The sequence below is a fragment of the Niallia sp. 03133 genome (assembly GCF_052663225.1).
The window spans coordinates 115,343-230,685 of the sequence record NZ_JBQTCY010000006.1 but is presented as its reverse complement, the minus strand read 5'-3'; the positions used below and the strand labels follow the sequence as shown (position 1 = coordinate 230,685).

Sequence of the window (115,343 nt, the reverse complement as noted above, 5' to 3'; positions counted from 1 at the left end):
CGTTATCACGGCTCGATTCTGCTACTTTGTTCCCCTGAGGGCCTGCGATAAACGAGGATCCATAGAAAGTAATGCTAGAATCTTCGTCTTCCTCTACCCCGATACGATTGGACGCAACCACCGGAACAAGATTAGCTGCAGCATGTCCCAGCATACAAACTTGCCAATGGTCCTTTGAGTCAATCGTACTATCTTCTGGCTCAGATCCAATTGCAGTCGGATAAAATAGGATTTCTGCTCCCATTAAAGCCATGCATCTAGCAGCTTCCGGATACCATTGATCCCAGCAAACTCCTATGCCAATTTTCCCATATCGAGTATTCCAAACTTTAAATCCAGTGTCTCCCGGATTAAAGTAAAATTTTTCTTCATAGCCAGGTCCGTCTGGAATATGACTTTTTCTATATAATCCAAGCACCTCTCCCGTTGCATCAATAACAGCCAACGAATTGTAACGAGCATTATTTTTCTTTTCATAGAAGCTAATCGGCAAAACAACCTCAAGCTCTTTCGCAATTTGTCTAAAATGATTAACAGCTTTGTTTTGTTCTAATTCTGTTGCATATGCATAATAATCCGCTTTTTCTTTTTGACAAAAATACGGTGTTTCAAACAGTTCTTGCAGCTGAATAATTTGTGCTCCCTTGGCTGCAGCTTGTCTTACAAGCGACTCCGCTCTTTGGATATTTTCTTCCATATTATTAGAACAGCTCATTTGTGTAGCTGCTACCTTTACTTTTCTCATCATTCATTCCCTCATTTATCAACTAGATTTTTGCCATCTGTTGAGTCGTACAGTGAACATTGCCGCCCTCTTTTATGATGGACATTCCATTAATTTTGCGAATTTTTCGGTCAGGATAAACTGCTGCTAATGTTTGTTCTGCCACTTGATCCGTTTCTTCCGCAGTTCCGCCGAAGACAGGCAGAATAATTCCACCATTTACAAAATAAAAGTTTAAATAACTTAAAGTCAGTCTGCTGCCTTCAAACTCAGCCATCGGCGGCTGTTCAATCGGAATAATCTCCAGTTTTCTTCCTTTTGCATCGACAGTCTTTTTTAATATTTCAAGATTTTCTTGTGTAATCGCATAGTTTTCATCACTAGGATCGCCACATACTTGAATCAATACTTTTCCCGGTGCTGCAAAGCAAGCAAGATTATCGACATGGCCATCTGTTTCATCACCGCTTAAACCACGCTTCAGCCATATCACTTGTTCAATATTTAAGTATTGCTTTAAATAGCCCTCTATTTCCTTTTTGGTCATTTCATTATTACGGTTTGGGTTTAACAAACATTCTTCCGTTGTAATAACCGTCCCCTCTCCATCTACATGGATAGAGCCGCCTTCCATTATCAGTGGTGCATCAAATCGCTTTATACCATAATGATCCAAAATGCTTGGCGCCACTTGATCATCTAAATCCCAAGGAGCATACTTTCCTCCCCAAGCATTAAATTTCCAATTAACTCCGGCAACTTGTCCATCCTCATTCGTCAAAAAAGTTGGGCCATTATCACGAATCCAAGCATCATTATGGGCAATTGAAAGAAAATCAACATTTTCTTCTGAAAAATAACCTTTTACCTGTTCTACCTCATTAGGATTTACCACTACTGTAACAGGTTCAAACTCTGCAATCGCTTTTACCAGCTCGATATAATAACCATTCACTACCTGCTCATAATCCTCTGGGTAACACATAGAATCTTGCACTGGCCACGCAACAAAAGTACGCTCATGCTCCGTCCATTCTGCAGGCATTTTATAATGTAAATTTTTTGGAACCATCTATATACCTCTTTATTATTTATATTTAGAATAAACCATTTAAAACAAGAAAAAAAAAATCAATCTGTAAACCATTATCACATAATCGGGAAGGGAAATTCAATAGAATAATTTTGGTTAAGGAAAGGATGTAATCTGGAGTAAAATTTATCAAATACCCTATTCAGATAATAACCATTTTTCGCATTTTTTGTATAAAATTGTCTAAATGTTTCTCTTTATTCTATAAAAAGTAAGAGTATACTGTATTATACTAAATTTTTTTACAGCGAAAGGCAAACTTCTCGAAAGATTAGGACGCAAAGCAACAGATCTAAGGTGTTAAACTACGATGGCTGTGCTGCCTGAAATATTTTATATTTTGGGAGGTTAAACAAGGTAATGTTTAAATTTAAAGCTATCATTTGTTTTTTAAAAAGAAATCATAAATATAGTTATTATAACGATTATTGCGTTAGATGCGGCAAAAAGAAAAGGATAAAATAAGAGAGATAATCTTACTTATTTTTCATCTGAAATATTTTGCATTTCTAATTGACTGCTCTTTTGTTCTTATATAGTTTATGACTGAAGCTGCTAGAAAAAACTGATTGCCACTAACTCCAAAATCATGAAATTCTTAATCCCTTGGCTACTGAATGTTTCCATTTGTTTTGATTGAAAACTATCACTGCAAAAGAACATCATTCAAAATGTACTTTGTACCAAATCCAACATGATGCCCTCCCTCTATATTTCAAAAAGAGAATACATTTAAACATATCTATTTGATTTTCTTAGTTACTATATAAACCCCTTTTCATATGAAATCACAAAGAATTACTAGCCACTACTATATAAAACCATCCTTGTTATGAACAAATAGTATATACATAAACTATTTGTTACCAAAGCAGCTGTTATTAGAAATTTAATAGATCAAATGGTAACACTTTAAATAAAGGCTCTGTTAAACGATAATGTTGATTTTGGAAGGAAATTTGCGAGACTCCTGCGGATAAACGTACTGGAAAGACCCCGCAAGACGGGTACGAACGAGGAGACTTGCCAGTTCGTCCGCGGAAAGCGAGTGAATTTCCTGACCATTTATAAATCAACAATGAAATTTAACAGAGCCTAAATAAAAAATAGCTGCTCTCTGTATGACTGATTTAACTAAAGTTGGATCAGTCTTTTTATAGGTAAAAATTTGCAGACTTCATTTTGTTTATTTGAAAAAACAGAGGGAATAAAGATAATGTAACAAGCAATATTTAAATTTCAAGGAGGATGAAATAATATGACTAAAAGTATAATAGGCATTTATGAAACTCCCACAGAAACAATAGCAGCAATTCAACGATTAATGAATAAAGGATATGACTCGGGCGATTTATCTGTTATAACAAATAGAAGTGATACAGATTATTTAGAATCTCAAACTGGGACGAATGTAAGCCGTGGTAATGATGAATCTTTTTTCGAAAAATTAAAGGATTTTTTCACGATAGACGATCTTGGAATGGCGAGTAACAAATTATCCCACTTAGATGTTCCAGATAATGACTTGGATGAATATACAGAAAAATTAAATGCAGGAAAATTTTTGTTGGCAATGGATACAAAAGACTTAGACTGCATGGAAAAGGAAAGTGAACAAACAGGAGAAGCAACAATCGGCAAAAAAACCACCAATCAGAAAGTATATATAGATGCACCGGGGAAACACAATGATATTTATTTAGAAGGAAGTTCAGGGGATAAAGGAACAAAACTTCGATGACCCAGCAACAATATTCGGTGGATTTTATAGATGCTTTTAAATAAAGGCACTGTTAAATTTCATTGTTGCTTTTTGAATGGTCAGAGAATCTACTCTCTTTCCGCGGACGAACCGGTAAGCCTCCTCGCTCGTACCCGACTTTAGCCGGTTCCTGTAAAGACTGATTGAACTGAAGTTGGGTCAGTCTTTTTGTTTTGCGGCAATAAAAAAGCAAGAAACCTTAATTTAATAAAGTTTCTTGCTTGAGTTTTAGCACAATTAGATGCTATTTATAACATTACTAAAACTTGATTTACTCCAGTACGTTCCAGCACACGATACCCTTGACTTGCTTTTGTACCAATGCCTTTATTTACTGGAGAAAGTTCCATGTCTTGATACAAGATTTCTCTCCATTCAGCAGTCAAGTACTTTTGCTTCCATCGTAATTCTCCTCTTTCGGCCAAGAAAGCTAGCATTGCACTTGTGATCCCCAATATATAATTATCTTCACTATTTGCTATTCGTACTTTATTCTTTTGGGGTTTTTAGGGATCAGACAATAGAAAGCGAAAGAGCGTCTCACGCGGAAGGGAACTTGAAGGAAGCCAGCGATATTTTTGCCCATGCGGAAGGACAGCGTACCATTGCTTCTGAGGATCTTTCTAAATCAGGCACAAACAATTGGTCAAAACGCTCATGCTAAGGGTGCTCTTAACATTGCGAACGGGTTCACTTCGCATGTGGAGGGGGTAAACACAGTCTCTTCTGGCTTTTTTTCGCACACGGAGAGGCAATCGACAGATGCGAACCTTTTGGAAGGCGTTCATGTTATGGGAAAATTCGGTGCTGCAAATGAACTGCCCTATTCATGGTATTTAACAAATGGTACGGATGCATCTACGCCAAGTATTTCTGTTAAGATATTAAGCAATGGCAATGTTAAAATTGATGGAGCAGTCTCCACTCCAGCTGCAGATTATACTGAAATGTTTGAAACGACGGATGGAAAACCGATCCGATCGGTTTCTGCTACTTTCTTATGTTGGTTCATTCTGTAATTCTAAGGTGTCCTTTTTATGGTTGTTTAGTTTCCTCCAGCAGATCGATAAATTTCTTCGATCGTCTGCCCCTTCGCCCGAGCAAGAATCCCAATTCTTACCATAAGTTGTTTTTCCGAGTATTTCTTAATTTCAGAACTGTATTCCTTTCCTTTTTCTCCCTCCCCAATAACACCCTCTGCATTTAAGGAAATAGAAAGAGGTGTCAATTCCTCTAGCTTTTTAACCACCCTGTCAAAAAGATGAGGATGTTCACAAATCAAGCGCTGAAGAAGAAATGTTCCATAAGCAATATGCCTTGATTCATCTTTCTTTAAGTGGTCAATGCCCTCAAGAAGTCCAGGCATTTTACCGATCATTTGCAGTCCATCGTAAAATGATTTATATCCAGTTTCCGCCAAAACTCCTTCTGCAAACATATTGTACACAGTTGCCGCATCAGCTATTGCCTCGGGGGTTTGTTCATGCCAAAGCCGTTCCATTGTTTCGGGGAGAATTTCGTAAAATAACTTACGATAGGATTCAGAATGCAAATGGGTAAGATCGCCTTTTTCACCAATAGCATTTAACACCAGCCGAAAGAATTCAGTATGTTTAGCTTCATCGCATAAAAATGTAGTGAGGAACATCTCCTCTTCCAACCTACCTTCTCTCGCTACGACCCTAAGCAATGGGAGTAAGTCAAGAGTAACTGCTTCTTCCCCTCCCTGAAATTGAGCAAGAAGTTTCAGAATCCAGTCTTTTTGTTTAACAGATAGTGTTTTCCAGTCTTCTTGATCCTGTGAAAAATTGATATGCTGGGGATTCCAAATCCCAAACTTTTTTGCCTTTTGATATAGCTGGTACGGATATGAATCTTCCATTAAACCTTCGGAACTTGTCGTTAAGAGTTTCTTTCTCAAAAATATTCCTCCTTGGAATTATTATATCTACTAGTTTATGCAAAGAGGAGATGATACGTATGGACATATATTCTGGTTCGGAGCAAAATTAAAACAGTAGAATAAAGAACATGTATTCCTAAGAATTTTAAGATGCATTAAATATAGCTCCTAAAAATAACAAAGTCTAACCACTAAAATTCCTTTTCTTTTGGTCATACGAAAAAACCTCCTATATCGTTAGTAAGATAAGTCGATATACGGTGTAATTTCTTACATGACCGTTATACTGACCGTTTCACTAAACGATATAAGAGGTTGAATTAACGGGCTTTAAAACCCGATTTAAGGACGTCCCAGGAGAGATTCGAACTCCCGACCGACGGCTTAGAAGGCCGTTGCTCTATCCAGCTGAGCTACTGGGACATGTTTTTATTTCAAAAAAATGTTTATTCCTCATCAGGACAATATTTATTATATGTGTAACAAAAGTTAAAGTCAACAGTTTTTCATAACTTTTTTTCCTAACAAGGAAATTTTTATCAAAGTAAGAAAGTATTTTATATTTAGTTGGATGTCTAGCTACAGCGCCCTATCGACTTCAAAGCTTCCCTCAGCTTATTCCGTCAATAAGCAAGGACGCTTCAGCTTTTCTTCTTCCCTTGTTAGGAAAACATTTAGGCCGTTAGGATAATGGGAATTCCGTCGTTAAGTCAGTTAGCTTTCCGTTCGTAAAATCATATACTTCTGTTGTATATTTATTTTTTTCGATTGTTAAAATAACATAGGTCTTTTCCATTCTTCCTCTTGGCATTCGCAAGCTTCCTGGATTAATAAACAGAATATTATTGAGCATTTCCATTCCAAGAAAGTGAGAGTGCCCAAAACAAGCGATTTGTGCACCTACTTCTTTCGCTCGGTAGGAAAGGTTCGCAATGGAAGATTTTACTCCATATAGATGGCCATGTGTGACAAAAATCTTGGCACCATTTACTTCTTTCACAAGCTCATTTGGGTACTTTTCCTCGTAATCACAGTTCCCCCGAACCGTTTCATAGCCTTCCATCACTTTTTCACTAGCTGGAAGTTCAGAATCCCCGCAATGAAGAAATAGATCTACTTCTTCCTTGTGCCTTGTTTTTAATTTGCCTACTTCTTCTACAAAGCCATGACTATCACTCACAATAAGAACCTTCATCCTTCTCCCCTTCCTAAAAAACAGAATGCAGCTGTTCTTTTAACTTCTGTAATGCATTCGCACGGTGGCTGATTTTATTTTTCTTGTCAGCCGGCAATTCAGCCATTGCTTTTTCTTCTCCAACTACATAAAAAATCGGATCATAGCCAAAGCCGAATTCTCCTCGTTTCTCTTCTAATATAATCCCTTCACAAGTTCCAGTAAAGGTTAATGCTTCTTTTCCCGGGATGGCAACAGCTAAAGTACAGCAAAAACGCGCCGTTCTTTTGTCTGTCGGAACTCCTTCCAGTTCAGCTAGCACTTTAACCATGTTTGCTTCGTCATCTTTTTGTTCCCCTGCGTATCTTGCAGAATATACCCCTGGTTCCCCATTTAATGCATCCACCATTAATCCTGAATCATCGGAGATCACTGCTTTTCCAACTATTTTAGATACAGTTTCAGCTTTTAAAATCGCATTTTCTTCAAAAGTAGTTCCTGTTTCCTCTACATCTTCTATCTCTGGATAATCCAGCAGTGTTTTTACCGTATAGCCAAGTGGTGCAAACATTTGCTCAAATTCTTTTGCTTTGCCAGCATTTTTTGTTGCGATAATAATTTCTTTCATTGTATTCTCCTATTATGTATTTTATTTTTCATCTATTTTATTCTCGATTGTTTCACCAACTGCATCCCGCTGCAACTGAATAAGCTGCTGAATACCATCCTGTGCAACTTGTATTAAGCTTTGCAGCTGTGTATAAGAAAAAGTGGCTTCTTCACCCGTTCCTTGCAGTTCAACAAATTCATTTTCACTTGTCATAACGATATTCATATCCACTTCTGCCTGTGAATCTTCTTCATAATTTAAATCAAGCACTGCTTCTTTATTGCTTAGGATTCCGACGCTTGTTGCAGCCAAAAAAGCGGTTAGCGGATAGGCTGCTAATTTTTTATTCCTATAAAGCTTGTCCAACGCAATGGCCATCGCCACAAATGCACCCGTTATCGATGCAGTCCTTGTTCCGCCATCTGCTTGAATCACGTCGCAGTCGATCCACACTGTACGCTCCCCTATGGCTTCCAAATTCACTACTGCACGCAGTGCCCGTCCAATCAAGCGCTGTATCTCCATGGTTCTCCCCGTAATTTTACCTTTTGCTGCTTCCCGAATCGTCCGCTGTTCTGTCGCTCTTGGCAGCATACTGTACTCAGCTGTAATCCAGCCTTTTTTGCTTCCTCTCATAAATGGGGGAACTCTCTCTTCAATAGTTGCTGTACAAATTACTTTTGTATCTCCTACTGTAATCAAAACAGAGCCTTCTGGATGTTTTAAATAATTGGTTTCGATATGTATTGGCCTTAATTGAACGCTTTCCCGTCCGTCCTGTCTTATCACAAGTTTTCCTCCATTCTACTATAGACCAGCTGACTTCCTAAAGTTTTTATCTTTTGTCTAAGGCTTAAAATTCTTTCTATAGCCTTTCTCATAAAAGAAGAGGGCTGCATCCTATGCATACCCTTTTCTAGGCTTATTTATTATAGCAAACATTGTTTTTTAATAGCTACCTGTATTGACTTTTTGCGGTCGAGATACAGGCTCGGATATGCTTTTTCCTTCTTCATTTTGCAGGTCTTTTTTACCATCCACTTCCACAGCAACACTTTCAACGCCTTCTTGCTCGGTTAATGATAATACCAAAGAATTCAGTACATCATCGGAGACCGTTTTCACTTCATCTTTATAGCTGCTGTAGATGGACTCATTAAAGTTTAATGTCACTTTTCCATCTTCCACTGTTGGTGTATTAAGCAAAGCAACATCCGGCGCCATATCTGTGACCAATGGAGAATTTTTGTCAGGACCTTTTACCAGCTCCTCGACAGCTGCTGCAATATTATTGTCTTCTGTATTGCTTACCCGTTTTGTAACTGGCACATAATAATAGGAACCTGCCTCACCACCAATATAATAAACCGTTAATGGCTTTGTATTCGTTATATCCGCAACATCTGAAGTGTCCATATTAATGCCGACAGAACGTGTCAGTGCACCTTGAATCGGAGTCTTATCGACAGGCATTTCCGTTAATTCTTTCCCATTGATTTGCAGCTTCACTGAGTCGATGGAATCAAATTGGGTTAATGTCCAAGTTATAGACTGGAGAATTTTCGACTCTTCCTCCGCTTTATATTCTTTAAACTCTTTGGAAAAATCAACCGTCGCCACTTTATCTTTTATATTAACGCTGATTTTTGTATCTTGTGGAATCACTGCCCCAAATCCATTTGGCAGCATATCTGTCACTGGTCCATTCTTCACTAAATATTGCAGACTTTCAGTCGCAATGCTTTTTGTTTTTGGCAGATTGACCGTCTGTGGCACCACATAGCCATCTTTATCTACTAAATACAATTCAGTAGCAATACCGTTTTCAGCTGTTGCTTTTCCGCTTGTTTCTTTTGCCTTGCTCTCACTTTCCTTCGCCGCATTATCACTATATGTAACTTTCGGCGGATCATCATTTACTTTATTATTGTCCCCACCAAATAAACTACATCCAGAAAGCAGAATCGAGGAAATGCATACCGCTGAAACGATGACTGTTTTATTATACTTAGACATCATTAATCACTCCTAAGACAGTTTGTACTACTATGTATACGAGCTATTTTTTAAATTAGACCGTCTAAGAGAGAAAAATTTCTATTTTATCGAAATCGTGTATTTTCCGCATAAAAAAAACGAAGCATTTGCCTCGTCTTTTTATGTCAGTTTAATGGTCTCCACCATATCAATCTTCTGCTTTAGCCAGTTGGATGCAATCCTTGCAAAAATATCTTTTGATCCCGTCGTAAAAAATAGATGAGTTGTTTTATTTTTATAGGAAGCAAGTTGATTGTTATGGGACAAAATCGTACTTACCTCCCTAGCAGTTTCTGCACCAGAGCTGATTACTTTTACAGAAGGTCCCATTTCTTTGCGGATTACTTTTTCAAGCAAAGGATAATGGGTACAGCCTAAAATAAGTGTATCAATTTCTGTATTTTTTAATGGCTTTAATGTTTCGGCCACTATTTTTTTAGCAACAGCTCCACCGTATTCTCCACTTTCAACTAAAGGTACAAATTTTGGGCATGCAAGACTTTCTGTTTTCACTCGAAAGTTTATTTGCTTTAACGCTTTTTCATATGCTTTGCTTTTTACGGTTCCAATTGTCCCAATCATGCCGATATTATTATTCTTTGTCACTTTAATCGCAGTGCGGGCTCCTGGGACGATAACTCCAATAACTGGGATTGGCAGCTGTTCTTTTATTTCATCAAGTGCCACTGCTGTTGCCGTATTGCAGGCAATTACCAGCATTTTAATATTTCTTTGCAATAAAAATCTAGTCATTTCCCACGTAAATGACCTTACTTCTATACCCGTTCTAGGTCCATATGGACATCTTGCTGTATCGCCTAAATAAATAATATTTTCATACGGAAGCTGGCGCATAATTTCTTTTGCTACTGTCAGCCCGCCGACTCCAGAATCTATCACTCCAATTGCTCTTTCCAAAAAAACCGCCTCATTTTTCTCGCATTTCTTGATGCAACCGCATAAAAGTATCCTTTAATTGTTCTACTTCCTTTAAAGAATAATCCCCTAATACTTCTTCTAAGTAGCCTTGTCTTTTTTTAATTACTTCATCAATTAATCGTTTTCCTTCATCTAATAAATGGATGCGTACAACTCGACGATCATTCGGATCTTTCACACGCTGTACTAATACATTTTTCTCCATACGATCCACTAAATCCGTTGTCGTACTAAATGCAAGATACATTTTATTCGAAAGTTCGCCGATTGTCATATCTCCATCTTCAAACAGCCATTGCAAAGCAACAAACTGCGGCGGCGTTATCGTATAATTGCTTAAAATTTCTCGGCCTTTTTGCTTAATAATACCAGAAATATATCGCATATCTTTTTCAACTGTTGCAATCATATCAATATACTCTTTTGAGCTTTTTTCTTCTACATTCATCATTACATCTCCTACTATATCTCCAGATAAAATTATCCTATTTTTATATTTTTTCGCTTAACAAATACAATTATAAGCCACAAATCCTTCTTCGTAAATCAATAACAGAAAGGTCCAGCAGTCTGCTGTAAATTCGTTGAACAACTGTCAAAACCATGAAACATGAAAGCAAAATTTTCCTTCTATGTATGCAGCATTGTGCAATTGATTTTCTGCATCCACCATTACAGAATAATACCAGATAAAGTAAACTTCCATCAGTGGGGGTTTTTCCTCATTCCCCACTGATGGTTAGTTGCACTTATCGGACCTTTACGGGCGAGTTTCAACACCTAGCTTCCTCGATTTCTCGGCATCTTGAAGCAGGGGTCTTACTGCCCGTTAAGAGCGGGATAAAATTAATACCATATTTCGCCAAAGAAAAACCATATTCACTTTCCACTAAATCCAGTTCACATACGATTAGTGTAAGCAAACAAACACTGTTTATCCTTTCTTCCTTCTATTATGTATCACTTTATCACATAAAAAAAACCTCTTATATCGAGTAGCGAGGTTAATTTATGTGCTGCTATTCAATCAAATAGATTTTTCCAATACTGCTGTTTTAACTGGAAAACCATTTGGATTTGTTACCATTTCTTCTTTCACGACAACATAACCCAATGATGTATATAAACGTATATTGTTTTCCAAGGACATTCTAACCCTGCATTCCATTTTCATTTTACCGTTTTTTCCTGCGTAATCTTCTATCCATTTCAACATTACTTTTCCTATACCCTTCCCACGTGCAGATGGCGGAACGGACACTCTTGAAAAATAGACTGTTTTTTCTTTTAAGCTAAACCGCAAAGATCCAACAGGCTTTCCATTAACATAACTAAGGATAAATCGTTCCTTTCCCTCTTTAAACGAATTCTCCAATATATCAACCGATTCATTAGCAGCACTTGACGGCACCTCAAGAAAACGATATTCTTCAAACGCATCCCGCATTAGCTGGTGTGCAGTAACAATATCCTCTTCCGTTCCTAATCTAATTTCTACTTGCACAAAAATCTCCTCCAAACACCATCATTTTATAAATTTGGTAATATTTATACATATATACCTATTAGAATAGCATGTTTACAACTAGAAGGAAGAGTTTTTTATCTCAAACAGTAATTTGGATATTTATGTATAACACCAAATGGATATGATAAAGTGATCCTTCCATCAGTGGGGATTTTGTTCATCCCCACTGATGGTTAGTTGAACTTATCGGATCTTTACGGGCAGTTATCTCCCACCTAGCTTCCTCGATTTCTCAGCATCCCCGAGGTGGGGGTTTTACTGCCCGTTAAGAGTGGGATAAAAAATGAGCGATCAAAATGAATGTAAATAAGAAACAAATAATTATAGAATTAAAATACCATGACACTTATGTAGAAGAGGAAAAAGGGATTTATGGCGGAAACATCGAGTAAGGAGAAAACACTTATGAAAAAACATTGTTATGAAGATATGACTTATCATGCAAATTTCACGTGTGATTTGCATAATGACCCATACGTTTGTCCCGACAAACTTATACTTTTTAATGAAAAAGAAAAGGATTACGGCTTAATCATTCATGATGGAGGTTCTTCCAGTATAGAAATTACCTTCTGTCCATGGTGTGGTGCAAGATTATAGCTTTAATGGGGAGGAATATTAGTTCCCATAAAGAAAAGAAACTTTCCTTTTTTGCAATTTTTTGAAATGAACAACTTTTACTCAATAAGAGATAAGACGCATAATCTATCATGCGCCTTTCCACAGATCAGAGATCTCCAATGGTGAAAAGCACTCTTTCGATGGACATATCACAGTTTTTGAAAATGATTTCTGGATGTGAAAAAAGCTATATAAATCTTGTACCTAAACAGGTATACGGAACAGACGTTTAAAATTAAGCATTCCCAAAATTCATCAATTAACGACTATTCGGACCAATTTATATGTAAAAGAAGATGATTCAACACAAGGTGCTGAACTCCAAGACAAAGTTTGTTTGTTTTGGACTTCTCCTCTAATTGAATCATCTTCTTGGATTAAAGCTTTAGCTCTCCCATTCTAAGAAGCTCTACAACAGCCTGTGAACGCCCCTTAACGCCCAGCTTTTGCATCGCGTTGGAAATATGATTTCGAACTGTTTTTTCGCTTATGAATAAATCACTTGCTATTTCTTTCGTTGTTTTGTCTTGCACTAACAGTTCAAACACTTCTCTTTCTCTTTTTGTTAATAATGGCTTGTGAGTAAATTCGTTCTCCTTCAAATAGTATAACCCTCCTTGCCTACGCTAGCTATGAACTTTGGGATGGGTATTATCATAGTCTGAATATATTATGTAGGGAGAAGCCTTGGAGTGACTACATTTGAAGAAATTTGGACAGCTTTTTTCATTTTTCTTTTCATAGGATGGTATACAGTTAGTCTATGTAAATAAACCACCACCCCTTGATACAAGGTACTTATTTACTTTTACAGTTATATTATATGGTGAATCCTTTTCTAAGGTTTCTAATTATTCTACAGAATTAAGCGCTCTGTATATCTGTTCTAATTTCTCTTTTTCTTATGAACTCTTGTCCTCATAAGAAAAACACCGCCTGAATCGTATAAGAGAAATACGATTCAGGCGGTGTTCTTTCGCTATATGAATTTTATGTGGTACTATTTTTCCTTATTTTATATCCGCCGAAATGGTCCACTGCTGACGATCCAATTCTGGTTTTGAATCATTCAGCGTTAAGATTCCTTCTTCCGATACTTCGAGTGCCTTGCCATGATGAACGGAAGTAATTCTAACGGTTCCGTTATCATTTTTCGTTACAATCCAGCGTTGATTGTTATAGCCAAGATAGTTGTACAGCTGTATTTTATTTTGCGCTGTATCCAGATCAAGCGCCTTTCCTCCCTCTGTACGAATGGAATAAGATCCATATTCATCGCCTGTTGGAATCAATATCCAGTTCGTAGCTCGGGCTGCTTCAACTACTGTTACAGGCTCTCCGTTCTGGGATTTCGCAGTATAAAGTGCTTTGCCTGTTGATTTATTGATAAAACTTGTTGCAGTCAGGTCCGCTTCTGTTCTATTGCTGACCATAACATTCTGATAGGAAGCTAGCCCGCCGAATACATTTAATCCAAAATGGCCTTCCGCAAAGGTTCCATCCTGTAAATCCATTAGTTTCTGTCCATCCACATAAATTAGGATGTGAGGGCCGTTCGCTTCGATCTTCACTTTATAGGTCTTGCCCGGTTTAATAAAGGCAGGTACATTACCAATTACCATTCGATCTTCGAAACGGCCGTCCATCTTGTAGAAAAGACGAAAAGCCTTCATATTGGGATCAAGGTTGAAGTAATAACCACTTCTTCCATCTTCGCTTGCCCGAAACAGAATCGAACCCGCACCTCCAGATTGTCCCAGCATCATATCAGCTTCATACGTAAAGTTCCCTGCAGTTTCCTTTGCCATATAGTTTGCATCACTTGTATGCGTACCGCGGATTCCATTTTCAGTAATCGTCCACTTAGAAGCGGAAAGATCCGATTTCCATCCGGTCAAATTAGTATGGAATTCACCATCATACACTCTTACAATAACACTCGTAGAAGCCTTACCATTAGGTAAAGCTGCTGTAATAACAGCTTCACCTCTGCTTCCCGCTTTAAGCACTGCTTTGGAGTTATCTGAGGAGTCGATCTTCACGACACTCGAATTGCTCGATTTCCATTTAATCGGCTCCGTTCCTTTCCCTTTGCCATTCGCTACTGAAGCAAACAAAGTCAGAGCATCTTCTACATTCAACTCTCGATCACTTGTGTCCATTACAATTCTTGTATTTTCATTTGTGTCCCGATCCCAAGTATTCGCAAGAGAATGTACTTTTAATGATACAACATGCACATCTCCGCCCTTCGTGTAGAAGTTCATACTGCGGCTTGAAGGATCCGGGAAAATAACATTAGAGAAAACGGCTTCCCCATCGTTTCCAAATACTTCAATGGACGAATCATCTACAAATATATTTATTTTGATGCGTTTATTTTCCGGTTTTAAAGGAGCTTCATGGAAAGTAGAAAATAAGCTGGAGAAGTCTGTCTCCCCAGAGTCATCACGATCTACAAACAATTTATTTTCTGCAGTTTTATATCCAACAACTGTCTTTTCTTCTACACCTTCACGAACATGAAAGCCAAATTCGGTTATTTTACTGTCAGAAAGAATTTCCATCTCCGCTTCTATTTCAAAAGCTCCTGAAGAGATTCCCTTCAATAGGTTTGACGCCTTTTCAGGATTCACTGTCTTGTTCTCCGTTTGGAAAATGGTACTGCGAATGGACTGCAGTTCCTTAATCGGAGCTTGTGCAAGTCTCACACCTTCCTCCGTTTTTACCAGTCTTACTTCTCTCGGAATAGTCAACTCGCCCTTCCAGCCTGCAGTTGGAAATGCGAATGGATAATCCCAGTTGGACATCCATGCCATCATTACGCGGCGGTTATCTTGCATGTTTGCGAAGGACATAGATGCATAAAATTCTTTCCCATTATCTGTTCTTAACACTTCCCCAGCTTTATTATCATTGATAAATTTACCATCCGCTGTTAGCTGCCCTACAAAATATTCAGCATCGGATCCTTGTGTTTTCGGATTGGCTCCTGTACTAATCATCAGCACCCATCTTTTTTCTTTCGTTCCGTTTACCTTAAGTTCAAAGAGATCAGGGCATTCCCATACACCCCCGCGAACATAATCTCCGTAGCCAAAATTATCCGTAAGCTTCCAATCTAATAAGTTAGTGGACGTAAAGAAGCGAATATGGTCTCCTCCAGATACAACCATGACCCATCGATTGTTTGCTTCATCTCGGACCACTTTTGGATCCCGAAAATCCCAGCCGCCTGGTTCTTCTCCATTCTTGCCCGGATTCTCAATAACAATAGGTCGTTCAGTCGAATACTCCCAAGTACGACCCTGATCCGTACTGTAAGCAAGACCAATTCGCTGATTCCCATTTGTTCCATCTGGATTAAAAGAAGTATAGTACGCAATTAGCCCTTTTCCATCTGAATTTGTAAATAAACCAGAAACATTGTTAAGATCCGCTACAGCAGATCCGGACCATACATGACCGTGATCATTCCATGGCAACGCAATAGGAAGTCGCTTCCAATTCACCATATCTTTACTAACCGCATGAGCCCAAGTCCCTCCATCCTGATGGAACAAATGATACTCTCCTTCGTAATAAACCATTCCATTCGGATCACTTACAGAACCGCGAGCCGGAGTATAATGATAATCTGGTCTATATTTTTCTGTGTAATAGCTTGAGGCTGGAACAAGATAAACATCTTGGAAGTAAGCAATGCCTGATGTTACAGTAAATCCGGCAAATCCCGTGCTGTAGCTGCTATCCGATACCTTTACAGCTGGCTCTGAATATCCGTCGACATATACTTCTATTTGATTGCTGTTTGTTATAACTTCAAGATGATGTTTGGAACCTACTTGAGTTTTGTATGTGCGGTCGGAAGTTTTAAGAACGGTGCCGTCCGCCTTTTTCAATTGCGCTCTAACTGAATTTCCTTTTTTAATCAGTGCAGCCTGATAACCAGTTGATCCTTGTTCATTTGTACGGAATGCCAATGCTGCTTCCGACGTATGTTGATCAAAGGAAATATTTCCTTCCAGTACAAAGTCGTTTGCATTTTTATTATAGGTTTGCTGTGCTTTTCCCCCTTCAACAGCAGTTCCTTTCAGTCCTTTGATTGATGGTTCCCAGTTTCCCGCTTTATAGCTGGATGTACCCATATTAGTTGCAAGATCGCTAACTTTTACATTCTGAAACAATGCTGTTCCATCCCATACGTTAAGACCAAGCAACCCCTTCTCATATGTAGAATCATTCACATCCATAATAGGGGCATATTGATTTCCCCAGTAAACTTTCATGTTGTCCCCTACCACCTTCACCTTCAGATGATAGATTCCTCCCTCTTTCAATGCAACTTGGCGTTCCACTTTTAATTTACTGTCATCACGGGCATCTTTAAGACGAATGATTCCAGCGTTTGGAACAAGTTGCAGCATGTAAGATCCCCAGCCATCTTCATTAGAACGGAATACTAAAGTAGCGTCCGCATTTTTGTCTATTACTTTCACATCTGCTTCATAAATAAAGTTCTCTGAAGTAACACTTGATATCGCCATAACATTTTCTTTCGGTTCCGATGTAAGCAAAAGTCCTTCTTCTGTGTCTTCTAACGTTCCTTTCCCCTTAATTTTCCAGTCAATTAAATTAGTAGATATTTTGGATACGCTTTCAAAAATAGCCGATCCCTCCCTTGTTTGTGTGATTTCCGATACATCCGCAGGTTTTGTCCGTCCTTTCACAGGATTAACAAGAATCGCTCCCATGGAGGCAGCGATAAGGACTGTTGACAATAATATGGAGATCCATTTTTTCGAATTTGATTTCATCATTTGCCCTCTCTTCTAAAATAGTTTTATTCAACAATGACATCAGCAAACTTCCTAGATAGAAGGAGATTGAAGGATTTTCTCACGAGCTATCATCCTTAATCAATCGTCTTTATTCTTACACTCATTCCTTTTTGCTTGAACTGCTTAAGCATTGCTAACGATTTTCACATTCCTCCTGTAGTTCAAGCAAGGGGTGTAAAATATAATGACCGATATGATCTATTGCTGCTGCATCTCCAATTACGTCAAGGAACAAAAGAAAGGGCTTCCATTTTTTCTTTTTTGCTTGCTGCTCTTACAATTTAACAAAGCAATCAAAATACGTCAATACTTTTGTAAAAATATTTTTGTTCTTTTGCAATCATTTAATTGTTCATAATTTCTATATTATGTTTATTTTTTTCACAATATGTATATCCGGTATTAATCTACATTTATTTAAAACCCCAAAAACCCTACTTTATTATTCAATAATATATATGTTATTTTATTTAAGAAACAACTTTTTATATTTTTACATATGCACAATTAGTTGTTTTTTTGTAAACCCACCTTCCGTTGCTATTTTTTACAAACTATTATACATTTGATATAGGAAAATATTGTGTATAAGGAAATCATTACATATTGAAGAATATGAATAGCAAGGGTGAATTACATAGATGGCGAAGGATAAAATAACCATTCAAGATATTGCCGATGCGCTCGGAATCTCAAGAAATACTGCTTCCAAAGCATTAAATGGAAATAGTAATATCCCGGAGGAAACACGAAACAAGGTTATCAAAAAAGCAATTGAGCTAAAATATAAACAGTTTTCCCTTATGGATAGCAGTACGATCCTCAGCAAGAATGCAGGAAATATTGCACTATTAACAGCAAACCTGCCTAATACATCTCATTTTGGTTCAGAGTTGATAAGTGGACTTGAGAAGCAAATTAGCTCGCAGGGTTATAATCTATCCTTTCATATCATAAGAGAAGTAGACCAAGAATCTTTAACTTTGCCGAACAATTTCAACGTTGCAAAAGTAGACGGGATTATTTGCATTGAATTATTTGATATCAACTATAGTAACCTTATTACAAGTCTTGGTATCCCTACCATCTTTGTGGATTGTGCTGCAGACATTTGTTTTCCCGAATTTAAAGCGGACGTGCTCTTAATGGAAAATCGGCACAGCACCTTTCTGCTTACGAAAAAACTAATAGAAAAGGGATATTCTAGTTTTGGATTTATCGGAGACTATAATCATTGTCTTAGTTTTAACGAGAGGTGGATTGGCTTTAATCGCGCTTTAATAGAGGCTGGCATCTCACTTGATCTTTCTCAATGTATTGTGGATGATGATTTTCTTTTCTTCAGACCTGTACCTGGCTGGATGGAAGATCGGCTTCAGAAGTTTACGGCACTTCCTTCAGCTTTTGTCTGTGCCAATGATTTTATTGCGGTTAACTTTATGAAAGCCCTGAAAAACCTGAACTTCTCTATCCCTAAAGATGTCGCCATTTGCGGCTTCGATGACGGGCCGGAATCAAATATTGTTGAACCTCGTTTAACAACCGTTCATATTTACAGTAATGAGATGGGGATCAAAGCAGCAGAAATGCTATTATCCAGAATAAATAATCCGGCTCAGCCATACCAAATTTCTCATATTTTCACAGAACCAATCATTCGAGATTCTACGCCGATGATTCAATAATTCAAATAATAATAATAATAAACTACTCCTTCCTTATTCAAGGTGGGAATATCCCCTCAATAAAGACAATTATTATTAATAAAAACAACTCTTGTTTTTGATGCATATTCATACAGAGCACGTCACGATTCTCATTAACATAAGAGAATTGTGACGTGCTCTTTACTTTAGGATATCCTAATATGGTTAAGTTGAAAAATAAATGTATCTATAATAGCTTTCGTGTATAACACATCATGACTACCTCTAATGCCACTATCTAAAGCACCAATTATCCCCATTGATCACGATCTAAAACGTATATTAAAAGAGACTCGTGCTACGCTCAAAAACAAATTCGAAATGGCTGATGACCAAGCAATTATAGCAATGGTAGAAAATGAACTAGGTGCAAGCATTATTCCTGAATTAGTTCTACAAGGCATGCCGCATAAAGTTAACACCCTTAGACTAGAGCCTGAACAACATCGATTTATCGGCATTGCTGCACCATCTTTAAAAGAAATTTCTCCTGCAGCTAAAAAATTTATTGAATATATAAAAAAAATGCTGTTTGAGTCAAACTATATAAGTTGATCAAAAGATTTTCAAAATCATGTTGATTGGTGACACCAATTATGCGGAAGATTCATTTACATATAAGGATTTGCACTTGTTAAGAGAGATATACTACACGTAGAAATACATGTAGCATTAGGCTAACTCTTGTTCAATGCATAAAATATATTGTTCACAATGGAATACTTTAATGTTAAGTCTGGGCTTTTATTCTAATTCATTTATACTTGTACACTATGTTTAGTTGGAGAAGAATGAACCTTTTTCCCTCCAAGAAAATAATTACTGCATAACGCTAATAGAATAAAACTTAAGCTAGAAAAAACTACTCCAGACCAGTTAAAATGCCTCCATAGAATTCCTGGAAGCCATGCACCTAAACTGCCTCCCAAGTAAAAGAAACATTGATATAAAGAAGTCGCAGCTCCTTTTGAATGGGTGACCACATCCGTAATATATGCAGTCGCAGATGATTGAGAACAAAATTGCCCTAGAGTTAATATAGAAGCACCAATAATAAGCGTATACGGAGAAGGAATTAAGGTAATAAGTATTCCGACTGCTCCTACAAGATGTCCGCAAGCGATTGTTCCTCTTCTGCCATATTTATTTGATACCATCCCCGTTATAATCGATGAAACAATTCCCCATATATAAGTAAGATATAGAAGCGATGTTTGTGCGACAGAATAATGAAAAGGAGCTTGACTCGCATAAAAAGGCAAATAATTAAAAAAACCTACAAAAGAGAAAAAATGAGAAAATCCAATAAAAAAAACGGAAAGTAACGGTAAATTTTTAAAATGATCTTTAAAATCCTGCTTGCCTGTTTTTACTTGTTGAGTGGAATCTGATAAGTAAAAATAGATTAATAAACTGATGGAAACCGTCATTATCGTTGTCACGAGAAAGAACGCTGCCCAATTAAAGTACCCTACAATAAATCCACATAATATTCTTCCTAGAAGCCCTCCTGCTAGCGTTGCACTAACATAGGTTGCTAGAACCATCCCTTTTTTCTTTTTGGGAAATTCTTCTGAAGCATACGTCATTAAAATAGTGGTGACACCCGTAATTAAAGTTCCTTGAAAAAATCGAAATACAAGAAGCCAGAAAAACGAATGGGTAAAAAATAAGGCTGCACTTGGAATAATCAGAATAACATTTGATAGTAATACCACTTTTTTCCGATCCCATTTATCAGAAAAAACAGCTAAAAATAAGGATGATAAAACGATGCCAAATATCGTTAAAGATATAGATAAACTAGCTGTTGACATGGATACACCAAAATCTTTCATGAATATTGGAAGAATTGGCTGTGGACCATAAATAATAATGAAAGCATTTGTGACAGATAGAAATATAATGAACAATCTCACGAAAAAGAACTCCTTTTTTATTTATAAAGTAAACTTCCATCAATGGGGGTTTTCTTCATCCCCCACTGATGGTTAGTTGCACTTATCGGACCTTTACGGGCAGTTATCCCCCTCCTATCTTCCTCGATTTCTCGGTATCTTGAGGCGGGTCTTAATGCCCGTTAAGAGTGGGATAAATTTATCAATTAGCTATTTATTAAAATATTTTTCCTATCTTCAATTTTGCCATAAAGTGATCCTTCTATCAGTGGGGATTTTTTTCATCCCCCACTGATGGTTAGTTAAACTTATCGGATCTTTACGGGCAGTTATCCCCCACCTAGCTTCTTCGGTTTCTCAGCATCCCCGAGGTGGGGGTTTTACTGCCAGTTAAGAGTGGGATAAAGTAATCTAACATCGAAAATCGCTTTAGCAGTTGGCTCGTTTGATCTCCTTTTGGAAAAGTTTGGTTTAAAAATAGAGACGAAAGCAGAATAAACATACCAGTCAATTAAATTTCCAATCGAGCTTTAAAAATATTACCTGCGATTCTCCTCGTTTTCTTCCTTTCAATAGAAATTGTCATTCTTCATTTTCCCTATAAAAAATTGTTTTCATCTATATTTTCCATTTTGATCGTATCAAAAATTGTTTTATAATAAAAATATCTAAAAGATATCACATATATACATAAATATATATAATTAAGAGGTGTTTTTAGTTGGATATTAAGCAGCTTACTTATTTCCTTGGTATCGTAGAAGAAGGAAATATAACTAGAGCATCAAAAAAGTTGCATATAGCTCAACCTCATCTTAGTAAGCAATTAAAGCTTCTGGAAGCTGAGTTAGGTGTAAAATTAATGGAGAGAAGCACTAGAAAAATTCAAATGACGGATGCTGGTAAATTGCTGCAAAATCGTGCTAAACAAATAGTAGAACTAATGGATGTAACAATGAAAGAGCTAAAAGATTTTGATGAAGGAATTAAAGGTACATTATCCATTGGAGCGATAGCATCTGCGGGGGCGCTTTTACCGGAACGAATATACCGATATCATCAAAAATATCCAGATGTTAATTTCAATATCCGTGAGTGTCATACTCATGAGATATTAGACCTGTTAAATAATGGTATAGTAGAGATTGGGATTATTCGGACCCCTTTTAATTCAGAAGTTTATGAATCCATCTTATTGCCATTTGAACCAATGGTTGCAGCAACTTGTACAAACATCTTTTCAGAAGAACAGGAAGAATCCATTAGTCTAAATGCATTAGAAAACAAACCTTTATTAATACACAGCAGGTATGAAACAATGATAATAGAGGCGTGCCATCAGGCAGGATTCAATCCGAAGATACTTGGGAAAATAGACGATACTAAAACCATATTATTATGGGCTTCTAAAGGAATGGGTATAGCAATTGTCCCCAAAGATTTAATTGGGATAATCCCAAATATTAATTTGAAACATAAAAAAATTAATGAACCCTCTTTAATCACGAGAACTGCGGTAATATGGAAAAAAGAGCAATATCTTTCTTCCGTTACTAAACATTTTTTAGAAAACTTTGAATTATAGACATAAACTTTAATGGACCACATTATATAAGGCTGTTTTCTCAAAGTTTGTTGTTTTATACATAAAAAAATGGTTGAAGAGTACTTAGCAGACTGCATACTCTTAGACTCCTGTGGGAATGCGAGTTTAAAAGCAACATTCTATACGAAAACAGCCTTATATAAAGATAAATTCAAGTAAACAGATTATCTAACATAAAATAAATTATCTGTATATATTAGTATTTAATTATGATCATTATTAATGACCCTTTCAATAGATAAAGTGAACCTTTCCATCAGTGGGGTTTTCTTCATCCCCGACTGATGGTTAGTTGAACTTATCGGACCTTTACGGGCAAGTCTCAACACCTAGCTTCCTCGATTTCTCAGCATCCCCGAGGTGGGGGTCTTACTGCCCGTTAAGAGTGGGATAAACTTTTCCCCTTTGTGAGGGTCGATTTTTTTCTTGAACTATTTATGGGGATATAATGAGGTTTAGCAACCTATTGAAAGCTGTTATGGAAATGATCGTTTCTTTTAACGTAGTATACACTTTGATTCCCATTATCTAGAATAAACGGCTTTCATAATTCTTCGTTGATTAATAATCACTACACTATAAGGGTTTAACGAAAAAAAGGATGAAAGTGCACCATAACACATTCATCCTTTTCCATGTATATATCCCTCTCCCCTCGAAGAGAGATGGGCGTTGTTATTTGTAATAATTGCCTTCATGATAAGAAGCCTGAGAAGAATAATAGGGATTCTGTTGATAATATGGAGTTGGATGTGGTGCTTGCTGCTGGTAATAAGGGGCTTGATTTCCTTGTCTGCTTTGATTCGCGCATTCATCGGTTGGTCCAATAACAATCGTTTGATTTTTTAACGGGGCAAGTGTTTTCTTTAATTGTTCTGGATTTAAACAATACGTATGTGCCAGCACTTCAATTGGTGTTTTGGTAAGAATGTCAGACCCAAAAATATATCTTGGATATGGTGCATCAAAAATGGCTAGCAAATGGGTTTTATCTTCAGAAGCTATTTCCCAATGCCACCAGCCTTGGGGGATATTCGCCACTTGCCCCGGCTTTATTGGAATATTAGTGATTTTGTTATTAAAAGGGTTAATTAACGAAACAACTGCTGATCCTGAGATGCAATATACGAGCTCCGCGGCATTTTGATGATAATGGGGCTCCACTACATGGCCTTTGCTTAAATAGATATCTAGTAAAGATACATCTCCCAACGTATTCAAATTGTCTCTTCCTAATCGGTTGATATAATTTTGTGCATTTCGGGTATTTAAACGATTTTTGTTCACATCAAAAAAATAGTTGACACTTGATTTTGTATAATCCATATAAGATGTCGGCACAATAAAAAGCCTCCTGCAATTAAAAATTTTTCACATAGGACATTGTATGGAGATAAAAGAAATAGGTGAATATCACGATCGTACGAAATGCTAAAACGAATTAAATACCCTGTCAGGAACTAAACAGGGCATTCATTTTCAAAAATATGCTTCTATACATCCAACACTTCTTTGTTTGTCTGCTTTGCAGAAATTCTTCTTTTCGACTCTTCAAACATGCCTTCTGATTTTGCCATCGCAACTGTAGCTAATGCATTTCCGACCACATTTGTCGCTGTTCTCGCCATATCCATTATAAAATCAACTGCCATTAATAGCGCAATTCCTTCTAATGGGAAATCTAATATTACCGAAACACTAGTCAATATAACAATGGCACCAGATGGAACAGCAGCAACACCTTTTGTCAATAACACAAGCAGCAAGACGATATAAATTTGATCTCCTACCGACAAATCAATATTATAAGCATTTGCTAAAAAAATAATAGCTGGCGCCATATACACCATGCCGCCGTCAAGATTAAAGGAATACCCAAGCGGGAGGACAAATGATACAACCGAATTCTTCGCACCATATCGTTCTAATCGAGCAGTAAGGGGAGCGAATACAGATTCGGAGCTTCTTGTAGTAAAAGCTATTAAAAGTAAATCTTTTATTTCATTTAATAATTCAAAGTAGCGGATTTTATAAATTTTCGCGATAATTGGAAAAATAACTAATAGAATAATAGCTAATCCAAGATAGGTGATTAATATTAAATCCAAGAGCATACTCAGCTTTTCAAAGCCATATGTTGCCACACTATATGCAATAGATCCGAAAACACCAAGTGGGGAAAATTTAATTACATAGTCCAATACTTTAAACATAATTTTCGAAAGTGACTCCAAAACATTTTCTACAGGTTTTGCTTTTTCTTTTAAAGAACGCATCGCTATTCCAAAGAATATACCAAAATAGACAATTGCTAATAAATTTTGCTCCGAAAAAGCAACAAAGATATTAGAAGGAATAATATGAAGCAAAAATTCTCTAAAGTCAATTTTATTTCCAACTATCCCATTTAGCGCATCCGTGTTTCCACCAGTTAAGTTTGCACCAATTCCAAGATGAGCTATGTTAGCAAGGAATAACGACATAACAATAATTAAAGTAGTTACAATTTCGAAATAAATAATTGCTTTTAAAGAGAGACGACCTAATGTTTTATTTGACTTGATTTGCGAAATTCCTAAAACAATTAAAGGGAAAATTAATGGTACTATGGTCATTTTGATCATATGGATAAAAGCATCACCTAAAATTTTCGCCTCTGTACCAAACGTTTTATTTACCTCGCCAGCAATTAGTCCTAATATTAGTGCCGCTGCAATTTGGATCCATAAAGGAATTTTTTTCATGTTCAACTCTCCCCTTTTGTTTATGGTTCATTTTTAATATGCATTCACTCATTATTTTGCAAAGAAAAATAACCTTTTTGACATAATACTTCATCTACCCATGCTCTTTCCCATTTACCAGTTTTCATCATATTTTCGATAACGAACTGTTCTTTTTCTTGGATATGCCGTGTTTTCTCCAACACTGTTTCTGCTGCCTCTTTCGGAATGACAACAATGCCATCATCATCTCCGACAATAATATCTCCAGGATGTACTGGAACCATCCCGCAGCTTATGGTTGTATTCACTTCTCCTGATCCTTCTTTTAAAGGCCCTCTTGGCGTTGCACCTTTCGCATATACGGGAAACTCCAACTTATTAATCGCATATACATCCCTAATAGGGGAGTTGGTGACGATGCCAGAAATCCCTTTTATCTTTGCATATTGGCAAATAAGTTCTCCTACAATGGCATTTTCATTTCCTCCAAATGCATCAATAACTAGTACATCCCCCGGTTTTGCTAAATCCATCGCTTTATGTACCATTAAATTATCAGTTGGATGGACCCGTATCGTTAATGCACTTCCTACTAAATGAACTCCTAGCTTATTCATAGATTTAATCGTAAAATCCATTGCTCGAAACCGGCCCATTACATCAGCAATATTTGCTGTTGCCAACCCTTCGAATCCTTCTATTACCCTTTTTGGAGCTCGGCTAAATTCTTCTATTATCGTTACACCACAATCTGTCATTTGATAAGATTTCCTTTCGTCATTAAAAATATTTAATAGGAATTCAACCAACATGAAAATTCCATTACTTGCTGATAGATGGTACGTTTGCTTTCAAATAATCGAGGATAATCTTCGCTGACTGGATTAATATTTCATCTTCTGCAGCGTAGGAAATCCTTACATATCCTTCTCCTAATTCGCCAAAAGCCGAACCAGGAACAATGGCAACTCCTGTTTTTTCCAATAATCCCATGACTAGTTCTTCTGATTGGAGACCTGTTGCTTCGATATTTACAAATAAGTAAAATGCACCAGGAGGACTTTGAATAGTCAAGTACTCGGATTGATTAAGAATCCCAACGATTAAATCTCTGCGGCTATTGAATTCCTGCTTCATCCTTTCCACTTCTTCACTTGCTTCCTTTAAAGCAGTAATGGCAGCACGCTGTGTAAAAGCTGGCAAACAGCTGATATTATATTGATGAAGCTTCACAAATCCTTTGAATAAATCTTTCGGAGCGTGAAGATAGCCTATCCTCCAGCCTGTCATAGCATATGCTTTTGAAAATCCATTGATTGTGATTGTTCTTTCTGCCATACCTGGCAGCGATGCAATACTTCGATGGTTTGCCTTGCAATATATTAATTTTTCATAAATTTCATCTGAAAGGACAATTAAGTCATGTTGGATTGCAAGTCTAGAAATTTCTACTAATGTTTCTTCATCGATCATCATGCCAGTAGGATTTCCTGGAGAATTTAGAATCAATAGACGAGTTCGTTCTGTGATTCGCTTTTCTATTTCTTTCGGATTCAGCTTGAATGATCCACTATCAAAATCTATTGGAACGGAAATTGATTTAGCTCCTGCAACATGACAGCACGCCTCATAATGAGGCCAGGTTGGAGATGGAATTAATGCCTCATCACCTGGATTAAGCAAACCAACTATACACGCAAAAACAGCTTCAGATGCTCCAGTAGTAACTAAAATTTCATCGGCAGATGCCTTGATATTATTTTCGTTTACTAGTTTAGCTGCTATCGCTTCTCTTAATTCCAGCAATCCAGCATTAGCAGTATAATGTGTTTCTCCGCTGACCATGGAATCAATGCCAGACTGAATAATGACTTGCGGGGTTTGAAAATCGGGTTCCCCCAACACCAGATTGTAAATGCGTTTGCCTTCTTTTTTTAATTGGTTTGCTTTATCATAAATTCTTCGTATATTAGAAAACCCAAGTTTTTCTAGTCTATCTGCATTCGTTAACATCATTTTTCTCCTTTCATTCATACTAACTATCTAAATAGTATAATTTTTTTAAACATTTGTAAAATTCAATTAAATAGTATAAAATATCGATAACTTCGATATTTTAGGAGAATTAATGATGAATAAATATGGATTGGAAGCTTTTTTAGCAATTGTTCGACATAAACGACTTACCGACGCAGCCAAGTCACTGTTTTTATCCCAATCGACGCTCAGTCATCGTTTACTACAATTCGAGAAAGAGTTGGGGATTAAATTAATTGAACGGGGAAGGGGAATTCGCAGCCTTACATTGACTCCCGGCGGAGAAGAATTTTTGCCTATCGCCAGAAAATTAGAAGAGTTAATACAACAAACACACCGAATTAAATCACGATCAACAACATCTGTTCTTTCAATAGGGGCAGTAGACAGTATCCACTCTTTTATCCTTCCACCTGTCTATCAAGAATTAAATAAATATGCGTCTCATTTGAACTTGACTGTAAAAACCCATCAATCGATTGAACTATACTGGCTTTTGGAACATGGAGAAGTGGATGTAGCATTTACTCTTTTAGAGCAGCCAATGCCAAAAATGACAATGAGTGAATTTTTACGAGAACCTATGGTTGTTATGTATAAAATGGAAACTAATTCTTGTGCCAACAAACTGCTTAATGAAGAAAACTTAGACTTTTCAAAACAAATTTTTATCGATTGGGGATCCTCTTTTCGCACTTGGTATGACTATTGGATAAAAACAAAAGAGGTATACGATTACTCCACCATTCAACTGGATACTGCCAGCCTGCTGTTAACCTTTGCGCAAGAACCCTGTCAATGGTCCATCGTACCATTATCAATTGCCCAGCAATTTCACGCCACTAGCCATTTTGATTATTTCCGTTTAGCGGATTCACCGCCTGACCGGGTTTGTTATAAAATTGAAAATAGAGGCAAGTCTTCTCGATTAGAAGGACTTCGGATTTTAGATGAATGTTTAAAGGTGCTAAAAGCTGATTTTGATGGTAAAAAACAATTTTTATAAATAGGAGAAGTAATGTTAAGTAATTTAGTAGAAAAGCAGGTGATACTCCGGGCTTTTCTTCGACTCGATTTTTTGGGGAGTTATCGCTTTTCTTCTCCTTGTGTCTATTAAACTGCTTCCTTTTTAACAATGGAAATATGCTACAATGATAGAAAATAAATCAACAGAAAGGAAGTTTTTCATGCGTATTTTAGTACTCGGAGCCGGCGGGGTTGGCGGCTACTTCGGCGGTCGTTTAGTAGAAAAAGGGGAAGATGTGACTTTTCTTGTTCGTAGCGGTCGAAAAAAACAACTAAAAGAAAAAGGTCTTGTCATTCGCAGTGTAAATGGAGACTTTCAATTTTCACCCAAATTAATCACAAAAACAGATGAGGCAGAAGCTTTCGATTTAGTTTTATTTTCTACAAAAGCCTATCATTTAGAAGAAGCAATAAACGATCTTCAAGCGTTCATTGGAGAAAAAACAGTTGTACTGCCTCTTTTAAATGGAATAGCCCACTTGCCTGCATTAAAACAAGCTTTCGGCGAGGATAAAGTAATTGGCGGTTTATGTTTTATTGAAACTACTTTAAATAAAGAAGGCGATGTTGTGCAGACAAGTGCTGCTGCCCGTATAGTTTACGGAGAAATCGGAAGCCAGCAGACAGAGCGGATTCGTCGAATGGAGGATGCATTCAGCGGAGCGAAAGCGGATTTCCTTTTAAGTGATCATATCGAGCAGGAAATGTGGCATAAATATTTATTTATCTCGGTGATGTCTGGTGCAACAACACTAATGCGTGCACCAATAGGACCAATTCGTGAAAGCAGCGGAGGCAGATCTTTTATCCGCCAACTGTTTGAGGAAGCAGCACAGATTATGCGAGCATATGGGGCACCGATACAAGAAAACATTGTGGACGAACATATGAAAACAATCGATGCTATTGGCTATGAAATGAAATCTTCTATGCAGCGGGATATGGAAAAGGGTTCCTTTATTGAGGGAGATCATTTACAGGGATATTTATTAGAATTGGCGAAAAACACCTCTTCGAATGCCCAGTTGCTGTCCGTTGTGTATCAAAATCTGAAAGTATATATAAAAATGCTAGAATACAATAAATAATAAAAACATTGCTATAAACAATCTATTACTAAAAATAATTTCTTTATTGAAATGAATACATATTTGTTGGAGGTAAACATTTTTGATCTGGTCCTTTATTTTTCTGCTTATTATCGCAATTATCGTTCCCATATTCAACTTGCCTTTTGCGGTGCTTATTATTGCCTATATTCTTTTTGTCGTTGCAACTATTTATTTTTCCTTTTATCCTATTTTATTTGAAAAAGAGGTAAAGAAAATACTCCAGTTTTTAAAAAAATCAAGACAGCCTTATAATCGCTTTCTTTATTTTCTCTATATTGGGGACGAGAAAGAAGCAGAAAATCTATTAAATCGTATTCGATATAAAGAGGTAAAAAATATTTCTCAGATTATTTTACTGTCTAAACAAAAAAAGTTTGATAAAGCAAAAGAACTTCTCCCTTTAATGAAGGAATCAAAAAATAAATGGTACTATACAGCTGCCCTTGCTCTTGAAGAAGGCGATTTAGCTACCTATCAAACAAATAAAGACCTCATAAAAGATGAATTATTGCTTACTTGGCTGAACATCGAGAATAAAAGAAAACAAGGAGAGGAAACAGAAGCATTACATATGCTGGATAAAGTAATCCCAACATTAAGAGGGTTAAAATTGCTGTCTGCTCTTCAATATAAAAAAGAAATAACTTCCGCATAAAGTGAACCTTCCATCAGTGGGGTATTGTTCATCCCCACTGATGGTTAGTTGAACTTATCGGATCTTTACGGGCAGTTATCCCCCACCTAGCTTCCTCGATTTCTCAGCACCTTGAGGTGGGGGTTTTACTGCCCGTTTAGTGTGGGATAAATTGAAAAGCTACCAGCTACATTTTCATAGCAAAAAAGGATGTTTGCAGACAGTCTGTACTCTGTAAACATCCTTCTTTCTATTAGCATATCGTTATATACTATCTATTTATGTAACTGACCCCTGCCGGCTAAGTGATTATTTCTAATAAGAAAAGCGCAAGCGCCCTTGCTCATCGACAGAATAAGCTGGACTGAATCGAGTGAGATAAAGGAAACACGAAGAACGTAGTGATTCGATGTTGACTTATCGTAGACGAGGTGAGGGAAGCGTTGAAGTTGATAGGGCGCTGGAGCTAGACACTAGTCTAACTTCAAAAATTTTATACTTTCTTATCTCTAAATAAAAACAAAACCCATGCGTCTCTTCCTTTCCCCTAGGAATGACAAAACCACTGGAAAGTATCCTAGTAAAAAATACTTGCAAGCATCCATCTTTCTAGATTCATCTGCTGATCCTCCCATGTTTTATCCTATTAAATTCAAACAAAAAATAAGATATAATTCGTTATTATTAAATGTAGATTCCTCCCTTTTACACGACCAATATTTAACAATTAAGCGCAAAAAAACGCCTGGTGAATGATCACCAAGCGGTACTTTCTAAATTGCTTATTCAATTGTCGCTTCCGAAGAAATTTTTAAATGCTTGTAAAGTGGTATCACGATTTAATACAGCAATGGAAGTTGTTAATGGGATTCCTTTTGGACAGGACTGAACACAGTTTTGTGAATTTCCGCAATTAGCGAGACCACCGTCCCCCATTATTTCTTCCAATCTTTCTGACTTATTCATCTGTCCAGTTGGATGTGCATTAAAGAGACGCACTTGTGATAGTGGTGCCGGTCCCATAAAATTTGACTTGCTGTTTACATTCGGGCATGCCTCCAAGCAGACTCCGCAAGTCATGCATTTGGATAATTCATACGCCCACTGTCTTTTTTTCTCCGGCATTCTTGGTCCTGGTCCTAAATCATACGTCCCATCAATCGGAATCCATGCTTTGACTTTTTTTAAGGAGTCGAACATTCTGCTTCGATCTACTTGCAGATCCCGCACAATCGGAAATGTAGACATCGGCTCTAATCGAATCGGCTGTTCCAGCTGATCGACAAGAGCGGTGCATGATTGTCTTGGTTTTCCGTTAATTATCATCGAGCAAGCGCCGCAAACTTCTTCTAAGCAGTTCATATCCCAGACTACAGGCGTTGTATGCTCTCCCTTGCTATTTATCGGATTTCTTCTAATTTCCATTAATGCAGAGATAACATTCATGTTTGGTCGATAAGGAAGTGTGAATTCCTCCATGTAGGCGGAAGATTCGGGATCGTCTTGTCTAGTAATCTGAAATACGACAGTTTTTGCTTCTCCCATTTTAATTCACTCCTTCTTTTTGTTTCGAATAATCACGTTTTCTCGGCTGAATAAGAGAAGTATCTACTTCATCATAGTGAAAATGAGGCGCTTCTTTTTCTGAAACAAAAGCTGCCATTGTAGTTTTTAAGAATTCCTCATCATTTCTTTCTGGAAAATCTGGTTTAAAATGAGCCCCCCTGCTTTCGTTTCGATTATATGCGCCAATTGTAATGACACGGGCAAGCTGCAGCATATTTTGCAGCTGTCTTGTAAATACTGCACCTTGATTGCTCCACTTTGCAGTATCATTAATATTTATTTTTTTATAACGCTCCAGCAATTCCTGAATCTTATTATCGGTAGCAAGGAGCTTGTCATTATAGCGAACAACTGTTACATTGTCTGTCATCCATTCTCCTAATTCTTTATGAAGAATATAGGCATTCTCCGTGCCGTCAAGCCTCATGATTTCATCCCACTTTGCTTGTTCCTCTGCGATCGCATGATCAAATAGAAACGAGGATAAATCGTCTGAACTTTTTTTCAAACCACTGATATATCTTACAGCATTCGGCCCGACAACCATTCCGCCGTAAATAGCTGACAGGAGGCTGTTTGCTCCTAAACGATTTGCTCCATGCTGGGAATAATCACATTCCCCAGCAGCAAACAGCCCAGGGATATTGGTCATTTGATCGTAATCTACCCATAATCCTCCCATGGAATAATGAACAGCTGGAAATATTTTCATCGGAAGTTTCCGAGGATCTTCTCCCATAAATTTCTCGTAAATTTCAATAATGCCGCCCAATTTAATATCAAGCTCTTTCGGATTTTTATGGGAAAGATCGAGATACACCATATTTTCTCCATTAATCCCTAGCTTTTGGTCCACACATACATGAAATATTTCCCGTGTGGCAATGTCCCTTGGAACAAGATTTCCGTATGCCGGATATTTTTCTTCTAAGAAATACCACGGTTTTCCATCTTTATACGTCCATACCCTTCCACCTTCACCCCGAGCTGATTCACTCATTAACCGAAGCTTATCATCTCCTGGAATAGCAGTCGGATGGATTTGAATAAATTCACCATTTGCATAATAGGCACCTTGCTGATACACAATGGAGGCAGCTGATCCTGTATTAATAACAGAGTTTGTTGATTTTCCAAAAATAATCCCTGGTCCACCTGTAGCCATGATGACCGCATCGGATGGGAATGCTTTAATTTCCATTGTTTTTAAGTTTTGTGCTTTTACTCCTCGGCATGCCCCTTCATCATCCAAAATAATACCCAAAAACTCCCATCCCTCATATTTAATAATCAGGCCGTCTACTTCAAACTTCCGCACTTGTTCATCTAAGGCATATAATAACTGTTGTCCAGTTGTAGCCCCAGCAAATGCGGTCCTATGATACTGTGTTCCCCCAAAGCGGCGAAAATCCAACAGTCCTTCTGGTGTTCTATTAAACATAACACCCATGCGATCCAATAAATGAATAATGCCAGGTGCTGCCTCTGCCATAGCTTTAACAGGCGGCTGATTCGCTAAAAAATCTCCGCCATAAACCGTATCATCAAAATGCTCCCAAGGTGAATCTCCTTCTCCTTTTGTATTTACTGCACCATTTATGCCGCCTTGTGCACAAACAGAGTGTGATCTTTTTACCGGCACCAGGGAAAACAGCTCAACAGAGGTTCCTGTTTCAGCCACTTTAATAGCTGCCATTAAACCTGCTAAACCACCGCCTACAATAATCACTTTGCCTTTATTCATTATGCTTCACTCCCTATCTAGTACCCTATTAAACTCTTTCCTAAATAAATGCAAACAATGCCCGAACGCCTATTATCGATAAAACAATAAATACTCCAATTGTTATATATGTAGAAATGCGCTGTGATCTTTTTGAAACCGTAATTCCCCAGCTGACGCAAAAGGACCATAAACCATTCGAAAAATGAAAAATAGTAGATAATATCCCTACAAGATAGAAGGCAAACATCCAAGGATTTGCTAGATTTTCCTGCATCATTTCATAATTCACTTCTTGTCCCATTGCTGCAGCGACCCTTGTTTCCCAAATATGCCAAACAATAAAAATCAAGGTAATAATACCTGTTAACCGCTGTAAATAAAACATCCAGTTTCGGAAATATCCATAATTCTTCGTATTATTTTTTGCTGTAAACGCAATATAGATGCCATAAAAGGCATGATAGATAATTGGTAAAAAAATCACAAAAATCTCTAACGCATATCGAAATGGAAGATGCTCCATAAAGCCTGCCGCCTTATTAAAAGATGCAGCACCCTTTGTCGCAAAATGATTCACGATAAGATGTTGAATTAGAAAGACCCCCACTGGAATTACACCAAGCAATGAGTGTATCCTTCTGTACAGAAACTCGCGGTTTGTTGTCATTTAATTCCCCCCTAGTTAAAAAAGCGTAAGGCACCTGGCCGTCGACGCTAGATATACGTCAGACTTCAGAAAAGTTATCCTTTCTTGCATTTTGAAAAAAGATTTTTCTCATAAAATTAAAGCGATTACAATATCAAAAATTCTTACAATTCTGTGACAACTTTATTGTACTCTCAAAAAAAAACAAGGTCAAGAAAACGGATACATAATTCACACTTATTTTTCCAGTGCTTCTTATCCTATATATATGAAATTCCCCCTAAAATAATTTCTATTTTATAAAGTGATTCTTCCATCAGTGGGGGTTTTCTTCATCCCCCACTGATGGTTAGTATTACTTATCGGACCTTTACTGGTAGTTATTCCCTACCTTGCTTCCTCGATCTCGGCATCTTGAGGTGGGGGTCTTTACTGCCCGTTATGAGTGGGATAAATATGAATAAGATCCTATTCATTCGGGAACAAAAAAAAAAGAAAATCCTAAAGCTACTTCATTTCATGACAAGCATAAGTAGAGCTAGCGCGGAATGGAATAAACAATCTTCCCTTTTTATTATGTATTTTTTTAGGATTTAAAGTATACTATTAAAGCAATATATATTTTTTTATTCTTTTGATTACACATCCCATTACAATATTTAGAAATATATATAATAGAATAATAGAAAGAGGAGAGACTATTGAGTGATTTAACATCTGTAGAAGGAAGATCAAGAGTGGATGGTGAACCTCTTACTGTTCCTGCTTATGGCTATGAATTAATTCGAGAAATATTAATACCTGACTTATTGGGAAGAGATACTCCGGAACTGCTGTATTGGGCTGGCAAACGAATTGCAAGAATGTTTCCACTGGAAAATGTAGAAGATGCTAGACTCTTTTTTGAAAAAGCAGGCTGGGGAACGCTCGAAGTCAGCAAACAGTCTAAACATGAAATAGAGTATACTTTAACAAGTCGATTAATTGAAAAAAGGTTAAAGGAAAAAGGAAAATGTTCTTTTCAACTCGAGGCGGGCTACTTAGCACAGCAGCACGAACTAGTAAAGAAGATAATTGCTGAAGCATTTGAGGACCCAAAAAGAAGAGGGAAAAAAATTACGATTACCGTTCGCTGGGACAGTAAAGATCCTATTTAATAAGAAAAGCGCAAGCGCCCTTGCTCATCGACAGAAAAAGCTGAGTTCCACAGGATGTGGATCACACAAACGAAGACATAAGGATGTGGCGTTCTTAATTTGTGTACCTTAAGTGAGATATAGGAAACACGAAGAACATAGTGATTCGATGTTGACTACGCAAGCGAGGTGAGGGAAGCGTTGAAGTCGATAGGGTGCTGGAGCTAGACACTTGTCAGACTTCAGGAAACTTATACTTTCTTATCTAATGACAAACGGCAAGCTCCTTTGTGACAGCAGGAGTGGCCAATTAAATAATAAGGACTACATACACCACGTCCATCTATCGAATTATTATAAAAAAGCTGCCGTTTTTTCATTCCGGCAGCTTTTTTCTTTCAGTATGTTCTATTATTATTTATGCATTGACAACAGCGATTTTGCTTAATTCAAAAGCATCATGCAATGCTTCAACCGCTTGGACCATTTTGTCTTTTTCAATAACAGTTGATACTTTAATTTCAGAAGTACTTACCATCTTGATAACAATCTCTTCATTTGCCAAAACCTTAAACATATCAGCTGCCACACCTGGATTGGAAATCATGCCAGATCCTACAATTGAAACTTTTGCAAGTCCTTGATCAGACGTTACTTTTTCATAGGATAATACTGATTTATTTTCTTCCAGTACTTTTACTGTTTCTTCTAAATCGCTGTCTTTAATAGAAAATGACAGATTCATTGTTTCTTGATCAATTAAGCTTTGAATAATAATATCTACATTGATATGATTGGATGCTAATGTAGTAAAAATAGTAGACAGGCTTGTTAAAGGATTTTTTAATCCATAAACCGTTACGCTTGTAATATTATCTTCAAATGCTACCCCTCTTACAACTAAATTTTGCTCCATTGATACTTCCTCCTCGATGATTGTTCCTTCTTCTCTCTCCATGCTTGAGCGTACAACAAGCGGCACTTGATAATTTTTTGCGTATTCTACTGCCCGCGGATGCAGTACTCCTGCTCCTAAATTAGCAAGCTCGAGCATTTCGTCATAAGAGACTGCCAATAGTTTTCTTGCGTTCTTAATATAACGTGGGTCTGTTGTAAACACACCTGTTACATCAGTATAAATATCGCATTTATCTGCTTTAAGGGCTGCTGCCAAAGCAACTGCCGTTGTATCAGATCCGCCTCGCCCCAATGTTGTAATGGCTCCATCCTCTGATACTCCTTGGAAGCCTGCCACAATGACAACTTTTCCTTCTTTTAATTGTTCCTGCATCTTTTCCGTTTCAATATTTAAAATGCGGGCATTTCCATGGACGGCCTCTGTTTGGATCCCTGCTTGCCATCCTGTATAAGAAATCGCATCTACTTGTTTTGCATTTAAAGCCATCGATAATAAACTAATCGTAATTTGTTCTCCTGTTGACAGCAATACGTCCATTTCTCTTTTCGACGGACGATCTGCCAGCTCTCCTGCTAGTCTTACTAATTCATCGGTTGTTTTGCCCATTGCAGAAACGACTACAACCACATCATTTCCTCTATTTTTTTCCTCGATTACCCGCTCGGCAACATTTTTGATTCTGTCTGCACTTCCTACTGATGTTCCACCGAACTTTTGTACAACTAAACCCACAGCATTCCCTACTTTCATTTTTCTTAGAAGTGTTATTTTTTCTAGTTCCAAATACATTCGTTAAATACTTTTTTTATTACATTAGTAGAAAGAAATCTTATTGGCTTCCTTTTTTAGACAATAAAAAAAGCAATGAGAACGTCTCATTGCTGTGCAGAAAAAAACAATAAAAATGTGCACAAACAGTGAGATAGCCCTCCAAAACAGTTCCTTGTTTTGACAGTCTTGCATTTATTCAATGCAAAACCAGCAAAGAAAATAATGAGTTTTCCTTTACTTCGGCGAACTATCCCTTTCCTAATCCTTCTATGAAGCTCATTCTTCTCTGGATTAATACTTTTGAAGTTCGCACCTCTACCTTCACTTATTAAGTATAAGTTGCCATCATTATAGCATAGAGATTTTTATCCGACAACATATGTTTTTATCTTTTAAAAAATTAATGCCAATCTACTTTTTGAATACCTCTATTTTCAACAATCCGGACAACTTGTCTTATTCCTTTAGTTTTGCTAATAACTCTTCTGCTACATTTGCCGGTATGCCGATATTACGAAATTCTTCGATTGTGGCTTCTTTCATTTTTTTAACCGAACCAAATGTTTTTAATAAAAGCTTCCGGCGCTTGTCTCCAATTCCTGGTATCTCATCCAATAATGATTGAAAGGCATTTTTCCCGCGTATTTGACGATGAAACGTAATCGCAAATCGATGGACCTCATCCTGAACCCGCTGAAGCAAATAAAATTCCTGACTATTTCTTGCTAATGGAATGATCTCCAACGGATCTCCATATAATAGTTGAGATGTCCGGTGCTTATCATCTTTTGCCAGTCCAGCAACAGGAATATCTAATCCAAGCTCCAATGAAAGAATTTCTTTCACTGCTTCTAAATGGCCTTTTCCACCATCAATTAAGATTAAATCAGGAAGGGGAAGTCCCTCTTTTAGGACCCGCTGATATCTCCGCCTTACCACTTCTCTCATCGACTCATAATCATCTGGGCCTTGAACGGTTCTAATTTTGTATTTCCGGTATTCCTTTCTGGCTGGTTTTCCATCCAAAAATACAATCATGGCAGAAACGGGATTTGTTCCTTGAATATTGCTGTTGTCAAATGCTTCTATACGAAGTGGTGTATAAATGCCCATCGCATGTCCTAAATTCTCCACCGCCTTAATCGTTCTTTCTTCATCCCGATCGATTAAAGCAAACTTTTCATGCAGTGCATTTTTGGCATTTTTATTGGCTAACAGCACAAGTTCTTTTTTCTGCCCTCTTTGCGGCTTTAACACTTTTACTCCTAAAAGCTCTTCCACCATATCCCCTTGTATGCTATCTGGGATTAGGATTTCTTTTGGTTTAAAATGGTTTTCTTTTGCGTAAAATTGACCAAAGTACGTAAGCATTTCTTCTTCCGGTTCTTGATAAATAGGAAACATGCTTACATCCCTTTCAATTAATTTACCTTGCCTGATAAAAAAGACTTGCACGCACATCCAACCCTTATCATAGGAAAATCCAAATACATCCCGGTCGACTAAATCAGTCATCATCATCTTCTGCTTTTCCATAATCGCTTCAATATGAGCAATTTGATCCCGGTACTCTTTTGCTCGCTCAAAATCCAATTCTTCTGCAGCAGCAGTCATTTTTTCCGTCAGCTCATTTTTTATGTCTTTATATCCACCGTTCAAAAACTTTGTTATTTCATCCACAATAAGCCGATATTCTTCTTGTTGTATATCCTTAACACACGGCGCCAAGCATTGGCCTAGATGATAATATAAACATACTCGATCAGGCAATGTGGTACACTTTCTTAACGGATAAATGCGATCTAGCAGTTTTTTTGTTTCATTGGCAGATTGAGCATTCGGATAGGGGCCGAAATATTTGCCTTTATCTTTTTTTACTTTTCTTGTTGTAATAAGCCGAGGATGCTTTTCTGAGGTCAGCTTGATAAAAGGGTAGCTTTTATCATCCTTTAACATAATATTATATTTTGGATCATATTTTTTAATTAAATTAATTTCCAATAATAATGCTTCCATGTTGGAAGAGGTAATAATATATTCAAAATCCTCTATTTCATTGACAAGTCTTAATGTTTTTCCATCATGAGAACCTGTAAAATAAGAGCGCACACGGTTTTTTAACACTTTTGCTTTACCTACATATATCACTGTACCTTGCCGGTCTTTCATTAAATAACATCCAGGCTGATCAGGTAAGAGCATCAGTTTATTTTTCAAGTTACTATTCAATTGTCTTCCCTCCCTGAATGCTCGGGACTGTCGATTAGTATTCTATTATAGATAATCCTACTTTTGTCTAATGTCCGAGTTTATTGCATACTAATATCTATGATACGTGGAGGAGGTCGGTTTCAGCAAGAAATAAGTCGCGGATGGAAAGGAAAGGAAGAAGAGGAATAAAAAAAGCGTGAAGAACAAGCTGCTCTTCACCGCATTTTTTTAAGCATGTTTAGATAATAGTTCTGCAAGAGCTTCTTTCGGCTGGAATCCAACCACTTTATCCACCACTTCACCATCTTTGAAAACTAATAAAGTTGGGATGCTCATTACACCAAATTTAGCTGCTGATTCTTGGTTTTCATCCACGTCGATTTTGACGATTTTTACTTTATCCCCAATTTCAGCATCTAATTCTTCTAATACTGGAGCAATCATTTTACAAGGTCCGCACCAAGGTGCCCAAAAATCTGCAAGTACAACACCTGTACCTGTTTCTGTTTGAAAGTTTTGATCTGTTGCATGTGAAATTGCCATTATATATTGCCTCCTCTAATTGTTAAACTGATAATATCGAAAGTATACCACCGTTTTTATCTGGATGCTAATAATTTGTTTCGTCCATAATGTCCCCAACCATTACTCGTTCTATTCGATGGATGGTTTTAACAATAACCTCCAAATAAAAGCTCTTTTTATCCATTTATTTGGAATCCTCCAGGTCTTTAATTAATAATGGCAATACTTCAAAAATATCTCCAACAATGCAATAGTCTGCTTCTTTAAAAATAGGAGCATCTGGATCGTTATTTATTGCGATAACTGTTTTCGCCCCATTCATGCCGACAACATGCTGAATAGCTCCAGAAATTCCACAGGCAATATATATATCTGGAGCAACTGCTTTTCCGGTTTGGCCAATTTGCAAGGACGAGTCACTTAGTCCTAATTCAACTGCGCCTCTAGAAACACCAACCGTGCCCCCTAGCAATAAAGCCAGTTTTTTTATCAATTCCATGCCCTCTTGATTTTTAATCCCTCTTCCACCTGCAACAATAACTTTTGCATCCAATAAATCCAGCATGCTATTTTCCTTTTTTTTCACTTTTACTAACGGAAAAATCGGTTTTATTTTACCCAGATGAATTTCTTCCACCACTGCTGGTTTTTCCTTCTGTTTTGCTGGCAATTCCCAGCTGCTTGGTTTGATTGCAGCAATAAAGTCTGCTTCTTTTAAAAAGATTGTTTCATTTAGCTTTCCAGAAAAAACGGAGCGTGTAAGAAATAGCGCTTTGTTTTCTTGTTTTATATCCTTTATGTTAGAAAAAAGAGGAATATTTAACACTTCACTTAAATAGGGTGCCAAGCTTTTTCCGAAATCCGTTTGGGGAATAATGACGTTCGTAGGTTTTTCTTTTTTCAAGATAGATTCCAGCATTTTTCCGTATGCTTCTTGGGAAAATGTGGAGGATTTTGTTTGCACCCATATTATTTTATGCACATTATAATATAAAAGCTCTTCCATATTCGATCTGGTTTTATCTTCTCCGTATAATACAACGACTATTTCTGCTTCATCATCCACTTTTTTAGCAGCTGATAAACATTCCATTGTAACAGTACGCATTTGGTCTTGTTTCATTTCTCCAATAATCAATACTTTTCCCATCTAATATTCCTCCTTCCCAATTTTTTACAGCCTTTTTTTGATAAGTTGAACGAGGTCGGCTGCTTGTGTTTTGCTGTCTCCTTGTAAAAATATTTTTTGTCTGTCTACAATAGGAAATTGATATTGTACAGAGGTTATCAAAGAAGCTTTATGGAGGGAGGGAGTAACTTTATCTAAGGGTTTTCTTTTTGCTTTCATGATCCCTGCAAGCGTCGGAAGTCTTGGTTCATTTAATCCTTGTGGAACGGTTACTAAAAGTGGCAGCGGACCGTGATAAGTCTCTATTGCATCTGTCGTCTGTTTTTCAACCGTTGCTTTCCCATTTTCTACTGTTAATTTCGATATATTAGTAATAAACGGAATGGTTAATGCTGTTGCAACTCGTGGTCCAACTTGGCCGCTTCCCCCATCCATGGCAAATGCTCCTGCAAGAATGATATCGAATGAAATAGTCTGTATATAGGAAGATAATAGGCTGGCAATAGCTGACGGCTCTTCTTTTGCCTCATTGGCTAGAAGGAGAACGCCAAAGTCTGCTCCGATTGCTAAAGCGAGGCGAAGCTGCTTTTCTGCATTCATTTCTCCTGCTGATACGGCTACGATTGTTCCGCCGTTCTTTTCTTTTAATCGAATGGCTTCTTCTAATGCAATTTCATCAAGGGGATTGATCATATATTGGACATCCCTCTGCACGACTCCATCTTGGACAATAATTTGCTGCTCAGAATCAAATGTTCTCGATAACAGTACGATAATATTCAAGCAATAACCCCTCCTTTACTTCTCAAGATCCTTTTGATTTTGTCTGTCTTCTTCTTTTAATTCTCTTCTTAATATTTTTCCAATTGCTGATTTTGGCAGTTCTGCTCTAAATTCATAGAGCCGCGGCACTTTATAGGAAGCAATTCGTTTTCTCACAAAAGCATTTAAATCGTCCTCCGATACGCTCGCTCCTTTTTTTAATACAATAAATGCTTTTACCGTTTCTCCACGATATGGATCAGCTATACCGACTACTGCTGCTTCTTCCACCGCAGGATGCTCATATAATACTTCTTCCACTTCTCTTGGATAAATATTAAACCCACTAGCAATAATCATATCTTTTTTCCTGTCCACGATATAAAAGTATCCTTTGTCATCCATAAAACTTATATCGCCTGTAAACAGCCAGCCGTTTTTTAATACTTTGTCGGTTTCTTCTGGATTATTCCAATATCCTTTCATCACTTGTGGACCTTTAATAGCCAACTCACCAATTTCCCCTGGAGGAAGCTGTTCACCTGTTTCAGTTGAAAAAATAGCTGCATCTGTTCCTGGCCAAGGCACCCCTATGCTTCCTTTCCTAATTTCATGATCCCAAAGAAAATTAACATGTGTAACTGGAGAAGTTTCCGTTAATCCATACCCTTCCACTAATTTCCCACCTGTTTTTTCTTGAAATCTCCCGATAATTTCTACTGGCAATGGCGCGGATCCGCTTATTGCACCATTAATAGAGGAAAGATCATATTTTTCTATATCTGGGTGGTTTAATAAACCGATATAAATAGTAGGAGCACCAGGGAAAAGGGTAGGCCTTTGTTTATGGATGGTTTTTAACGTAGCCGTTGCATCAAACTTAGGAATCAAAATCATTTTGTAAATTTCCATCATTGATAAAACCATTACGGTCATTAACCCGTATACATGAAACAAAGGCATAATAGCCAGCATTCGCTCTTCCCCTTTTTTCATGCGATACAGCCATTGTCGACACATGGAGGTATTGGAGATTAAATTTTGATGTGACAACATCACTCCTTTAGGAGATCCTGTCGTCCCGCCTGTGTATTGCAAGATTGCAACATCCTCTTCAAAATCAGTTGGATGCTCTATTAATTCTGTATGCTGTTTTTTTAGTATCTTGGATAAATGATGGGTGCCAATCTTTTCATATTGGGGGGGTTCATTTGTTTGTTGTTTTTTTTGTATCATGGGATAGAGGATGTTTTTTGGGAATGGAAGAAAGTCCTGTATTTTCGTGACGATAATATGTTGAAGCTCTGTATCTTTTTTTGCCTGTAGTACACGATTATATAAAAGATCCAATGTAATAAGTATTTTCGCTTCAGAATCTTTTAGCATAAACTGAACTTCTCTTTCTTTATAAAGAGGATTTGTCGGAACTACAATGCCGCCTGCTAAAAGAATGGCATAAAAGCTGATAACCGTTTGGGGCGTATTTGGCAGCATAACGGCTACTCTATCCCCTTTCTGTAATCCCAGCCTTTGTAAATAAGCAGCAAGTGCTAATGCTTTTTTATATAAACATGCAAATGTCCATTCTTTGCCCATAAAATGAATGGCCTTATGCTTCGGATATTCCTTTGCAGCATTTATTAATAGCTGCTGCAGGGTATCTGCGCGGTAATAAGCTTCTTTTGCTATTTGTTTTGGATAAAGGTCCAACCAAGGCTTTTCACGCTGCATGCTAATTCCTCCTTCTTGCTTGTCTATTGTACTAGCATTATATGGCGAAAGAAGCACTTCAGTTATTTAAAATAAGCCTATATTAAAAAAAGGGCGGAATCTCTATGATGTCAAAGCTAACTAATTGTTGCACATCCCGTCATAAAGTGAACCTTCCATTAGTGGAGGTTTTACTGCCCGTTAAAAGTGGGATAAAAAAAATACACGTTTTCCCTTCAATTAATAGAGGGGAAAAACGTGTGTTTTTCTTAAAAATAGTTTCTATGCCATTAAGAAATACCTGAACCAATTACGTAAGATAAACCAATCGAAATAATCATGGAGATTAGTCCTACTGCTCTGTTATCATTTTGGATTTCTTCGTCTATCCGAAATTTTGGAGTTAAAAATTCAAAGATAAAATAACCTACCAGCAGCAATAAAAATCCATATACTCCCCAAACAATCATAGTCAGCAACGAATCATTCTGCATAATGGAATGCCTAAAAATGTTGGCTATGCCAAATATTTTCCCACCGGTTGCCATTGCCACTGCAATATTTCCTCTCTTTATTTCCTCCCAGTTATTATACTTTGTCACCAATTCAAAAATAGCCAAAAATACAACCATGCTTAAAATGACAACACTATAATCGCCAGCTGTTTTTACATATTCATTACCCCAAAAATGATTCATGCACTTTCTCCTCTAACTGTTTTCTATACAATAACGAGTTATTTTAATTCAACGACCGTCACACCACTTCCGCCTTCTCCTGCTTCTCCAAAACGAAGGCTTTTCACCGAACGATGATTTTTTAAATACTCTTGTACACCTGTTCTTAAAGCACCAGTACCTTTTCCATGAATAATCGAAACTCTTGGATATCCTGCAAGCATGCTGTCATCGATATATTTTTCTACTCTTGACAAAGCATTTTCAAATCTTTCTCCACGCAAATCCAATTCTAAGCTTACATGGTAGTCTTTTCCTCTTATCGTTGCTAAAGGTTTTGTTTCCACTACTTTCGGAGCTTTAATAAATTCTAAATCTTTTTCTTTTACTTTCATTTTCATAATCCCAATTTGGACTTGCCATTCTTTATCTGAAATCTTTTCCAGCAGCTGCCCTTTTTGGCCGAAAGTGGTCACTTTTACTTCATCGCCTGGTTGGAAAACATGATTGGTTGTAATGGATGCTTCTCTTCTTTTTACAGCTATTTTAGGAGCCGCATCACTTAATCGTTTTCTTGCATCAATTAATTCATGCTCTTTTATTTCCGCATGTTTTTCAAGCTGCATTTTTCGCAAATCAGCAATGACATTTTCTGCTTCCTGTTTTGCATTTTCAATGATGTCAGCTGCCTGTTTCTTCGCCTTATCTTGCAGAGCTTCTTTTTTCTCGTAATAATCCATCACTTGCTTTTGCAAGTCACGATGAAGCATTTCTGCTTGCTTTAATAAATCCTGCGCTTCCTTGTATTCTTCTTCTGCATGTTTTCTGCTTGATTCTAATGATGCAATCATATTTTCAATTTTATTGCTTTCATCACTTACATGGGCTCTTGCTGTAGCAATTACCTGTTCATTCAAACCTAATCGTTTGCTTATTTCAAAAGCGTTGCTTCTTCCTGGTACTCCGATAAGAAGCTTATAGGTTGGACTTAATGTTTCAACATCAAATTCAACACTTGCATTCATAACACCTTCGCGGTTATAGCCATATGCTTTTAATTCAGGATAATGGGTTGTTGCAATTACTCTTGCGCCGCGGCTGTTTACTTCATCCAATATAGAAATGGCAAGAGCCGCTCCTTCTTGAGGATCCGTTCCTGCACCTAATTCATCAAATAATACAAGGCTATTATGATCTACCTTCTCGAGTATGCTGACAATATTCACCATATGGGAAGAAAATGTACTTAAGGATTGTTCAATGGACTGTTCATCGCCAATATCTGCATAAACAGCATCAAATACACACATCTCCGACCCATCAAGAGCAGGAATCTGTAAACCAGCCTGTGCCATTAATGTGCATAACCCGACAGTTTTTAGTGTTACGGTTTTTCCACCTGTATTCGGTCCTGTAATGACAATGGTCGAAAAGTCATCCCCTAGCATTACATCATTTGCTACTACTACATCAATGGGTATTAATGGATGTCTTGCTTTAAAAAGTGCAATTTTTCCACTGTTATTTATATTCGGCTTCGTTCCTTTTAAGCGATGACCGTATTTTGCTTTCGCAAACATAAAATCAATTTCTGTCAAAACAGCCACAATCTCTAATAGCTCTGTGCTGTAACCTGAAACAAGTGCCGTTAACTGGGTTAATATACGGTCGATTTCCTGCTGTTCTTTCACACGAATTGACTGCAGCTCATTGTTTAGTGTGACAACCGATTGAGGTTCAATAAATAATGTCTGTCCGGAAGCACTTTGATCATGAATAATGCCGCCGTAATTTCCTCTGTATTCTTGTTTAACCGGGATAACAAAACGGTCATTGCGGATCGTAATAATTGCATCGGAAAGCATCTTTGACGCATTGGATGAACGAATCATGCTTTCCAGCTTTTCTCTTACTTTTGCTTCATTTCTCCGCAGTTGAGACCTGAGACTTCGCAATGCCTCGCTTGCACTATCCATTACCATGCCTTGCTCATCTATTGCCATTTTAATTTCTTCTTCTACTTCAGCCAAGACAATTATTTGGTCCGCAAGCTCAGCCAGAATTGGCACCGCTTCTTCTTCATGAAATTCTTCAATAAAGCGTTTCATTTGTCTGCTTGCATGCACCGTTTTTGCAATTTGGTTCAATTCTGCGGGACTCAGCATACCGCCGATGGTAGAACGTTTAACATGTGGGCGGATATCATAAATGCCGCTTAATGGTATATTCCCGCGCATGCGGAATACTTTCGCAGCCTCATCTGTTTCTTCCTGCCAGCGAACTACTTCTTCGTAATTTGTTGAAGGAATGAGTTGTTCTGCTTTCCATTTTCCTAATGACGAAGATACATGTTCCAATAATTGGTTTTTAATTTTATCAAATTCTAATGTTTTTAATGCTCTTTCTTGCATGGAGTTTTCTCCTTTGCTACTTTTCTTTTCTACTATAACTTCCTCTTTTTTTGTAAAAAGTTCAGAAAGTCTTGTTTATCCATCGCGTTTACAACCGTATCTTTTTTTATCCAGCCTTTTTTTGCTGTAGATACTCCAATGCTCATGTTATTTAACTCTTTTGTATGATGTGCATCTGTATTGATGATAATGTTTACCCCTTTTTCTTGGGCCATTTTCACATTCTCTGCATGCAAATCCAACCGGTTTGGGTTGCTGTTAAGCTCTAAAATAGTATTGGTTTCTTTTGCTAATTTGATCAAAGCTGCCATATCCACTTCATAACCGTCTCGTATGCCAATTTTCCTGCCAGTTGGATGTGCTATTATATGGACATATTTATTTTCCATGGCAGTTTTTAATCTCTTCATTATTTTGTCCTTCGATTGGGAAAAAGAAGAATGAATGGATGCAATAACAATGTCTAATTCTGCTAATAAACTGTCATCATAATCTAATGAACCATCTGGTAGAATATCCATTTCTATACCAGCAAGTATGGTAATATCCTCATATTTTTCATTCAGCCGTCTTATTTCTTGAATTTGTTCCCTTAAACGCTCTGGCGTCAATCCATTTGCTACCTTTAAATAGTGAGAATGATCGGTGATTGCCATATATTGATAGCCTCTAGCTCTATTTGCCTCCACCATTTCTTCGATGGAAAAAGCACCATCACTCCAAGTCGAATGCATATGTAGATCGCCTTTTATATCTTCCAAAGAAATAATATGACTATCTTTGCTGTATAATTCTACTTCTTTTCCATCTTCTCTTATCTCAGGTGGAATGAAGGGGAGCTGAAAATGATCATAAAAAGCCTCTTCTGTTGAAAATGTTATGACCTCTTCCGTTTCTACATTTTCCACACCATATTCACTGATTTTTTCTCCCCGCTCTTTCGCTAACTGTCTCATTTTCACATTATGATCTTTTGAACCGGTGAAATGATGAAGTGTCGTCGCAAATTCTGCTTGTGTCACGAGACGAAAATCGACAGAAACATCATATTTTAAGTCTAATATAATACTTACTTTTGTATTGCCTGCACCTGTTATTTCTTTTATTGAAGGAAGTGCTGTTAATTTATTTTTTACTGCGGCTGGATTATCCGTTGCAATAATAAAATCTAAATCTTTGATCGTTTCACGCATCCTTCTTAAACTTCCAGCTCGTGAATATCGATCGATTTCCTCTATTGCATCCAAGTCTTTTTCAATAGAGGCAGCAACGGACAACATATAGGCAATTGGCAGCCTGTCCGGTCTAGATCCTACATTTTGCAAAGCTTCCAGAATCTTTTCTTCTGTTTTTTTTCCAAAACCGCTTAGCTTCTGCACTTCTCCTTGCTCACATGCAGCTTGTAAATCTTCCGCGTTTTGAACAGCGAGCTCTTTATATAGTTTGGCGATTTTTTTTCCGCCTAGTCCAGGCAGCTGCAATAATGGAATCAACCCTTTTGGGACCTCTTCCTTTAGCTCATGAAGTACTGAAGATGTTCCAGTTGAAATAAATTCTTCTATCACTGCAGCCGTTCCCTTGCCGATTCCAGGGAGTGCCGTATAATCGTTTATCTCCGTTAAACTTTTTTCATCATTTTCTAAACTTGCAGCAGCCTTTCGAAAAGCAGAAACTTTAAACGTATTCTCTCCTTTTAACTCCATATATACAGCAATCTGTTCTAATAGACGCACAACTTCTTTTTTGGTTATGTTCATTTTATCACCTGCTTCTATCCATTCATTCTATTAAATGGATTTATTTCACTTAAGCACCATTACTATCATATCATGTTCCACTATTTTTCAATAATAGATTGTATACTTCCAGCTTTTTGCATTAAGAAAAGCGCAAGCGCCCTTGCTCATCGACAGAATAAGCTGGACTGAATCGAGTGAGATAAAAGAAACACGAAGAACGTAGTGATTCGATATTGACTACGCAAGCGAGGTGAGGGAAGCGTTGAAGTCGTTAGGTCGCTGGAGCTAGACACTTGTCAGACTTTAGAAAACTTATACTTTCTTATCTAGTAACAAAAACTCTTCCAGCCTGCATACTTGCCAGAAGAGTTTTATGCCAGCTTTAAGAAGCCATATAATCAAACCAAAGTTCTTTTATTTTCCCAGAAAAATATGGAGTGTTTTCAATTATGCCTGCTGCAATAGTCGATTTATTTAAATGGTCTTGAATAAAGTCAATTGGCATGAGTGCTGCAATATATAATAAAATAAATAGCACTAAATAACTTTCAATCAATCCAAAGATTGCACCAGCCCATGTATTAAGCTGACTTAAAACAGGGAGACTTGCAACAAAATCTATCATACTTCCAAGTATCTGCCAAACTATTTTCACAGCAAAAAAAATCAGCGCAAAAGCAATTGCCCGATAGAATACATCTTCTAAATTTGCATTGCTAAAAAGTGTGGTAATAAAGCTATTTTCTCCTAAATTAGGATATGGAACCCAAAGAGTTAATTTGGTAGAAAATGGTATGTAATATTTGTTTGCCACAATAAATGCCGCAATAAATCCCGTTAAATGAACTACTTGTAAAATTAAACCTCTTTTCAGACCTCTTAACAAACCAAATAATAATAATATAATAATAATAAAATCTAACATGACTTTTTCAGTCCTTTTCTCTTTTTAATTCATTTTCCAGCTGATCCACTCGATCTAATAATTTCACATAATCATTTACTATATTAACAGTTGTTAGTACAGCTAATTTATTTATATCAAGTGATGGATTCTTAGAATTGAGTTCCCGCATTTTTTTATCTACTATAGAGGCAACCAAGCGAACATGGCTTGACGATTCTTCACCTATTATTACATATTGTGTACCATATATTTCAACGCTTGTACGGTTTTTTGGTGTATTTGTCACATTTATGCCTCCAATCTTAAGAATCCTAATCTCTATCATAACATGAACTATTCTTAAGTGGAAAGCCATACCCTTTCAAATTAAGTCGAGGTTTTACAAATTAGGATATTTTTACATTTTTTGGTATATTTTTAATTGGATGCCCCTCACCTTTTTCTATTTATCTTCTTTTTCATTTAATTTTTTTCTATTTTTTCCTTTTTTAATACCATTTTTTTGATTTATCGTTTCTTCGGCTAATCACACTAAATTTCGATATCTATTCTATAAGAAAAGCGCATGCGCCCTTGCTCATCGACGGAAAAAGCTGGACTGAATCGAGTGAGATAAAGGAAACACGAAGAGCGCAAGCGTAGATGTTGACTTATCGTAGACGAGGTGAGGGAAGCGTTGAAGTCGATAGGGCGCTGAAGCTAGACACTTGTCAGACTTCAGAAAACTTATACTTTTGTATCTATTCAAAAAAAAGACTATCTCCCATTTGAGACAGTCCTATTTCTTTTATCCTCTCAGCACAGCCCCAGCTTTATCTTTTACTGCTGCCAATACTTTATCATGTGCTTTTGTTATCATTTCTTCTGTTAATGTTTGTTCTGGATCAAAATATTTTAATGTATAGGCGATGGATTTTTTTCCTTCTTCCATTTTATCGCCTTCATACAAATCAAACACTTGAACTTCTTTTAATAAGGATCCGCCGGCTTCCACAATAATCGCTTGAATATCGCCTGCCAACATCGTTTTGTCCACTACTAATGCAATATCTCTTGTTACAGAAGGGAAGCGTGGAATCATTGTATAGTGAATATCTTCTACATCTGCAGCTAAAAGCTTGCTTAAATTCAATTCAAAGCAATACGTTTCTTTAATATCTAAATCATTTTGAACTTGTGGGTGAACCTGGCCAACAAATCCAATTACTTCGCCATTAAAAAGTATAGTTGCCGTTCTGCCTGGATGCATGCTGTCCATTTCGCCTCTTACAAAACCAACGTGCTCTGCCACACCTAATTTTTGGAATAATCCTTCCAGTACACCTTTCATTACAAAGAAATCAACCGCTTTTTTCTCTCCTTGCCAAAGGTTGGCGCTCCATAAACCAGTTATAGCACCTGCTACATGCTCTCTTTCTTCTGGAAGTTCGTTCTCAGCACCTTCTTTTGCCAAGAAAACAACACCAGTTTCATATACAGAAAGACTGTCATTTTGACGGGCACTGTTATATTTCACCACTTCTAATAATTGCGGAATGATACTTTGACGCAATAGACTGCGTTCTTCACTCATTGGCATGCTTAAACGAACTGGCTTGCGTGCTTCCAATGCAAACTGCTGCACCTTTTTTTCACTTGTTAAAGCATACGTAATGGCTTGATAAAGACCTGCACCTTCTAAATATTTTCGCACCGTGCGGCGTTTTTTCTGATAAGGTGATAACACACCAGGAATGGCTGCACCAACAGGCAAAGTAGTTGGAATATGATCATATCCATAAAGACGCGCCACTTCCTCCGTTAAATCTTCTTCAATGGTAATATCATTTCTTCTTGTTGGAATGGTTACAGTAAATATCGTATCTTCTACTGCTGTTTCAAACTGCAGTCGTGCAAAGATCTCTTTTACTTCATTTATTTCTAAAGAAGTGCCTAATACTTTGTTGATTTTTTCTAATGAGATGGACACAATTTTCGGTTCTTCTGATAATGCTTCAACAGCAGCTTCGCCTTCTAAAACTTCACCGCCAGCATATAAATGCAATAGTTGTGCCGCTCTTTCTGCCGCTGCACGAACACGGTTTGGATCAATGCCTTTTTCATATCTTGCACTTGCTTCACTTCTTAAATTCAATACTTTTGATGATTTACGGATAACGCCGCTGTCAAAATAAGCTGCTTCCAATAATACATTCGTTGTATCAGATCGCACTTCTGAATTTGCTCCGCCCATTACACCTGCAACTGCAACTGCCGTTTCGCCATTTGTAATGACTAAATTATCTTCTGAAAGCACTCGTTTTGCTTCATCTAATGTCACAATTGTTTCGTCTTTTTTCGCTCTTCTTACAAGAATCTCTTTTGATCCTAGACGGTCTAAATCAAATGCATGAAGTGGCTGGCCATATTCTAATAAAATATAATTCGTAATATCCACCACATTATTATGCGGACGAATGCCTGCTGCCATTAATCTTCCTTGCATCCAAAGAGGAGATGGAGCAATTTTTACGTTTTTAATAATTTTTGCTGTATAAACGTGAGCATCTTCCTTATTTTCCACACTCACTTGTACGTAGTCAGATGCTTTTTCATTTGCTGTTGGATATTCTACGCTTGGAAGCTTTACTTCTTTTCCAAGAACAGCTGCCACTTCATACGCAACCCCTAACATGCTTAAGCAATCGGAACGGTTTGGAGTTAAACCTAATTCCAATACTGCATCGTCACGCTGCAAATATTTCAGCGCATCTTGGCCAACTTCAACATCACTTTGGAAAACAAAAATGCCTTCTGAGTAATCTTTTGCTACAAGCTTGCTTTCAATGCCAAGTTCCTGCAATGAACAAATCATTCCATTGGATTCTTCTCCGCGCAGTTTTGCTTTTTTAATTTTGAAATTGCCTGGGAGAACTGCACCAACTTTTGCAACCGCTACTTTTTGGCCTTTATCTACATTCGGTGCTCCGCAAATAATTTGAATAGGTGCTTCCTCGCCGACATCCACTAAACATTTATTCAGTTTGTCAGCATTTGGATGCTGCTCTCTTTCTACGACATAACCGATTACGACATTTTTGATGCCTTCATTTAAAACGTCAACACCTTCTACTTCAATCCCGCTTTTTGTAATTTTATCAGCTAATTCTTGTGGATTAATATCATTTAAATCTACATAATCTTTTAACCATTTATAGGATACTAACATTATTTTTCTCCTCCAACCTTAATATTCCGGTACTGAAAACTGCTTTAAGAAACGAATATCATTTGTATAGAAATGACGAATATCATCAATTCCGTATTTTAGCATTGCGATGCGTTCTGCACCGATTCCAAAAGCAAATCCAGAATATTTTTTTGAATCATAGCCAGCCATTTCCAGTACATTCGGATGAACCATTCCTGCACCTAATACTTCAATCCAGCCAGTTCCTTTACACACACTGCAGCCGCTTCCTTTACAAATGCTGCATGAAATATCTACTTCAACAGATGGTTCAGTAAATGGGAAGAAGCTTGGGCGCAAACGAATCTCTCTCTCTTCTCCAAACATTTTTTTCGCAAATACTTCCAATGTTCCTTTTAAGTCACTCATACGAATATTTTCATCGACTACAAGGCCTTCAATTTGCATAAATTGATGCGAGTGTGTTGCATCATCGTTGTCGCGGCGATACACTTTCCCTGGGCAAATGATTTTTACAGGTCCTTTGCCTTTATGTTTTTCCATTGTACGGGCTTGCACTGGAGAAGTATGCGTTCTTAATAGCAATTCCTCTGTAATATAAAAGGAATCTTGCATATCACGAGCCGGATGATTTTTTGGCAAATTTAATGCTTCAAAATTATAATAGTCAACTTCAACTTCCGGTCCTTCTTCTACTGTATAACCCATTCCAATAAATAAATCTTCTACTTCTTCAATCACTCTCGTTAATGAATGATGGTTTCCAACAGCAATTGGTCGGCCTGGCAAGCTAATATCAATTGTTTCGGCTGCAATTTTCTTTTGTACTTCTGCTTCTTCTAATACTTTTTGTTTCTCTTCTATCTGACTTGTAATTTCATCACGGATAACATTTACTAATGCTCCCATTTTTGGACGTTCTTCAGCAGAAAGTTTGCCCATGCCTTTTAGCACTTCTGTAATAGGTCCTTTTTTTCCAAGATAAGCAATTCGAATATCATTTAATTGTTTCACATTTTCAGCGTTTGAAATGCTTTGTAAGGCTTCAGCCTGCAGTTCTTTTAATTTTGCTTCCACATTGTTTCCTCCTTAAACGATTTGCATGATATAGCAGCAAGTTTTGGTTTTTTGGCAATAAAAAAAACCTCTCCCTAAAAAAGGGACGAGGTTTTGTATTCGCGGTACCACCCTAATTAACTTAATATTAAACATTAAGTTCACTTCATTTGGATAACGGTCTTATTCAACCGGTACATCTTTACATTTCAACTTTCGAAATGGTCCCGATGCCAACTCAGGAGGTGAACTTCATTTATCTTTTTGATAAAAATGCTTTCAGTCTAAGGCATTTTCTCCCTTTATCAAAGCAATAAACTACTTTTCTCCGTCTTTGTTTTTATTCATGCAATTTGCCATTAATTATAGTATATTTTTTCGCTATTTTCAAATGCATTCTTTTTATTTTTTTAGCTGGTTATGCTACCCTGAAAAAAGGGTTCCGCAGCCGACATATACTTTGCTTTCCATGGGGCGGGCGCCGAGCCTCCTCGGAGCTTTGCTCCTGCGGGGTCTCGTCTGTCCCGCTAATCCCATAGGAGTCTTCGTATATGCCGGCTGCTCCTTGCTATAAAATAGGGAGACTGCTTTTTTCATGCGCCATGGGGCGAATTTTATTAGCATGGATGTCTACCCTGAAAAATAAAGACCGCAGTCAGAATACACTTCGCTTTCCACGGGGCGGGCGCCGAGCCTCCTCGGAGCTTTGCTCCTGTGGGGTCTCGCCTTTCCCGCTAATCTAAGCAGGAGTCTTCGTGTATTCTGACTACTCTGTGCTGTAAATAGTGGAAGCTGCTTCTTTTCATACCCCAAGGTGCAAATTAAATTTTTTTTGCATGGGTGTCTACCTAAATGATTAGTAAATAGTTTATCCGATTAATTAAAATGATATAACAAAATACCCGCAGCCACTGCCACATTCAACGATTCACTTTTTCCGTATATAGGAATGTATAAATTGCCATCTGTTTTTTCAAGCACTTCTTTGCTAACTCCATTGCCTTCATTTCCCATTATAAGACAAAAACCTTGCTGTTTGCGTTCCACTTCTCGATAATCTTTTCCGTTTTCAAGAGCAGTTCCAAATACAGGAATGCTTTTTTCTTTAAGAATAGCGATAAAATCGGAAATATTTTGTTTTACTATAGGCAAATGAAAATGGCTTCCTTGGGCAGAGCGAACCACCTTTGGGTTATAAATATCTACTGTTCCTTCTCCAATGATTACGGCGTCGATTCCTGCAGCATCTGCTGTACGGATAATCGTTCCTAAATTGCCTGGATCCTGCACTTTGTCTAATGCAATAAACGTTTTTCCTGATTGAACTACCGATTTATTCTCCATTTGCTTGCAGACAGCTACAATTCCCTGCGGTGTTTCTGTATCGGTCAATTGCTCAATAATTTCTTTTGTCACCATCGTAACTGGTATATCTCTATAATCCCAACCAGGTAAATCAATTTCTTCCGAAATGATTAAATCAAGTATAGCATCTGCTTTAAATGCTTCTTCCACAAGATGAAATCCTTCTACAAGAAATGTCCCTGTTTTATCGCGTTCTTTTTTGCTTAATCGTTTTTTCCACTCTTTTACTTGAGGGTTTTTAACGGATTGTATATGCTTCAACTTTTTCTCCTCACTTTTACTATGCACTTTCTACTTAATCATTTCTCTTATAATTAAGCAGGTCAACATTTTTACACTAATATTTATTATAACGCAACAGAAATACATAATAAACGGTAAAGGAGAAATGCTATAATAGGATGTTTTTTATAAGCATTCACTGTAGAATTTAATTTTAGAAGGGAGCACGCAGAAAATGAATTTAAATTTACGTAATGCGATCATCCATAATGTTTCCGGGAATTCTCAAGATGAGTTAAAAGGCACGATTGTGGATGCTATTCAAAATGGGGAAGAAAAAATGCTTCCTGGACTTGGTGTTCTTTTCGAAATCATCTGGAAAAATTCCTCTGAAACAGATCAAGCGGAAATGCTGCAAACGCTTGAAACCAGCTTGAAATAAAGTAAACTTCCATAAGTGAAGATTTTTCTTTGCTTATGGAATATGTTCTTCCCCATATAATTTCCCATCACAAATAATTTTTTGAAACTTTCTTTCTACCTTTTCCGTACTACTTTTATCAAGGATTGCATTCTCTTTTTACTTATGTACAAATTGGCTATAAAAGGGATTGTTTAATATGTTATACTACTTTTACTACTAGACGGAAAAAGGTGAAAAATTTTGACGAAAAAAAAGTTTCATTATTGGCTGCTGCAAATTTTATTAATTGTAGCCATCATTTACATTTGTACAAAAATCTCCTTTCTATTTCAACCGGTAGGAGTACTGTTCTCAACTCTTTTTGCTCCTATTATTATCACTGGATTTTTATATTTTCTGCTAAATCCGATCGTTATTTTTCTGCAAAAATATAAAATCCCCAAAACCTTGGCAATTATCATTATATATGTTGTCATTATTGGTTTAGTCATCCTTGCCATTGGAAATGTCTTCCCGCTAATCACCAATCAGATAAGCGAACTATTTGGCAATATCCCTATGTATGCGCAACAAACAATCAAGTACTTTCATTATTTATATGACACCAAACAATATCAATGGCTGTTAAATCAAAATTACGTGACACTAGAAGATATTGGCGATAAATTAAACGATATTGCTCAAACCATTCCGAACAATTTGACAAATAGTCTTTCAGCTATTATCAGTACGATGACAAATATTACGGTAACTATTGTAACCGTTCCATTTTTATTGTTCTATTTCTTTAAAGACGGCAATAAGTTTCCTGCCGCATTAGCTAAATTTTTTCCTTCCTCTTACCGTAATGAAGGATTAAAAATTATTAAAGAAACAAGCGAAACGTTGGCTGCCTATATTCAAGGGCAAGTAATGGTCGCAACTTTTGTTGGAACATTAGCGTTTATCGGTTATTGGATTATCGATTTGGATTACGCCCTTGTGATGGCAATAATTGTTGCAGTAACAAATATAATCCCTTATGTTGGTCCATTAATCGGCGGTGCTCCTGCTGTTATCATCGCTCTATTTACATCGCCTACTCAAGCTCTTCTTGTCATAGTGGTTATTACTATTGCTCAGCAGATTGAGGGAAATGTACTATCACCGCTTATTTTAGGAAAAAGATTGGATACACACCCTGCAACCATCATTGTCTTGTTATTAGTGGCTGGAAACTTAGCCGGCGTACTTGGCATGATCCTAGCCATTCCAACATATGCAGTTGCTAAAACCATTGTTTCTAATATTATTCGACTACTAAGGGCAAGAAAAGCAGCTATTTCGGTTGGAGAAGAACCCAGGGATACTAATTTGCTTTAAATTCAGCTAAAAACCGAGCAATGACCTCACTGGGTTCTGCTCGGTTTTTTTAGTTTAGGAAAATGTCAGCTTATCCACTGTTTCCCGATCTAATTTTTTTATCACTTCGATAATTAATTTAACCGCATTCTCATAATCATCACGATGAAGCATAGCGGCGTGTGAATGTATATAGCGTGTAGCAATTGTAATCGAAAGTGCAGGAACACCATCATGCGTCAAGTGAATGGCACCTGAATCCGTACCACCGCCTGGCACACTGTCAAATTGATAAGGGATTTCAAACGCATCCGCGGTATCTGTTACTAAATCTCTTAATCCTTTATGAGACACCATGGAAGCATCATATAAAATAATTTGCGGCCCTTTTCCCATTTTGCTTAATGCCTCTTTTTCTGTAACACCTGGAGTATCTCCAGCAATCCCGACATCTACTCCAAAAGCAATATCTGGATTAATTTTTTGTGCTGCTGTTTTAGCACCGCGAAGCCCTACTTCTTCCTGTACCGTTCCAACACCATAAACAATATTTGCATGTGTTTCGTTTTTTAGTCCTTTTAATACATCAATGGCAATTGCACAGCCAATTCGGTTATCCCATGCTTTTGCGAGCAGCATTTTTTCATTGTTCATAATGGTAAACTCGAAATATGGAACAACCATATCACCTGGTCTAACTCCCCATTCTTGGACTTCTTCTTTCGATGATGCACCAATATCAATAAACATATCTTTTATCTCCACTGGTTTTTTACGAACTTCTGGAGGCAAAATATGCGGTGGCTTGGAACCAATTACACCAGTCAGCTCCCCATTTTTTGTGACGATGGTAACACGCTGTGCCAGCATTACTTGCGACCACCATCCGCCAACTGTTTGAAAATAAAGAAAGCCTTTATCATCAATACGTGTAATCATAAAACCAACTTCGTCTAAATGTCCCGCAACCATAATTTTTGGACCATTTTCCTTGCCAACCTTTTTCGCAATTAAACTTCCTAAATTATCTGTAGTAACCTCATCTACATAAGGAGTTATGTATTTTTTCATTACTTCTCTTGGTTCCTGTTCATTTCCAGGTATCCCTTTCGCATCTGTTAAATCCTTTAACATTAACAATGTTTCATCCATTTTCTTCATTATTTCGACTCCCTTAATATTAGTTATGCTAACAAATACAATTATACTAGGAAATTTATTTTGTTCCTAGTATATCACTACCTTCCTTTTTCTATAAATTGAATTTAAATATTAGCGATTTCTTTTATCTCCTGTTGTTGGTGAGTTTTGTATTACAGGATGGAAAACGCACAGGTGTTACCACAAAACGCAGTGATTTTATTATGTTCCTATATTAGGCCTTAGTACCGAAAAACTTAGATGCATGAACGTCAATATGTAGTTGAGTAGTTGCTTCCTTCCAATATTTTTTCAAAAAGTTTTTAAAAAATGAAACCTTTTCATTCTTGAAACGTATACAATTAGCTAATTCAAATTTTCTTATACAATGGAGGCATTTATTATGATGTGGATATTCCGTTTATTATTGCTTGCACTCATTCTATTTATCTTATATCGCATCGTTGCATTTTTCTTTAAACCAGAAAGAAGACTGGCTTTATTTCGTAGTCAAAATAAATATTATTTATTGGATGATCCTAAAAATGTCCGCATGAATTTTCTATTAACATATAAAGGGTTTCTATTTGAAGGAGAAAAATATGTAGATGCTACCACCTCTAGCAATGTGGTTCGAATATTAATTTGGCCTACAGAACCTTTTGACACAAAACTGATGGAAGAAGATACTGCATTTATACAAAATTCTATACAAACTTCTTACCCACATGCCAAAATTGAGTGGAATTTATCAAAAAATAAAATCTAAAACCTTACCGTTTTAAATTATGATGAAAGATATTTTCCTTTCATTTTCCTTGCTGGACGCTTCATTTTCATGAGCATGCGAGCGTCAGATCCTAAAGCTAAAACTATTTTGTTTTGGCTTTTTTTATCTTTGTTGGTTGAATGATGTCTAGCTATAATAAGCAAGGTGCTTCCGCTTTTCTTAATGTGCTTCTTTAAAAAATTCTTTCCATTTAATGATCGTGATTTTTTCTCTTAATACATAAACAAGTATACATAAGGAAAATAATATAATAATCATCATGGTTGGTGAAAATTGTTTAATGAACTGACCAAATACCGTATATAAAAATGCCAGTGGAATATTGGTTATGCAGGCATACTTTGCATACTCTTTAATACTTTGTCTTTTTTCCAATAAACAGAAGTTTAATAGATGATAATGGATAAAAGGAATCAGCCGCAAAATGGTTATTTGCCCCACGGTTAAATTTCGATATTCTCCAAACCAGCGCTTTTTTAATAAGGAAATTTTATCATGTGTTCTCGGCATTTTTTTTATTATCAGAAAAAAGAAAAGGCAATTTAATGTTAATCCAATAATGGAATAGATGGTTCCCATTGTGACTCCAAATAAAATACCTCCTGCAATGCACACTATCATAGGAGGAATAAATAATACTTGCCTTAATGTATGAAAGAGAATAAATGCAATAGGGGCAAAGATGCCTCCTAATTCCATCATGACAAACAACATCGATAATTGTTCATTCACTTTATCACCTTCTGTTCTGTGAAATCTTGCTGTTACTTCATTGTATAATGCTTTGCTGTATTTTATGCCAATACGAATAGAATATAAAGAAAACTTCCATCAGTGGGGGTTTTTCCTCATCCCCCACTGATCGAAAGCTTGAGTTCCACAGGATGTGGATCACACAAACGTTGCCACTGGAAATGGCGATCTTAGTTTGTATACATCTCACTCGGTCCTTTACGGGCGAGTTTCAACACCTAGCTTCCTCGATTTCTCGGCATCTTGAGGTGGGAGGCTTACTGCCCGTTAAGAGTGGGATAAACGATAATCCCAACTTCCAGAAATGATAATAAGGGCAGTCCTACTTTAAAACTAGTATGCTTCGTTTTATGCCGAAATGCATTCATACCGACTGTTAACCCTATTGCTCCAAAAAGAAAAGCAATGCTCCATAACCTCTTTTCACTTATGCGATATTGATTCTTTTTTGCACGATTTTTATCTGCTTTCATTGTAAAAAAGCCAACTAAATTAATAAAAACTAAATAATATGCCAGTATGTAGTTCATTTTTTCTCTCCTTTCGTTTTGTTGATAATGATTTACCAACTAATAAGTCCTTGTTGCAACAGCTATATTTCCGACTATTTCCATTCTCTTTTTTGCTGGTCAGCTGGTTTTTCTTGCCGATTCACCTGCTTTTCTTGCTGATCTCCTCGGTTTTTCCGCCGCTTCCTCTGTCCCCCTCATTATATTCCATAACCCAAAAGAAGCAAAAAAAAAGAAGGTAACCGTATACCTTCTTTTTTTAATCAATTATTTTAAGTTTTGTTTTGCAACAGAAGCTAATTCAGCAAATGCTTTTTCATCGCTTACAGCAAGCTCAGCAAGCATTTTGCGGTTTACTTCGATACCTGCAACTTTTAATCCGTGCATTAAACGGCTGTAAGATAAACCGTTAATACGTGCAGCTGCGTTGATACGAGTAATCCATAATTTGCGGAAGTCGCGTTTTTTCTGACGACGATCGCGGTATGCATACATTAAAGATTTCATTACTTGTTGGTTGGCAACTTTGTATAATGTATGTTTGGAACCGAAATAACCTTTAGCTAATTTAAGAACTTTTTTACGACGTTTGCGTGTAACTGTACCGCCTTTAACACGTGGCATATTGTTTCCCTCCTATTTTCCGTAAATTATTACTTAATGTTGTCTAATAAGTGACGAATGCGTTTGTAATCTCCTGAAGATACTAAAGATCCTTTACGAAGTTTACGTTTTTGCTTTGTAGATTTGTTAGCAAATAAGTGGCTTGTATAAGCGTGAGAACGTTTTAATTTACCAGACCCAGTTTTCTTGAAACGCTTAGCAGCTCCGCGGTGAGTTTTCATTTTTGGCATTTGGTATTCCTCCTCTTTACTTGTCGTTTTTAGGCGCTAAAGTCATGAACATGCTTCGACCGTCCATTTTTGGATGTGATTCCACTGATGCAACTTCTGTACAAGATTCTGCAAATCGAACAAGTACACGCTGACCAATTTCTTTATGCGTAATAGCACGTCCTTTAAAACGGATGGATGCTTTTACTTTATCGCCTTTTTCTAAAAATTTAATAGCATTACGAAGCTTTGTATTAAAGTCATGCTCATCTATAGTCGGACTTAGGCGAACTTCTTTAATATTAATTACTTTTTGGTTTTTGCGTGCTTCTTTTTCTTTCTTCTGCTGCTCAAACTTATACTTTCCGTAGTCCATAATGCGGGCTACCGGCGGTTTTGCATTTGGTGCAACAAGAACAACATCAAGATTTACACGTGTTGCAATTTCAAGAGCTTCGAACTTCGTTTTTATACCAAGCTGTTCACCATTTTGGTCAATAAGTCGAACTTCTCTTGCGCGAATGCCTTCATTTAAAATCATATCTTTGCTAATAGTTAATACACCTCCAAGGTTAATTAACGAATACAACGTTCGGGTCAAGAAATTCCTATCTTAACAACGAGAAACTTTCAAGTCTCCATCTCACGTTAATAACACTAATTGACACTTGACCACCAAGTTGAATCGTTTGGAAAAATAGTACACATTCCATTTAAAAGTACCATTCAATACAAAATTGAATGAAACTAAACAATAAAAAAGTGTGGATGGAAAACCACCCACACTTACGATAACAAACATAGTAAGACAAAAAATGTTCACGTAATACCTGTTAACTACTTGTTGGAATCTTGTGTCAATCAGGTGAGAAGCGGGTGCTTCTTCTTTTCCTCAAACTCGTATTCAATTTACCTTAGTAACTATATCACAGTAGATATATACTAGTCAATGAAAGAAATATCACAACGAGAAAAATTTTATCAAAATTATTTATACAATGCAATACTTTTCATGATATTTTTCGGACAAATGACTATTTTCGCCAAATAAATCGCTTATTACACCAAAAATTTCAAACAATCCAATTAATTCCCAGCAAGATTTTTTCTCCTAATGGAAAGAAATGATGGTTAACGATTCACTTCCGTTTTCAGGTTTTCCAAGAAGGAATCAAATGGAACAGTTTCTGATTTTTGCTCGCCATATTTACGAACATTTACTGCTTGTTCTTCCACTTCTTTATCCCCTACTACTAGCATATAAGGAATTTTCTTCATTTGTGCTTCGCGAATTTTATAGCCGATTTTTTCATCACGCTCATCTAATTCTACACGGAAACCTTGCAATTGTAATTTTTCCTGCACTTGTTTTGCATAATCGAAATGAACAGAAGGCGAAACAGGAATTACCTGAACCTGCACTGGCGATAACCATGTAGGGAAAGCACCTTTATACTCCTCAATAAGGAACGCAATAAATCTTTCCATTGTTGATACAACACCGCGGTGAATAACAACTGGACGATGCTGTTTTCCATCTTCGCCGACATATGTTAAATCAAAGCGCTCCGGCAGCAAGAAGTCTAATTGTACAGTAGAAAGTGTTTCTTCTTTCCCTAAAGCTGTTTTCACTTGAACATCCAGTTTAGGACCGTAGAACGCAGCTTCTCCTTCTGCTTCAAAATAGTCTAAACCAAGATCATCCATGGCATCTTTCAGCATGCTTTGCGCTTTGTTCCACATTTCATCATCATCGAAATATTTTTCTGTATCCTCCGGATCGCGGTAAGATAAACGGAATGAATAATCTGTAATATCAAAGTCTTTATAAACATCCAAGACTAGATTTACTACTCGTTTAAACTCATCTTTGATTTGATCTGGACGAACAAAAATATGCGCATCGTTTAATGTCATTCCTCGAACACGCTGCAGCCCTGATAATGCTCCTGACATTTCGTAGCGGTGCATTGTCCCAAGCTCCGCAATGCGTATCGGCAATTCTCTGTAGCTGTGAATATCATTTTTATACACAACCATATGATGTGGACAGTTCATTGGACGAAGCACTAATTGTTCATTATCCATTTCCATCGGTGGGAACATATCCTCTTGATAATGATCCCAGTGGCCGGAAGTTTTATAAAGATCAACGCTTCCCATAATTGGAGTATATACATGGTCATAGCCTAATCTTTGTTCTTTATCGACAATATAACGCTCTACAATGCGGCGGACAGTGGCGCCTTTAGGAAGCCACAATGGAAGACCTTGCCCCACTTTTTGCGACGTCATAAACAGATCTAGTTCTTTTCCGATTTTGCGATGATCTCTTTCTTTTGCTTCTTCTAATAAACGAAGGTGCTCATTTAATTCTGCTTTTTTAAAGAAAGCAGTACCGTAAATACGCTGCAGCATCTTATTATCACTGTTTCCACGCCAATAAGCCCCTGCAATGCTTAACAGTTTAAATTCTTTTAATTTGCCAGTTGAAGGTACATGAACGCCGCGGCAAAGATCAATAAACTCCCCTTGTTCGTATAAAGTTACTGTTTCATCTGCTGGAATCGCTTCAATTAATTCTAATTTGTATTCGTCATCCATCTCTGTAAACAAATCAACTGCTTCTTTTCTGCTTACTTCTTTGCGGATAATTTCGATATTTTCGTTAATGATTTTGGCCATTTCTTTTTCAATCAGCGGAAGATCTTCTGGTGTTAAAGATTCTTCGATATCGATATCATAATAAAATCCGCCTTCAATAACTGGACCAACACCAAGCTTAACATTTTTATACAATCTTTTTATCACTTGAGCCATTAAATGAGCAGTGCTGTGGCGTAAGATTTCCAGTGCTTCTTCTCTTTCTGGTGTTATTATTTCAAAAGAACAATCTTCATTAATTGGTCTTTTCAAATCATATAAGGCACCATTAAGTTTTCCGGCAATTGCTTTTTTTCTTAAGCCAGGACTTATAGAAGCAGCAATTTCTTCAGTTGTTGTTCCAACAGGAAACTCCTTAACAGCTCCATCAGGAAACGATATTTTCAATACTTCTGACATAATAATTCCTCCTTTTCGTTCTCATGCTGGAGAGGATGTTCAAAAAAGTCGCCAAATTAAATTTCCCTTTTTGAACACACATGTAAAAGCCTATAAAAACACAAAAAACCCGTCCCTTCAATAGAAAGGGACGAGTTATATTAGTAATATATAAGCACGTGGTTCCACCCTAATTCCCGCTTACAACATACATATAAACGGCTTAGATAAAACAGATAACGGCTGAAGACCGCCAACCATTAATAAGGTAATTTACCTGTTCCTGGCTGAAGTTTAAAGGTGGTAAGCATTCTCATCGTGTTAGGAAGCTCCCAGCTGCATCTTCCCTCTCTTTAAACCGTACAAGAAAACTATTATCCTCATCATAACATGTTACAAAATATAGTTGATTTATGTACGTTATTATATGCTTATCATGAAAGAAAATCAAGAGCATTCTATGATTTCTATTCAATTGGGCGTGATAGAATATTGATATCTTGAAAAAACTCCTGTTTTTCCAAAATATGCACACGTTCTTCAAAAATATTGACAATCGTTCGAACGATTGGCTGTTCTCTATCCTCCGTATATAAATAGATATTATTTGGGGCTAATGATAATAGAGGACCAATGGAAAAAGGATCAATATACATAGATTGATGAGCAACTATTTTTTTATCCCAAATAAGCATCAAATCTTGCTGCGTCAGTTCCCGATATTTCTCATCATAAAATTGAATATCCAAATCAAGCAAAACATGGACGGTTTGTTTTTGCGGAATACGATTTGATAAAAATTCTCTTAATGTATGAATAAAAACTTGATATTCCTGCTCCATTTTATATTCATCAATAGAAATTTCTATATATTTTTTTACCATATCCATAAATGCACGTAAACGAAAAGTAACAAAAGAATCAAAAGAAAAGGACACGCCTTCGTGAATCATTTCATCGATAGCCTCTTTTAAACAGGCTTCCATATCTACATCTGGAATAAAATTTTCTAATTCTTTTCTTTTACCTTCTATAATAGAATGAGCAATTTCCAATATATGCCTCTGTTCCGTTTCATCTTTAAAAAAATATTGTTTTACCACTATTTCTTTTGCCCAGATATCCCATTTATTGTTTAAAATATAGTGAAAAAAAAGCTTTTTTAATTTCTCCAAATTCTTTTGAGCTCGAGACGATTCATCCCATTTTATTATTAAGAAATATTCATTTGTTTCTTGAATGGTATTTACCTTCCAATTTAAATGATTGTATTTATGATAAATTAATTTTTTTAATTTTTTCGCATCATCCAGCTGTTGAAATATAATTTTTATCAATCCTATCCCCCCTTTATAAAGAAATCCCTGATAGCATGTATATGGGGGAAATAGACAAAATAGAAGTTAAAGTTCATGGAAACAAACAAAAAAAACAGACTTTTCCCTGCACCCTAGATATCTGGCTGCTGGAAAAGATCTGTTTTTTTTGATAAAGTAAACTTCCATCAGTGGGGTTTTTCTCAATGTCATCAAACCAAACTTCAAAAAAAAGGAAAATTAGTAGCTAAATAGGAAGTAAGGGTTATCGTTCTGTTCTCCGAGGCTTACCGCTCGCTTTCCACGGGGTGAGCAGACGCCTCTCCAAACCAATCATTTTTAAAATATCACAATTTATGGAATCTTAAGTTGATGACATTGGGCTTACTGTCCGTCAAGAGTGGGATAAAAATGGTTCAAAAATTTCCAGGAAATACTGTCTTATTTCTGCTCTTTTATCCTTATAAATAAGCATTTACATTCGTTTATTTGGACCTTTGACATGAATTGGATTTGCTAAATACCTTATTCGCTCCATTACTCGCATCGCTTTCATTTTCTCCTCTTCCCCTCTTTGAGAATAGGTTAAATGATGTTCTAATCCGCTAAAATCAAAATTAGAAGTAAATAAAGTAGGCAAATTCTCCAACATTCTAAACTGAAGAATTGGACCAAGCACTTCATCTCTTATCCAACTGGACATCGTTTCAGCGCCAATATCGTCCAACATGAGAATAGGCTCTCGTTTTATTCTTTCTAGTTTTTCATTTAGCGTGCTGTCCCCGATTGAACTCTTCATTTCTCTAAAAAGCTCCGGTACGTATACAATCATGGAAGAAACTTGCTTTTGTGATAATTCATTGGCAATTGCACCTAAAAGATACGATTTTCCAACTCCAAAATCTCCATAAAAATAAATGCCCTTTTGCCTCTGTCCCGGCTCATACTGCTTCACAAAGTTGATAGCTGCTCTCACTGCTTCTGCACGATCTTGTCCAATATCCATATTAGAAAAAGAAGCTTTTAATATATCTTTTGGAACATATAAGCTTTGAATTAATTTTTCTTTTTTCTTTTGGCTGTCTTCCATCACTTTTCTTGGACAACGGTCATATTGAATATCAATTGCCCCTCTTATCATGACAAGCTTTGGATGATAGCCTTTCATCATATTAATGCACGACTGTAAATTAGGACATTTGTTGCATTCCTTGCTTTGATTTGCATATTCATACAGCTTGCTCATGCCAGCTTCCACAATATGAGAAGTCAAATCTTCTTCATGCTCTCGAAGAAAAGCCCGCACCTCAGGATGATGGAGAACTTCTTGTTTCATCGCTTTGTATCTTTCCTGAAAACTTGAGTTTGCCCCAAGTTTGCGCAGCGTATCATTTATTTTTTCCACAATTAATTTCACCACCTATTTTCTTAAATTTTTTATTTCCTCTTCTAGTTCTTGTTTCACCTTTAAAAAATCGTCATTTATTGGCTGCTCCTGCTTATTATTTACAGATGCCTGTCCTTTCCCAAACCATTCTGGAATTTTTTCCGTACGAATCGCTTTTTTTGTTGACTTCGTTGGATTATTCTTTTTCCCTTGTGCCCATTCTAAATATTGCTGGTGCTCTTTTTTCGCAAGGTCCATTGCTTCTTTAACAGTTCGAATATTCTTTCGGACCCATTGACCAGCGATTTTTTCCATATAGCCTTTTGTCAGCTTCATATCTGTTTTCAGCATAACATACTGAATAAGAACATTGATAACACCAGGAAATAATTTTTGGGAAAACATGATTTCCTCAATAATTTGCAAATCGGCTTTTGAAGGTTCTGCACCGCCTGAAATATCCTTTAAAAGCTGCCTTGGTGATGTATGGTCTAAATAATGAAGCAGTTCTTCTTCTTTATTAGCTGGTGCCTCTATTTTCATTTGATGCATTTGCGGCTGGATTCTGTCAACCAGCATTGGCAGCAGATCATTATGCTGAAACTGATACCAGTCTCTTGCTGATATCCTTAATTCCTCTATATCAATTTCATCTTTATGATTGATTGCACTAATGACAATATTTTTCATCTGAATCGCATCTATGCCATATAAAAAGGCAAGGTTTTGTATAGCCTCCATCACTTTTTTTGTAAAAGCTTTTTTGGATATTAAGGATTGATGAAGCCCTGCAAAAAGCAACTCAAAATTAAAAGATTCATCTTGAACTTGAATGCCAGATTGTTCTTGTCTTCCAATATAAGCAGTCTCTTCTTCCGACTCACCCTCTACTTCCAACTCATAATTAGAAAGCACACTTTGATTATGATCAGATGTAAAGACTTCCTGGAAGGCTTTTGTTACGGATTCATATTCCCCTTCTTCCGGTTTCTTTTGGTCCGAAAAGAACCGTTTTAAACGGCCATATTGTGATTTTCCTATTTTTCGATAAAGATAAACATTCAGCATGCCATCCAAAAAAAATTGTTCTGGAGTTAAAGGCGGCTGAAGCTCATAAATAAAGGAACGATTTTCCTCTTCTTTTTTCACAAATGATTTCAAAAGTCCAATTCCTTCTAACTTTAATCTTGCTTCATAAATCTCTTTTAAACTGCAATTCATAAAATTCATCAAGCTATGATGAGAATTAGAAGAAGACCAGAGACGATTTTCCTCCACCTCTGCCCATAATGTCATATATAAACTCATGCAATAAGTACCTATTAAGGGCTGATACAGAAAAGTAATGGTTTTCCGGTCGTAATCATTTAATAAACCATTAGCCGATACGTGATATCTGTCAACTGGAAGCAAGTCTTGCCAATGCTGCGCCATGTCTCTGCTTGTCCCTCCTTTTCTTCTTATGTAAGAAAAGCGCAAGCGCTTTGTTCATTCTGCTTTACTATAATAAAGTAAACTTCCATCAGTGGGGGTTTTTCCTCATCCCCCATTGATGGTTAGTTGCACTTATCGGACCTTTACGGGCAGTTATCCCTTCCCTAGATTTCTCGGCATCCCCGAGGTGGGGGGGATTACTGCCCGTTAAGTGTGGGATAAAAATTCAAAAAAGAGCCAAAGAATCCTTTAGCTCCTTTTAGGTTATGGAGTGAATCTTATTGAAAATGATAAGATATAATACTTCACACTCCACCCTCTGAAGGTAATAGAAAACAAATATTGTCTAAAACAGGGTTAATCTTTTTTAATTAATTCTTTTAATTCTTTAATAAATACATTGATGTCTTTGAACTGACGATAAACGGAAGCAAACCGTACATATGCCACTTCATCGACTTCTGCCAGCCGATCCATCACCATCTCACCAATGATATCACTTTTAATTTCAGAAACAGCATTGCTGCGAAGCTCTTTTTCTACTTCTGCTGTTATTTCTTCCAGTTGTTTTAAAGCAACCGGTCTTTTTTCACATGCTTTTATTAGTCCACGCAATATTTTATCACGGCTAAACTCTTCCCGTGTTCCTTCTTTTTTCACAACGATTAAAGGGATTTCTTCTACTTTTTCAAACGTAGTAAATCGATATCCGCAAACTTCACACTCTCTTCTTCTTCGGATGGAGCGACTATCGTCAACAGGTCGTGAATCAAGAACACGGGTATTGTTATCTTGACATGAAGGACATCTCATCTTTATCAGCTCCGAATTCATTGTTTCGCAATATATTTCATACCTACTATCATCTTATAGAAAAGTAATTCGTTGTACAAGTAAATAAAGTAAACTTCCATCAGTGGGGGATTTTTCCTCCTCCCCCACTGATGGTTAGTTGCACTTATCGGACCTTTACTGGCAGTTATCCCCCACCTAGCTTCCTCGATTTCTCAGCATCCTCGAGGTGGGGGGCTTACTGCCCGTTAAGTGTGGGATAAAGATTTCTTTACACATTCTGTTTAGGACAGACGTAGGTTCGACTCGCAAAACTCCTTCTTCTTATTGGCAGCTTATCGCTTATACTACATGCCATTTTTGCAGAATCGATTTTGCCTGCATTCTTGCATCATCAATTGAACCATTGTTATCAATTAATTCATCTGCTAAAGCGCATTTTTCTTTTAGCGGCATCTGGGCTTGAATTCTTGCTACTGCTTCTTCTAAAGTAAGCTTATTTCTCTTCATTAATCGTTTGATTTGAATTTCTTCTTCTACATATACAAGGATTGTTTTATCACAGCCCTCATGCAGTTTATTTTCAAATAATAGCGGGATATCTAATATTAGCAGCTTGGCTCCAGCTTCGATCGCTTTTTTTTGTTTTTCGCCCATCCTTTTTCTCACCTCTGGATGAACGATATTATTAAGTGCTTTTCTTTCTTCTTCATTGGCAAAAACAATCTCTCCAAGCTTTTTGCGATTGATTCCGCCATCATTTTGCAAAATAGTGCTGCCAAAATGTCCCACAATTTTTTCGAATGCCAGCTCACCTGTTTGTACTGCAAGCCTTGCTTCTAGATCTGCATCAATAACAGGCAGATTCAGTGATTGATAATACGCTGATATCGTGCTTTTTCCGCTAGCAATACCACCTGTCAATCCTACAATTAATGTCATGACTAATTCCTGCCTTTTCTCTTGATTCTTTTATTATTCTTCTAATTTCTTTTTTTAGGTGAAACCACCAGCAGTAATTTTATCCCACTCTTAACGGGCAGTAAAACCCCCACTGATGGAAGGTTCACTTTATAATTTAAATAGGCCAATTATAATTAAAATAACTCCTGGAAGAAAGGAAAATTTCTCTACAAAACTCTTTTTCGAAAAAAAGGAGCCTCCTGCTATCCCTAAAGAAACAAAAGAAGTACTCATTCCTATAACTGCAATGGTTAAATAAAATGGAGAAAATTCCAACATGGAAGCGCCAATGCCTGCTCCAAATGCATCCAAAGATAATGCTAAACCAAGCAGCACTGCTTCTATTCCAGTTATTGTCCCAGAATTATCAAAGTCAGCAGCCAATGGTTTTTTTAATATTTTAATGACAATCCCCAAGGATTTAATCTCAAAGTTAATAATATTTTTTTCATGGGTTATGATTTCTTTTTCTTTTGTTGGCTGAAAAAATTGAAATAGTATCCAAATGCCCAGCAGTATTAAAATAATGCCACCAATACTTTCTGCATAGGATGACGAAAATATGCGGGAAATGATATGACCAAAAAACATTCCAACTAATAAAGTGAATCCTGAACAGCAAGCAATGATGAAGATTGATTTAAACGGTATCTTCATTTTTCTTAGACCGTAAGTGAAACCTACACTGAAGTTGTCGATGCTTACAGCCAGTGCCAACAGGATGAGAGAAAATACTTGTGCCATAAGAAAAAGCTCCTTCCTAATGATGAGTACTATAATATATGGAAGGAGCCCATCCAATGTTATTCTATTTTCGCTTTTGGCAGTCAGGGCAGAATACAGTTCCTCTTCCGCCGACAATGATTCTTTCTAAGGTAGCGCCGCAATTTTTGCATGCTTCTCCTTTTCTTCCGTAAACAAATAACTCAAGCTGAAACATGCCGATCTGTCCTTGTGAATTTACATAAGAACGAATGGTGCTGCCCCCCTTTTCCACTGCTTCCGAAAGGGTAGCTATAATTTCTTGATATAAACATTCTATTTCTTTTTCCTTTAATGTATTTGCCGGTCTTTCGGGATGAATTCGACTTCTGAATAATGCTTCATCCACATAAATATTTCCTAAGCCAACGACTATTTTTTGATCTAATAAAGCAGTTTTTACACTTCTAGCTGTTTTCGCTAATCCTTCTTTAAAATTCTGGATCGTAAAGGAACTGTCAAACGGCTCAGGACCAAGTTGAGATAAGGGCAGGGCATATTGCTCTTCCCCTTTTTTGAATAAATGCATCGTGCCAAATTTCCGAACATCTTTATAGCGAAGTTCTGTTCCATCTTCGAAATAAAAAATAACATGCGTATGCTTATCAACGGGTTCTTCAGCAGAAAATAAACCGTAGCGTCCTTCCATTCTTAGATGGGAAACAATTGTAAAATCTGTTGTTACGATTAATAAAAACTTCCCTCTTCTTTGCACATCTTTTATTTCCTGTCCAACAAGCGCATCGGAAAATTCTTCTGCATTTTCAGGCTTTTTAATCATCTTCACCCAATTAACCACTACTTCTTTTATCACTTTGTGCAGCGTCAGTCCTTTTAAAGTTCTTCTGACTGTTTCCACTTCCGGTAATTCTGGCAATTGTTATCTCTCCATTTCATTTACTTTGCATCAAACCAAGTATCTCCATAAGAATAATCCACTTTCAATGGAACTTTTAATTCGACTGCATGCTCCATTACATCTGGTACGATTTCTTTTAATTTTTCAATTTCTTCTTTTGGTGCTTCAAAAATCAATTCATCGTGAACCTGCAATAATAGCCTTGATTTTAATCCTTCTTTTTCCAAACGCTCCGCCATTTCGATCATCGCTTTTTTAATAATATCCGCTGCACTGCCTTGAATCGGTGTATTCATCGCGGTTCTTTCTGCAAAGCTTCGTATATTAAAGTTTCTGCTTGTAATCTCCGGCAAGTATCTTCTTCTATGAAGCAAAGTGGAAACAAAGCCTTGTTGTTTTGCATCCGCCACTATTTCTTCCATATAATTTCTTACACCAGGATAGCTTTCTAAATAGCGTTCAATAAACTTAGCCGCTTCTTTTCTTGTAATATGGAGGCTTTGAGATAATCCGTAATCACTTATTCCATATACAATCCCGAAGTTCACTGCTTTTGCATGTCTGCGCATATTGGAGGTTACTTCATCTGCTTCTACATGGAACACTGACATCGCAGTTTCGGTATGAATATCATGGTCTTCTATAAATGCCTCGATCAACTTTTCATCATTGGCAATATCAGCTAATACTCTTAACTCAATTTGGCTGTAGTCTGCTGCAAAAATTACCCAATCTTTTTCGGAAGGCACAAATGCTTGTCTAATTTTTCTTCCTTCTTCTAAACGAATTGGGATGTTTTGCAAGTTAGGATCAGTGGAGCTTAATCTTCCAGTCTGTGTTAATGCTTGATTAAAACGGGTGTGAATTTTGCTGTTATGCACTACTTTTTGCAAACCTTCTACATAGGTTGATTGAAGTTTGCCTAACTGTCTATAGTTTAATATTTCCCCAATTACTTCATGAGAACTTGACAGCTGTTCCAACACGTCTGCTGAGGTGGAATATCCAGTTTTTGTTTTTTTCACAACAGGCAAACCAAGCTTTTCAAAAAGAATAACACCCAGCTGCTTTGGAGAATTAATGTTAAATGTTTCTCCAGCCAGTTCATAAATGCGGCTCTCCATTTCTTTTAAGCGCTCCTTGATTTCCGCCCCCATTGTTTGCAGTCTGTCGACATCCACTGTAATTCCCGTAAACTCCATATCTGCGAGTACTAGACTTAATGGCATTTCTAAATCATAAAACAATGACTCTTGTCCATTTTTTTTCAGTTCTTCTTTCATTTGGTCAATAATTGCTGAAAGAGCCATTGTTTTTCGAACAAGATGTTCAGAAAGAATAGCTTCTTCTGGCACTTTTCTTTTAGCCCCTTTTCCATAAAACGCTTCGTCGGATTGAATATTTGTAAATCCATATTTTTTGGCAACAGATGTGACATCTTCAATCGTAACAGATGGATCTGCCAAATAAGCAGCGATCAACACATCAAACGTGATGCCCTTCAGGTGAATTCCTTTATGTCTTAAGGAAACCTCCGAACGCTTGGCATCGTAAACAATCTTTTTGCTTGTTTCATCTTCAGCCCATTCTTTAAATACATCGGATTCTAAAGCGAGGTCGATTGGGAGATAATAAGCACCAGTTTCATTTACAAGAGAAAGTCCAATAATCGGGGCATAATGATAGCTTTCATCTAGGATTTCTACATACAAAACATTTTCATCTGCAAATATATCTTTTGTTATTTCTTCTACTTGTTCATAGGCAATATCATCAAGACTAATTTCTTCTTCTACTACATCGTCTCCCAATTTAGCCAATAACGAATTGAAGCCGAGCTCTTTAAAAATTCCTTTTAGCTTATCTGTCTGCATGCCTGGGTATTCTAGTTCATTTAAGCCAATGGCGAGCGGCGCTTCTCTTGTGATAGTAGCAAGCTCTTTACTCATGATTGCCTGATCTTTAAATTCTTCCAGTTTTTCTTTTAACTTTTTGCCACTTACTTTTTCAATAGATTCCAGCAAGTTTTCCAGTGTTTGATATTCTTTTAAAAGTTTAATTGCTGTCTTTTCACCAACACCTGGAACACCAGGAATATTATCAGAGCTGTCGCCCATAAGGCCTTTCATATCAATAATCTGATCAGGTGCTAATCCATACTTTTCTTGAATATGACTTGGAGTGTAGGATTCAATATCAGTGATTCCTTTTTTGGTAATATAAACAGTCGTTTTCTCCGAACTTAACTGGGTTAAATCTTTGTCGCCGGAAATAACAATTACTTCATATCCTTCCTTTTCTCCTTGAAGAGATAAGGTGCCAATTATATCGTCCGCTTCGTAATTCTCCAACTCATAATGGCGGATTCCAAATGAGTTCAATAATTCTCTAAGGTATGGAAATTGTTCCGATAATTCAGGAGGCGTTTTTTGGCGCCCTCCTTTATATTCGCTGAATGTATTATGTCGAAAAGTAGTTTTTCCCGCATCGAATGCTACCAATATATTACTTGGTTTTTCATCTTCTAATATTTTCATCAGCATCATCGTAAAACCGTAAACAGCGTTTGTATGAACCCCTTTATCATTATTTAAAAGCGGCAGTGCAAAAAAAGCACGATAGGCGATGCTGTTTCCATCTATTAAAATAAGTTTTTTTGTCAAAATAATCGTTCCTCCAATTCCAATTTTTATGTATGTATATTATCTAATTTCTATTATTGTCTTGATCCCTTTATTTTACCATGAGAAAAAAAAGATTGTAAGGAATGCGGTTTGTCTCTTAAGTAAGAGAAGAGTATTTGGAATGATTTATTAGAGGTGTAAAAATGGAATAGAAATGTGAAAGCCGAAAGCGGGGTAGCTTTCGGCTTTCGAATTGCGACTTAGCCTTATGGATAAGGGGGGTCTTCATAAAGTATTGTAGCAAAGAATTGTAAATAGATTATAAGGACTATGTAAATAACATGTAAACTCGTCCCACTGTCCATTTTCTTCTTTTTTTAAAAAGGAAAATCTTTTTTCAGTTTAATTTGAAAGGTTGTTCCTTTTCCTAATTCACTATCTACTTTAATTGCCCCCTTATGCAGTTCAATTAAATGCTTTACAATAGCAAGTCCTAATCCTGTTCCGCCGGAATTTCTGCTTCTTGCTTTGTCTACTCGATAAAAACGTTCAAAGATTCTTGGGATCTCGCTTTTTTCGATTCCAATTCCGGTATCTTCCACATTTATTATTACATCTTTGCTTCTTTCCAAAACAGAAACTGTTATTTTCCCGCCATTCGGAGTATACGAAATGGCATTGGAAATGAGATTAAGAAACACTTGGGTAAGTCTGCCCCTGTCTCCTTCAATCCATATACTGTCTTGTTCCTGCTTAAAGCTTATTTCTACCTCTTTTGTTTCTGCCTTGTTTAGTAAAATCTTAATAACTTCTCCTAATATGTCTAAAATATTTAACCGTTCACGCACTAAAGCAAAGCCATGCTGCTCTAGCTTGGATAAATCAAGCAAATCTTGAATCAACTGCTGCAGACGGTCGCTTTCTTTTAAAATAATTCGCAGAAACTCTGCTAACGTCTCTTTATTTTCCATTGCTCCGTCTAATAGCGTTTCGGAAAATCCTTTAATGGACGTTATTGGTGTTTTTAATTCATGCGATACATTTGCAACAAAGTCTTTTCGGATTTGTTCTAACTTCTTTAATTCTGTAATATCGTGAAATACTAATAATATACCCATCCATACATCGTTTGCCCCGATTATCGGCACACCGTATACTTGAAAGCTTTTTTTATCCTCATTTACTTGCAGTACGAGCTGTCTTACTACTTTATGTTCCGTCATAAAAATTTCTTCTACCAGATCCGTTAATTCTCGATGCTCCAACACTTTGTAATAAAGTTTATATAAATAATCAGCTGAATGCACAGTAAACAAATCTTTATATGCTTTATTCATTAAATTTATATAACCCCGGCTGTCAATAAGCAGTAAGCCGCTCCCGATGCTTTCAATTAATGTACCGAGGCGATCTTGCTGAATCTCCTGAGCCTTCACCATATCTTGCATGTTTTTTGCCAATGTATTGATAGAGGAGCTTAGCGCACCTGCCTCATTAACACGATCTTCATATGTACGAGCATGATAATTTCCGTTAACTAGCTCAACTGCAACTTTTGTAGCAGATTCAATCGGTCTTGTATAACGGTATATCAATTTAAAGCCTATTAAAGCTAATAAACAGAACGCAGCAGCTAATGATAAACTAACAATCCAATTTATCTGTTGGTAGGCATCCTGTATATCTGCTAGTTTTAGACTGATAAATAAATATCCTTGCGTTTGATTGACTAATGATAATTTCATGGAATAATAATGAAAATCAGCATTTCCACCAATTCCCGCTTTTTTGTCTTTTTCTTTTCCTTTGATGATAGTAGATTCAATCTTATCAAGATGAGCATCATGCAGACTTTCACCCAATTCTCCTTCATCAAAAAGTATTTTCCCGTTATTATCTGTAATCGTAATTTGCAGATTTAACATTTCGCTGTATCTCTTGATTTTAGAATCATCAACAGCATAAATGCCACCAGAATCTTCTATTTCTTTTGCCACAAGTATACTTTCTCTTTTCAGCCTTTCATCATATGACTTCAAATAAGATTTTTTGTTTAGCTGACCTAAAATTAAACTTATTAGAAGAAAAACAATAAAAATAATAAACAATAGACTAGAAAGTAATTTTGATTTGAAGGTTCGCATTTATTTTGGTTCCTCTAGTTTGTATCCTAAACCTCGGATTGTTTTTATATAGATAGGCTTTTTGGTATTATTTTCCATCTTTTCTCTCAAATGACTAATATGCACGTCTACAATACGTGTGTCTCCAACAAAATCATAATTCCAGACGGCGCTTAATAGCTGATCTCTAGTGAGAACTCGCCCTTTATATTTTGCTAAATACAGCAATAGTTCAAATTCTTTTGGAGTAAGTTCTAATAATTCATCTTTAAAATAAGCTTCATAATAATTCGGCAGTATTCTTAAATCAGCAATTTTTATACTATCTTCTTCTTGGGGCTCTTTTTCAGGTGCTTCCGTCTGAAATTGAGATCTTCGTAAAACAGCTTTTATCCTGGCAATGACTTCTCTTGGACTAAATGGTTTTGTCATATAATCATCTGCACCAAGTTCTAATCCAAGTATTTTATCTAATTCATCATCTTTTGCTGTTAACATAAGAATAGGAGTATTTATTCGTTGATGACGAAGCTGTTTGCAAACTTCCATCCCATCCAGCTTTGGCAGCATTAAATCCAACAAAATAACATCTGGATTAGTTGACTGTGCCAAGTTCATGCCTTCTTCTCCATCCATCGCAGTTATTACATCATAGCCCGCTTGCTGCAGGTTGTATTGTAATAAAGTTAAAATAGACTGTTCATCATCTACAACAAGAACTTTTTTTTTCATAAATTGCCTCCAATAATTTAATTCCCCTATGAATTCCCCATTACACTTCTTTTATTATAATATATACATTTCATAAAGGAAACCTTCCATCAATGGGGGTTTTTTTCCTCCCTCACTGATGGAAAGCTTGTGATCCACAGGATGTGGATCACACAAACGTTGCTACAGGAAGCGGCGACCTTAGTTTGTCCGCCTCCCTTGGATCTTTACGAGCAATTCCCCCCACCTACCTTCCTGATTTCTCAGCATCTTGAAGTGGGGGCTTGCTGCCCGTTAAGAATGGGGGAAAAGGAAACACCCATTAACCATTGAAAATTATTAACTTGGTTAGAAAACTAAAGTGAGCACTACATAGTATAAGCTCCAACACAAAAAAGCCAATTGGAACTGCCCGCACATTCAAGGTTGAATGTCTGTTGATGACAATAATTGACTTTAAACATCTTAAATTAGTTTAGTATTGTTAATAGGTTTTTAACAGAGGCAACAGATCTTTGAAGGTCTTCTTTTTCTTGAACCGTCAACTCTAATTCAATGACCTTCTCGAGACCATTTGCACCAATTATCGTCGGAACACCAAGATAAATGTCTTGGAATCCATATTCTCCTTCTAAATAGGCAACGGTAGGAAGGATCCGTCTTTGATTTTTTACAATGGCCTCACACATTTCTGTTAAGGAGGCAGCAGGCGCATAATAAGCGCTTCCATTTCCTAATAAATTAACAATCTCTGCTCCACCATTCCGGGTCCTGTCTACAATTTCGGACAATCGTTCTTTAGAAATCAACGCTTCTAACGGTATTCCTCCTGCATAAGAATATCGAATAAGCGGAACCATGTCATCCCCGTGTCCACCTAAGACAAATCCAGTAATATCTTTTACCGATACGTTTAATTCCATTGCTATAAAACTTCTAAATCTGGCTGTATCCAACACACCAGACTGTCCAATTACACGACTTTTATTAAATCCAGATTCTTTATACACAGTATAAGTCATCGCATCAACAGGATTCGATAAGACTATTATTATACAATCAGGTGAATACTTTACAATTTCTTTTGTAACTGCCTTCATAATCTTTTGATTTGTTTGGATTAAATCATCTCTGCTCATTCCAGGCTTTCTGGCAATTCCTGCTGTTATGACCACAATATCTGAATCCTTTGTATCCTCATAGTTGGAAGTGCCTTTTATATTTGCATCAAAACCTTGTACTGGACTGGCCTCAAACATATCGAGTGTTTTTCCTTTTGTCGGGTTTTCCAATTGAGGAATATCTAATAAAACAACATTTCCAAGCTCTTTTTGTGCAAGTAGAAAAGCAGTTGTTGCTCCAGTAAAACCTGCTCCAATTACAGAAATCTTATTGCGTTTTATCACCATATTTACTCCCCCTTTTTGTCAAAAGAAAAGCACAAGCGCCTTTATCATCGACGTACGGACCTGTCTATGCCGCTTCCTTATGTCTATATCGGCGCTAGTGCATCGGTTCAAGACACTAATTACCGTAAAAAGTTGTACTTGCTCTTTGCGACAAAAAATGAAAAAGAGGAAAGAGCCTTAGCTCTTTCTCTTCCCTCTATATTCTCTATATTACTTCATGTTCTTAATAAGCTCATCGCCAAACTCAGAACATTTTACTTCTGTTGCTCCATCCATTAAACGAGCAAAATCATAAGTTACCACTTTAGAAGCAATGGTTTCTTCTACCGACTTAATCACTAATTGCGCAGCTTCCAACCAGCCTAGATGCTCTAGTAAAAGGACACCTGAAAGAATTACAGAAGAAGGATTTACTTTATCAAGACCAGCATATTTAGGTGCAGTACCATGTGTTGCTTCAAAAATCGCATGCCCAGTTTCATAATTTATATTTGCTCCTGGCGCAATTCCAATTCCGCCGACTTGTGCTGCTAGTGCATCAGAAATATAGTCGCCATTTAAATTCATTGTTGCTACTACATCAAATTCTAACGGTCTAGTTAAGATTTGTTGTAAAAAGATATCTGCAATAGAATCTTTAACAATTACTTTTCCTAAGCCTTCTGCTTCTGCCTGCGCTTTGTTTGCTGCCTCTGTTCCTTGTTCTTCTTTAATTCTGTCGTATTGTGCCCATGTAAACACTTTGTCTCCGAATTCTTTTTCAGCTAATTCGTAGCCCCAATTTTTAAAAGCACCTTCTGTATATTTCATAATATTACCCTTATGTACAAGCGTAACAGATTTTCTGCCTTCTTTAATCGCATAATTAATTGCTGCACGAACTAGACGGCTAGTTCCTTCTTGTGAAACAGGCTTAATGCCGATGCCGGATGTTTCAGGGAAGCGAATTTTATTTACACCCATTTCTTCTTGAAGGAATTGAATTACCTTCTCTGCAGCTTCTGAACCACTTTCATATTCAATTCCAGCATAGATATCCTCTGTGTTTTCACGGAAAATAACCATATCTGTATCCTGAGGTCTTTTTACTGGGGAAGGCACGCCTTCAAACCATCTTACTGGGCGCAGACATACAAAAAGATCCAATTCTTGACGCAATGCAACATTCAAGGAACGAATACCTCCGCCGACAGGTGTTGTTAGAGGACCTTTAATTGCAATTAAATATTCTTTAATAACATCTAATGTTTCAGTTGGGAGCCATTCACCTGTTTTATTATAGGCCTTTTCTCCAGCAAGTACTTCTTTCCATACGATTTTTCTTTCTCCATTATATGCCTTTTCAACAGCAGCATCTAATACTCTGGAAGCAGATGCCCAAATATCTGGACCGATTCCATCTCCTTCGATATATGGCACAATTGGATTTGCTGGTACATTTAATGCTCCATTTAATACTGTAATTTTTTCGCCTTGCATATATATCCCTCCGTTTAGAAATTTATGTTCTTCATAAACAATTTATACCTTCTTAAAAGAAGAATAAACACATAGATAAATGCTAAATCGTTTTTAAATATGTGAATATTTTTAGTATTTATTCTCAAAGGTTTTATAGAAACATACCACTCTATTCCCGTTCTTCTACGGGAATATACGTTAATCTTTCAGGACCTGTATAATCTGCTCTAGGTCTAATCAACCGGTTGTTCTCATATTGCTCTAAAATATGAGCAATCCACCCTGATACTCTGCTGACAGCAAATATTGGTGTAAATAAATCATGATCAATTCCAAGACTATGGTAAACAGATGCAGAAAAGAAATCTACATTCGGCACAAGATTTTTTTCTTGTTTCAACATAGCTTCTATCTTTATGCTCATATCAAAAAGATAACTTTCCCCTGTAAGCTCCGTCAATTTTTTCGCCATTTCTTTTAAATGCTTTGCACGTGGGTCCCCTTTTCGGTATACACGATGGCCAAATCCCATAATTTTTTCTTTTTTCGCCATTTTATTCTGAATATATGCATCTACATTTTTCAAGCTTCCTATTTCTGACAGCATTTTCATTACCGCTTCATTCGCTCCTCCATGAAGAGGACCTTTTAAAGCACCTATTGCAGAAGTAATGCCCGAATATATATCAGATAGGGTTGCTACACAAACTCTCGCTGTAAAAGTAGAAGCATTCAACTCATGATCTGCATGCAATACTAAAGCCTTATTAAAAGCTTCAATTGCAATTGGCTCAGGGACTTCTCCTGTCAGCATATATAAAAAGTTTGCAGCAAAGCTTAGATCTTTTCTTGGTCCTATTGGTTCCAGCCCTTTTCTTAAACGTGAAAAAGCTGTTACGATGGTTGGCAATTTTGCCTGTAGATTTAATGCTTTTAAATAATTTGATTTTTCATCCATCAAATCGGCATTTTCATCATATACACCAAGAAGAGAAACCGCTGAACGAAGAGCTGCCATCGGGTGAACTTGCTTTAATGGAATCATTTTTAGCTGTTCGATTAAAGAAGCCGGAAGCTCCGCATGTTCTGCCAACTCTTGTTGAAATTGTAATAATTCTGTTTTTGTCGGCAACTTTCTATTCCATAATAAAAATACAATTTCTTCAAAACCAGCATGCTCTGCCAATGAATCAATGTCATATCCAACATATGCTAATGAATCATCAATAATAGAGCTAATTGAAGAAGTTGTTGCTATTATACCTTCAAGACCCTTTGTAACTGCCATATTTTTCTCTCCTTTACTCATTACTTCCTTTACTTATATATTAACAGCCTTCATCTCACTTTTTGAATCATTATCATTGTCCACTAAATTATACTAAGCTCCTGCTAATTGGACACATATAAACGTTATAAATGCAGCTAATAGATATTTATGATAACGCTTCCCATCTCACTTATAAGTCTAAGAAGCGTTATATCTATCTTTTACTATATGTATTGCCTTCTCTTTTAATCATATACCAAAAATAGAATAATAGTCGAACAATTCCCACTTTTAATCCACATACCCTATTTACCGCCTTTAATTTTAATATAATCCTTTTAATAAGTAAATAATAATAAAGTTATCATTTATCATAAGATAAACTTATATTAAATATTTAGCATAAAGTAAACTTCCATCAATGGGGGTTTTCCTCATCCCCACTGATGGTTAGTTGCACTCATCGGATCTTTACGGGCAGTTATCCACCACCTAGCTTCCTCGATTTTTCGGTATCTTGAGGTGGGGGGCTTACTGCCCGTTAAGAGTGGGATAAAAAGTCATTAACAGTAGATACACTCTTTCCAGCCTATTAATATTTTAATTTTTGTCTGACTTTCATTGTCTACTTATCCGTTTCACCCTAACGGAACATAACTAATAAAGTTTTTGTGTAGCGGATTTATTTTTTATGAAAATGGAGGGGCCGTATAAAAAAGATAGATTATAATTAGATTATTTGTGAGATTTTTTCGTCATTTGTAAATGCTTACATTTAAATTCAAAAAAATAATAGTTTTGATCTTCAGACGGGGAGTTCATTACTACAAATTCATTATATATAATTTTTTAAAAAAAGTCTCCTTTTTAGCACTTTTTTACGCTTCAAATAGTAAAAAACCATTTTTTTCATCAAGAATAATCCTTAACAGTTTATTCCTTGATTTGAAAGTTATTCCCATCAAAAAACAGTTTTATAGCTTGCTTTTTCAATAAATTATTTTTCAATAACAAGCAAATTTTCTCCTTATACTTCCAGAAATAATGTGAAGTACATATTTACTGTTTTTTATTTAACAACAGCAAACGTTGAGACAACGTGTTATAAGCACAAATTTCAAGTTGATCGACAACGTTATTATTTTGCAGCGTGAAGCTTTAGGAGGACGGGGTTATCCAATTTAAGAAATGCACATCCGAACAAAAAGCTACTGGAAAAGCGAGCGCTTATCGACAGCAAGCAGCCATTCAATATCGTTCACTCACTTTATCCATTCCATTGCTTTAATTGCAATATATGCGATTCCTGCACCAATAAGCGGACCAACAGCAACCCCATTAAAAACAGATACAGCAAATATTGTTCCAAGGACTAATGCCGTTGTAATTTGGGGATCTTCTGCTAAAAGAGTAATTCCTCCTTTTGCTAAAAGTGCTACTAATACTCCTGATATTAATGCAATCCAGGCAAACGGAGACTTGAATGTTGATGATAAATCCTTGAATCCAATATCACCAGTGGCAATTGGGACAAGTACGGCAATTGTAATGATTGTTACTCCCCAATTGATGCCTTTTGACTGAATATAAGAGAAGGCTTTTGCATCTAATCCGATTATCTTCATGCATAATAAAAATACAATGGCAATCAACAAGGAATTATTTTTAGCGATAAATGCAATGACTACTAACAGGTATAAAAATAAATAAGACTGTGAAAACACAAACAAAGCTCCTTTCCCAAATCATTATAATAAAATAGAAGATAATCAGCCAGTAAAAATTATCTGCCATCTAGATAATTTTCGTATTTCCCCCCTAATTTTACTATACTGTATACATAACCATTTTATAAATGAAGGTTTTTCTTTTACTAGATAAAGGAATGAAAAAACGGTAGCTATTATATAATATTGAATGAAATGGATAGGAGGTTTTTCTTTTGAATTTAACGTATATTCATCGATCATTGCGCTTTTTATTTGTGATCGGACTTGTCATTTTACTATTAGTGGGCTTCTTCTATTTATCCAAGATCACTTATCCATTTATCATCGGCTTTTTAATTGCGTTTTTTATGAATCCATTAGTCAATTTTTTTCAATTTAAATGTAAGATGCCAAGAACCCTAGCGGTTGTAATCAGCATCATCATTATCTTGTCCTTTTTTGCAGGATTAATCACATTATTAATTGCGGAAATCGTTGCAGGTGCTGCCTATTTGGCCAATGTTGTTCCCAATCATATTGATACAATTATCGAATATTTGGAGGATATTTTTACAGCGCAAATCATTCCTTTATATAATCGAATTACTAGCCTTTTTAATAACCTAGGCACAGGACAGCAGGATACCATTATTTCCAATATTAAAAATGTCGGCGGACAAATTGGCAGAAGAATGGGAGGGTTTATCCAATCCTTTTTCCAAAGCATTCCCGTTATCTTATCTTGGTTTCCAAATGCAGCTAGTGTTCTTGTCTTTTCTTTATTGGCTACATTTTTTATTAGTAAAGACTGGTCACGATTGTCTTCGACTTTTGGAAAAGCCCTTCCAAACCGTATACATACAAGCAGCAAAACCATATTTTTCGATCTAAAAAAAGCCTTGTTAGGATTTATAAAAGCGCAAATTACGCTTGTTTCTATTACAACAATTATTATTTTAATTGGATTGTTGATTTTAAGAGTAGATTATGCCATTACAATTGCCCTTGTGACTGGAATTGTTGATATTATTCCTTATCTGGGAACTGGTTTAATTTTTGTTCCTTGGATTATATATGAAGTAATTTCAGGTCAAATAAGCCTGGCCATTGGTTTATCAGTACTCTATATTGTAGTCCTTGTACAACGGCAGATTATGGAGCCCAAGATTCTCTCCTCCAGTATTGGGCTTGATCCATTGGCTACACTCATTTCCCTTTTCATTGGATTTAAATTAATAGGCTTTTTAGGCTTGATTGTTGGACCAGTTACACTAGTAATCCTCAGCACACTGCATAAAGCAAATATTTTCAACGATATATGGGAATATATTATCGGCAAAGATAAAATAATCAAACCTTAGTTATATCAAAGTCTTCTAAAAAGAGGCTGTTTAATAAGTCGATTTTCAGACTTCTAGACGACTTTTTTTAATCTATTTTCAATTCAAATAAGTGTGTATGGTACAAAACTCGATCGTTTTATAAGTAAACTGTCCAATAGATGGTTTATTGATTTAGGAAGGGAAAGAAAAAGCTGAATCTAAAAAGTCGTTATTAACGAACGACTTTTTAGATTCAGCCCCTTTTTAATGAATAATGGTCACTCGATTCTTTTTTTGTATTTTACGCTGCATTGATTTAATCAGCAGTTGTTTGATTATTTTTTTTGTTGGAGGAAATAAAATGACTGCCCCCAGTACATCGGATAAAAACCCCGGCAAAAGCAATAAAAGTCCACCTGACAGCACACATAAACCATCCAAAATAGCATCTCCTGGCAATTGTCCATAACGCAGCTGTTCTTGAACATTTTTATATGCTTTTAGTCCTTGTTTTTTTAATAAGTACGCACCAATCAGTCCTGTTGCAATGATAAAAAACAATGTTTCAGCTATTCCAATAAATTTACCTAAGAGCAGAAAAACAGCTATTTCTAGAAATGGTAAACTTAATAATATCATAATAAAGTACCTCAATTAGATTCCTCCCAGTAAAACATGTTCTCTTCATTATACCCTTTATTCCATTAATAAAAAAATAATATAGAACATTCTCACATAAACTACTTACAGCAAACCCAGAATTTTAGAGAAGGATGATTAAAAGTTCCTCTATTTCTGTATGAAGTCACTGAAAAAGTGAATGCTCTAAAATAAAGGTAGGGACAATCCAAGCAACTCAGAGGTTTTCGTTCGGTTTTCTGAGGCCTGCCACACGTTTTCCACGAGGCGAGTGCCGAGCCGCTTCGTCGATACGCTCCTGCTTTCTTCTCGCCTGTCTCTCTATTCTAAGCAGGAGTCGCGCGAATCTCTCCTAACCAAAATGATGTTCGTTTTAAAACTCTCTATACCATTGTCACCCTACTAAATTTTAACATTTCACTTATTATTTATCTAATAAAACACTTTTCCAATGACCGCTGGCTGTATTAGTGGGGTTTTCATTCTCTTCGGATTTTGCCCACATTCCTTAGCTTATTTGGGATTGGGATTAGAAATTCATGTTGGATTCTATACAAAAAAGGCGTCCTCCTCTTAGTTCCATCTGCACCATATCTTCTTGAAACAAAAAGATAATGGAGTTAGGAAGAAATGAGGAGTGACGCCCCTGCTTATTATTTAATTAAAGAACACTCGCATGTCCACTATAGATTGTACCGATACGAGAATCAACTGTAATATCTTGACCTTCTGTTAATACACTAGTTGCATTCTCAACACCTACAATAACAGGTATTCCAATATTTAATCCAACAACAGCTGCATGGCTAGTTAAGCCGCCTTCTTCTGTGATTAAAGCACTGCATTTTTCAATTGCTGGAACCATATCACGATCTGTTCCAGTTGTTACTAAAACAGAACCTGGTATAACTTTTTCAAGTGCTTCAGCAGCAGTATTTGCAATGACTACTTTACCGAAGGCAGTTTTGCGGCCAATTCCTTGACCCTTTGCAAGTACATCGCCAATTACATGGATTTTCATGATATTAGTTGTACCAGCTTCACCTACCGGAAGACCTGCTGTAATAACAACCAAATCACCATGTGTTACGATTGAGCTGTTTACACCTTCTTGTACTGCAACATCCAGCATTTCGTCTGTTGATTCTGATTTATGGCTTAATCGTGGATATACGCCCCATACTAATGCAAGTTGTCTTAAAATATGTGCATCATATGTTACAGCAACGATAGGAGCTTCTGGACGATATTTAGAAATCATTCTTGCTGTATGTCCGCTTCCAGTCGGAGTGATTACTGCTTTCACCTCTAAGTTTAGAGCAGTATGCGCCACAGATTGTCCAATAGAATCTGTAATATTATGTTCTACTTCTCTGCTTCTTTTTGAAAGGATTTCTTTATGATTCAATGCTTGTTCTGCTCTTGAAGCAATATTATGCATTGTTTGTACTGCTTCAACTGGATATACTCCTGCTGCAGTTTCACCAGAAAGCATGATAGCATCTGTACCATCAAAAATGGCATTAGCAACATCACTTGCTTCCGCACGAGTTGGACGTGGGTTGCGCTGCATAGAATCCAACATTTGTGTAGCTGTAATAACAGGTTTTCCTAAAGTATTACACTTATCAATCAGCATTTTTTGCACTAATGGTACTTCTTCAGCAGGAATTTCCACACCAAGGTCGCCGCGGGCTACCATTAATCCATCAGAAACCTCCAAGATTTCATTAATGTTATCCACACCTTCTTGGTTTTCAATTTTAGGAATGATATGGATATGTGATGCATTATTGTCTTCTAATAATTGCTTGATTTCAAGAACATCAGAAGCACGACGAACAAATGATGCTGCGATAAAGTCGATTCCTTGTTCAATTCCAAAACGAATATCGTTTGCATCTTTTTCTGTAATACCAGGTAAATTTACTGAAACTCCAGGTACGTTAACGCCTTTTTTATTTTTTAACACACCAGAATTTAAGATTGTTGTATGTAATTCTCCTTCTGCTTTATCAATTTTTGTTACTTCCAAGCCAATTAAACCATCATCTAATAGGATTTTGCTTCCTACTTCTACATCGTCAATAAGTTCTGTATAGGTTACAGAAAACTTTTCTGTTGTTCCTTCCACTTCTTTCATGGAAACGATGATTTCTTTTCCGGCTTCTAATTCGATTGCGCCATCTTTCATGTTATTTGTACGAATTTCCGGGCCTTTCGTATCTAATAAAATAGCAATATTTTTTCCGGAAATTTCTGCAGCTTCACGAATATTTTTTATTCTTGCACCATGCTCTTCATAATCACCATGAGAGAAGTTTAGACGTGCAACGTTCATCCCTGATTCCATTAGACTTCTTAACTTTTCAATGCTTTCACTAGCAGGACCAATTGTACAAACTATTTTTGTCTTACGCATTTATAATTCCTCCATTTTTAGTATATTTATTATTCATCACACTTAAGAACTCAAATTAGAAAGAAGCTTTTGTTATTCAGCTGCCATCCAATCCTGAGTTCCATTACCAATTTATGTTAAATTGAAAGCTCTTTGGATAGACGGTACAAGTTATTATCAATTGTATGCTTGCGGGCAAGCGCTTCGATAATATCATAGTCCACCAATTCACTTTTTTCTATACCTACAGCACGTCCACCTTTGCCTTCAACAAGAAGTTCAACAGCGTAAGCACCTAAACGGCTTGCAAGCACTCTATCAGCAGCTGTAGGAGACCCACCGCGCTGCATATGTCCTAGAACTGATACGCGTGTATCAAAGTCAGTATTTGCTTCAATTTGTTTTCCAATTTCAATACCACTGTTTACGCCTTCTGCTACCACAATAATACTGTGTTTTTTTCCTCTTTCTTGTCCTTTTTTCAAGCGTGAAACTATTTCTTCTAAATTATATTCCTCTTCGGGAATAAGAATTGTTTCAGCACCTCCTGCAAGGCCAGACCAAAGTGCTATATCTCCAGCATTTCTTCCCATAACCTCAATGATAAATGTTCTTTCATGTGAAGTTGCTGTGTCTCGAATTTTATCAATTGCGTCAATAACTGTGTTAAGAGCTGTATCAAATCCGATTGTTAATTCTGTTCCTGGAATATCATTATCTATTGTTCCTGGAACCCCGACACATGGATATCCTTGTTCTGTCAGTGCTTTAGCACCCATATAAGAGCCGTCTCCGCCAATTACAACAAGTCCATCAATTCCGTGTTTTTTCAGCTGTTCAATTCCTTTTTGTTGACCTTCTTTTGTTTTAAATTCTTCGCATCTTGCCGAAAACAAGAAAGTTCCACCGCGATGAATGATATCACCAACAGATCCAACTTCTAATTTTTTGAAATTACCGCTGATTAATCCTGCATAACCTCCAACAACCCCATAAACTTCAACGTTATGGTAAATTGCTTTACGAACGACTGCTCTTATTGCAGCATTCATTCCTGGTGCATCTCCACCGCTTGTTAATACGCCTATTCTTTTCAATTCCATTGAAATCACCTCATACAATTTAATGCACAGCAATTATGTAGTAACATACATATACTAAATTATATAACAAACTATCTTTCTGCAACATTTGTCACAAATATTACATATTAAAAGATACTTATTCCCATTATTTGTTAAAAACAAATAAAAAATCTGCTTTAAACGCCTATTATTCCCTATAGTTACTACTTTTTTTCATAACAATTCTAACATATCACGAAGATAAATCTATCTCAACTTAAACTGAGAAAAAAATAAAATGCGGAATAGTCAGGATATTGCAATCGTTTTACCTTTTCCACCTTCTTATTTTTTCCTTTTATTTTCACCGTTTTCGGGCAATATAAACATATTTGCTGCTTTTTTAGTTCAACACATAGTTTAACATACACTTTTTAAAATTTAATATGTATGCGAAAAAAACTTAATGCCAAAATCACAAAAAAAGAGGCTCTAAATGATCACTTTCGTTTCGTTAAAGAATCCTTTTAAGATAAATAATTCTTTAAACCCTTCTTCATTTAACAAGCCTCTTCATTATCGTTATAACAAATCAATCTATTATTCCAGCTATTCTTACAAGTATTGACCCATGCTTTTAAATTTAGCGTAGCGTTCTTCTTTAAGTTCTTCTGTTGTTTTGCTTTGCAATAATTTTAATGATTTTAATAGGACTTTTTCTATTTCTTCCGCTTGTTCTTTTACATTATGGTGTGCTCCGCCTTTTACTTCTGTGATAATCTCATCAATGATGCCGAGCTCTTTTAAATCTACTGCTGTAATTTTCATTCTTTCTGCAGCTTGTTTTGCTTGACCAGCATCTTTCCAAAGAATAGAAGCGGCACCTTCTGGAGAAATAACCGAAAAAGTGGAATTTTCAAGCATATGAATATGATTTCCTACACCTAGTGCCAAAGCTCCTCCACTTCCTCCTTCACCAATAACGATGCACACAACAGGCACTTCTAAAGAAGCCATTTCAAATAAATTCCTTGCAATAGCTTCACTTTGCCCCCGCTCTTCTGCTGCCTTACCTGGGTAAGCTCCTTTTGTATCAATAAAACATACAATCGGCCTTTTAAATTTATCAGCCTGCTTCATTAATCGCAATGCTTTGCGATATCCTTCTGGATGTGGCATTCCAAAGTTTCTGCGGATATTTTCTTTAGTATCTTTTCCTCTTTGGTGGCCGACTATTGTGATCGGCAGTCCTCTAAACTTGGCAATTCCGCCGACAATTGCTTCATCATCACCAAACGTGCGGTCTCCATGCACTTCAAAAAAATCTGTAAACAAATAAGAAATGTAATCAAGAGTTGTCGGCCTATTCGGATGTCTGGCAATTTGCACTCTATCCCAAGGCTTTATATTTTCATAAATTTCTTTTTGCAATTTAACAAGTCGATTTTCCAATTTTTCTATTTCAGCAGATAAATCTACGTCTGCTTTTATCGAAAAATCATTTAGTTCTTTAATTTTTTCCTGCAGCTCAATAATCGGCTTGTCGAAGTCTAACCCTACCATTCTAATTCACCACCTGCCTGATGCATATCTAATACTGTAAATAATTTTTCTTTCATTTCTGCGCGGGGAATTACTGCATCCAGTTGTCCATGTTTTAATAAAAATTCAGCAGTTTGAAAATCTTCAGGAAGCTCTTCCTTAATGGTTTGTTCAATAATTCTTCTTCCAGCAAATCCAATTAACGCCCCAGGTTCTGCAAAGTTATAATCTCCTAATGAAGCAAAACTTGCTGAAACCCCTCCTGTTGTTGGATGGGTCATCACTGTAATATATAAACCGCCATTGTCGCTAAACTTTTTCAATGCAATGCTTGTCTTGGCCATTTGCATTAAACTTAGCACACCTTCTTGCATCCTTGCTCCTCCTGAAGCAGTAAAAATAATAAAAGGAAGAGAGAGCTCATCTGCTTTCTCAATGGCCAATGTAATTTTTTCCCCCACAACGGATCCCATGCTCCCCATTCGGAAGGAAGAATCCATAACAGCAATCACAATAGAGATGCCATTTATCTCTCCTATTCCAGTCACAACCGCTTCATTTAGTTTTGTCTTTTTTTGATCACCAGCTATTTTATCTTCGTACCCTGGAAACTGCAAAGGATTTCCTGGTTTCATCTCACTGTTTATTTCTCGAAAAGTGGATTCATCTAAAATACTTTCAATTCTTTCCATACTTATCATTGGCAGATGGTAGCCGCAGTTTAAACAAACTTTATAGTTTTTTTGCAATTCTTTTGTGTACATGATTTTGTTGCATTTTGTACACTTAGTCATAATCCCTTCCGGCACTTCATTTTTTGTAACGTCAGATGGGATTGTTGCATATTTTTTCTTTTTCGATTTCGAAAAAATTTCCTTAATCAATGTGGAAGCCTCCCCGTTTTTTTGCAATCCATTCTAGGAATCGTTTTTCATTGATAATGTTTCATTCTGTCGAAAAGCTTTTAATCAGCTTGAAATTTCACACACTAAATCTTGTCTATACTCTAAATATTAAACGGTATAGCCTTTAATGGCATCATTCAGTATTTTTCTGATTTATATTGAATCATTATATTTATCTTTTAACTTTTTGTACACTTTCACTATTTCCAATCTATCTTTCGTTTTTACAGATTCCAGTAAAAACTTATAGTCATCTTCTCCCCAATATACTGGTGTAAAACCTAAAGCATGATAATAATCATCTAAAATTGTCCACAATCGAAAATGCAAAAAGTTATCAGCAATTTTTATTATTCGTAAAAAAAATTCACTTTCACTCATTTTTTTCGTTGTTATCCACTCTGTTAAATTCTCAGCTTGTTCTGTATTCATTTTATCAATGGCTATCATCAAACAATTCAGCTGAATATAATCTTTCGTTTGTATAACATCCTGCTTAGCTTTGTGATCTTGTAAAATGAAGGTACTGATTAATTGAACTAGCTGATGACCTTGAAAATCACGTAGAAAAGTGCCTTCTCCTTTTCGTGTCTCAATTAAACCTAAAAGTTCTAAAGCTCTTAACGCTTCTCGAATGGAAGATCTGCCCACATCTAATCTTTCGCATAACGAACGCTCAGAAGGTAGTTTATCCCCTGGTTTTAAAGCCTCTCTATCAATCATTTCACGTATATGATTGACAATTTCCACGTATTTAGAACCATTGGTTATAGAAGGCTGATTCACTCTTTTCCATCACTCACTTCTTCTTTTCTATTTTTCGATGCATGATTCATTTTCAAGATAAAGTGGACCTTCCATTGTCTAAGATAGTATTTAATTAAAGTGGTCAGACCAATAGACTCATTAAACAATATAACATCTTATCCAAGTTGTAAAGTTAATCAGACAAGATCACATTATTTGAACCTAATAGAAGGGTTATTTCATTTAAGCATTCTTTCGTTGCAGAAATATTCCATTCTTGATGCAGTTGAATCGTTTTGGAGGATTGAACATAGTGTATGACCACAGGCGTATATCCTGGATATTCCTTTATGATTTTCAACAGATGATTTTTTATGCTGTCTGTTTCTTTATCACTTATTATCTTTATGTATAACTTATGTGATTTTTTAGGAAGTGACTGGACAGCCTCCTCAATTTCCCAAAGTTCTTGTACAATAAATTGTTTTTCCCCATTCCTTTCTTCCACTTTTCCATCTATTCCTATTACCTCGCCTTTTTGTATGATGGACTGGTTTTTTTTATAAACCGCTGGAAAAACAACAGCTTGCATTTCACCACTTTGATCGGTAATCGAAAGAAATGCCATTTCCTCCCCTTTTTTTGTACGAATCTTTTTTACTTCTGTGACATACACAATTCCCCGACTCTTCGGACCTATTTTCATGTTAAGTAAAGACGTACTGTTTAGATCTGAAAAATATTTTTTATAAACAGCTGCTGGATGATCCGATAAATATATGCCTAAAACATTTTTTTCATAAAATAATTTATCTTCCGCCTTCATTTTATCCACTTCAACATATTTAGGCTTAAAAAAGAAATCTTCTTCTTCAAATAAATCCTCTTGATTCAATTCTTCTGGATGTACAAGCTGAGCATGCTGAATAGCAACATCTACAGTTGCCAGCATGGTAGCCCTGTCTATCCCAAATTCATCGAAACTGCCTGCGTAAATAAGTGTTTCGATTATTTTTCTATTGATAATTTTTGGCGATACACGCAAACAAAAATCGAATAAGTCTTCAAACTTTTTTTGTTTCCTCGCTCTCACAATTTCTTTTAGCACATTATTGCCAATGCCTTTTATTGCTGCCAAGCTGTATAAAATCATCTTATGATCAACTAAAAAAGAGTAGCTGCTTTTATTAATGGAAGGAAGAGAAAGCTCCATCCCCATCTGATTTAATTCTTGTATATACTGCAATATCTTTTTTTCATTTCCGATAGCTGCTGTTAACAACGACGCCATAAAAAACTGCGGATATTTTGCTTTTAAGTAGGCAAGCTGATAAGCAATCATACTGTATGCTACTGCATGGCTTCTATTAAATCCATAATCGGCAAATCGTACAATTAACTCATAAATTTCATTTGCAGTTTGTTCCTTATATCCTTTTACTTTTGCACCATTGACAAAATGAACTCTTTCTTTATCTAACACCCCTTTTTGTTTTTTGCTGACTGCTCTTCTTAAAATATCTGCCTCGCCAAGGGAAAAACCAGCCATTTTGGAAGCAATTTGCATGATTTGCTCTTGGTACACGATAACACCGTATGTACTTTCTAAAATTTCTTTTAAATCATCGTGATAATAATGAATGGATTCTTTGCCATGTTTTCTCTTAATGTATAATGGAATATTTTCCATTGGGCCAGGGCGATACAGTGCATTTACTGCTACAATATCTTCAAATTCTGTTGGTTTTAATTTCTTTAGCACATTTCGCATTCCGTCTGATTCCAACTGAAAGATTCCCGTTGTCTCTCCGCTGCTTAATAATTGAAATACATCAGAATCATCTAGGGGAATTTCTTTTATCGCAATTTTTTTCTTTGTGGCCCGGAATATTAGATCTATGATGGACTCTATTAAAGTAAGGTTTCTTAATCCTAAAAAATCCATTTTCAACAGACCCAGATCTTCCAAATATTCCATGCTGTATTGCGTTAAATAAATATTCTCATGACCTGATTGAATAGGGATACTTTGAATGAGCGGCTGTTCGCTTAGCACTACCCCTGCGGCATGTGTGGAAGTATGGCGCGGCAATCCCTCCAGCTTGCAGGCTGTTTCAAATATTTTTTTATTTCTTGAAGATTCTTCTACAAAGCTTTGCAGACTTTTTGATTCTTGAATAGCTTGCTGTAGTGTAATCCCTAACTTTGATGGAACAGAACGAGACAATTCTTCCAATTCCTTCATGGATAATCCAAAAACACGCCCTACATCTCTTAGTGATGCCTTCGCAGCTAAGGTTCCAAATGTGATAATTTGGGCAACATGCAACTCACCGTACTTTTGCTGTACATATTCAATTACTTTTTCTCTTTTCATATCTGGAAAATCAATATCAATATCAGGCATAGTAATCCGTTCAGGATTTAGAAAGCGCTCAAATAACAGATTGTATTTGATTGGATCCACATCTGTAATATATAAGACGTAGGCAACAATTGAACCGGCAGCGGATCCACGACCAGGTCCTGTTAAAATATCATGATCCCTCGCATACTTCATAAAATCCCAAACAATTAAGAAATAATCACTATAATCCATGTTATTAATAATATCCAGTTCATAACGAAGTCGTTCCAATTGTGCATTCGTCGGTTTTTTATACCGTTCCATTAATCCCTGCGTACACAGCTCTTCTAAATATTTCTGCGCTGATTTTCCGCTTGGAATTGGGTATTTTGGCAATCCGGTAATTTTGTTATCGATTTCCACACAACAATTTTCCGCAAGATGCCAAGTATTTTCCAGCACGTCTGGCTCATCGGAAAATACGTCGACCATTTCTTCTTTGCTTTTTAAATAATATTGATTAGAATCCCACTCGTCTTCATGCATCTCTGATAACTTCAAACCATTTTTTATTGCTGTTATACTGCGATGAGCAAAATAATCATCTTGATCAATATATGTGACATTATTTGCTGCCACCGTTTTAATCTTTTCCTGTTCGGCAAGCTGTTTAATGCGTTCATTTAATTGTGCCTCTATTAATACACCATGCTTTTGCAAGGATAAAAAAAAGTGATTTGACGCAAAAATATTTTTAAATAATTTAACCATGCTTTTAGCGTGTGTATAATCTTCTGCTAATAACGACTGTTCTATCTCGCCTTCTCTTCCAGGAGTAATGGCAAATAATCCATCTGCATAATGATTTAGCCATTTGATAGGAATGCTTTTTTGATTTTTTGTTTGAACAGCACTGGAAATTTTCAAAAGCTGCTGAAATCCGATATTATTTTTTGCCAATAGAACTAGTGGATAAGCCTGCTTGTTTTCATCACTAATGACATCTACCGTTAATCCAATGATAGGCTTTATGCCTTGTTTTAAACATTCTTTATAAAAAGCAGCTGCCCCATACATCACATTACGATCTGTCAGCGCCACCGCTTTATACCCTCTTTGTTTCGCTGCGACTACTAATTGTTTTATAGATACAGTACTGGAAAGGAGGCTAAAAGCACTGGAAGCTTGCAAGTGGACAAAAGACATTTTTTTCACCATCCTATCTGCCTAACTTATATGGAAATGCCAGCTCATTAAGAGCAGCAGTCATTTTATATATTTTTTAGCTTTCTATTAGAATAACATTCGTTTTCTTACTATTATAATAGGTTTACATAAAAAAAGAAAATACGTTCTCTTTTTCCTTTCATTGGTCCGATTTTCTTTGTTGTTTTTGTGCTTAGCCCGATAATCATTATATTTGTTCAGAGTGTAGACAATGCCGTACTTGCACAAGCTGAATTAGTTGTTCCTCCTCTATTACATGATATTGAGCAGAAAAAAGCAAACAACTAGCAAAACGAGTGTTTCTTGATAAGCCTGCGCAATTAATTCATATTTGCTTTAATTTGTCCATATGATGAAATAAGACCATTATTCCAAAATGTGAGGTTAGATGAGATGAATCAACAGCCTTTCTTTTCTTCTTTTATTGAAAGTTATTGTATAGCACTTGGTGTTTTATTAGGAGGAGCACTTGTTGGTGGACTTGCTGCATTTCTTACTGGGAAACCGCTCCTTACAGAAGTTCATCGGATTTCAGATATGATACGAATTTGGGCAATTGTAACCGCAATTGGGGGGACGTTTGATGCCATATACAGCTTTGAAAAAGGTCTGTTGGATGCTGCCACAAAAGATCTCTTTAAACAAATTTTATTAATTATTTCCGCTTTTGGCGGTGCACAAACTGGTGCTACTCTTATTAAGTGGATTACTCAGGAATACATTTAAATGAGAGTCCCACCATTATATAGGAGCCCGGCTCTTCAACGTTTTTTTGCTGGCATGGTAATAGGCGGCCTGATCAGCTGGTGCATTTTTTTATTTATCTTTGGCGTATGGCAGGAACGGTACAGTAAAGAAATTAAAGCACAAAAAGATACGATTGCTGAACTGGTAGATGAAAAAGATATATGGCAAAAAGAATTTTCAAACTTAAATAAATCAACAGAGGAAAAATTAACAATCCAAAACTTGGTTGTTAAAATAAATAGTAAAGATATAAAAAAGTATGATATTAACCCTGTGAGTGTCCATGAGATGGAAGCGAAAATTAAAGATGACCTCGACACCATTATTGCCAAAGATATGGATCTTGTGTATAAAAGCAGAGAATTGTTAAAAAAATCGATTGAAAATAAAGTCATACTCTCTGATGGAAAGCGCTATAGATTCAAAGTATCGGAGTTATTTATATACACAACCGTCCACATCGAAATCAGCGTAACATTTGCCGATTAACGACAGATGGACATACAGTTATTCGTATGAAATATAGAAGAGGTTAATTTAAACCACTCCATATTTTCTAAAAATATCTTTGACTGCTATTCTTATAAAGTGAACCTTTCCATCAGTGGGGGGGTTCTTCATCCCCCACTGATGGTTAGTTGAGTTCCAAGGATGTGGATCAAACAAACGAAGACATAAGGAAGTGGTGTTCTTAGTTTGTGTACTCTCACTCGGACCTTTACGGGCAGTTATCCCCCACCTAGCTTCCTCGATTCCTCAGTATCCCCCCCGAGGTGGGGGTCTTATTGCCTGTTAAGAGTGGGATAAAAAAGAGGAGTTGCCCTCCAAAGGCATACTCTTCTTTATTTGTGACTAAATTGATATGTTAACCTATAGTGTAATCTCTTAATTAGTTTTTACAAATATTCTCCAAATCCTTAATAATGGAAGGAACGGCATCCCAATTTGTAATGCTTGCACCAGATGCCAACGGATGTCCGCCCCCATTATATTTTTTGGCTATAACATTGATGATAGGTCCTTTGGAACGAAATCTTACTCTAATTTCATTTTCTCCTTCTTCAATAAAGAACACCCATACTTTTACTCCTTTAATATTCCCTAAATTACTGACAAGCATGGAAGCTTGTGAAGCAGTGGCTTCAAATTGTTCTAGTATGTCATTCTTTAAAACCATGTAGGCAACACCGCTATCTAACATAACAAAATTTTGCAGGACATAGCCGCTTAATTTAATTATATTTGGTTCTAGCTCATACAATTGATTATAGATATCTGTTCGGGAAAATGGATGGTTTATAAGATCTCCTGCGTAGCTAAACGTCTTTTCTGTTGTACTTGGAAATAAAAATCTCCCCGTATCGCCAACAATTCCGGCATATAATAGTCTTGCTGCTTCATCATTTATCTTCAATCCTTGTTCTTTTCCAAATAAATAAAATTCGTAAATCATTTCACTAGTAGAACTTGCAGACGTTTCTACCCAGTAGATATCTCCATATGCATCATCATTTGGATGATGGTCTATTTTAATAAGCTTGTCGCCCGTTGTATATCTTTTATCACATACCCTATCTTGGTTGGCAGTATCACAAACAATGACTAATGCATTTTTATAGACGCTATCATCTATTGCATCCAGCCTTCTTAAAAAATGTAGAGACGTTTCTTCTTTTCCGACAGAATATACATTTTTTTCTGGAAAAGAGGCTTTAATGATTTCAGCTAACCCCCCTTGTGATCCATATGCATCTGGATCTGGACGAATATGTCTATGTATAATAATCGTTTCATATTTTATTATCGCATCCAATATTTTTTGCTTCATGTTTTTCTCCTATCCTTTTTTATAGTATCAAGTATCAAAATTTATATGTCTCCAGTTAGATTACTGCTGCTAGATGTCTACCGTACTTCAGGTCTTCCCCCTACGATAAGTCAACATCGATTCGCTTACGCTCTTCGTGTTTCCTTTATCCACCATTAACGGACAGTAATGGTCATTTTCAAGTTTGAATCTTTAATAAAGCAAGAAGTCAATCTTAATTAAGGCTAACTGTCCGTAAATGGCCGATCGACTCATCTAACCAGCAGGGGAAAGATCATCCCTGCTGGAAGGTTTGTCTTATCTCGTTCGGAGTGCTCCAGTTCATACGACGCTAAAAGGGCGTTTCCGCTTTTCTTAATTTCTATCTATTAATTGACACATCATCATTGCTTTGCCAACAAGAATTCCTTGATTAAATACTTCCACATCTACTTTTCCAAACTTTCTTCCTACTTCTAAAATCCTTGGAAATATTTCGATAACGCTGTCCATCTGAACTGGTTTAATAAAATAGATGGTCATGTTTTCTACAACAAGATCCCCTTTTTTAAACCCTCTTAACACCCTATTGGCCGCCTCAGAGACAATCGTAGTAAATACACCATAAGAAATGGTCCCTATATGATTTGTCATCTGTGGAGTGACTTCACATGTAAAAGAATTTTCTCCTTTTGCTTTGCCCTTTGTTAGAACAAGCTGATTTGTCACAATATCATCAATAGTTTCACCTGTTTGCGGCTGCCTCTGATTCATTTGCAGTGCTTTTAATACATCTTGGCGACTTATGATTCCTTCCAAACGGTTTGTTTCATCCACAACAGGAAGGACTTCAATTCCTTCCCAGACCATCATATGAGAACAGGAAGCAACACTTGTTTTGCCGGTTACTGTCATTGGATGCTTTGTCATTATTTTTTCAAGCGATGCATCTTGAGGCTTTCCTATAATATCTTTAGAAGTAACCATTCCTTGCACTTTCATATTTTGATCCACTACAGGGAACCGGCCATGGAATGTTTCTTGATTAAATGTATGCCAATCTTCTACTTTATCCGTCATTCTTAAAAAAATCGTTTCCTCGAGCGGTGTTAATACATCTTCCACAAGTACGATTTCTTTTTTTATTAATTGATCAAAAATTGCCCGATTAATCATTGCTGCTACAGTAAAAGTATCATAACTGGTTGAAATAACAGGAAGCTGTAACTCGTCAGCCAATCGCTTTATATGGTCTTCTGTATCAAAGCCGCCAGTAATCAACACAGCTGCACCTGCTTTTAAAACAAGTTCGTGTGCACGAACTCGATTTCCGATAATCAACAAATTACCTGCACCTGTGTAGCGCATCATAGCATCAAGCTTCATTGCTCCAATTACAAAGCGATTAAGTGTTTTGTGCAAACCTGCTTTTCCACCAACTACTTGGCCATCCACTATATTTACCACTTCAGCATATGTTAATTTTTCAATATTCTCTTTCTTTTTTCTTTCAATGCGAATGGTTCCAACTCGTTCAATGGTACTTACGTATCCTTTATTTTCCGCTTCTTTTATAGCCCGATATGCCGTCCCTTCACTTACACTCAGCGCCTTTGCTATTTGCCTTACAGAAATCTTCTCGCCAACTTGCAATTCATCAATATAGCTTAATATTTGTTCATGTTTAGTAGCCAAAACGTTCACCCTCATTTTTATTTCCAATACAAAAGCTATTCCATTATTAGTAAGAAAAGCGCAAACACCTTGTTCAGTCATGAAGAAAAATGTTCATTTGACTCAAAAAGAGCTCTTTACTTTTGGCTGTTTTCGTATAGATTGTTGCTTTTAAACTCGCAGCCAGCATACACTTCGCTACTCGTTAAGCGAGCGTCGAGCCTCCTCGTCGCAAAAGTCCCGACTTTCTCGCATTCCCACAGGAGTCTACATGTATACAGACTGCTATGTACTCTTCTCCCATTTTTTCATGGGGAAAACAACAAACTTTGAGAAAACAGCCTTACTTTTAGAAGCATACGGTTATTTTCAAAAGGGCTAGAGGCGCACCAGCTAGATACGCAGAAAAATCCACTAACTTCGCCACGGCCTTATGTCATAATCCATTGACTTGCATCCTTCGAGCCAGTTGCAATGCCGGTGCTTTTACATTGAAACTAGAGACTCTTCTAAATCCAAGTCTAAACTTTATCCTTCATACCTTGTAGGGAAGGAATAAAGGGCCGTTTTCGCTAAATAACGCAATTCTTGAATTTAGATGCCCATCGAACGAAAGAATTTATGCTTTTTTATCTTTTTGGCTCTGTTAAATTTCAGTGTTGATTTTAAATGGTCAGGGATTCGGCTCGCTTTCCGCGGAGGGACCGGCAAACCTCCTTGCTCGTACCTCTCTGCGGGATCTTGCCAGCCCATTTTTTAAACAGGAGTCTCTCGCAAATTCCCTTCCCTAAAACAACATTACCGTAACAGAGCCATCTTTTTAAAAAAATCAGACTGAAAATTCTGTGCTTTCTCTATTGATAATATTAATTTATTGTATTCTGTTTCTTTTAAAACGTATTCAAAATAATAATACACTTTGATTTAGATAAAACTGCAAATCTGCAAACTGATTATAAATATTTACTCCAAAACTTGCAGCCTTGTGAAAACCCCAAGCTGATGAACTAACAAACAAGCTTATTAATGACAGCCTGATAATGATATCTTTATTATAGTGTTTACATCTAATGGATTCAATTACTTCTCATTGTACTAGAAAATATAAAATGAAATATGTAACAGAAATTTCTTTTTTCACTCTTGTGATTCCCTTAATATATGGACAAATATGGTATTTTTTAGCGTATTATTAAAAATAATTGTATAGATTAATAAAAGAATTGAATAAAATATACGTAAAGAAAATTTCTTTACACATAAAAAAAGCCGACCTAGATCTAAATCTCAGGTCTAACTTTAAAAGAAAATATAAAGTGAATCTTTCCATCAGTGGTGTTTTCTTCATCCCCCACTGATGGTTAGTTACTTATCGGACCTTTATAGGCAGTTATCCCCCACCTACCTTCCTCGATTTCTCAGCATCTTGAGGTGGGGGATAACTGCCCGTTAAGAGTGGATAAAATCAACTGACATCATTATTGAAAATAACGAATTTTTTTCCTTTTTTGATCCTTGCTGATTTTTTTATTTCTTACATGCTGATTTTTAGGCGTATATAAAATCGCTGTTAAATTTCCGGCTATCACCATAAGTGCAAATCCCAGCCAACAGATGGAGAAAATACCAGCCAATCCTGAATTATATGGCTCCAGTCTAGGAACTCCATAATAAAGCAGCACTCCACAAAGCAATAAACATATTAAATATCTATTTTTGCTCATTTCTTTCTCCTCCTTCCTCTATTCCCATCTTATGCGGACATGCATAAAAAAATTATACGGAAAATAAGAATTCTCTTTTCGCACTCTTTCGTTAATCTAAATGTTTACAATCACATCATATGTTGATAATCTAAAGGGTACAAAGTATCTATTAATATCCTAGAAAAATTTTTTGTCCACAGTCTACTTTGCAATTATTAACACAAGGAATGGATAAAAAAGTAATACGGAAAGTACATATGGAGGTATGATTCTAATGGAAAATAAGTTCAAACAAATAGGCAATTGGATGGCCGAACAGGAAATAGGTTTCACATTTTTAACTTCAACTGATAACATTTTTTATTTCAGCGGATTTTACAGTGATCCACATGAACGCTTATTAGCATTGATTTTATTTCCTCAAGATGAACCCATTTTAATCTGCCCTGCTATGGAAAAAAATGATGCAAAAAATGCCGGTTGGAAATATGAGATAATTGGCTATAGTGATATAGAAAATCCATGGGATGCCATTCAAAAAAAAGTTGCTGCTAAAGGACAAAAGATTACAAAAGCAGCTGTAGAAAAAGATCATATGAATGTAAGCAGATACGAAGCGCTTCGCAGCAGCTTCCCTTCTTTAAAACTATTTACCTCTGCTGAAGAAAAAATCAATCGACTTCGAATGATAAAAACAGAAAAAGAGCTGTCCATTATCCGTGAAGCTTGCAAATGGGCTGACTATGCAATTGAAGTTGGTTGCAGTGAAATTGCAGAGGGCAAAACTGAAATGCAAATTCTTGCTGCTGTTGAATATGAATTAAAGAAAAAAGGGATTGCGAAAATGTCATTTTCCACCATGGTGCTCACTGGAAAAAACGGAGCTTCCCCTCATGGAAATCCCGGAGACACGCCTATTCAAAAAGGAGATTTTGTATTATTTGATTTAGGCGTTGTTGTGGATGGATATTGTTCGGATATTACGAGAACGGTTGCTTATGGAGAAGTGAATGAGAAGCAAAAGGAAATCTATGATACTGTTTTAAATGCACAGCTTGCGGCCATTTCTGCTTCCAAACCTGGAGCAGCGTGCTCCAGCATCGATCTTGCTGCAAGAAACACGATTCGTGATGCAGGATATGGAGAATATTTTCCACATCGTTTAGGGCATGGCCTAGGCCTCAGTGTCCATGAGTTTCCTTCTTTAACAGAAACAAATTCATTAAAGCTGCAGGAAGGAATGGTATTTACCATTGAACCTGGAATTTATGTTCCCGATATAGCTGGTGTAAGAATTGAGGACGACGTCTATGTAGCAAAAGATGGAGTAGAAATTTTAACTAATTTCCCAAAAGATCTTCATATTATAAAGTGAACCTTACCATCAGTGAGGGTTTTCTTCATCCCCCACTGATGGTAAGAGGTCCACAGGATGTGGATCACACAAACGAAGACATAAGGAAGTGGCGACCTTAGTTTGTGTAGCTCTATCGGACCTTTATGGGCAGTTATCCCCCACTACCTTCCTCGATTTATTAGCATCTTGAGGTTGAGGTCTTACTGCCCGTTAAGAGTGAGATAAAATAGTTTTTTCTTGATGTGCGGAGTTATTAGATTCAAGGAATAAGTATTCGAGTTGGAGTTGATTGGACAGCGGACAAAAACAAACGTTTGTGTCGACAGCCTAGGCTTGCCATTATGTCAAGCCCAGGCTTATTCATTATTTATTTTCTTTATTATTTACTTTATTTTGGACTGCCTGGTCAATCGCTCCATCGTTGTATACATCCATTACTTGAGCAATTACTTCATCGGTGCCGCCCTGTTCAAATGTACAATCGTTCACTTTTTTTTCTCCATTTTTTTCTTCCAAGGTATTCAGTCCTTTCTAAAGTAAATTCTTTTTTTATTCTCCCATGTCCAAGTTAATGTTATGCATGTTTGGGTATATAATTAGTAAGAGGAGAAAAGGAGGTTTTGAAAATGAGCTTGCATTATCAAAACATTATTGTTGCGGTCGATGGATCTGCAGAAGCTGACAGAGCTTTTAAAAAAGCTGCTGTTTTAGCAAAGGATAATGATGCAAACCTTATTATTGCACATGTTATTGATACGCGTTCTTTTGCCACTGTTGCTGCATATGATCAAGCTATTGCCTCAAAAACAGATGAATTTGCCAATGAATTAATAGATAAATATATAGACATGGCTGCATCAGTAGGAATAGTCAAAGTGAAAAAAATAATTGAGTTCGGATCACCAAAAATCGTTATTCCAAAGGATATTGCAAAAAAATTTAATGCGGATTTAATTGTGTGCGGTGCTACTGGCTTAAATGCAGTTGAACGATTTATTATTGGAAGCGTTTCAGAAGGAATTACTAGAAATGCACCTTGTGATGTACTTATTGTGCGTGGGATTATTGAGTAGTTTATTTTTATAGGCTGTTTTCGTATAGATTGTTGCTTTTAAACTCGCAGCCTGCATACACTTCACATTCCGTGGGCACGCAGTCGACCCTCCTCGTCGCACGCTCCTGCATAAGCCTTTCTCGCATCAGAAGTCTACATATATGCAGGCTGCTAAGTACTCTTCTTCCATTTTTTTATGAAAAAAAACAATAAAGTTCAACTAACCATCAATGGGGGTTTTCTTCATCCCCCACTGATGGTTAGTTGAACTTATCGGATCTTTACGGGCTGTTATCTTCCACCTAGCTTCCTCGATTTCTCAGCATCTTGAGGTGGGGGTCTTACTGCCCGTTAAGAATGGGATAAACTTTGAGAAAACAGCCTTTCTATAACAAGCAGCTAAATGCATGTCAGTATGCCTTCAACCATTTTTTTTTATATAAAATCCAGTTTGAAAAAAGGGTCCTTGAGGGCTTTAAACCATCATCCTCTTCACAAGATTCAGATGGTAAAAGCCCTCAAGGAACCCTTTGCTTCATTATTTGCTGCCTACACAAGCCTTTGCTTTCGCAATTGCTTGTTTGATTTGCTCAAACCCTGTGCCACCAGCACTATTTCTTCGCTGCACGGCGGTTACTGGATTTAGTACATGATAAATATCATCCTCAAACAACTCACTTGCATCTTTAAATTCTGTTAAAGACAAGTCGATTAAGTAGCAATTTTTATTTACACAATATAAAACAAGTTTTCCAACAACCTCATGCGCTTCACGGAAAGGCATGCCTTTGTCCGATAAATAATCTGCTAATTCCGTTGCATTGGAGAAGTCATTTTTAGTCGACTGTTCCATTACATTCGTATTAACTTTCATCGTTTCAATCATTCCAGCAAATATTTTTAAAGAACCAGTTACTGTTTTAACTGTATCAAACATGCCTTCTTTGTCTTCTTGCATGTCTTTATTATAAGCAAGGGGCAATCCTTTAAGCACAGTTAAAAGACCCATTAAATTTCCGTATACACGACCAGTTTTTCCACGGATCAGTTCAGCCATATCCGGATTCTTTTTCTGCGGCATGATGCTGCTTCCTGTTGAAAAGCTGTCATCCAACTCAATGAACTTAAATTCCTGGCTGGACCATAGAATGATTTCTTCGCTAAACCGAGATAAATGCATCATTAAAATAGAGCTTGAAGATAAAAACTCCAAAATAAAATCGCGGTCGCTGACTGCATCCATGCTGTTTTCATAAATAGAATCAAAATCCATTAAATCCGCACTGTATAAACGATCAATTGGGAAGGTTGTCCCTGCTAATGCACCCGCGCCAAGTGGAGAAACATTAATTCTTTTTAAGTTCTCCTGCAATCTGTTTTTGTCTCTTTCAAACATCCAAAAATACGCCATTAAATGATGAGCAAAAGAGATAGGCTGTGCTCTTTGCAAATGCGTATAACCAGGCATTATCGTTTCAATATGCTCTTCTGCTTTTTTAATTAATGCAGCCTGCAGCTCTTCTATGTAAGATAGAATTACCTTTACTTGTCTGCGCAAATAAAGATGCATATCTGTTGCAACCTGATCATTACGGCTTCTGCCTGTATGCAACTTTCCGCCGACAGAACCAACTAAATCCGTTAATTGGCTTTCTAAATTCAAATGGATATCTTCCAATTTAACAGAAAAAGACAATTCTTCTTTTTCTGCCTTTTCTTTTAATGCAAGTAAACCAGTTTTGATTTTTTCGGCTTCTTCTGCTGTTAAAATGCCAGTTTTAGAAAGCATCGTCACATGAGCAATGCTTCCTTCAATATCTTCTAGCACTAGTTCTTGATCAAAAGGAATGGATGCGCCAAATTCATCTACCCATTCCTCAGCAGATTTTGTAAATCTGCCGCCCCACAATTTTTTCACACTGTCACCTTCTTGTTGTTTTCCACTATGCTTTGAACTTTTGTTGGAAGTCCCCATAACTTAACGAATCCAACAGCTGCTCCATGATCAAATTCATCATCAGAACTATATGTCGCCAATTTCTCATCGTAAAGTGAATATGGAGATTTTCTTCCTTCTATAATAGCATGACCTTTAAATAATTTCACTCGCACTGTTCCAGTTACATTTTTTTGTGTTTCTTTTAAGAATGCTTGCAAAGCCTTTGTAATTGGAGAGAACCAAAGTCCATCATAAATAATTTCTGTTAATTTCTTCTCTATTACTGGTTTGAAGTGTGCTACTTCTTTAACAAGTGTAATATCTTCTAATTCTTTATGTGCTTTGATTAGCGTTAAAGCAGCTGGACATTCATATACTTCACGAGATTTAATTCCTACTAAACGATTCTCTACATGGTCAATTCTTCCTACGCCATGTTTTCCAGCAATTTTATTTAATTCTAAAATTAAATCAGATAATTTATATGGGATACCGTCGATGCTTACAGGTACACCTTCTTTAAATTCTATTTCGATAACATCTGCTGTATCTGGTGCATTTTCCAAGCTTGTAGTTAAATCATACGCTTCTTCTGGAGGAGCAGCCCAAGGATCTTCTAGTATACCACATTCATTAGCACGTCCCCATAAATTTTGGTCGATAGAGAATGGGCTATCTAAATTAATTGGAATTGGAATATTTTTTTCTTTTGCATATTCAATTTCCTCTTCACGTGACCAGCCCCACTCACGAACAGGAGCTAATACTTGCAAGTTTGGATTCAACGCTTGAATAGACACTTCGAAACGCACTTGGTCGTTTCCTTTTCCTGTACATCCATGTGCAACCGCAACTGCGTTTTCTTGTTCCGCTACTTCCACTAATTTTTTTGCAATTAATGGTCTTGATAAAGCAGATACTAAAGGATATTTTCCTTCATACATAGTATGTGCTTGTAAAGACATTAACGCAAAATCTTGAGCAAACTCTTCTTTTGCATCAATTACATGTGATTTTACTGCTCCTACTGATAATGCTTTTTCTTGAACAAAATTCAAGTCTTTCCCTTCACCAACATCAAGGCAGCATGCTACTACATCGTACCCTTGATCTTGCAGCCATTTAATTGCTACGGATGTATCTAAACCACCTGAATATGCTAAAACAATTTTTGGATTTGCCATTATTGTGTTCCTCCTATATATACGAATAAATATTCATTAATTTATATTTTTATTCAAAAACTATACTACTCACTTTAACAATTTTTATACGGAAATTCAATAGTAATTATATAAAATTATAAAAAAATTTATTTGTTTTGATCTTATTGATAGAGTTATCGTTTTTTTTCGGGTTAAATCGTGCTGGAAAGCTGAAACTTTGCGTAAATAAGGTGGAGATTTCCACTTCAGATTTGTTTGAAAATTTCCACTTTACTGTGCTGGAAATCGAAAAAAATTTACTCTCTAGACAAGAAGGAATAAAAAAAAGAAAGCAAGGCTGCCTTCTTTTTTATGCATAATGTTATTCATATTTTTTGAAGTTCACTTACTATATGACTTATTTCGGGAAGAATAAGTTTTCTCATGGCTAAACGCACCGCACCTGTTGATCCAGGTGTTGCAAACACTACTTTTTGATGAACGGTTCCTGCGATTGCTCTTGAAAGAATAGCAGCAGACCCTATATCTTCTGTATAGCTCAGCATCCGAAACAACTCCCCAAAGCCGTCCAACTCCTTTGAAAACAATGGCTTTATTGCTTCAATGGTTACATCTCTCGGAGATATGCCAGTCCCTCCATTTAATAATACGGCATCAACTTCTTGTGACTGGATGCCTAAAATCACTTCTTTTCTTATTTCATTCAAATCATCTTTTATAATAATATGTTCTGAAACAAAATGATTTTTTTCCTGCAGAAGTTCTCTCATTAGTTTGCCACTTGTATCTGTATCTGCTGTTCTTGTATCACTGACAGTAATTACTTTGCATTTTACTGCCTCATATTCTTTTTTAATATGTTTATTTTGGCTCATTTGGCACCTCTTTATCTTTTATTCAGCCTAGTCTCTATATGATTTTCTTCTATCTTATGAAGCAATAAATCATTTTCATGTTTTGCAAACATATGCAGCATATGCATCGGTCTGGTCATCGCCACATAAAGCAGTTTTATGTCTATTTCCTCCATTTGAAAAGATTCTTGCAAAGAAACAATCAATACTGCATCAAACTCTAATCCTTTTGATAAATAAGATGGAACGATGATAATGTGTCTTTTTTCCAATTCTTCGCTTTCACGAAGAAGCTGGATTGGCAATTCTGTATTCTTGTTTAAAAGCGAATAAATATTTTTGCATTCTTGATCTGTTTTTCCAATTACAGCTATGGAATGATAGTCATGCTGATGAATGTTTTTTATCGTTGCAGATAAGCTTTCAATTAACTCTATTTTTTTATTATATAAATGAAAAACAGGTTTTTCTCCACGGCGAACCACTGGTTTTACTTTTGGCATATTCTCATCCACTAGATTTAAGATATCATTAGCGGCTTTCATAATATCAATGGTAGTCCGATAACTTTTCTCCAATGTTAAATAATTAGCTCTTGGAAACACATCATTTCTTAATGTATGCCAGTTTTTTAAACCTCTGTATGAATGAATGCCTTGAGCCAAATCACCGACTAATGTAAACATATCAGTTTCCAGCCCTGCTTTCAAAGCATAAAGCTGAAGTGCACTATAGTCTTGCGCTTCATCAATGACAATATTTTTAGCCTTTAACTCTTTCGCAATGCCAAAAATTCTGTGCTGCATATAAAAAAGGGCGCCTAAATCCTCTATTTCCACCTGCTTTTGCTTTAGCAGCTTTTGTTGAAAGGTTACAATAAAAGAAATTTGCTTATCTGTTAAAAAATCTGAAGCATATTCTTTCCATAATTGCTCACTGGAAAAAAGGGATTGATAATAGCCATAAAGCGTATTAGTCTGCATTTTATCCATGTACTTTTTGACTGCTGTTTTTGCTTCCTTTTTTATCTGGCTAATTCGCTCCTCTTTTTTATCCAAAAAATAAACAACCCGTTCTTTTCTTTTTACAGGGTCTTTAATAGCGAGTGCATAATCAAGGGCATTTTCATACTTTTCGGTCAGCTTATTTAAGATGATTATTTTTTTTCGTTTTAAATCTGTCTGTAATATCCCTTTTATTTTTTGTTTTCTTTTTAAAAATGGCAGGTAATCATACTCTTTCTTAAATAATCTTTGCAATTTTTTCGATCCATATAATGGAAACTTCTCTATTCTAAAATCCTCTTTCGGACTCATTTTATCGAGAATTTCCTCTAAATAGCGATCAAGCACTTTTTTGTAAGTCAGCGACCCTTTAAAATCAGCTAACCATGTAATCATCTCTTCATTTTCATATTGATGTTGAAGCAAACCTATTAACTTCTCATTTGGTTTTATTATTTTTATTTTTTTGCCTATACATAATTGAACATAATCAATATAGGTTGTCTGCCTGATCTTCTCTACCCCTAAATCAGGAAGAGCATCCGAAATATAGCCAATAAACATATTGTTTGGTGCAATAATCATGAGCTGCTCTGGTTGAAAATATTTAGCATAATGATAGATAAAATAAGAAATTCGATGCAAGGCAATGGTAGTCTTTCCACTGCCTGCTGCACCTTGCACAATAATCGGCCTGTTAAGATCAGCACGAATTACTTTATTTTGCTCTTCTTGAATGGTTGAAATAATTTCTGTCAGGCGCTGATCGGCTTTTCCTGCTAATGATTGCTGCAGCAGTTCATCTGTTGTTGTTAAGTCTATATCCTGATAATGAATAAGATTTCCGTCCTTGATTTTAAATTGTCTTTTTAATGAAAGATATCCATGTATTTCTTCTTCATTGGCTGTATAAGAAACGTTTCCTAAGCGCCCATCATAATATACATTTGCAATCGGCGACCGCCAATCAACTATTATTGGTTTTTGTGTATCTTTTTCATACAAGGAAGTTTTTCCAATATAATAGATTCCTTTATGCTCCTTCCCTTTCATTTGGTAATCAATTCTGGCGAAATATGGCGCATTCATTAATCTTTTTAATGTATTTAGCTCGGTTGTGGCAATATAAAGAAATCTGCTGTTTGTTAATAATTGAATATAACTTAAGCTGCTGTCAGAATAGTCAAGATCAGCACTTGCCTGCTTTATATCTACTTCCAAGTTTCCCTTGCTGTGCAATGCTTCTTCCATTACTTGCTCCATATATTGTTTGGTGTAAGCAAGATATTCCTTTTCAACTTGAAATTCAAAATCAATCTGATGACTCATCGGTGGTCTCCTTTCTAGGAAATGTGGCTGTTGCATCTAATGGTTAGCAGAGGGGTTCTTCCACGTCTTTTAAAAGAAGGTAGCTTTTTTGATAGTATTTATGAGTGAACTCCGTTATTTTTTTCGTAAACTGATAGTTTGCCACCCCGCCGACCATTATGCCCATCGTTGAAAATTTTTTACTGAAGAAATAGATAAATAAAAGCTTCATGCTTTGCTTCACTAATAATAAAAAACTTCTTTCATCCACTATTTCTTCTTTTCCTTTATAAAAATAATCTTTCTTATACACTAAATCCTCCATTAGTTCATTCCATGCTTCTCCCTGTGACTCTCTAGGAAGACATGCTGAATGAAATACTTTTAAAACCGTCATAATTTCATATGGGCTATGGGCAGGACGTCCATAGATAGAAGCAATAACTTGAATAGAACGAAGATTTATCAATAAAATTCCTAATAGATCCGTTATTAATAAAGAAGAACTTCCGATGCCTGTTGTGCATCCTTGGCTAAACGCCAACATTTGATAGCGCCCTATTTGTTCTTTTGCAATAAAGTTTAATTGATCTATCTTCAGTTTACACATTTCTTCTAAAATGAAAATTTCATCTTTATATAATCTTGCAGTTTGCAGTATTTTCTCAGAGGTATTTTTTTGGAAGGTGGAATTAAATAAAATAGAGTGTATATGAAAAAGTGAGCTGTCCAATAACATCATTATGGATTCTTTTGTACTTTCTGGTATGTGTTCTATACCTATATCCATCCATTTCTTATATACGATCTCAGCATACGATGGTTCATAGTCATATAATTGCTGTTCCCACTTCTCTATTTCGAGCAAGTAAAATTTTTCACTTTTTGTTAAAGGCATTATATCTCCTCCATGCATATATCTTCCATTTATTTATTGTAGAATATCACACTGATGCCTATAACCGGTATAAATTAACAAAAAAAGCATAAACAACCCGAATCCGACATATTTTGATATGTACAGAATTCAGGTTGTTTAAAAGCGTAAAACTATTTTAGTCTCATTTTGCTAATCTTACTACATCACGTGCAATCATTACTTCCTCATTTGTAGGGATAACAATAACTTTTACAGGAGAATGTGGATAATTCACAAATGCTTCATTTCCTGATAACTTATTTAATGTTGGATCCCAATATACGCCCATAAACTCAAGACCTTTGAGAACACGAGCACGAACGATTTCACTGTTTTCCCCAATACCAGCTGTAAAAATAATTGCATCGACACCATTCATTCCTGCAGCATATGAACCGATATATTTATGAATATGATCAGCAAATACAGTTAAAGCAAGTTCTGCTCTATCATTACCTTCATTTGCTGCTTCTGTAATATCGCGTAAATCGCTTGAGAAGCCAGAAATACCTAATAATCCACTCTTTTTATTTAAAACTTGCAATACTTCATCAGCAGATTGATTTGTTTTATCCATAATAAAAGGAATTAAGGCTGGATCAATATTACCAGAACGTGTACCCATTGTTACCCCAGCAAGTGGAGTGAATCCCATTGATGTATCAATTGATTTACCACCTTCAATGGCTGCTATACTTGCACCATTTCCTAAATGACAAGAAATTAAACGTAATTGATCGATTGGACGATCTAATAATTCGGCAGCACGCTGTGACACATATTTATGTGAAGTTCCGTGGAAACCATATTTACGAATACCATATTTTTCATAATACTCATAAGGAAGGCTATATAAATATGAACTTTCAGGCATTGTTTGGTGAAAAGCTGTATCAAACACAGCAACTGCAGGAACATTTGGCAGTACTTGTTGAAATGCATGAATACCTGTTAGATTTGCTGGATTATGAAGTGGCGCGAGTTCAGATAATGCATCAATTTTTTCTAATACTTCTTGTGTAATTACTGCAGAATCTGCAAACTCCTCTCCACCATGAACAACACGGTGCCCAATTCCATCAATCTCATCTAATGACGCAATGATGCCAAGTTCTGTTAATTTGTTTAATAAAATTTTAACCGCTACTTCATGATCAGGAATCTCTGTAACTTCTTTAATTTTTTCTCCATTTGCAGAAATATTAAAGACAGCATCATTTAAACCAATACGCTCAATTAAGCCTTTTGTGATTACTTCTTCACTTGGCATATCAAAAAGTTGAAATTTTAATGAAGAACTTCCTGCGTTAATTGCAATGATTTTTGCCATAAAATATATTACGCCCCTTTTATATAACAACAATTTTTGTGTAATGTCTGACATGGAACAGTATTATTTTGTACAACAGACATCATAAATATCTCTCAATTTCCCATTTAAACATTGTACTAGAAACATTTCAAGCACTTAATCAACACTTCTTCTTTTTTTTAGGTTTTCTGAGCTTTTTTTCATGAAATTGTCAAACTTCCCTCAAAAACTACGAACTACTATATAATAGAAGAAACTGTTTTATAACATGAATTATACTAACTTATTTTCCTTTATCCAAACGTCAATCTGCGACAATGTCTTTTCCATACTAGCTATATTGGATAGATTTGGAACCTTTGCCAAAAGCACTTGTTTTGGCGCTTTAATCGTTTCACCCTTTTTTTGCAATACAAGGATGCTTTTGGCTGCCTGTTTATTTTTAAATAAGGAAAGCGGCAATTGAAGAATGCTTTGAATATATACTTCTTCTTTAAAAAATTGATGCAGTTTGCCAGCTTGTTCACTTTCAAATAAGCCGTTTGGCACCATGCAAAAAGCATATCCTCCTGCTTTAAGGTGGTTAATGCTTTGCTCTAAAAAAAGATGATGGGCATAGGAATGACCGTTGTCTGCTTGAAGCGAATATTCACTTGCCCCTATATCATTTGGATAGTAGCCCACCGGCAGGTCACTAACTACGATGTCAACGGGATCGATAAACAGCTTCTCTAAACTATCCTGATTATAAAATTGAATAGGCTGCTCTTGCAGGTTTGCATTGATATAAGCAAGCTGTAATAACAATTCATCAATTTCCACGCCGAATGCTTCTATTTGTTTTTCGGGCTGGTGATTGATTACAGTGGTTAATAAATTTCCGGTTCCTACAGCTAAGTCCAGCAGACGCATGGTTGTTTGGGTATAAAATTTTTGTACTAGATACCCAATTAGCATTCCAATAGAATCAGGTGTCATTTGATGATTCGCCTGTACATTTTCCTGCATTCCCTTCAAAATTGCCAGCTGAAAACTTTTTCGAATCTCTTCTTTGCTATATGCATCCAATGAAATAGATTCATAACTCTTTTTTATTTTTTTTGCCGTGTACTCACTTAAATTTTCCTGCAAAATAGCTTCCTGAAATATATTTTCCCCAGTTTCAGCTAATGCTTCTAAATACGTACAATCCATTTCTTCTTTTAATATCATTGCGGTTTCGTTAAAAACAGTAAATAATTTCTCAACAGGAACAATATCCATCGTTATCCCCCACTTAATTTTTCATTTTCCATTCATTCTCTCGTCCATCTATTAATAATGGTTAGTCTAAGATTTCCACAAAGTAAAAAGCCCCGAAAATAGATCCGGGACCTTTACTATTATTACCGGTGAACTTGTATTTGTAAACATTATAAGGTGTTCAAAAAGTCCTAACATAACTCTCGAATGTATGCGTCAGTTTGTTTCTATGTTCCTCACGTATTAATCAGAGAGAAACTTCCACTATAAGTGATCTCGTCCTGTGAGCAACATTGAAGTCGCCACAACCTGTGGGAGTTCGGGTTTTAAAGCTTCATTTCCTTGAACTTTTCGGTTCTTTTGTTCCTCTTTTTGAACTCGCCCTTTTAATTATTTCGCTAGCTTTGCTGCTTCAACTGCAGCTTCATAATTAGGATGATTCGTTGCCTCTGTTACATATTCTGCATAAGTTACCGTATCGTTCGAATCTACTACAAAAATTGCGCGTGCTAACAATCTTAGCTCCTCAATTGCAACGCCGTACGCTTGTCCAAATGAAAGATCTTTATGATCAGAAACCGTCATTACTCGATCTATGCCTGCTGCTGCACACCATCTTCTTTGGGCAAAAGGAAGATCAGCACTAACAGTGATAATTTGCACATTATCTAATTTTGCTGCTTCTTCATTAAAGCGGCGTGTTTGAGCATCGCAAACTCCTGTATCAATAGACGGAATAACACTAAATAAGCGGACATTTCCTTTTGAGCTCTCTAATGTTACTTCCGACATATCATTTGCTAAAACTGAAAAATTTGGCGCCTTATCTCCAACTTTTATTTCCTGTCCAAGTAATGTTACTGGTTGATTTTTAAACGTAATGGAAGCCATCGTTATTTTTCCTCCAATTTTATTCAATATGTATAGTATATTTATCATATATTTAGATTTCCTTATTTGCAAAGAAAACGCCTTTTCCCTTGTATGAAAATATAAATAAAAGGTCTGACGTGACAAGTTTATCATAGCGACATTCTGCTTTCTGCCGATAAACTTTCTTTTTTGGTCAGACCTCTTTATATAGAAATACCTATTTTCTGTTATTATTCCAGTCAGTTAAAAATCAAAACTCAATATCTTCTTTATGTTTTGGTGGTTCATTTTGAGCTGAAGAAGATTTTTGACTCCCTTTAGATAACATTTGTTGAATTTTATCTACTGCTTGTGGTGCAATATCAAGTAGTTTTTCATAAAGATGTGTACTTTCATCCAAATGAACCATTTTTACTCCTTGAGAATTGACGATTAAAAAGGCAATTGGCGTTATAGAAACTCCACCGCCACTCCCTCCGCCAAAAGGATGTTTGGTTGCAGCATTTTCGTGCAAAGAATGATTTTCCAATGTAAATTCACTGCCGCCTGCAGCAAAGCCAAAACCAACCTTCGATACTGTAAGAATGACACTTCCATCAGGTGTTTCCACAGGATCACCTATTATTGTGTTTACATCAATCATTTCTTTTAAGTTTTCCATCGCAGTTGTCATTAAGCCTTGAATTGGATGATCTGACATATTCCTTTTCCTCCATCTCTATTACTATTTATTTTTGGACAGACGCAAGTTTATTACTTGATTTAAACTTAGGAAATCCGCCTTTCCAAAATTTTACGATTTTAAATCCTGCTAGCATAGCATTCCCTATACGGAATTGAAACATACACTTAAATAATGTTTCTGATTGTACTCGCTGGAATTGTGGATAGATATTCATTTTAGGCATATTCTCCATTTTCATATAGTGGCTTAATATCCCTATTATTGCCCCTTTAACGGCCCATATCGCACCGGAAATTGTTCCAGTATATGCTGCATCGCCTAACCCAACAATCGTATGCCATTCCACATTCTTAATGGTAACTTTCGATAAAAAATACCGTATAATTCGATGAAAATTAATAACATGCTGCAACAGTTCTTTAGTATTGAAAAGTGAATTCAATACTTCTTCAGCAGAAAATTGTTTTGTCTTTTTATCGCCTTCCTTTTCTGTACCATTTAATTGGTTTTCTTCTTTTATCACAACAGTAGGAGAATTATCATCGATTTTTATTAGGGGAATTTTCTTTTTATATTTTAATAGTCCCATAAAAGCTTTGATTTCTATGGATAAGTCGTCATTATCGTTTGCATGATAGTATTGAACATTTACAGTAAGTTTTGTAAATAAAATGATTAGAAAGAGAATGATAAGTATAAATAGTATAATTAATATAATCTTCATCTACTCCACACCTTTCAACATTTTATTATTGCTTTTTACCGGCAAAAATAAACCTAAAATTTACAGGATATGAAAAAATGTGCAAGCAAAAAGCTCTTCCAATCGATCATAACCAATAGAAGAGCTGGATGTAAATTAAATATGATATTTAGCTACCTTGCATGAACTACTGCAGTATCTGCAAACAAATCATGCAATCCTTGTTTTTTCGGCATAAAAGCCACTAATATATATAGAATCATAATACTAGCAGAAATAAAACGCCCGATCCATTCGCGGAAAAGAACTGTATCCCATGTTAGATGCGCTTTTTTTAATGGTATTACTTTTAACCCAAAAATCATTTTTCCTAATGTTTGTTTTAAGTATTTTGTCATTAGAACAAAATATAAATAAAAAAGAATTGCTGTTGAAATATTAACTGCTGTAAATAGACCTCCTTCATGAAGCGGAAGGTCCAGCCAGCGGCAAACAGGATAAA

Annotated in this window: 96 protein-coding genes, 1 tRNA gene, 2 pseudogenes, 2 riboswitches and 3 other annotated features (2 of these 104 running past the window's edge); of the genes and pseudogenes, 18 read left to right on the top strand and 81 right to left on the bottom strand. The window is 36.4% G+C overall.

Annotated elements, in window-relative coordinates:
- Together aguB and ACTYBU_RS10845 are read right to left on the bottom strand one after the other, a co-directional pair.
- Window positions 1–745 carry the 5' portion of an N-carbamoylputrescine amidase gene (gene aguB / locus ACTYBU_RS10850; RefSeq protein ID WP_445489620.1) on the bottom strand. It extends 134 nt beyond the left edge of the window, so 745 of the gene's 879 nt are visible here — the first part of the coding sequence; the start codon lies at window positions 743–745; the stop codon falls past the left edge of the window.
- A gap of 22 nt (window positions 746–767) precedes the next feature.
- A complete protein-coding gene (locus ACTYBU_RS10845; protein ID WP_445489618.1) occupies window positions 768–1,796 on the bottom strand; it encodes an agmatine deiminase family protein in 1,029 nt (342 codons plus the stop codon).
- Window positions 1,797–2,060: 264 nt separating this feature from the next.
- Window positions 2,061–2,144: riboswitch (cyclic di-GMP riboswitch) on the top strand.
- A 931-nt stretch (window positions 2,145–3,075) separates the two neighbouring features.
- Here ACTYBU_RS10845 and ACTYBU_RS10840 point away from each other — a divergent pair.
- Entirely contained in the window at window positions 3,076–3,558 is a 483-nt protein-coding gene (locus ACTYBU_RS10840) for a general stress protein (protein ID WP_445489616.1), read from the top strand.
- A gap of 269 nt (window positions 3,559–3,827) precedes the next feature.
- Here the strand turns inward: ACTYBU_RS10840 and ACTYBU_RS10835 are convergent.
- A pseudogene (locus ACTYBU_RS10835) lies at window positions 3,828–4,067 on the bottom strand (hypothetical protein); the annotation flags it as partial.
- Window positions 4,068–4,352: 285 nt separating this feature from the next.
- Here ACTYBU_RS10835 and ACTYBU_RS10830 point away from each other — a divergent pair.
- Window positions 4,353–4,598: a hypothetical protein gene (locus ACTYBU_RS10830; RefSeq protein WP_445489614.1), complete on the top strand. Its 246-nt coding sequence runs from the start codon at window positions 4,353–4,355 to the stop codon at window positions 4,596–4,598.
- 26 nt (window positions 4,599–4,624) lie between these two features.
- On the opposite strand, the gene ACTYBU_RS10825 is transcribed toward ACTYBU_RS10830, so the two are convergent.
- The 9 genes from ACTYBU_RS10825 to ACTYBU_RS10785 form a co-directional block, all read right to left on the bottom strand.
- Window positions 4,625–5,500: a R2-like ligand-binding oxidase gene (locus tag ACTYBU_RS10825; RefSeq protein ID WP_445489612.1), complete on the bottom strand. Its 876-nt coding sequence runs from the start codon at window positions 5,498–5,500 to the stop codon at window positions 4,625–4,627.
- A 331-nt stretch (window positions 5,501–5,831) separates the two neighbouring features.
- A tRNA-Arg gene (locus ACTYBU_RS10820) sits at window positions 5,832–5,905 on the bottom strand.
- 259 nt (window positions 5,906–6,164) lie between these two features.
- Window positions 6,165–6,677: a metallophosphoesterase family protein gene (locus ACTYBU_RS10815; RefSeq protein WP_445489611.1), complete on the bottom strand. Its 513-nt coding sequence runs from the start codon at window positions 6,675–6,677 to the stop codon at window positions 6,165–6,167.
- Window positions 6,678–6,690: 13 nt separating this feature from the next.
- Entirely contained in the window at window positions 6,691–7,284 is a 594-nt protein-coding gene (locus ACTYBU_RS10810; RefSeq protein WP_445489609.1) for an XTP/dITP diphosphatase, read from the bottom strand.
- 21 nt (window positions 7,285–7,305) lie between these two features.
- Window positions 7,306–8,052, bottom strand: coding sequence for a ribonuclease PH (rph, locus tag ACTYBU_RS10805; RefSeq protein ID WP_445489696.1), 747 nt, complete (start codon window positions 8,050–8,052; stop codon window positions 7,306–7,308).
- Between the two features lie 162 nt (window positions 8,053–8,214).
- A complete protein-coding gene (locus ACTYBU_RS10800; RefSeq protein ID WP_445489607.1) occupies window positions 8,215–9,282 on the bottom strand; it encodes a GerMN domain-containing protein in 1,068 nt (355 codons plus the stop codon).
- 141 nt (window positions 9,283–9,423) lie between these two features.
- Window positions 9,424–10,221 (bottom strand): glutamate racemase, encoded by a 798-nt coding sequence (racE, locus tag ACTYBU_RS10795; protein ID WP_445489605.1) that lies wholly within the window; start codon window positions 10,219–10,221, stop codon window positions 9,424–9,426.
- Between the two features lie 10 nt (window positions 10,222–10,231).
- Window positions 10,232–10,690 carry a MarR family winged helix-turn-helix transcriptional regulator gene (locus ACTYBU_RS10790; protein ID WP_445489604.1) on the bottom strand — a complete coding sequence of 153 codons (459 nt, stop codon included), beginning with the start codon at window positions 10,688–10,690 and terminating at the stop codon, window positions 10,232–10,234.
- 579 nt (window positions 10,691–11,269) lie between these two features.
- Complete coding sequence (locus ACTYBU_RS10785) at window positions 11,270–11,746, bottom strand: GNAT family N-acetyltransferase (RefSeq protein ID WP_445489602.1); 477 nt, start codon at window positions 11,744–11,746, stop codon at window positions 11,270–11,272.
- Between the two features lie 429 nt (window positions 11,747–12,175).
- Between ACTYBU_RS10785 and ACTYBU_RS10780 the strand changes: the two genes are divergently transcribed.
- On the top strand, window positions 12,176–12,370 hold the full coding sequence (locus ACTYBU_RS10780; protein WP_445489601.1) for a DUF6980 family protein: 195 nt from the start codon (window positions 12,176–12,178) through the stop codon (window positions 12,368–12,370).
- 398 nt (window positions 12,371–12,768) lie between these two features.
- Here ACTYBU_RS10780 and ACTYBU_RS10775 read toward each other — a convergent pair whose 3' ends face one another.
- Both ACTYBU_RS10775 and ACTYBU_RS10770 read right to left on the bottom strand, forming a co-directional pair.
- Window positions 12,769–12,993: a helix-turn-helix domain-containing protein gene (locus tag ACTYBU_RS10775; RefSeq protein ID WP_101175759.1), complete on the bottom strand. Its 225-nt coding sequence runs from the start codon at window positions 12,991–12,993 to the stop codon at window positions 12,769–12,771.
- A gap of 408 nt (window positions 12,994–13,401) precedes the next feature.
- Complete coding sequence (locus tag ACTYBU_RS10770; protein ID WP_445489598.1) at window positions 13,402–17,208, bottom strand: GH32 C-terminal domain-containing protein; 3,807 nt, start codon at window positions 17,206–17,208, stop codon at window positions 13,402–13,404.
- A gap of 665 nt (window positions 17,209–17,873) precedes the next feature.
- Here ACTYBU_RS10770 and ACTYBU_RS10765 point away from each other — a divergent pair.
- Window positions 17,874–18,917: a LacI family DNA-binding transcriptional regulator gene (locus ACTYBU_RS10765; RefSeq protein ID WP_445489596.1), complete on the top strand. Its 1,044-nt coding sequence runs from the start codon at window positions 17,874–17,876 to the stop codon at window positions 18,915–18,917.
- Window positions 18,918–19,114: 197 nt separating this feature from the next.
- On the opposite strand, the pseudogene ACTYBU_RS10760 reads toward ACTYBU_RS10765, so the two are convergent.
- Window positions 19,115–19,201: pseudogene (locus tag ACTYBU_RS10760) on the bottom strand (DUF554 family protein); the annotation flags it as partial.
- On the opposite strand from ACTYBU_RS10760, the gene ACTYBU_RS10755 reads away from it, so the two are divergent.
- Window positions 19,167–19,493 carry a LysR family transcriptional regulator substrate-binding protein gene (locus ACTYBU_RS10755; RefSeq protein WP_445489594.1) on the top strand — a complete coding sequence of 109 codons (327 nt, stop codon included), beginning with the start codon at window positions 19,167–19,169 and terminating at the stop codon, window positions 19,491–19,493. The pseudogene ACTYBU_RS10760 and the gene ACTYBU_RS10755 overlap by 35 nt on opposite strands.
- Window positions 19,494–19,696: 203 nt before the next feature.
- Here the strand turns inward: ACTYBU_RS10755 and ACTYBU_RS10750 are convergent, their stop codons facing one another.
- Window positions 19,697–20,857 (bottom strand): MFS transporter, encoded by a 1,161-nt coding sequence (locus tag ACTYBU_RS10750; protein ID WP_445489592.1) that lies wholly within the window; start codon window positions 20,855–20,857, stop codon window positions 19,697–19,699.
- A gap of 700 nt (window positions 20,858–21,557) precedes the next feature.
- Here ACTYBU_RS10750 and ACTYBU_RS10745 point away from each other — a divergent pair.
- Entirely contained in the window at window positions 21,558–22,421 is an 864-nt protein-coding gene (locus ACTYBU_RS10745) for a LysR family transcriptional regulator (RefSeq protein WP_445489590.1), read from the top strand.
- A gap of 696 nt (window positions 22,422–23,117) precedes the next feature.
- Here the strand turns inward: ACTYBU_RS10745 and ACTYBU_RS10740 are convergent.
- From ACTYBU_RS10740 to ACTYBU_RS10725, 4 genes are all read right to left on the bottom strand, one after another.
- Window positions 23,118–23,768, bottom strand: a complete 651-nt coding sequence (locus ACTYBU_RS10740) for a cupin domain-containing protein (protein ID WP_445489694.1) — start codon at window positions 23,766–23,768, stop codon at window positions 23,118–23,120.
- Between the two features lie 167 nt (window positions 23,769–23,935).
- Window positions 23,936–25,186, bottom strand: a complete 1,251-nt coding sequence (locus tag ACTYBU_RS10735) for a dicarboxylate/amino acid:cation symporter (RefSeq protein WP_445489588.1) — start codon at window positions 25,184–25,186, stop codon at window positions 23,936–23,938.
- Window positions 25,187–25,230: 44 nt separating this feature from the next.
- Window positions 25,231–25,926 (bottom strand): RraA family protein, encoded by a 696-nt coding sequence (locus ACTYBU_RS10730; protein WP_445489587.1) that lies wholly within the window; start codon window positions 25,924–25,926, stop codon window positions 25,231–25,233.
- 64 nt (window positions 25,927–25,990) lie between these two features.
- Window positions 25,991–27,181: a pyridoxal phosphate-dependent aminotransferase gene (locus ACTYBU_RS10725; protein ID WP_445489585.1), complete on the bottom strand. Its 1,191-nt coding sequence runs from the start codon at window positions 27,179–27,181 to the stop codon at window positions 25,991–25,993.
- 118 nt (window positions 27,182–27,299) lie between these two features.
- Here ACTYBU_RS10725 and ACTYBU_RS10720 point away from each other — a divergent pair, with 118 nt between their 5' ends.
- The 3 genes from ACTYBU_RS10720 (at window position 27,300) to ACTYBU_RS10710 (ending at window position 29,998) form a co-directional block, all read left to right on the top strand.
- A complete protein-coding gene (locus tag ACTYBU_RS10720) occupies window positions 27,300–28,211 on the top strand; it encodes a LysR substrate-binding domain-containing protein (protein WP_445489583.1) in 912 nt (303 codons plus the stop codon).
- A 181-nt stretch (window positions 28,212–28,392) separates the two neighbouring features.
- Complete coding sequence (panE, locus tag ACTYBU_RS10715; protein WP_445489581.1) at window positions 28,393–29,319, top strand: 2-dehydropantoate 2-reductase; 927 nt, start codon at window positions 28,393–28,395, stop codon at window positions 29,317–29,319.
- An 82-nt stretch (window positions 29,320–29,401) separates the two neighbouring features.
- On the top strand, window positions 29,402–29,998 hold the full coding sequence (locus ACTYBU_RS10710; protein ID WP_445489579.1) for a hypothetical protein: 597 nt from the start codon (window positions 29,402–29,404) through the stop codon (window positions 29,996–29,998).
- 765 nt (window positions 29,999–30,763) lie between these two features.
- Here ACTYBU_RS10710 and sdhB read toward each other — a convergent pair.
- The 3 genes from sdhB to ACTYBU_RS10695 are packed head-to-tail and all read right to left on the bottom strand — an operon-like array spanning window position 30,764 to window position 33,936.
- The gene (gene sdhB / locus ACTYBU_RS10705; RefSeq protein WP_445489577.1) at window positions 30,764–31,522 is read right to left on the bottom strand and encodes a succinate dehydrogenase iron-sulfur subunit; all 759 of its coding nucleotides are present in this window, start codon (window positions 31,520–31,522) and stop codon (window positions 30,764–30,766) included.
- A 1-nt stretch (window position 31,523) separates the two neighbouring features.
- The gene (sdhA, locus tag ACTYBU_RS10700; protein ID WP_445489575.1) at window positions 31,524–33,287 is read right to left on the bottom strand and encodes a succinate dehydrogenase flavoprotein subunit; all 1,764 of its coding nucleotides are present in this window, start codon (window positions 33,285–33,287) and stop codon (window positions 31,524–31,526) included.
- A gap of 40 nt (window positions 33,288–33,327) precedes the next feature.
- A complete protein-coding gene (locus tag ACTYBU_RS10695; RefSeq protein ID WP_445489573.1) occupies window positions 33,328–33,936 on the bottom strand; it encodes a succinate dehydrogenase cytochrome b558 subunit in 609 nt (202 codons plus the stop codon).
- A 680-nt stretch (window positions 33,937–34,616) separates the two neighbouring features.
- On the opposite strand from ACTYBU_RS10695, the gene ACTYBU_RS10690 reads away from it, so the two are divergent.
- The gene (locus ACTYBU_RS10690) at window positions 34,617–35,072 is read left to right on the top strand and encodes a YslB family protein (RefSeq protein WP_445489571.1); all 456 of its coding nucleotides are present in this window, start codon (window positions 34,617–34,619) and stop codon (window positions 35,070–35,072) included.
- 397 nt (window positions 35,073–35,469) lie between these two features.
- Here ACTYBU_RS10690 and ACTYBU_RS10685 read toward each other — a convergent pair whose 3' ends face one another.
- The 14 genes from ACTYBU_RS10685 to ACTYBU_RS10620 all read right to left on the bottom strand — a co-directional run bounded on the left by ACTYBU_RS10685 (window position 35,470) and on the right by ACTYBU_RS10620 (window position 54,684).
- Complete coding sequence (locus ACTYBU_RS10685) at window positions 35,470–36,702, bottom strand: aspartate kinase (RefSeq protein ID WP_445489692.1); 1,233 nt, start codon at window positions 36,700–36,702, stop codon at window positions 35,470–35,472.
- Window positions 36,703–36,885: 183 nt separating this feature from the next.
- Window positions 36,886–37,067: riboswitch (Lysine riboswitch) on the bottom strand.
- A gap of 130 nt (window positions 37,068–37,197) precedes the next feature.
- Entirely contained in the window at window positions 37,198–38,970 is a 1,773-nt protein-coding gene (uvrC, locus tag ACTYBU_RS10680; protein WP_445489569.1) for an excinuclease ABC subunit UvrC, read from the bottom strand.
- Between the two features lie 210 nt (window positions 38,971–39,180).
- Entirely contained in the window at window positions 39,181–39,495 is a 315-nt protein-coding gene (gene trxA, locus ACTYBU_RS10675) for a thioredoxin (protein WP_445489567.1), read from the bottom strand.
- Between the two features lie 166 nt (window positions 39,496–39,661).
- On the bottom strand, window positions 39,662–40,627 hold the full coding sequence (locus ACTYBU_RS10670; RefSeq protein WP_445489565.1) for an electron transfer flavoprotein subunit alpha/FixB family protein: 966 nt from the start codon (window positions 40,625–40,627) through the stop codon (window positions 39,662–39,664).
- A 24-nt stretch (window positions 40,628–40,651) separates the two neighbouring features.
- A complete protein-coding gene (locus ACTYBU_RS10665) occupies window positions 40,652–41,389 on the bottom strand; it encodes an electron transfer flavoprotein subunit beta/FixA family protein (RefSeq protein ID WP_445489563.1) in 738 nt (245 codons plus the stop codon).
- 15 nt (window positions 41,390–41,404) lie between these two features.
- On the bottom strand, window positions 41,405–43,099 hold the full coding sequence (locus ACTYBU_RS10660; protein WP_445489562.1) for a long-chain-fatty-acid--CoA ligase: 1,695 nt from the start codon (window positions 43,097–43,099) through the stop codon (window positions 41,405–41,407).
- 269 nt (window positions 43,100–43,368) lie between these two features.
- On the bottom strand, window positions 43,369–43,776 hold the full coding sequence (locus tag ACTYBU_RS10655; protein WP_445489560.1) for a DUF350 domain-containing protein: 408 nt from the start codon (window positions 43,774–43,776) through the stop codon (window positions 43,369–43,371).
- Window positions 43,777–43,814: 38 nt separating this feature from the next.
- On the bottom strand, window positions 43,815–46,166 hold the full coding sequence (locus ACTYBU_RS10650) for an endonuclease MutS2 (protein ID WP_445489558.1): 2,352 nt from the start codon (window positions 46,164–46,166) through the stop codon (window positions 43,815–43,817).
- Between the two features lie 32 nt (window positions 46,167–46,198).
- Complete coding sequence (gene polX / locus ACTYBU_RS10645) at window positions 46,199–47,923, bottom strand: DNA polymerase/3'-5' exonuclease PolX (RefSeq protein ID WP_445489556.1); 1,725 nt, start codon at window positions 47,921–47,923, stop codon at window positions 46,199–46,201.
- A gap of 364 nt (window positions 47,924–48,287) precedes the next feature.
- Window positions 48,288–48,830 (bottom strand): CvpA family protein, encoded by a 543-nt coding sequence (locus tag ACTYBU_RS10640; protein WP_445489554.1) that lies wholly within the window; start codon window positions 48,828–48,830, stop codon window positions 48,288–48,290.
- Window positions 48,831–48,837: 7 nt separating this feature from the next.
- On the bottom strand, window positions 48,838–49,098 hold the full coding sequence (gene zapA, locus ACTYBU_RS10635) for a cell division protein ZapA (protein ID WP_445489552.1): 261 nt from the start codon (window positions 49,096–49,098) through the stop codon (window positions 48,838–48,840).
- Between the two features lie 501 nt (window positions 49,099–49,599).
- Window positions 49,600–52,020: a phenylalanine--tRNA ligase subunit beta gene (gene pheT / locus ACTYBU_RS10630; protein ID WP_445489550.1), complete on the bottom strand. Its 2,421-nt coding sequence runs from the start codon at window positions 52,018–52,020 to the stop codon at window positions 49,600–49,602.
- Between the two features lie 18 nt (window positions 52,021–52,038).
- The gene (gene pheS / locus ACTYBU_RS10625; RefSeq protein WP_445489548.1) at window positions 52,039–53,079 is read right to left on the bottom strand and encodes a phenylalanine--tRNA ligase subunit alpha; all 1,041 of its coding nucleotides are present in this window, start codon (window positions 53,077–53,079) and stop codon (window positions 52,039–52,041) included.
- Window positions 53,080–53,157: 78 nt separating this feature from the next.
- Window positions 53,158–53,402: a binding site (T-box leader), on the bottom strand.
- Between the two features lie 532 nt (window positions 53,403–53,934).
- A complete protein-coding gene (locus ACTYBU_RS10620) occupies window positions 53,935–54,684 on the bottom strand; it encodes a TrmH family RNA methyltransferase (protein ID WP_445489546.1) in 750 nt (249 codons plus the stop codon).
- Between the two features lie 196 nt (window positions 54,685–54,880).
- Between ACTYBU_RS10620 and sspI the strand changes: the two genes are divergently transcribed.
- Together sspI and ACTYBU_RS10610 are read left to right on the top strand one after the other, a co-directional pair.
- Window positions 54,881–55,087, top strand: coding sequence for a small acid-soluble spore protein SspI (gene sspI / locus ACTYBU_RS10615; protein WP_445489545.1), 207 nt, complete (start codon window positions 54,881–54,883; stop codon window positions 55,085–55,087).
- Between the two features lie 222 nt (window positions 55,088–55,309).
- Entirely contained in the window at window positions 55,310–56,431 is a 1,122-nt protein-coding gene (locus ACTYBU_RS10610; protein ID WP_445489544.1) for an AI-2E family transporter, read from the top strand.
- A 54-nt stretch (window positions 56,432–56,485) separates the two neighbouring features.
- On the opposite strand, the gene ACTYBU_RS10605 is transcribed toward ACTYBU_RS10610, so the two are convergent.
- A complete protein-coding gene (locus ACTYBU_RS10605) occupies window positions 56,486–57,571 on the bottom strand; it encodes a M42 family metallopeptidase (protein WP_445489542.1) in 1,086 nt (361 codons plus the stop codon).
- Window positions 57,572–57,953: 382 nt separating this feature from the next.
- Here ACTYBU_RS10605 and ACTYBU_RS10600 point away from each other — a divergent pair, with 382 nt between their 5' ends.
- Window positions 57,954–58,319: a sigma-w pathway protein ysdB gene (locus tag ACTYBU_RS10600; protein ID WP_445489540.1), complete on the top strand. Its 366-nt coding sequence runs from the start codon at window positions 57,954–57,956 to the stop codon at window positions 58,317–58,319.
- Window positions 58,320–58,499: 180 nt separating this feature from the next.
- On the opposite strand, the gene ACTYBU_RS10595 is transcribed toward ACTYBU_RS10600, so the two are convergent.
- The 21 genes from ACTYBU_RS10595 to ACTYBU_RS10495 all read right to left on the bottom strand — a co-directional run bounded on the left by ACTYBU_RS10595 (window position 58,500) and on the right by ACTYBU_RS10495 (window position 82,312).
- Window positions 58,500–59,072 carry a TVP38/TMEM64 family protein gene (locus ACTYBU_RS10595; protein WP_445489539.1) on the bottom strand — a complete coding sequence of 191 codons (573 nt, stop codon included), beginning with the start codon at window positions 59,070–59,072 and terminating at the stop codon, window positions 58,500–58,502.
- Between the two features lie 278 nt (window positions 59,073–59,350).
- The gene (locus tag ACTYBU_RS10590) at window positions 59,351–59,623 is read right to left on the bottom strand and encodes a DUF1294 domain-containing protein (RefSeq protein ID WP_445489537.1); all 273 of its coding nucleotides are present in this window, start codon (window positions 59,621–59,623) and stop codon (window positions 59,351–59,353) included.
- A 99-nt stretch (window positions 59,624–59,722) separates the two neighbouring features.
- A complete protein-coding gene (locus tag ACTYBU_RS10585) occupies window positions 59,723–59,869 on the bottom strand; it encodes a hypothetical protein (RefSeq protein WP_445489535.1) in 147 nt (48 codons plus the stop codon).
- Entirely contained in the window at window positions 59,870–60,226 is a 357-nt protein-coding gene (rplT, locus tag ACTYBU_RS10580) for a 50S ribosomal protein L20 (protein WP_443480641.1), read from the bottom strand. It lies immediately after the preceding gene.
- A gap of 29 nt (window positions 60,227–60,255) precedes the next feature.
- Entirely contained in the window at window positions 60,256–60,456 is a 201-nt protein-coding gene (gene rpmI / locus ACTYBU_RS10575; RefSeq protein ID WP_101175729.1) for a 50S ribosomal protein L35, read from the bottom strand.
- 16 nt (window positions 60,457–60,472) lie between these two features.
- Window positions 60,473–60,976, bottom strand: coding sequence for a translation initiation factor IF-3 (gene infC / locus ACTYBU_RS10570; protein ID WP_445489690.1), 504 nt, complete (start codon window positions 60,974–60,976; stop codon window positions 60,473–60,475).
- Between the two features lie 209 nt (window positions 60,977–61,185).
- Window positions 61,186–61,329: a sequence feature (ribosomal protein L20 leader region), on the bottom strand.
- A 237-nt stretch (window positions 61,330–61,566) separates the two neighbouring features.
- Window positions 61,567–63,498 (bottom strand): threonine--tRNA ligase, encoded by a 1,932-nt coding sequence (gene thrS / locus ACTYBU_RS10565; protein ID WP_445489533.1) that lies wholly within the window; start codon window positions 63,496–63,498, stop codon window positions 61,567–61,569.
- A 123-nt stretch (window positions 63,499–63,621) separates the two neighbouring features.
- Window positions 63,622–63,873, bottom strand: a binding site (T-box leader).
- 71 nt (window positions 63,874–63,944) lie between these two features.
- Window positions 63,945–64,814: a putative sporulation protein YtxC gene (locus tag ACTYBU_RS10560; protein WP_445489531.1), complete on the bottom strand. Its 870-nt coding sequence runs from the start codon at window positions 64,812–64,814 to the stop codon at window positions 63,945–63,947.
- A gap of 454 nt (window positions 64,815–65,268) precedes the next feature.
- A complete protein-coding gene (gene dnaI / locus ACTYBU_RS10555) occupies window positions 65,269–66,198 on the bottom strand; it encodes a primosomal protein DnaI (RefSeq protein ID WP_445489688.1) in 930 nt (309 codons plus the stop codon).
- A gap of 15 nt (window positions 66,199–66,213) precedes the next feature.
- A complete protein-coding gene (locus ACTYBU_RS10550; RefSeq protein WP_445489530.1) occupies window positions 66,214–67,614 on the bottom strand; it encodes a replication initiation and membrane attachment family protein in 1,401 nt (466 codons plus the stop codon).
- A 357-nt stretch (window positions 67,615–67,971) separates the two neighbouring features.
- Window positions 67,972–68,427 carry a transcriptional regulator NrdR gene (gene nrdR, locus ACTYBU_RS10545; protein ID WP_445489528.1) on the bottom strand — a complete coding sequence of 152 codons (456 nt, stop codon included), beginning with the start codon at window positions 68,425–68,427 and terminating at the stop codon, window positions 67,972–67,974.
- A 321-nt stretch (window positions 68,428–68,748) separates the two neighbouring features.
- Window positions 68,749–69,348: a dephospho-CoA kinase gene (coaE, locus tag ACTYBU_RS10540; protein WP_445489526.1), complete on the bottom strand. Its 600-nt coding sequence runs from the start codon at window positions 69,346–69,348 to the stop codon at window positions 68,749–68,751.
- Between the two features lie 129 nt (window positions 69,349–69,477).
- The gene (ytaF, locus tag ACTYBU_RS10535) at window positions 69,478–70,113 is read right to left on the bottom strand and encodes a sporulation membrane protein YtaF (RefSeq protein ID WP_445489524.1); all 636 of its coding nucleotides are present in this window, start codon (window positions 70,111–70,113) and stop codon (window positions 69,478–69,480) included.
- Window positions 70,114–70,177: 64 nt separating this feature from the next.
- Window positions 70,178–71,008 (bottom strand): DNA-formamidopyrimidine glycosylase, encoded by an 831-nt coding sequence (gene mutM / locus ACTYBU_RS10530; RefSeq protein ID WP_445489523.1) that lies wholly within the window; start codon window positions 71,006–71,008, stop codon window positions 70,178–70,180.
- A gap of 20 nt (window positions 71,009–71,028) precedes the next feature.
- Window positions 71,029–73,653, bottom strand: coding sequence for a DNA polymerase I (polA, locus tag ACTYBU_RS10525; RefSeq protein WP_445489521.1), 2,625 nt, complete (start codon window positions 73,651–73,653; stop codon window positions 71,029–71,031).
- A gap of 338 nt (window positions 73,654–73,991) precedes the next feature.
- On the bottom strand, window positions 73,992–75,758 hold the full coding sequence (gene pnpS, locus ACTYBU_RS10520) for a two-component system histidine kinase PnpS (RefSeq protein ID WP_445489520.1): 1,767 nt from the start codon (window positions 75,756–75,758) through the stop codon (window positions 73,992–73,994).
- Window positions 75,759–76,469 (bottom strand): response regulator, encoded by a 711-nt coding sequence (locus tag ACTYBU_RS10515; RefSeq protein ID WP_445489518.1) that lies wholly within the window; start codon window positions 76,467–76,469, stop codon window positions 75,759–75,761.
- 449 nt (window positions 76,470–76,918) lie between these two features.
- Window positions 76,919–77,857, bottom strand: coding sequence for a malate dehydrogenase (gene mdh / locus ACTYBU_RS10510; RefSeq protein ID WP_445489516.1), 939 nt, complete (start codon window positions 77,855–77,857; stop codon window positions 76,919–76,921).
- A 210-nt stretch (window positions 77,858–78,067) separates the two neighbouring features.
- On the bottom strand, window positions 78,068–79,336 hold the full coding sequence (gene icd, locus ACTYBU_RS10505; protein WP_445489515.1) for an NADP-dependent isocitrate dehydrogenase: 1,269 nt from the start codon (window positions 79,334–79,336) through the stop codon (window positions 78,068–78,070).
- 151 nt (window positions 79,337–79,487) lie between these two features.
- Window positions 79,488–80,606 (bottom strand): citrate synthase, encoded by a 1,119-nt coding sequence (citZ, locus tag ACTYBU_RS10500; RefSeq protein ID WP_445489513.1) that lies wholly within the window; start codon window positions 80,604–80,606, stop codon window positions 79,488–79,490.
- A gap of 1,244 nt (window positions 80,607–81,850) precedes the next feature.
- Window positions 81,851–82,312 (bottom strand): DUF441 domain-containing protein, encoded by a 462-nt coding sequence (locus ACTYBU_RS10495; RefSeq protein ID WP_445489511.1) that lies wholly within the window; start codon window positions 82,310–82,312, stop codon window positions 81,851–81,853.
- A 218-nt stretch (window positions 82,313–82,530) separates the two neighbouring features.
- Here ACTYBU_RS10495 and ytvI point away from each other — a divergent pair, with 218 nt between their 5' ends.
- The gene (gene ytvI / locus ACTYBU_RS10490; RefSeq protein ID WP_445489510.1) at window positions 82,531–83,658 is read left to right on the top strand and encodes a sporulation integral membrane protein YtvI; all 1,128 of its coding nucleotides are present in this window, start codon (window positions 82,531–82,533) and stop codon (window positions 83,656–83,658) included.
- A gap of 225 nt (window positions 83,659–83,883) precedes the next feature.
- On the opposite strand, the gene ACTYBU_RS10485 is transcribed toward ytvI, so the two are convergent.
- The 7 genes from ACTYBU_RS10485 to dnaE all read right to left on the bottom strand — a co-directional run bounded on the left by ACTYBU_RS10485 (window position 83,884) and on the right by dnaE (window position 94,482).
- The gene (locus tag ACTYBU_RS10485) at window positions 83,884–84,273 is read right to left on the bottom strand and encodes an FxsA family protein (protein WP_445489508.1); all 390 of its coding nucleotides are present in this window, start codon (window positions 84,271–84,273) and stop codon (window positions 83,884–83,886) included.
- A gap of 646 nt (window positions 84,274–84,919) precedes the next feature.
- Complete coding sequence (gene pyk, locus ACTYBU_RS10480) at window positions 84,920–86,680, bottom strand: pyruvate kinase (protein ID WP_445489506.1); 1,761 nt, start codon at window positions 86,678–86,680, stop codon at window positions 84,920–84,922.
- 116 nt (window positions 86,681–86,796) lie between these two features.
- Entirely contained in the window at window positions 86,797–87,756 is a 960-nt protein-coding gene (gene pfkA, locus ACTYBU_RS10475) for a 6-phosphofructokinase (protein WP_445489686.1), read from the bottom strand.
- Window positions 87,757–88,338: 582 nt separating this feature from the next.
- The gene (gene accA / locus ACTYBU_RS10470) at window positions 88,339–89,286 is read right to left on the bottom strand and encodes an acetyl-CoA carboxylase carboxyl transferase subunit alpha (RefSeq protein ID WP_445489504.1); all 948 of its coding nucleotides are present in this window, start codon (window positions 89,284–89,286) and stop codon (window positions 88,339–88,341) included.
- Window positions 89,280–90,149, bottom strand: a complete 870-nt coding sequence (gene accD, locus ACTYBU_RS10465) for an acetyl-CoA carboxylase, carboxyltransferase subunit beta (protein WP_445489502.1) — start codon at window positions 90,147–90,149, stop codon at window positions 89,280–89,282. Before accD ends, accA begins: the two co-directional genes overlap by 7 nt.
- A 174-nt stretch (window positions 90,150–90,323) precedes the next feature.
- Window positions 90,324–90,956, bottom strand: coding sequence for a FadR/GntR family transcriptional regulator (locus ACTYBU_RS10460; RefSeq protein ID WP_445489500.1), 633 nt, complete (start codon window positions 90,954–90,956; stop codon window positions 90,324–90,326).
- Between the two features lie 154 nt (window positions 90,957–91,110).
- Window positions 91,111–94,482, bottom strand: a complete 3,372-nt coding sequence (dnaE, locus tag ACTYBU_RS10455; protein ID WP_445489498.1) for a DNA polymerase III subunit alpha — start codon at window positions 94,480–94,482, stop codon at window positions 91,111–91,113.
- 402 nt (window positions 94,483–94,884) lie between these two features.
- Here dnaE and ACTYBU_RS10450 point away from each other — a divergent pair, with 402 nt between their 5' ends.
- The gene (locus ACTYBU_RS10450) at window positions 94,885–95,217 is read left to right on the top strand and encodes a YtrH family sporulation protein (protein ID WP_445489496.1); all 333 of its coding nucleotides are present in this window, start codon (window positions 94,885–94,887) and stop codon (window positions 95,215–95,217) included.
- Entirely contained in the window at window positions 95,218–95,727 is a 510-nt protein-coding gene (gene ytrI, locus ACTYBU_RS10445; protein WP_445489494.1) for a sporulation membrane protein YtrI, read from the top strand.
- A gap of 400 nt (window positions 95,728–96,127) precedes the next feature.
- Here ytrI and ACTYBU_RS10440 read toward each other — a convergent pair whose 3' ends face one another.
- The 3 genes from ACTYBU_RS10440 to ACTYBU_RS10430 form a co-directional block, all read right to left on the bottom strand.
- The gene (locus tag ACTYBU_RS10440) at window positions 96,128–97,066 is read right to left on the bottom strand and encodes a DHH family phosphoesterase (RefSeq protein WP_445489493.1); all 939 of its coding nucleotides are present in this window, start codon (window positions 97,064–97,066) and stop codon (window positions 96,128–96,130) included.
- Window positions 97,067–97,420: 354 nt separating this feature from the next.
- Complete coding sequence (locus ACTYBU_RS10435) at window positions 97,421–98,740, bottom strand: DRTGG domain-containing protein (protein ID WP_445489491.1); 1,320 nt, start codon at window positions 98,738–98,740, stop codon at window positions 97,421–97,423.
- A 1,457-nt stretch (window positions 98,741–100,197) separates the two neighbouring features.
- Window positions 100,198–100,443 (bottom strand): hypothetical protein, encoded by a 246-nt coding sequence (locus ACTYBU_RS10430; RefSeq protein ID WP_445489489.1) that lies wholly within the window; start codon window positions 100,441–100,443, stop codon window positions 100,198–100,200.
- A gap of 256 nt (window positions 100,444–100,699) precedes the next feature.
- Here ACTYBU_RS10430 and ACTYBU_RS10425 point away from each other — a divergent pair, with 256 nt between their 5' ends.
- On the top strand, window positions 100,700–101,800 hold the full coding sequence (locus tag ACTYBU_RS10425) for a M24 family metallopeptidase (RefSeq protein WP_445489487.1): 1,101 nt from the start codon (window positions 100,700–100,702) through the stop codon (window positions 101,798–101,800).
- A gap of 345 nt (window positions 101,801–102,145) precedes the next feature.
- On the opposite strand, the gene ACTYBU_RS10420 is transcribed toward ACTYBU_RS10425, so the two are convergent.
- Window positions 102,146–102,298 carry a hypothetical protein gene (locus tag ACTYBU_RS10420; RefSeq protein WP_445489485.1) on the bottom strand — a complete coding sequence of 51 codons (153 nt, stop codon included), beginning with the start codon at window positions 102,296–102,298 and terminating at the stop codon, window positions 102,146–102,148.
- A gap of 110 nt (window positions 102,299–102,408) precedes the next feature.
- On the opposite strand from ACTYBU_RS10420, the gene ACTYBU_RS10415 reads away from it, so the two are divergent.
- A complete protein-coding gene (locus tag ACTYBU_RS10415; RefSeq protein ID WP_445489483.1) occupies window positions 102,409–102,855 on the top strand; it encodes a universal stress protein in 447 nt (148 codons plus the stop codon).
- A gap of 519 nt (window positions 102,856–103,374) precedes the next feature.
- Here ACTYBU_RS10415 and argH read toward each other — a convergent pair.
- The 11 genes from argH to ACTYBU_RS10360 form a co-directional block, all read right to left on the bottom strand.
- Window positions 103,375–104,754, bottom strand: coding sequence for an argininosuccinate lyase (gene argH / locus ACTYBU_RS10410; protein ID WP_445489481.1), 1,380 nt, complete (start codon window positions 104,752–104,754; stop codon window positions 103,375–103,377).
- A complete protein-coding gene (locus ACTYBU_RS10405) occupies window positions 104,751–105,959 on the bottom strand; it encodes an argininosuccinate synthase (RefSeq protein WP_445489479.1) in 1,209 nt (402 codons plus the stop codon). Before ACTYBU_RS10405 ends, argH begins: the two co-directional genes overlap by 4 nt.
- 347 nt (window positions 105,960–106,306) lie before the next feature.
- Entirely contained in the window at window positions 106,307–106,816 is a 510-nt protein-coding gene (locus ACTYBU_RS10400; RefSeq protein ID WP_445489478.1) for a MogA/MoaB family molybdenum cofactor biosynthesis protein, read from the bottom strand.
- 11 nt (window positions 106,817–106,827) lie between these two features.
- Window positions 106,828–109,128 (bottom strand): RNA polymerase recycling motor HelD, encoded by a 2,301-nt coding sequence (gene helD, locus ACTYBU_RS10395; protein WP_445489476.1) that lies wholly within the window; start codon window positions 109,126–109,128, stop codon window positions 106,828–106,830.
- A 43-nt stretch (window positions 109,129–109,171) separates the two neighbouring features.
- Window positions 109,172–110,005 (bottom strand): EcsC family protein, encoded by an 834-nt coding sequence (locus tag ACTYBU_RS10390; RefSeq protein WP_445489474.1) that lies wholly within the window; start codon window positions 110,003–110,005, stop codon window positions 109,172–109,174.
- A 163-nt stretch (window positions 110,006–110,168) separates the two neighbouring features.
- The gene (locus tag ACTYBU_RS10385; RefSeq protein ID WP_445489472.1) at window positions 110,169–111,356 is read right to left on the bottom strand and encodes an acetate kinase; all 1,188 of its coding nucleotides are present in this window, start codon (window positions 111,354–111,356) and stop codon (window positions 110,169–110,171) included.
- Window positions 111,357–111,611: 255 nt separating this feature from the next.
- Window positions 111,612–112,601, bottom strand: a complete 990-nt coding sequence (locus ACTYBU_RS10380) for a class I SAM-dependent methyltransferase (protein ID WP_445489470.1) — start codon at window positions 112,599–112,601, stop codon at window positions 111,612–111,614.
- A 369-nt stretch (window positions 112,602–112,970) separates the two neighbouring features.
- Window positions 112,971–113,471, bottom strand: coding sequence for a thiol peroxidase (gene tpx / locus ACTYBU_RS10375; protein ID WP_445489685.1), 501 nt, complete (start codon window positions 113,469–113,471; stop codon window positions 112,971–112,973).
- Between the two features lie 232 nt (window positions 113,472–113,703).
- Window positions 113,704–114,153, bottom strand: a complete 450-nt coding sequence (ytfJ, locus tag ACTYBU_RS10370) for a GerW family sporulation protein (RefSeq protein ID WP_445489468.1) — start codon at window positions 114,151–114,153, stop codon at window positions 113,704–113,706.
- A gap of 28 nt (window positions 114,154–114,181) precedes the next feature.
- Window positions 114,182–114,862 (bottom strand): DUF2953 domain-containing protein, encoded by a 681-nt coding sequence (locus tag ACTYBU_RS10365; protein ID WP_445489466.1) that lies wholly within the window; start codon window positions 114,860–114,862, stop codon window positions 114,182–114,184.
- Between the two features lie 152 nt (window positions 114,863–115,014).
- Window positions 115,015–115,343, bottom strand: partial view of an RDD family protein gene (locus ACTYBU_RS10360; RefSeq protein WP_445489464.1) — the 3' portion only. Its footprint extends 223 nt past the window's final position; the window shows 329 of its 552 coding nt (coding positions 224–552); its start codon lies off the right edge, out of view; it ends in the stop codon at window positions 115,015–115,017.

Coding starts and splice junctions, on each gene's coding strand:
- ACTYBU_RS10790 (WP_445489604.1), bottom strand. CDS start 10,690: ATGAATGTAGAAGAAAAAAGCTCAAAAGAGTATATTGATATGATTGCA.
- accA (WP_445489504.1), bottom strand. CDS start 89,286: ATGGTAGGGTTAGACTTCGACAAGCCGATTATTGAGCTGCAGGAAAAA.
- ACTYBU_RS10720 (WP_445489583.1), top strand. CDS start 27,300: ATGAATAAATATGGATTGGAAGCTTTTTTAGCAATTGTTCGACATAAA.
- ACTYBU_RS10600 (WP_445489540.1), top strand. CDS start 57,954: ATGATGTGGATATTCCGTTTATTATTGCTTGCACTCATTCTATTTATC.
- tpx (WP_445489685.1), bottom strand. CDS start 113,471: ATGGCTTCCATTACGTTTAAAAATCAACCAGTAACATTACTTGGACAG.
- ACTYBU_RS10695 (WP_445489573.1), bottom strand. CDS start 33,936: ATGACAACAAACCGCGAGTTTCTGTACAGAAGGATACACTCATTGCTT.
- thrS (WP_445489533.1), bottom strand. CDS start 63,498: ATGTCAGAAGTATTGAAAATATCGTTTCCTGATGGAGCTGTTAAGGAG.
- helD (WP_445489476.1), bottom strand. CDS start 109,128: ATGAGTCATCAGATTGATTTTGAATTTCAAGTTGAAAAGGAATATCTT.
- ACTYBU_RS10640 (WP_445489554.1), bottom strand. CDS start 48,830: ATGTTAGATTTTATTATTATTATATTATTATTATTTGGTTTGTTAAGA.
- ACTYBU_RS10590 (WP_445489537.1), bottom strand. CDS start 59,623: ATGAACTACATACTGGCATATTATTTAGTTTTTATTAATTTAGTTGGC.
- ACTYBU_RS10430 (WP_445489489.1), bottom strand. CDS start 100,443: ATGAGCAAAAATAGATATTTAATATGTTTATTGCTTTGTGGAGTGCTG.
- ACTYBU_RS10740 (WP_445489694.1), bottom strand. CDS start 23,768: ATGGATTATACAAAATCAAGTGTCAACTATTTTTTTGATGTGAACAAA.
- nrdR (WP_445489528.1), bottom strand. CDS start 68,427: ATGAGATGTCCTTCATGTCAAGATAACAATACCCGTGTTCTTGATTCA.
- ytfJ (WP_445489468.1), bottom strand. CDS start 114,153: ATGTCAGATCATCCAATTCAAGGCTTAATGACAACTGCGATGGAAAAC.
- rplT (WP_443480641.1), bottom strand. CDS start 60,226: ATGCCACGTGTTAAAGGCGGTACAGTTACACGCAAACGTCGTAAAAAA.
- ACTYBU_RS10385 (WP_445489472.1), bottom strand. CDS start 111,356: ATGGCAAAAATCATTGCAATTAACGCAGGAAGTTCTTCATTAAAATTT.
- ACTYBU_RS10770 (WP_445489598.1), bottom strand. CDS start 17,208: ATGAAATCAAATTCGAAAAAATGGATCTCCATATTATTGTCAACAGTC.
- ytrI (WP_445489494.1), top strand. CDS start 95,218: ATGAGAGTCCCACCATTATATAGGAGCCCGGCTCTTCAACGTTTTTTT.
- ACTYBU_RS10425 (WP_445489487.1), top strand. CDS start 100,700: ATGGAAAATAAGTTCAAACAAATAGGCAATTGGATGGCCGAACAGGAA.
- ACTYBU_RS10400 (WP_445489478.1), bottom strand. CDS start 106,816: ATGAGCCAAAATAAACATATTAAAAAAGAATATGAGGCAGTAAAATGC.
- sdhA (WP_445489575.1), bottom strand. CDS start 33,287: ATGAATAAAGGCAAAGTGATTATTGTAGGCGGTGGTTTAGCAGGTTTA.
- ACTYBU_RS10735 (WP_445489588.1), bottom strand. CDS start 25,186: ATGAAAAAAATTCCTTTATGGATCCAAATTGCAGCGGCACTAATATTA.
- ACTYBU_RS10650 (WP_445489558.1), bottom strand. CDS start 46,166: ATGCAAGAAAGAGCATTAAAAACATTAGAATTTGATAAAATTAAAAAC.
- mdh (WP_445489516.1), bottom strand. CDS start 77,857: ATGGTGATAAAACGCAATAAGATTTCTGTAATTGGAGCAGGTTTTACT.
- ACTYBU_RS10450 (WP_445489496.1), top strand. CDS start 94,885: ATGAATCAACAGCCTTTCTTTTCTTCTTTTATTGAAAGTTATTGTATA.
- ACTYBU_RS10660 (WP_445489562.1), bottom strand. CDS start 43,099: ATGCAGCGTGAAAAGCCTTGGTTGGACCTTTATCCAAAACAAATAGCA.
- pnpS (WP_445489520.1), bottom strand. CDS start 75,758: ATGCGAACCTTCAAATCAAAATTACTTTCTAGTCTATTGTTTATTATT.
- panE (WP_445489581.1), top strand. CDS start 28,393: ATGCGTATTTTAGTACTCGGAGCCGGCGGGGTTGGCGGCTACTTCGGC.
- pyk (WP_445489506.1), bottom strand. CDS start 86,680: ATGCGTAAGACAAAAATAGTTTGTACAATTGGTCCTGCTAGTGAAAGC.
- ACTYBU_RS10755 (WP_445489594.1), top strand. CDS start 19,167: ATGCCACTATCTAAAGCACCAATTATCCCCATTGATCACGATCTAAAA.
- sspI (WP_445489545.1), top strand. CDS start 54,881: ATGAATTTAAATTTACGTAATGCGATCATCCATAATGTTTCCGGGAAT.
- ACTYBU_RS10800 (WP_445489607.1), bottom strand. CDS start 9,282: ATGTCTAAGTATAATAAAACAGTCATCGTTTCAGCGGTATGCATTTCC.
- ACTYBU_RS10365 (WP_445489466.1), bottom strand. CDS start 114,862: ATGAAGATTATATTAATTATACTATTTATACTTATCATTCTCTTTCTA.
- dnaE (WP_445489498.1), bottom strand. CDS start 94,482: ATGGTGAAAAAAATGTCTTTTGTCCACTTGCAAGCTTCCAGTGCTTTT.
- ACTYBU_RS10405 (WP_445489479.1), bottom strand. CDS start 105,959: ATGGCAAATCCAAAAATTGTTTTAGCATATTCAGGTGGTTTAGATACA.
- ACTYBU_RS10810 (WP_445489609.1), bottom strand. CDS start 7,284: ATGAAAGAAATTATTATCGCAACAAAAAATGCTGGCAAAGCAAAAGAA.
- ACTYBU_RS10845 (WP_445489618.1), bottom strand. CDS start 1,796: ATGGTTCCAAAAAATTTACATTATAAAATGCCTGCAGAATGGACGGAG.
- rpmI (WP_101175729.1), bottom strand. CDS start 60,456: ATGCCAAAAATGAAAACTCACCGCGGAGCTGCTAAGCGTTTCAAGAAA.
- citZ (WP_445489513.1), bottom strand. CDS start 80,606: ATGGCAGTTACAAAGGGTCTTGAAGGTATAATAGCAACAACTTCTTCA.
- ACTYBU_RS10550 (WP_445489530.1), bottom strand. CDS start 67,614: ATGGCGCAGCATTGGCAAGACTTGCTTCCAGTTGACAGATATCACGTA.
- polX (WP_445489556.1), bottom strand. CDS start 47,923: ATGAACATAACCAAAAAAGAAGTTGTGCGTCTATTAGAACAGATTGCT.
- ACTYBU_RS10440 (WP_445489493.1), bottom strand. CDS start 97,066: ATGAAGCAAAAAATATTGGATGCGATAATAAAATATGAAACGATTATT.
- infC (WP_445489690.1), bottom strand. CDS start 60,976: ATGATTTTAAATGAAGGCATTCGCGCAAGAGAAGTTCGACTTATTGAC.
- ACTYBU_RS10815 (WP_445489611.1), bottom strand. CDS start 6,677: ATGAAGGTTCTTATTGTGAGTGATAGTCATGGCTTTGTAGAAGAAGTA.
- ACTYBU_RS10765 (WP_445489596.1), top strand. CDS start 17,874: ATGGCGAAGGATAAAATAACCATTCAAGATATTGCCGATGCGCTCGGA.
- ACTYBU_RS10655 (WP_445489560.1), bottom strand. CDS start 43,776: ATGAATCATTTTTGGGGTAATGAATATGTAAAAACAGCTGGCGATTAT.
- ACTYBU_RS10780 (WP_445489601.1), top strand. CDS start 12,176: ATGAAAAAACATTGTTATGAAGATATGACTTATCATGCAAATTTCACG.
- ACTYBU_RS10415 (WP_445489483.1), top strand. CDS start 102,409: ATGAGCTTGCATTATCAAAACATTATTGTTGCGGTCGATGGATCTGCA.
- ACTYBU_RS10380 (WP_445489470.1), bottom strand. CDS start 112,601: ATGGATATTGTTCCTGTTGAGAAATTATTTACTGTTTTTAACGAAACC.
- ACTYBU_RS10725 (WP_445489585.1), bottom strand. CDS start 27,181: ATGTTAACGAATGCAGATAGACTAGAAAAACTTGGGTTTTCTAATATA.
- ACTYBU_RS10605 (WP_445489542.1), bottom strand. CDS start 57,571: ATGAAGAAAATGGATGAAACATTGTTAATGTTAAAGGATTTAACAGAT.
- coaE (WP_445489526.1), bottom strand. CDS start 69,348: ATGACATTAATTGTAGGATTGACAGGTGGTATTGCTAGCGGAAAAAGC.
- ACTYBU_RS10840 (WP_445489616.1), top strand. CDS start 3,076: ATGACTAAAAGTATAATAGGCATTTATGAAACTCCCACAGAAACAATA.
- ACTYBU_RS10515 (WP_445489518.1), bottom strand. CDS start 76,469: ATGAAAAAAAAAGTTCTTGTTGTAGATGATGAACAGTCTATTTTAACT.
- ACTYBU_RS10730 (WP_445489587.1), bottom strand. CDS start 25,926: ATGACAGATTGTGGTGTAACGATAATAGAAGAATTTAGCCGAGCTCCA.
- trxA (WP_445489567.1), bottom strand. CDS start 39,495: ATGGCAATTTCACATGCAACAGATCAAAACTTTCAAACAGAAACAGGT.
- ACTYBU_RS10670 (WP_445489565.1), bottom strand. CDS start 40,627: ATGGGAAAAGTATTGATTATTGGAGAAATGAAACAAGACCAAATGCGT.
- pheT (WP_445489550.1), bottom strand. CDS start 52,020: ATGTTAGTATCCTATAAATGGTTAAAAGATTATGTAGATTTAAATGAT.
- icd (WP_445489515.1), bottom strand. CDS start 79,336: ATGCAAGGCGAAAAAATTACAGTATTAAATGGAGCATTAAATGTACCA.
- ACTYBU_RS10390 (WP_445489474.1), bottom strand. CDS start 110,005: ATGCCTTTAACAAAAAGTGAAAAATTTTACTTGCTCGAAATAGAGAAG.
- sdhB (WP_445489577.1), bottom strand. CDS start 31,522: ATGGGAGAAGCAAAAACTGTCGTATTTCAGATTACTAGACAAGACGAT.
- ytaF (WP_445489524.1), bottom strand. CDS start 70,113: ATGGCACAAGTATTTTCTCTCATCCTGTTGGCACTGGCTGTAAGCATC.